Raw genomic sequence first — 84,790 nt, forward strand, 5'->3', positions numbered from 1 at the left:
GCTTGGGCTACGTCCGCAAGCCGGGAAACACTTTCGATTCATTTTTCAAAGATCACTGTCTTAAAGAGTCTAAAAAAATATTCAAGAGCAACCACCAATCGGTAGCTGCTCTTAGCATACAAGGAGAGAAGCCTATGCAGGAACTGGCGGCGCTGCGGACGAGAAGCGACTTGCGCGGACTCGACGTCAAGATCAATCGCAATCGCGGCGACTGGAAAATGGTGTGGGAGTGGCACGACCACATCGAGCTGATGTATGTGTTGTCGGGCAGCGGAAAATGCTGCATAGGGAACGACGTGCACACGTTCGAGCGCGGCCACTTGTTCGTGATCGGGCCGAAAACGAGGCACAAGTCGGAAATGGTCGACCGCGGCGGCTTCGACGCGTTGATCGTGCTGCTCCACGTCGGGCTGGGGCAAGCCTGGTGCAACGAAGGGTTCGAGCACGCGCTCGACGCTGTGAGAATGAATTACGCCGACCATCCGCGGCACTTCATTCTGAACGGTGCGAGGGTCGCCCGCTTCGAGTCCATATTGGACACGATGCATGAGGAATACGCCAGCGATAAAACGTTCTCTTCGCAATATGTGACGGCGCTGCTGCAGCAGTTGCTGATCGAAGTAAACCGGCTGTGCGACGAGGTGGTGGAGGCGAACGCGGCGAATGCGATCGACAACTTCCAAATGCCGCCGGTCATCGCGGAAATTATCGGTTATATCCAGCAGGACTACAAAGAAAATCTCCGCTTGTCGCAAATTGCGGCGAAATTTCATCTGAACCCTTCCCACCTGAGCCGCCAGTTCAAAAGCGCAACCGGCATGACGCTGACCGCGTTCATCACGGTGCGGCGCATCCAGCACGCGCGCCGGCTGCTGCTTACGTCGAACCGGACAATAACGGAAATCGCCCTGGAGTCCGGCTTTCATAATCTGTCGTATTTCAATGCCATGTTCAAAAGAATGATCGGCATGTCCCCTAAATTATTCCAGAAACATTCAGGCTACCAGACAAGCCGGCGCATCAACGGCATGTAGCCGCTGAAGCAAACCTCCGGTTTGCTTCAGCGGCTCCGTTCGTTCGGCGTTCAGCACCCGACGCGATGCGGCTCGTTGAATGCGATGGCGATCCGGTCGGCGACCTCAAGCACGGACCGGCCATCCCGGTCGAACTGCCGAGTGAACGCCTCGACCTCGTCGAGCGAAACCGACTGCCGCCGGTTGAGTTCCGACAGCTGGGCGCCGTTGATCATTTTGATGATCGTCGCCCCCCGCTCGGCGTTCAGCAACGATTCCGCTCCCTGCTCGATCGTGCGGCAGAAATGAACCATCTCGTCCTCGAACGACAAATCCTCCGACATGTAGCTTTTGATCGGAATGAGCCGCTCGCCAAAGAAACGATCGGTGATTTTCAAATATTCCTTGTCGTTCTCATCGAATACGGACGTTACGCTGCCCTTACTTCCCTGAACTTCAATATATCCTTTTACGTCGCTGCCGTTTTCCGCGAGATCCGGCCACGACCATGTCGCTTCGATGACAACGTTGATCCAGTCTCCGCTCTCCGGGTTGCGGTAGCGGATTTTGAAATGCGCGTCGTCGTCGACATGGATCGTTTGCAGCCGCCCTTCGATCAGGCGAGTGCGGTTTTTCACCCGGACGCCGAGCGAGCGCACCTCTTGCGGCTCTTTGTCGAAGCCGATCATGAACCAGGTCGAAGCGACGGCGTGGGAGCCGTAGTCCAGTATCGCGCCGCCGCCGCCTTCGATCGGATCGAAAAACCAGGCGGCGCGCTTGGAGGAATACGTGCCGCGGGCGATCCACACGTGCTGCACGTCGCCAATCGCGCCGCTTTCCACGACGTTGCGCATCGCCTGGTAGCGCGGAATGAACAGGTTATCGTCGTTCAATTGGAACAAGGCGGCGGAAGTCCTGGCCGCGTTCGCAACGTGCTGCGCTTCCCACCAGGTGCGGGCCATCGGCTTCTCCGACATGGCGTGGACGTTGTGCTGCAAGGCGAGTGCGGCATAGTGCGAGTGGAAGCGAAGCGAAGTGCAGATATCGACGATGTCGACGTGGCTCCACAGGTCGTCGATCGTGTCGCAAATGACGATTTCCCAGTCTACCGGACTGTTCGCTTCCTGCATCAATTGGATGTAGTGCTGCTTCGTGCGGTTCGCATGGTCCGGGTTGGTGTCGAAGATGGCGGTTACTTTCATTATGCGCCGGTGCGACACGTAAGCCGGAATATGCGCCGCGTTGCTGATGTTGCCGGTGCCGATACAGCCCAGCCGATACACGTTGTTCATGGAAATCACTTCCTTCGGATTCAATTTGTACGCCATCATTATATAAATTCGCCGGCGCCGCATTCCAATCGAATTATGACCGGATTTAGCAAAATTTTTGCTTTCCCGAACTCGGCGAATCGGGGCCGCACGACGCTCGCAGCCGCGCCCGATTTCGAACACTTATGTAGATTTCATGTATATTTTTGTGATTTTGTTGGTGATATAGTGTAGTCGAACAAGACGCTAGGCACATGCCGAAGGGGTGGTTCTGTGAGTGGCAGCCTTCACGGTGAAGTGGCATTGGTGACGGGAGGATCGCGGGGAATCGGCAGGTGGATCAGCACTTGTCTGGCGGCAAGAGGGGCGAAGGTGATCGTCAATTACGCCCGCCATGTGGCGGAAGCGGAGTATACGGTGGAGCTGATCCGGTCCGGGGGAGGCGTGGCCGAAGCGATTCGCGCCGATATTACGGCGGAGGATGGCGTAAGCGCTCTTATGGATCGGGCGGCGCAAACCTTCGACGCGCCCATCGGCATTCTGGTCAACAATGCGACCGGGCCGCAGCCGATGCTCGCGATCGAAGATTCCACGTGGGATACGTATTTGGATCAATTGTTGTTTTTCGTCAAAGCGCCGCTGCTCCTGACCAGGTCGGTGCTGCCGGCGATGAAGGAGCGCCGCGCGGGCAGCATCGTCAATATCGGCAGCGAGGTGGTGCAGCTTGGCAATCCGAATTATGCCAGCTACGTGGCGGCGAAGTCGGCGATGATCGGAATGACGCGGTCTTGGGCGAACGAGCTGGCCCCGCACGGGATTCGCGTCAATCTGGTGGCGCCCGGCTGGATTCCGCGGGACGGCATCTTCGTTCCTTCGATGGAAGCGTATCGGAGCAAGGTACCGATGAAGACGATGGGCGATCCGGACGATATTGCCCAGGCCGTCGCTTTCCTCGCATCCGGGGATGCGAAATTTATTACCGGTCAATGTTTGGCCGTCAACGGCGGCAATACATTCGGCATTTAGCGGCAATTACACGATTCAGATGGAGGCGAATGGCGGCATGTGTGCAGTGCAGCTCGATATTCCTGCGCTCGTCAAGCAGTTTCACGAAGAAGGGTATTTGATTTTGCCCGGCGTGTTGTCGGAGGACAAGGTGGCGCGACTCAATCGGGCCGTCGATGCCGTTGTTGCGCAACAGGAAGAGAGCGTGGCTTACAACATTTACAATTGCATCGAACTTGATCCCGAGCTGGCCTCTCTGATCGACGAACCGACGATTTTGCCGCTGATGGTCAATATTATGGGGTTCAACATTCAGTTTTTCATCTCGAATCTGAGCGTGCGCAAGCCGAATCCGCACAAGCTGCAAGCGAATACGTTCAGCTCGATCCCCTGGCACCAGGACGGACCGACGCCCGTGTTTCCGAGTGTGAACGGCATTACGCCGATGTATTATGCAAGGGTTTGCTACATTCTCAGCGATATGTCGGAGCCGGGACGCGGCAACACGAAGGTCATTCCGCGCAGCCACAAGCGTCCCTACTACAACCCGAACCAAACGGACATCAGCGAATCGGTGGAGGGCGAGGTAGTCGTGTGCGGCAAGCCGGGCGACGTGTTCATTTTTGCGCAAAACCTGTGGCACGGCGGGACGCCGAACCATTCGACAAGCTATACGCGCACGCAATTATTCTATGGCTACAGCTATATCTGGATGCGGCCGAACGATTACCGCGCGCCGTCGGACCGATTGCTGCAGGGCGCGTCCCCTTACAGAAGACAACTGCTCGGCCAGCTGGAATCGGACGACATCAAGCGCTATTACAGCAACGGTCCCAACAGGCTGCCTCCATTGCCGCTGCAGGAATTGTGGCTGGAGCCGGACAAGGAGCGGGCGAATTGAACATCATGACGGATGCGGTCTGGAAATTCAAGGTGGTACCCAAAGAGCGGTTTGACGATGAGGCGGCCCGCCTGGCGATTCGGCAGCTGCAGCGCAAGCCGGCTTCCGTCGTCGGCCTGGCTACGGGCGACACGACGAATGGGATGCACCGCACGCTGGCGGAGAAGATCGTACAGGAGAAGATAGACGTGTCCTGTGTCTCCGTGTGCAACCTGGATGAGGCGGCGGGGCTGCCCGACGATCATCCGGCGCGCGGCATCAGTCGCCTGAAGCGGATGCTGTACGATCCGATCGCGCTCAAGCCGGAGCAGATTGTCTGCTTCCGCGGACAACCGGACGACCTTGAGGCGGAATGCCGCGCCTTCGAAGCGGCGCTTGCCCGGCGCGGCGGCATCGACCTGCAGTTCGTCGGCATCGGACTGAACGGCCATATCGCGTTCTGCGAGCCGGGCATGCCGTTCCACGCGGGCTGTTGCGCGGTCGAATTGAACGCCGGGCAGCGGGAAGAGATGCGGCGCAAGTTTCAGTATGCGTCCCTTGACGACGTGCCGACACGCGCAATGACGATGGGGATCAAGTCGATTATGCATGCAAGTCGGGTGGTGCTGCTGGCGAAAGGCAGCCACAAGGCGGGCATCGTGCGCGCCGCCTTGACCGGCCCGGTGACGCCGGAGCTGCCCGCCTCCGTGCTGCAATTGCATCCGCGGCTCACGGTCCTGCTCGATGACGAGGCAGCGGCCGGCATGGCGGAATCGAAGTGAAACGACGGATCCGGAGAGGATGTTGATGGCGTGACGGAGCTGATGCCTGTCAAAGCACCGAAGAAGCCGAGAATCGGCTTGTACCATATTGGCTTGTATCCGTATTGGGCGCAGTTCCCGGGGCTGAGGGAGCGACTCGCGGCGTACAGCCGCTTCATCGAGCAGCGCATCGCCGCTTGGGCGGAGGTGTACAATTACGGCCTGGTCGATACGGAGTTTGGCGGACGCGCCGCCGGAGAATGGTTCAACGCGCGCAACGTCGACCTGGTGTTCTGCCATGCGTCGACGTACGCAACCAGCTCGACGGTGCTGCCGGTGCACCAAATATGCCGCGCGCCTGTCGTGCTGCTGAACTTGCAGCCGACCGACCGGATCCATTACGCGCAGACGACGACCGGCGAGTGGCTCGCTCATTGCGGCGCCTGCCCGGTGCCGGAAATCGCCAACGCCTTCAACCGCGCCGGCATGCCGCTGCGCGTCGTGAACGGCTTGCTCGGGCTGGATCATACGCCGGCCATTTCGGTGACGAACGAAGTGACGCAGCATGCCGAGCCGGCGGTCCGGGCATGGCGGGAAATCGAGGAATGGGTGCGGGCGGCCGGGGTGAAGCGCAATTTGCAGCATGCGCGGTTCGGCTTCCTCGGCAACACATTCAACGGCATGCTCGACATGTACAGCGACTTTACGATGGTGCAGGCGCAAACCGGCATGCATGTCGAAATACTGGAAATGTGCGAGCTGGAACGTATTTTGCAAACGGTAACAGATGAAGAGACCGCAGCCAAAATGGCGGAAGTGCAGGACATGTTCCGGATTAGCGGCGACTCCCCGTCCGACCCGATCGCCCGCAAGCCGACCGACGAGCAGATGACGTGGTCGTGCCGCATCGCGGCCGCGCAGGAGAAGCTCGTCCGCGAGCACGATCTGGATGCGCTCGTGTATTACTACCGCGGCAGCCCCGGCGGCGAATACGAGAAGCTGCAGGGCGGCTTCATCGTCGGCCATTCGCTGCTCACCGCCAAAGGTATTCCGTGCTCCGGCGAAGGGGATCTGAAGACCGCGGTGGCGATGAAAATATGCGACTTGCTCGGCACCGGCGGCAGCTACAGCGAAATCGTCGTCGTCGACTACGTCGACGAAACGATTTTGCTCGGCCATGACGGGCCGTTCCATATTGCCATCTCGAACGGAAAGCCGATTTTGCGGGGGATGGGACTGTACCACGGCAAGCAGGGAACGGGCGTTTCCGTCGAAGCCAAAGTGCGAACGGGCCCGATCACGACGCTTAACGTCACGCAGACGGGAGACGGCAGGCTGAAGCTGATCATCAGCGAAGGCGTGTCCACGAACGGCCCGATCATGCAGATTGGCAATACGCAGACGCCCGTGAAATTTCCGCAGCATCCCGACGATTACATGGCCCGCTGGTTCGCCGAGGCGCCCACGCATCACTGCGCAATGTCGATCGGCCACAACGGCTCGCTCTTCCGCAAAGTCGGCGAACTGATGGACGTTCGGCACGTTACTTTATAAGAGTCTGGGAGGAATCGCGGATGCTGCGCAATCGGGTCGGGGCAACGATCGGTGTGATGGCGGTGGGCCTGGCGTCCTACTGGCGGCAGTTTCCCGGCATGCGGGAGCAATTGCTTGGCCACTACGAGCAATTGGCAAGCAAGTTCGGCGCGGATTGTACGGTGATCCGGGCCGGTATGGTGGACACTGCGCAAGCCGCAAGAGAAGCCGGGCAGCTGTTCAGGGTGCACGACGTCGATCTCGTCTTCTGCCAACTGACGACGTACGCCAACTCGGAGACGCTGCTGCCGGCGATCCGGGAGCTGTACGTGCCGGTCATTCTGCTCAATGTGCAAAGCGTGAAACGGCTGGAGATGGAGCAGGTGAAGACGCTGCACGACTGGCTCGGCGCCGGCATTACTTGCGCGGCGCTGCCGGAGATGACGGCGGCGCTGCGCCGCATGGAGAAGCGCTGCGCCATCGTCAGCGGGTACATGCACGGCGACGGCGAGGTGGACGCCGCACTGGCGGACTGGAGTGCGGCCGCGGCCGTCACCCGTCGGCTGCGCAAGCAAAATCTGGCGCTGCTCGGCCGCCCTTTCGCCGGCATGATGGACCTGAACGTGGACGAAACGGCATTGTTCAAAGTGTTCGGCACCTACGTGCATCATCTGCAATGGGACGATATTGTCGACGAGGCGGAGCAGGTGGCGGACGACGACGCGGAAACGGCGGCCGGTTTGCTCACCGCCTGCTTCGATATGCCGGCGCATCTATCCGCGCAGGAACTGCTCGGCATGTCCCGTCTGCTGTGCGGAGTCATGCGCCTGGCCGAACAATACGAGCTGTGCGGCTTGCCCAATCACTACGAGGGGGCGCTGCAAGCGCGCCATACGGAGCTGCTGGCTGCGTGGAACCCCGTGCTGTCGGTGCTGAACGGGCTCGGGATCGCTTGCCCGGTCGAGGCGGACATCAAGGCGGCGGTGGCGATGGTCATCCTCAAGCAGTTGGCGGGAAGTGCGACGCTGGCCGAGCTGTACTCGCTCGATTACGAGCTCGACCAGTGCATCATAGGGCACAGCGGGGCCGGCGATCCGGCCATATCGGCCGCCAAACCGAAGCTGACGATGTCGGACGTGTTCCACGGCAAGTCGGGCAAGGGCTACGTGACGCAATTTTATCCGCAGGAAGGGGCCGTGACGCTCTTCTCGCTCACCCAGGACGGCGACGGACGTTATCGCATGGTAGCCGCGGAGGGAGAGTGCGTGAGCGGGCCGCCGCTCGATCTCGGCGATACGAACTGCCGGGTCCGCTTCGCGATCGGACTGCGGGCGTTCGTCGACCGGTGGAGCTCGCTTGGCCCCACTCATCACGGCGTGCTCGGACTGGGGCGGCATACGGCCACGCTGCGCAAGATGGCCGTCATGCTCGACATTCCACTCGACATTGTGTGCGTGTAACGCGCGGGAAAGGGAGACGATTCTCGGATGAACATCAAACAATCGTTGCTGCTGGCCGGGCGCAATCTGCTCGATTGCCTTAGCCCGGACCACGGCTATTTGCCCAATTGGAGGCTGCGCGTCAACCCGGATTATACGGCGCAATTCAGCTTCAGCTGGCCCGGTCACAACATCGGCCGATGGTGGGACGCGATGCTGCGTATCGAACGGGCGACCGGATTCGTCATTCCGGCCGATCTGGAGGGAGCCATGCTGCGCAACACCTATGCATTCTTCGACAACCCGGACCATTTGTGTTTTGAGCCGCGCAGCGAAGCGCGGCCGAATCGCTCGGTGGAGCTGCACTCGCTGCGCGAAGGGCTGATGGCGCTCATTGCGCTCATCCGATGGCGGGGCAGCGCATGGGCCCGCGAGAAGGGGCACCGCATGCTGGTGACGATTGCCGCCATTTCCGGCGACAACGGTACATGGGAACTGGAGAAGCTGGATTACTTCCATGCGTGCGGCGGCAACAAGTTTTACAAGTTTTTCGATCCGTGCAGCTCGAACGGGCGGCTCATCGAGGCGCTCGTCTGGTTCTACGAGGCGACCGGCGACGGACTGGCGTTGGAGCTGGCGGAACGGTTCGCCCGCTACCACTACCAATATACGACGCAGGAAGACGGACGCATCAACCTGAGTTCGGACGCGAGCCATGCGCATTCGTACCTCGGTACGCTGCGCGGTCTTGTGCTGTACGGCGCGCTGACCGGGCAGCGGCACTACGTCGATCGCGTCGCGAAGACGTTCCACGTCGGGCTGCCGCGCATATTCCGGCCCTCGGGTTTTAACGCGCACGACCTGCTGACCGAAGGCTTCGGCGAAACGAGTTCGCCCGGCGACGCGGCGCAGCTCGGGTTGTGGCTCGGCCTGCAGGGTTACGGCGAATGCTTCGACGAAGCGGAACGGCTTGTGCGCTGTCGACTGCTTCCCTCGCAAATCGTGGACAGCCCGCCCTTGCGCGGCCTGGAGAGCGATGCCGACGTGAACTTGAACGCAAAAATTATCGGCGGCTACGGCGGCTGTCATGACGAGCCGCATTCGGGCAGGATGAATGTAACCGACGTTACCTGCGCGGTGGCGCATTCGCTCGCCGACATTTACGAGCATATCGTGCGGCATTCCGCGCTTGACATGCGGGTGCTGTTCCATCTCGATTACACCGACGAGCGAATTGACGTGCGCAGCGAGCGCGGCGGGGAGGGGCAGCTGACGGTCGTGCCGAAGGTCGACCGGGCGGTATGGATTCGCGTCCCGCGGTGGACGCCGGCCGCATCGGTGAGGCTCTTCATCGACGGCATGCCGGCCGAGCCGCAGTATGCCGGCGACTGCATCGTCATCGAGAAGCCGGGCGTCGGGACGATCCTTCGCCTGAGCTACGCGCTGCCGGAGCGGCGGACGACCGAGGAGATCAACGGCAAGACGTACACGATAGCGTGGAAGGGCGATGCGATTGCCGGCGTCTCGCCGCATGTCGATTTTTATTCGTTCTATCCTCCGCTGCGGGAGGAGAACCGATGAGCGCCATGTGGATCGAGCGCGACTGGAAGCTGGAGTCGATCGAATGGGTGGAAATGCCCGGGGAGCGCAAGCGGTTTGCCGGCAAAAATGCGCGGCTCGGCCATCATGGCAGCGGCGTTGTGCTGCGCGCCTGCCGCATCGCGATCGCCGGCCAATACGGCTACGGCTGGAGCAAGCTGTCCGAGGTTGAGGCGAAAGCGCTGATCGGCATGCCGGCCAGGCAATTGTTCATGGAGGACGGCAGGGTCCAGCCGGAGTATCGCTGTCTCGAATGCCCGCTGCTCGACTGGCTGGGCAAGCTGCGGGGCAAGCCGGTGTATGCGTTGTTCGCCGAAGATGCCGCAGCCGCAAGCGCGCCGTTCTTCGCCGTGCCGTGCTACGATACGTCGCTCTATTTCGACGAATTGGACATTGCCGACGAAGCCGGGGCGATCGCCCATATGCAGGCGGAGGCGCAGCAGGGCAAGGATGCGGGGCACCGCCATTTCAAAATCAAGACGGGCCGGGGCGCCCGGCACATGGAGCTGGAGCGCGGGACGCGCCGGGACATTGCCGTCATCCGCGCCGTGCGGGAAGTTGCAGGCCCGGAAGGCAAGCTGATGATCGACGCCAACAACGGCTATAACCTGAACCTGACGAAGCGGGTGCTGGAGGAAACAGCCGATGTCGGCCTTTATTGGATAGAGGAAGTATTCCACGAGGATCGCGTGCTATACGCCGACTTGAAGCAGTGGATGGACAAGCGCGATATACGCGTGCTGATCGCCGATGGCGAAGGGCAAGCTTCGCCGTCGCTGCTCGACTGGGCGTTCGAAGGCATCATCGATGTCGTGCAGTACGACATTATGGGCAAGGGCGTGTGCAACTGGCTGGAGCTCGGGGCGAAGCTCGACGCCGCCGGCGTCAAGTCGGCGCCGCATTGCTACGGCGGCCCGTTCGGCGTCTACGCGATGGGGCACGTCGCCTCCGCGATCAAGGGCTTCCAGTTTATCGAATGGGACGCGATGACAGTGCCCGGGCTGGATGGCTCGCGATACCGGCTTCGCGACGGCAGCATTGAAATTCCAAACTCGCCCGGCTTTGGCCTCGAATGGGACGACGGTTATTTTTCCCGTCTGGTATCGGATAAAGGGTGGATTGCTTTATAATTGAATTATGATCAGATTCGGCAAAGTTGCGCAAGAAGGCGGAAGAAGCGGGGAGTCAACTCACTTTGCGCCTTTTTTCGTTTTTCGCGAACTCTGTCGACAGCGGGAGCGTGATCGGATGAACAGTAATTCAGACAGTGCGGATGTCGTGCTGGCAGTAGATATTGGCGGAACCAAAATATTGGCCGGTTATGTCGACCGCAGCGGCACCATCCGCCAATCGCACAAGTACGACATGGACCGGTCGTCGCAAGGCGCGGCGCTGGCCGCTATCGAACGGTCGGTCGGCCATTTCCGCCAGCTTCCGCGGGATGGCCCGGCTCCGTGCGCCATCGGGATGTGCATGCCGGGGCAAGTCGACGCGGCGAGCGGGACGTGGCTGCACTGCATGAGCATTCCGATCGGCAGCCCTGTGCGCCTGGCCGAACAGTTCGGCGATTCAGGGCGCCTGCCCGTGGCGCTCGACAACGATTTGAACGCAGCGGCGCTGGCGGAAGCGACCTGGGGGCTTGGGCAGGCATTCGGAGATTTTGTATATATGAGCATCGGCACCGGCATTGCCGCCGGGCTGTTCGCCGGCGGCCGGCTTGTCCGCGGGGCGGCCAACTATGCCGGCGAAATCGGGCATATGTCGGTCGAGCCCGACGGCGAGCCGTGCGTTTGCGGCAACCATGGCTGTCTGGAGAACGCCGCTTCGGGCGGCGGGATGATCGCCCGGGCGCGCGCTCGTCTCGGCCGGTTCCCGCAATCGAGCCTTCACGAGCTGGAACGAACAGGCCAGTTGCACTCGGCGGCTATTTTTCGCGAGGCATTGGCAGGGGATGAGCTGGCCGCGTTAATCAAGGACAAGGCGGTACGCGCGCTGGAGACGGGCATCGTCAATGTGATCAACCTGCTCAACCCCGAAGCGTTCATTATCGGCGGCGGCGTGCTGCGGGACGAATGGCTGGCGGAGCATTTGCGGGAACATGTCCGCTCTCGCTGCATGCCGGTCGTTCGACAGTCGCTACGGCTGTTCGGCATTTCCGGCTTCGACGTGAACACGGTCGGCTTGCTCGGCGCAGCGAGCGTGGCCTGGAAACACGTATGACGGGCATTCACATGGCGGAACGACGGGAGGATGAGCCAGCATGGAAAACCGGCCGCTGCGTGTGTTGGTTGCGGATGATGAGTTTCCGCTTCGCGAGGAGTTGAAATCGCTTTCCTGGGATGCGTTCGGGGCGGTTCTGATCGGTGAAGCGAAGAATGGCGAGGAAGCGCTGCAGTTTTGCCACGATTATTTGCCCGACGTGGTCATTACCGATATTACGATGCCGTCCATGGACGGCATTACGCTGCTGCGCGAAATCAAGAAGCGGTTTCCGCTGATGCAGGTCATTTTGCTGACGTGCCACAGCGATTTTGTGTATGCCCGCGAAGCGTTGCAGCTTGGCGCGCTGGACTATTTCCTGAAGGTGACACTCGACGAAAACGACCTGGCCATGGCGCTGCATAAAGCCCGCTTGTCGATTGAACGCGAAAGGTCGCATCAGAAAGACGCGAAGGACAAGATGCGCTGGGTGCATTCGAAAGCGCTTGGTCGCTTGCTGAAGAAGGAATCGTTCGATCCCGACGCCGTCATGCAGCAGCTCTTCGCCGTATGGCCGAAACTCGCCCTCCCTTTCCGCTTCGCGAGACTGCAGGTGGACGCGAACGCCAGCGAGCATATTTTCGTCAATCAGGAAATCAACAGCGCGCTTATCCAACTCGAGCAAGTGACGCCGGGTACATTCACCTGGGTGCCGCTGGGCAGCAAGGAGTACCTTCTGTTCGTCCACGACGATTCCGCCAGCGTCGAGACGTTCGTCGACTTCATGGAGATGGTCTTGTCCGTCCTGCGGGACGCTCTGGCGAAGCAGCTTCCCTTCATCGCGGAGGAGGTCGTCATCGACGGGGCGATCAGCGACGAGGTGCGGACGCCCGACCAGTTTGTGGACGCGCTGGCCATGGCACGGGCTTGGGAGCATACGAGTTTCTATGAAGCGGATAAACACGGCAAGGTGTACGTCGGGCAGCCGCCGGCTCCGGCGCATCTGACGGAGGCAGTCGTCACGGAGCTGACGGACAAGATGCGCGGCGTCAACTGGAATCAGGAGCGGCTCGTCGCTTTCTTCCGCGGACCGTTTACGGCGCTTTGCACCGAACGGCGCTTCGACCCGGGGCAGCTCCGGCAGCTCGTTTCGAACTGGACGATCGAGTGGCGCCAAGAAAACGGCCGGAACGGCACGGAATTGCTGCTGCATCGCATCGCGCAGGCGAACTCGTTCTACCAGATCGTGTCCGATCTGATTCATTATGCCGAGGAAAGAAGCGGCAAGAAAGAGAGGTACCGCACGGAAGTAAACGATGCGTTGAAGCTGATCAAGCACAATTTGGCCGCCGGCTTGACGCTGTCGGGCATTGCCGGGCAAGTGGGCTTGAGCGCTCATTATTTGGGACGCCTGTTCCGCGAGGAATTGGGGGAGTCGTTCAACGGCTACGTTACCCGCTCGCGGCTGGAGTTTGCGCTGGAGCTGCTGAAGACGACGAATCTCAAGGTATACGAGGTCGCGGAGCGAGTCGGTATTCCGAGCTATCGCTATTTCTCGGTAATGTTTCGCAATTGGACGGGATTTTCACCGACGGACTACAAGAAAAATTTGCGGTGAAGGACGGGGAAGATGAAAAACGTTCACAACTGGTACCGCGGCTGGAAGCTGGCGACGAAGCATTTTCTCTTCCTGTTTTGCGTGACGTTTCTGCTGTTCGTCATTTTGGCATGGAACAATCTGAACGAGGCGCAAGAACTGTTCCGCAAGCAAGTCATCAGCGACTCGCAAGTGCTGGTCGGACGGACGAATCAACTCGTCGACTCCTACCTGGACAATATCCAGAGCATCCTGCTGCTGATCTCCCAAAGGGACGACTTGCTGCTTCCGGGCCATGAAGCGGAAGCCGTCGGCACCTTGCGGGAATATGCGGAGAACAACATTTCGATCGTGCGAACTTTATATCTGATCAGGGCCGACCACCGCGTATTCGCCAACACGCAAGCCTACTACGATATTCTGGGCAATCCTCACCTCCAATGGCTGTACCGGCTCGCGCTGGACAACTACGGCGCGATCAACGTCAGCCCGCTGTACAATTCTCCGCTGTCGGGGAAGACGATGGCGTACACGATGCCGGTCAAGAACGATGCCGGCCAGACGCTCGGCGTCGCGCTGATCGAGATCGACCTCGACAAGCTGACGAACAGCATCGCGCCGCTGCTGACGAACGAACACCAGACGTTTACGGTCATTTCGCACGATAACCGCGTGGTGACCAAGCCGAACATCCTGGACAAGTTTCTGCCGGTTGATCCGTACAAGTACCCGGTTGAGCTTGAGGAATCGTTCGTCGGCCGGCTGGGCGAGATGTCCATCGGCGTCAGCTCTATCAAGGGGCTGAAGGATGAGCCGCTCGTCGTCGTGAAGTCGGGCGAGAACCGGTTCGGCTGGTCGCTGATCGTGTTCATCGAAGAAAGCTACTTCTACGAAAACCTCGTTACATTGTACAACAACTACAGCACGGCCGCCGTGTTCTGGCTGTTCGTGCTGCTGCTCACCTCCTTCCTGATGAGCCGCTATTTCACGAACCCCGTGCGCAAGCTGGTCGCAAAGATGGAGCGGGTGCGCGACTTCAACGTGCTGTCGCGAGTGACGATCAATCGCGACGACGAAATCGGCCAGCTCGCCAAAAGCTACAACATGATGATGGATCGCATCCACCAGATGCTGCTGGAGACGAAGGAAATGGAAGCGCGAAAAAACCAGTACGAGCTGAAAATGCTGCAAAGTCAAATTACGCCGCATTTCCTGTACAACACGCTCGCCTGCATCAGCAGCTTGGCCAAGCAGCAAAAAATCGCGGAGGTGCGGGAGACGATCAAGTCGCTTGTCGGTTTGCTCTCGTTCAGCTTCGACAAAAGCTCGGCGCTGGTGTCGGTGAACCACGAATTGCAAGGCTTGCAAATGTATTTGCAAATCCAGCGCATTCGTTACGAAGACAAGCTGACGCTGCACATCGATGTTGCGAACGAGGCGCTGCATTGCCAAATCCTGAAACTGACGCTGCAGCCGTTGATCGAGAACGCTATCTTCCACGGGCTTGTCCCGAGAGGAACGGAAGGCCGCATCACGATCAAGGGAACCGTATCGGACGGCAAGCTGCGTCTGTTCATTCGCGATAATGGCGTTGGCATGCCGCGCAGCAAGCTTGCCGACCTATTGACGCATCACACCGGGCAGCCGTCCCAATTTCGCTTTACCGGCCTCGGCGTTATCAATGTGCATGAACGCATCCGGCTATACTACGGGAACAGCTACGGGCTGAGAATCGCCAGCAAAATCAACGTGGGCACGGTTGTGCGGGTGGAAATGCCCTGTATGCCGCTCGAGAACGCCGAATTGGAAGCGGATCGGGGAGAGGATAGGCGGCAACCGCACAATCAGTCTTAAATTGAACACAATTGGAGCTTTTCTGCATATCGCATTGTGCGCGACGATTGTATATTTAACATGAAAACGCACACAACCGAAGAGGTGAACTTGTGGAGAACCTGAACGCGATACCGCTCGCCACCGGGAAAGTGCCGGTCCGCAAACGGCAGATCGGCAAGCTGTGGAACAAGCTCTGGAAATTCAAGGCGCTTTACGCAATGCTGCTTCCCGGCGTGGTTTATTATATTTTGTTCAAATACGTTCCGATGTACGGTGTCATCATTGCCTTCAAGCAGTTCAGCATTTTGGACGGCATAACGGGCAGCGAATGGGCTAGTCCGTGGTACAAACATTTTCAAGAATTTTATCAATCACCATTTTTTATACAATTATTGCGCAATACGATCGTCATCAGCGTGTACAAACTGGTCATCGGCACGATCCCGCCGATAGCCCTGGCTCTCGTTCTGAACGAATGCCGGACAGCCTGGTTCAAGTCGCTGGTGCAGACGTTGACATACATGCCGCACTTCCTGTCCTGGGTCATCATCTACGGCATCCTGCTTGCGCTCATGTCGGAAAACTCCGGTTTGTTCAATCGCTGGATCCAGGAGCTGGGCGGCAGCTCCGTCTCGTTCCTGACGTCCACCCGCTACTTCCGCAGCATTCTGGTAGGTTCGGAAATATGGAAGGACCTGGGGTGGGGAGCGATCATTTATTTGGCGGCTATTGCCGGCATCGATCCGACGCTGTATGAAGCGGGTAAAGTCGACGGGGTTGGCCGGATGAGGAGCATGTGGCATATTACGCTTCCCGGCATTCGCAATGTGATTGTCCTGCTGTTCATTCTGAAGCTCGGCCATCTGCTCGACGCCGGCTTCGATCAAATTTACGTGCTGTACAACATTCTTGTCTACCCGGTGGCGGACATTCTCGATACGTGGGTATATCGCACCGGCCTGCAGCAGTTGAATTTCAGCCTTGCTTCCGCAGTCGGGTTGTTCAAGTCGGTCATCGGACTGGTGCTTGTGCTCGGCGCGAACAAAATCGCGAACAAGTGGGGAGAAGGCATATGGTGAAAAACGGGTCAGACAAACTGTTCAATGCCGCCGTATATGCGCTGCTTGGCTTCTGCGGCTTGGCCGCCATGTTCCCGCTCCTTTTCGTGGCGACGGTGTCGATTACGCCGCTTGCCGAAGTGCTGAAAAACGGCGGCTTCATCCTGATTCCGAAGCATGTAACGTTCTTCGCCTACCACAAGCTGTTTACCGAGTCGAACATGCCGACGGCGTTCAAGGTAACCGCTTTCATTACAGTGGTGGGCACTGCGCTCAATCTGATCCTGACGATGCTGCTCGCTTACCCGCTGAGCCGCAGAAACTTGCCCGGACGGAAATTTTTCCTGCTCATTATCGTTATTACGCTGCTGTTCGGCGGGGGCCTCATTCCGACTTATCTTGTTGTCAAATCGCTCGGCCTGCTCGATTCGGTATGGGCGATGATTGTTCCGAACGCAATCTGGAGCTTTAATGTGCTCATTATGAAAAGCTTCTTCGAGCAGCTTCCCGAGGAAGTGTTCGAATCGGCGCGCATCGACGGTGCGCAGGAAACGCGCATTTTGCTGCAAATTATCGTGCCGCTCTCGATTCCCGTCATTTTGACAGTCGGCCTGTTTTATCTTGTCGGGCACTGGAACGAATTTTTCCAGGCGATCTTCTACGTAACCGATCGTTCGTTGTTCCCGCTGCAGGTGATCGTCCGCGAGCTGCTGATGCAAACCCAGCAGCCGCTCGAGTATGCGGAGAACGTGCTGCCGACGATGACGATGCAGATGGCGTCCGTCATTACCGCTTGTTTGCCGGTTATCGTGATTTACCCGTTCATTCAACGGCACTTTACGAAAGGCATGCTGCTTGGCTCGATCAAAGGTTGACGACGGGGGACGGTCCATCCATCCTGTCCCGCCAGGGATAAGGGTTCCATCCGTTTCAATAATAATTAAACGAGAAGGAAGGGAAAGGGAATGAAACAAAAAAAGAGAACGATGTTCATGCTCCTCGCGCTTGTCCTGCTGCTTGTCGGCGTGCTGGCGGCGTGCGGAGGCAGCGGGTCGAAGTCCGGCGTCGAAGCGCCGACGGGTTCGCCTGCGCCGGCCAAGACGGACGAGCCGAAGAAAGTCGAACCGTCCTCCTCCAAATTGTTCAAAATCAATGTCATTACGGGAGGAAGCGGATTGCCCGCGCCGGCTGACGATTTCGTCAAACAGGGGCTCGACAAGGCGCTCAACATCGACCTCAACTTCAATGTGTATCCTTCGGCCGACGATTATACGAACCAATTGAACGTGCGCATGGCGTCGGGAAACTTCCCGGATTTGTTCGCCGTCGACCGGCCGCAGCTCAAGGAATTCGTCAAGCAAGGGCTGCTGCTCGATTTTACGCCATACCTCGACAAGCTGAAAGACGTACGCAATTTGATCGGCGAAGATTCGCTCAAGAAGGGCATGGTTGACGGCAAAGTATACGCCATCGCCAAGTCGCCGCTCAACCCGAGCCTGACGTACTGGATTCGCCAGGACTGGCTGGATAAATTGGGGCTCAAGGTGCCGACAACGCTCGATGAATTGATGAACGTGGCGACAGCCTTCACGAATAACGATCCGGACGGCAACGGCAAAAAAGATACCTACGGCATCACCGGTCAAGGCTTGCAAGCGTTTGCTCCGATATTCGGCGCTTTTGGCGTAGGCGGCGACACACCTTCTTTCTACGTCAGGGACGGTCAAATCGTAACGAATTTGTACGATCCGGGGATGCCGGGGGCGCTCGCATACATCAAGGACCTGATTGCGGCCAAAGTCGTCGATCCCGAGCTGCTGGCTAATACGGGGATTCAGCACAGGGAGAAAGCGATCAAAGGTCAGGCGGGGATCCTGTATGCCGGCGTCGGCGACAGGGGCAAGGATGACGCGCAGGTCAAATCGGTCAATCCGAATGCCAATTGGATTCAAATTGCGCCGCCTCAAGGTCCCGGCGGCAAATACGACGGCGTGTGGGATGCCGGATCCACATGGGGACGGATCGCGATTCCGAAGGCGCTGGAGAAAGATCAGGAGAAGCTGCAGCGCATATTCGACCTGCTCAACTACATTTCGGATCAAAAGAAAGGCGCTCGCCTCGTCATGTACGGAGTGGAAGGAAAGCACTACAACGTCGTGAACGGCAAAGTCGTCAAGACCGACCTGATGAGCAAGGAAGCCGGCTACACATACTTGTACCAATGGACGGGACGACCGGAACTGGAATACGTGACGACGAAGTCGCCGGAAGCGAGCGAATGGAACGCCTTCGCCCAGAAAACGCCGCGTATTCAAATTTTGAACGGTCTGATCGATTATCCCGAAGGCTACAAGGCGGCTGACGCCGATCGCTTCATCAAGGAAGAGCTTGCGAAATTCGTATACGGTCAACAGCCGCTCACCGGCTATGACAATTTCCTGAAGACGCTCGACACGACGTTCAAGTTCAATACGTACCGCGATTCCGCCATCAGCCAGTTGAAGAGTTTCGGGTACGGCAAATAAGTTCGTGATTGAAGAAGGAGACATTGAGGAGAAGCGGCCTGCCCCATCTGGGAACCAAGATGGGGCAGGCCGAGTTTGATTTCGAATAGCAGCAGCGATCGGCGGAGCACCGTCTCTATCTGCCCTTGAGGATATAAATATCGTGCACGATTTGATTTAAATCGTCCACTTTTTCAATCGCCGGCAGCGCTATAATGAGCTCACAACACATCATATCCCATACGAAAAAGGAGCTTCGTTGTGAGAGCTAGCGATTTGAATGCGGTTTCAAAAATGGCGGCAGCGGACGGCCGCGCTTCCGTGCTGAAGCGCTTCCGCAAAATGTGGATGCTGTATGCGATGCTCGTGCCGGCGTTTGTTTTGGTTATTCTCTTCAATTACATCCCCATGTACGGCGTCATCATCGCTTTCAAAACCTTTCGTGTCGCCGATGGCATGTGGGGAAGCGCGTGGAACCATTTCGAGCATTTCCGCACGCTGTTCAGCACGGTCGGCTTCGCCCGGGCGCTGCGAAACACGATCATTATCAGCTTGCTGCGTCTGGCTTTCGGCTTTCCGATGCCGATTATTTTCGCCCTGCTGATCAATGAAATGCGCAATGGCCGGTTCAAGAAAGCGGTCCAGTCCATCTCGTACTTGCCGCACTTTATTTCCTGGGTTGTGCTGGCCGGTGTTGTCGGCGAAATCTTGTCGCCGCAGCGCGGGACGATCAATTATTTGATTCAGCTGGCGGGCGGCAAGCCGATTTATTTCCTCATCTCCAACGACTGGTTCCGGCCGATTCTGATTGCCACGGACATCTGGAAGGATGTCGGCTGGAGCGCCATCATCTATATCGCCGCGCTTGCCAGCATCGACCCGCAGCTGTACGAGGCCGCCGACATGGACGGCGCCAGCCGGCTGCGCAAGGCCTGGCACATTTCGATTCCCGGCATCGTTCCGATGATCGTCATCCTGTTCCTGATCAAGATCGGGCATGTGCTCAATTCCGGCTTCGACCAAATTTTCAATCTGTACAATCCGCTCGTGTACGAAACCGGCGACGTGCTCGACACCTTCATCTACCGGATCGGCATTGTGAACGCCAGGTACGATTTTTCCACCGCGGTCGGCCTGTTTATGAGCGCCATCGGCATCGTCCTGCTGCTCGGATCAAATTTGATCATTCGCCGCAAGAGCGATTACGGCATCTGGTAGGAATATGCGCGAAGGGCATGTATGTTGAGAGACTGGATAACAATCGCGGAGAAGGAGTGTTATTGTGGGATCAGGCAACCGGAATACGGCTGGCGGCCATACGGGAACGGCGTACAATCGCGCCGTCGTCCGCGGCCGTGGCGCAAGACGCTCCGCAGGCATGTGGAACGTCGCTTTGAACACGGGCATGCTCGTGTTTTCATTCCTGATGATTTACCCGTTCTGGGACACGTTCATGCTTTCGTTCGCCAAACCCGAGGAAGCGGCGACGCTCGGGTTCCATTTGTGGAACAAGAACTGGTCGCTCAGCTCGTATCAATTTATATTCCGCAACAATCAGGTGCTGACCGCTTACGGCAATACGATATTCATCACTGTGATCGGGACGCTGCTGGCGCTGGCGGTCACCGTATTGGCGGCATTCCCGCTGTCGAAGAAGGAATTGCCCGGACGCAGCGCCATCACGTTGATCTTTGTCTTCACGATGTTTTTCTCGGGCGGGATCGTGCCGTTCTACCTGACGATCAAGTCGCTCGGTCTGATGGATACGAGATGGGTGCTCATTCTGCCGCATGCGCTGAACGTGTTCTATGTGACGATCATGCGCAATTACATGATGTCGCTCGACAAGGGGCTGGAGGAATCGGCGCTGATCGACGGAGCCGGCTATTTGACGGTCATGTACCGCATCATTCTGCCGATTGCGCGGCCGATTCTCGCTACCCTGGTGCTCTGGAACGCGGTGTCCTTCTGGAACCAGTGGTATCACGCGCTGCTCTTCATCCGCGACGACCATAAGCTGGTGCTGCAGCTGCTGCTGCGGAGACTGATCGAATACTCCTCCGCGGAGGGAAGCTCGAGCATGGAAGCGTTTCGCCGGCAGAACGACGCGATGCTGAATTCGGCCACGGTGAAGGCGGCGGTCATTCTGATTACGATCGGCCCGATCGTCTTCTTCTACCCGTTCATTCAGAAGCATTTTATCAAAGGCATTACGGTTGGCTCGCTCAAGGGATAAATTGCTTTTTCATAAAAAGCATTTTATACACGATCAAAAGGGAGGAACGTTGCAATGAAAAAAAGATCCGTATCTTGCGGTCTGGCTGCGGTTCTGATGCTGGGCGGCGTGGTCGGCTGCTCGAGCAGCGGCGGCAAGGGGGAGGCGCAGCCGTCGGCATCGGCGTCGGCGCAAGCATCGGCGCAGCCGAGCGCCTCGGCCAAGCCGTTCGAGAAAACGCTGGACATTGCATGGCTCGGCGGCGGCGGCACGGAGATCAAGGACAACAACCGCGTGCAGCAGAAGATTGAAAAGATGTTCAACGTCAAAATCAAAAACACCAAGGTCGACAACCAGAATACCGATCAGGTATCGCTCATGATCAACTCCGGCGAGATGCCGGACGCCGTGTTCTATTACGGCGATGCCGTCAAGCTGTATAGCGACGGTGTGAGCCGGTCGATTTCGAAAGCCGCGCTGCAGAAATACGCGCCCAATTATGCGAAGATGCTGGACGCTCACCCGATCGGCTGGAAGATGAATCTGGTCAAAGGCAAAACGGACGAATATATCGCGCTGACCGGCCTGGCCGAACAGCAGGAAAGCTTGCAGTATCTCTCGATGTACCGGCTCGATTGGCTGGAGAAGCTGAATCTGGTGCCGAAGGTGAAGATGCAGCAGCTCGACAAGGAAGGCCGCATTTTTTTCTCGCCGGAAAGCATTTCGCTCGATCAGCTGGAAACGATTCTGAAGGCGTTTACATTCAACGACCCGGACGGCAACGGTAAAAAGGACACGTTCGGTGTCGCCGCCAGCAACGACAGAATGTCCGGCTGGGTTTCGTTGATGGGCGCCTATGGCATCGCGCCTGCCGGCTCCGCCGCGAATGCGCCCGGATACAACAAGGAAGTAAACGGCCAACTGGTCGAATGGAACATCCTGCCGCAATACAGGGATTTCCTCAAGAAAATGGCGGTCTGGTACAAGGAGGGCATCATCGACCCCGAATTCCCGACCTTGAATACGACCAAGCAATGGGAAAAGACGACCGGCGGCATCACCGGCTATTTCCAGACGGGTTACAACTACGTCGATCCTACGGCCAAGACGTATGCGGGCAGACCGCCCATGTCGGTATTGAACAACAACCCGAAAGCGAAAATTTTGATCATGGCTCCCGAGAAGGGACCGGACGGCTTCCGCGGGGTCAGCGCCAAAGCGCCGGTATCGCCGCTGACTTATCAGATGGTGATCGGCAAGAAGGTGGACGACGAGAAGCTGGCCCGCATTCTGCAAATCATCGATTATCTCAACTTTAATCAAGAGGGGATCATCTGGTCGAATTTCGGAGAAGTTGGCGTCGATTTCAAGTGGGAAGGCGAACCGAACAATTCCCGACCGCTTCTGATGGAGAACGTGAATCCGAAACAAGAGGGGCTTGGCTATTATACCCACTCCATCAATACGCTCGACAGTATCAAATTCAATTTTGGGGAAATGCCGCGCAAGCTGATGGACTGGACCTTGTTCGGCGAAGGCAAGGATTTGAAAATTCGGCCTTACAAGTGGGATTACTTCAACACGACGAATTTGTCCGCCGTGCAGGCCCAATACGGCGCCGGGCTGAAAACGATCGTCGACGAGTTTTTCTTCAAATCGATTCTCGGCGAAGTCGATGTCGACAAGGAATGGGACGGCTACGTGGACAAGTGGAAAAAGGCCGGCGGCAGCAAAGTCATGGAGGAGCTGGACAAGGCGCCGAAGGTTGCCGATATGATTGCCGGCAAATGACAGCCGATCTATCTATCTGAGGTTCCGGTCAATAAAGCGTAAACGCGCTCCGGGAGCGCCGCCACAAGGCATCCACTTGTCGGCGGCGCTTCCGGCATTGATTTTCCGCAGCTTGCTGTTGAATTCAAGCCGCTGATTTGTTCTAATGGAATCAGATATGTAAGCCCTTTCAAGAGACAGGGGGGAGCATCTTGTTTCATTTGCTGATCGTAGAAGACATCCATTACGTCTGCGCCGGGATCAAGTCCACCGTCGAGGAGTTCGGGCTGCCGTTCGCGGCGATTCATACCGCGGCGAACGGCGTCGAGGCCGTCGCCTTGCTGGAAGCCCACAAGGTCGATATTGTGATTACCGATATCCGGATGCCGAGGATGGACGGGCTGCAGCTGGCGGAATACGTGCATGGCCGTTACCCCGCGATCCGGGTCGTCGTATTGAGCGCGCACGAGGATTTCGGTTACGCCCAGCAAGCGATCCGTTTCGGCGTCAAGGGCTATTTGCTCAAGCCGCTGAAGAGCGAGTCGCTGCGCGACGTGCTGGCCGCGCTCATTCGGGAGCTTGAGCCGGCGGACGCCGAAGAGCCGGGGGGCAGCCTCGGTCAGCCGACAATCAGGCAGGACAAGCTGCTGAAATACGCGATAGAACGAACGGCGGAGCATACCGGCGGCGATGCCGATCCGCTCGACGGCGCGGAGCATATGGAGCCGTTGAACGGCTACTTGCGCGCCGTGATCTGCAAAGCGGATTTGTCCGGAGGGGATCGTCCGGGGTTCTCGTTAAGCGATTTCCTTCTCGATGCGGCCAAGAGGTTCTGGGGTTCGCGCCAGGTGCCGGTCGTCTGGCACATGGACTATGCGGTCGTCGGCTTGAACGGCGAGGCATGCATCTATATCCGCCAGGTCGAGCCGCTCTTGCGCAGCTTCGTCCAGTTCGTGACCGATCAGGCGGCCCCGTTCGGCTTCCGTCCGAAGCTCATGCTCGGCGTCGGCAATTTGTGCAGCCATATCAAGCAGTTCCACACTTCGCACAACCAGGCGGTATATGCGCTCAGCTACCGCTTCTTCAACCGGAGCAGCCAGATCGTTTTTTTTCAGGAGCTGAATTACAGAAGCTATGCGGAGCTGGACGAACCGGCCATCAACCAGCTTGTCGATCGCGTGGTGGACGGCGTGCTTGCAGGCGACAAGCAGCCCTTGTTGACGGATGTGCATGAATTGTTCCGCGCCATCGAAAGGAAAGGAACGTTCAGCACGGCAGATATTCATACCAAATGCCTGGAGATGCTGTTCCATATCGACCTTCGCCTGCGGCAGCTGCAGCGGCCGCCCGCGGCGCTCAGCAAATCTGCCATCCTGAACGAAATTCGGCAAATTGCCGACTACCAGGAGCTGGAGGCGTGGTTCGAGCGCACCTTGCTTGCCGTCATGCAGGAACGGGCGGGGCCTCGCGAGCCGGCGATGCCGGACTTCGTCAAGAAGGCGATCGCTTATGCGACCTTGCATTACCGGGACAAAATTACGCTGGAGGACATAGCCGTCCGCCTGCATATGCACCCCGCTTATTTCTCCGCGCAGTTCAAGAAAGCGACCGGCACCGGCTTCATCGATTATGTCAACACGGTGCGGATCGAGAAGTCGCGCGAGCTGCTCAGGCAGCCGGATTACCGGATCAAGGAAATCGCCGCTCAGGTAGGCTTCAGCGATTACACGTATTTCTGCCGGGTATTCAGGAAACTGGAAGGCTCGTCCCCGCTTCAGTACCGCGCGGATCATCTCTAGTGATGAACGCCATCAGGATCAGGTTCAAACCGCTGCTGGTGCTGGTGTCCACTGTGCTGACCTTCGTCTTCCTGCTCGGCATCGGCGGGGAGATGTTCCATTCCTCCGTGCGCATGCTGGAAAGCAATTTGCGGATTGTGAACGATGCGCGGTTCAGCCAAACGGCCAATGACATCGAGAACAAGCTGATCGGCATGGAGAAGCTGACGGGGTATTTGAAATCAAGCGCAGACCTTCAGGAGTACATCGACATTCTCGAGGACAAGAGCGGCAGCATTTATGCGCGGGTCGAAGCCGAATACGCGATGGAGCAGCTCATTGCCGTCGCCGAGCAATCGAATCCCGCCATTCAATCGATTCACTTGCTGACGGCAAGCAACCAGATTTTCACCAAAAATGCCGCCTTGTTCGCTTATCCGCTGCCGGCGCTGGACAGCTTCGCCCGCATGGACGAGATTGCGTTCATGAGAGGGGGCTCGGCATTCGCCGAAGGGGCGGAGCGGTTGCGCGATCTGACGTTTCTGGCGACAAGCATTGTCGGGAAGGAAGCGGTGCTCGGCTTGCTGCTTGTCGTGATCAAGAACGACTTCTTCGCCGGCATGGCCGGCAGCAGCCGGATGCTTGTCGTGGGCGGGAATAACGAGGTGATCTGGCGCGGAAGCCAGGTGAGCGACAGGATCCTTCTGCAATTGACGGACAGCTTCCGACAGGACGATTGGCGGACGAAATACGCGGACGACGATACGTACCTCGTGAACGAAGTCAATTTTCACCAATGGAAGGTCGCCTACATGCCGGACAAGAGCCTGCTGGCTGCCAATCGCAGCATTACCGTGCGCCTGTTTGCGACTGTGCTGCTCGGCTGCCTGTTCCTTTCCTTCATTTGCGCGGAACTGATTTCGCGCCGTGTGCTGCAGCGGCTGTACGGCTTGATGAAGCTGATCAACGGCAATTTCCAATCCGGCTCCAATCAATACTACGAAGCGAGCGCGAAGCTCCGCGGCCGCGCCACGCTGCGGACGAAGCTGTTCGTTTACCTGCTCATGTCCGTTACGTTCCCTGTCATGCTGTTCGTCGCCGTGCTGTTCGTTCAGCATACGTATGGCTTCTCGGCGAAGATCAAGGACGCGTACGTGGCGATATTCGAGAAGAATGCGGGCGAACTGGCGTCTTACTTCAGCAGCAAGCAGGAGGTGCTAAAGCGGGTTGCGAGCAACAGCCTGACCGAAGAGGCCGTGCTGCGCACGAGCGATGCCGCCGTACAGCGCGCCAGCGGCCTGCTGTACCAGCAAACGTTTTTCGGGCTCGAGAAGGACAGCCTGCAGGTGTACAACGACGAGAACAGGCTGGTCGCCCATATCGGCAATGGATATACGGAGTCCGACTCGTTCTTCTATGAGCAGGTGAGACGGCAGAAGCTCGGCTATGTGCTGCTTCCGCTCGTTGACGACCTGGGCCGGCCGGTGCTGTGCATCGGCATGCCGATCATTGAGGGGAACCGGTTTATCGGCTATGTCAAGATCGAGATCGATCAGGCGTTTCTTGCGCAGAAATTCCGTTCCTTCAATATGGCGGGCAGCTCGTTGTTTCTGATGGACGACGACGGCACGGTTTTGGCGGATGAGGCCGGCAAGACGCTGGGCGTACGGATCGACGCCTCGCGCGAAGGCAGCCGGGGGATCGCGGACGTGCGCGTCGGCGATCGCAGAGCGTACCTGTTCTACAGGGAAATCGCCACGCTCGGCATTTATTTTGCCGGGCTGTACGACCGGGAGGCGTTTCTTGCCGAAAGCATGGAGCTGCTGAAGAAGGACGGCTATCTGATGGCGACGATCACGCTGCTCACCGCCTTGCTGGCTTTCGTGCTGGCGAAGCTGCTGCGCAACCCGCTGAACCGGTTGAGCGGCACGCTGGCGAATCTCGGAGTCGACAACAGCTACGAGAAAATCGAGGAAACAGGCGTCATCGACGAGATTGACAAGGTCGGTCAGGCCTTCAACGGCATGATCGACCGGATCGAGGATCTGATCGACGAGACGATCGTGACGAATGCGCTGAGAAGCTCGATGGAGGGGGAGAAGAAGGATGCGGAAATCGCGGTGCTGCAGGCGCAGATCAGCCCGCACTTTCTGTACAACACGCTCGATACGATCAGATACATGATCGCGAGCAATCACGGCGGCAGGGCGATTCAGATGGTTGCCGCGCTCAGCGACCTGTTCCGCTACGGCATCAACCGCGACGGGATCGAAATCGGAATCGAGGAGGAGGTGGAGTATGCCCGGGCGTACTGCGACATTATGGAGATGCGCTACGATTCGAATGTGCTGTTCACGTGGCACGTCGATCAGGAGGCGTACGATTACGCCACGATCAAGCTGCTGCTGCAGCCGATGATTGAAAATGCAATCGAGCACGGCATCTACGAGTCCGGGGGCAGCGGCGTCATCGCCATTTCCTGCACCAGCGAACAAGAGCACATTCGCTTCGTCGTCGAGGATAACGGCAGAGGGATCGATCCGGAGGAGCTGGAGAACATTCGGAGGCAGCTCGCCGGGGCGGACAGGCCGAAACGAATCGGCATTTACAATGTGCATTCCCGGCTCCGTCTCTACTACGGGGACCAAGGCCGCCTGGCGCTCGACAGCGTAAAAGACGAAGGAACGAAGGTGACGATCCTGATTCCGAAGCGGGAGCGGCAGCGGCCGTTCGTTTGACGGGAACACATAAATATCGTGCACGATTTGATTTAAATCGTGCACGTTTTTTTGTGTGCGCGGGGCTATAATGGCGGCAGACCGGAATGGACTCGACAGAGGAGGAATTGGCAGCATGCAGAACGGCCAACAACGACGGGAGCGGGAGCCTGGCCGCGCCCGGAAGGTGATCTTCGAGAATGACGGAGGAGACGGGCAGCGCTGCGCCGAGGAGACGGAGGAAGCGCTGCTGAAGATGCGCATGGAGCGGCTCGTCGGCACGGGGGTCGACACGGCGTTCATCACGACGCGCAGCTCGGGCTTCGGCCAGTTCATTCACCGCACCCGCATCGGCACCGTGTTTACTAGCCGCGAGGGCGGATACAAGCACAACATGACCGAAACGCTGATCGCGCGGGAAACCGATTATTTGCAAATCATGTCGGCCTTTTGCCGCGCCAACGGCATCGACGTCTTCTGGTCGATGCGGATGAACGACACCCACGACGGTTCGACGCGCTGGTACGGGGAGGCGACGTTCAAGACGAACCGGCTGAAGCGGGAGCATCCGGAGTGGCTGCTTGGCAGCCGGGAGAACAAGCCGCGGCACGGCGCGTGGACCGCCGTCAACTACGCGGTTCCGGACATTCGAGAGTTGGCGGTTGCGTTCGTAGAGGAAGTGTTGGACAACTACGACGTCGACGGCGTGCACCTCGACTTTTACCGCCATCCGGTGTTTTTTCCCAGCACCGCAGCGGGTCTGCCCGCCACGCCGGAGGAGACGGCAATGATGACCGGAGTGGTGCGGGAGGTGCGGCGGCTGGCGGACCGCAAGGCGGAGCAGCTGCATCGGCCGCTGCAGGTGTCGGTGCGCGTGCCGGATTCGCTCGAATACGGATTGGCAATCGGGCTCGATATCGAAGGGTGGCTGCGCGAGGGTTTGCTCGATCTGCTGATCATGACCAGCTACCTGAAGCTTAATCCGTGGGAGTACAGCGCGCAGCTCGGCCGCAAGTACGGCGTCAAGGTGTACGCGTCGCTTGACGAGACACGGGTGACGGATCCGTTCGCCGAGGAGCTGCGGCAGAGCGGGCGATGCTACCTCGCCCGGGCGATGAACGCGCTGCGGGCGGGGGTGGACGGCATTTATTTGTTCAACTTCACGCCGCGGGAGCTGAAAAACTTCAACGCCGAGAACGCTTCCGTGTTCCAGGTAGTCGACGATATGGAGCGGCTGAACACGTACGACAAGACGTACGTGGCCAGTGTCCGGGGAATCGGCGCGATCGCCGGAGGCGGCTACCCGCACGAAGCGTTCATCCGCGTGCCTGTGCTCAATCCGGGGGCTCCCGCGTATCTGGAGGTAGGCGGGACGTACGCGATCGACATGCCTATCGGCGACGACGTGCATTGGGGACGCGGCCAAGGCGTTGTGCCGGCGGTGACGCTGGGCATTCGCATCGAAGGCCTGGCGTCGCCGGACGAAGCGCGGGTCGAATTTGGCGGCCGGGTGCTGACCGGCGGCGTGCGTCAAGGCATCTGGACGGCGTATGCGCTCGATCCGGATACGGTCGCGGCCGGCAACAACCGGTTTGCCGTGACGCTGGAGCAGGACACGGGACGTGCGGTGAAGCTGCTCGACGTGAAGGTGGACATTGATTATCGGCGGGCGGAGCCGGCGGGCGCCGGTACGATGGATGCGGAGAAAGAGGAGGGCGGGCGGTTATGAGCGGAAATCCGCTAACAACGATGAGGAAGAGCCGGCTTCTGGAGATGCTGCGCGAAGGAAAAACGGTCGGCAGCCTGAAGCTGAACCTGGCGGACTCGCGCAGCGCGGAGATCGCCGCGCTGGCGGGGATCGACTGCATCTGGCTCGACATGGAGCACGTCGCCAACGACTACGCGGCGATCGAGCGGCAAATTCTTGCGGCGAAGGCGTACGGCGTGGATACGATCGTCCGCGTGCCGCGCGGCAGCTACAGCGATCTGGTGCGGCCGCTGGAGCTGGACGCCACGGGCATTATGGTGCCGCACGTGATGAGCCTGGCCGACGCGCAGGCGATCGTGCGGGCGACGAAGTTCCACCCGATCGGCCGCAGGCCGGTGGACGGGGGCAACGCGGACGGACTGTTCGCGGTGCTGAGCTACCAGGAGTACACGCAGCAGGCGAACCGCGAGCGGTTCGTGATGATCCAGATCGAGGACCCGGAACCGCTGGCGGAGCTGGACGCAATCGCGGCGCTGGACGGCATCGACATGCTGATGTTCGGCCCGGCGGACTTCTCGCAGGCGATCGGCGCGCCGGGCGACTGGCAGCACGAGCGGATCGCGGAAGCGCGGCGGCTGGTCGCCGAAGCCGCGATCCGGCACGGCAAAATCGCCGCAACGACGGCGGGCACGCTGGAGCAGGCGGCGGAGTGGGCGAAGCTCGGGTACCGGTTCATCAACATCGGCTCGGACGTGCGCGCGCTGACCAAGGCGTTCCGCGACTGGTCGGTCGGCTTCGGCCGCCTGTTCGGATGATCTGATTTAGCGAGCCAATACCAGGCAATAGGAAGGAGAACATCGGTATGAAACCAACTATGGCACAGCCGCTGGCGCAAGACTACAGGATCGTCGCAAGAATCGCCGCGGACGATCCGCCCGGCTTGTATTTTTTAAGCAACGCCTTCACGCGGCTTCCGAGCGGGACGTTTGTCGCCGCGCTTCCCCGGACAATCCGGCACAATCCGAAAGCGACAGGGATCAAGCTCGATATTTCGGATAAGGCCTCGGTCGGCGGCGTAACCGTTTCCCGCAGCACGGACAACGGGGAGACCTGGGAAATCGTCAGCCTCGTTCCGTTCCCCGATACGGTGGAAATCGCTTTGTTCGCGCACGGGAACAAGCTGTATATGTTTATTGGCCCCCGCGCGGAAGGCCCCGGCAGACTGCTGGTTGCCGTCAGCGAAGATGAAGGCGCTTCCTGGAGCGATCCGGTCGAAGTTTTGAACGGCCCTCATCAATGGTACTGCACGCATCAGCAGTCGATGATCGTCCGCAGCGGCAGGCTGTATTGGGCCGTGAGCGAAAGGTGCCGGAAGCTGGCGGTCGTTTCCTGCGATCTGGAGAAGGGCGCGCTCGATCCGGATGCCTGGCGGGTATCGGACACCGAGGAAATGCCAATCCCCCCCGAGCTGAATCCCGGGTTGTTTCAGGGACCTTCCATGCGTTGCCTGGAAGGAAATGTAATCCAGATCGGCGGCCGGCTGCGCGTGCTGGCGCGGGCCGTCATCGACAGGCAGGGAACCGCGAATATGGCGGCTGTTTACGACCTGCAGGACGAGGACGGGAAGCTGAAGCTGACGTTCACGCAATTTTACCCGCTTCCCGGAGGGCAGTGCAAATTTTATATTGTCTACGACGAACCGTCCCGCCTGTACTGGATGGCTTCCAATCTGCCGGCGAACTCGCAAAACGCCCTCGGGCTCGAATACGATGAAACGTCTACGGGCGTGCCGGGAAACGACAGAAGGTTTCTGATGTTATGGTACGCCTGCGACGCCCTCAACTGGTTTCCCGCCGGCTGCATTGCCCGCGCGGAGAAGCTGACGCAATCGTTCATGTACCCGTCGCTGATCATTGATGGCGATCATCTGGCAGTGTTGTCCCGCACCTGCCGGAATTCCGGACATTTCCACGATGCGGATCTGGCGACCTTTCATTACGTTCGCGATTTCCGGTCGTTGGCGATGAATATATGGCCAATCGTTTAGCCGCAAGCAACCGGAGGCGCAGACGAGAGAGGGGCTGCTCCCGAGAAAGGAAAGGATCGCGATGAAGCTTGCCTTGTTGGGCGATTTGCATTATCCGCATCTGTCAGAAGATGCCGTCGTCGTCGCGCTGCGGGACTCGTGGTTCGGCGGCGTGCTGAAGACGTTTCTCGATGTGGAAGCCGACATGCATATTTCGCTCGGCGACTTGACCAATGAGGGGCGGGCCGACGAGCTGCGCGACGTATACGGGGCGGTCGACGGGCATGTGCCGCCCCGGCGGTTCGTGCAGGTGCTCGGCAATCACGACACACTGGCGATGGGCAAGCGGGAGTGGATGGCGCGCACGGGGCAGGCGCGCTACTTTGCGCTGGAGCGGGCGGAAGCGACGCTGGTGTTCCTCGATACCGCCAAGGAGGGACGGGCGGACGATTTCGGCGGCGAGCTGGACGCGGAGCAGGCGGAGTGGCTCGCCGGCATCGTGCGCGAGTCGGGGGAGAAGCCTCTGCTCGTCTTCGGCCACCATCCGCTGGTCGATACGACGACGCATTCGGAGCAGCCGATGTTCGGCTTCCACCGGGACGCCGATCCGTGGCCGATCCTGTGCGGCAAGCGGGGAAAGGGATTCTACTTCTGCGGCCACAATCATGCGCATTCCATCGTGAAGCGGGAGCAGTGGCATTTTATCCAGACGGCGGCGTGTCTCGACACGGTGGCGGTGCGCACCGTCGAGCTGCGGGAGGGGGTGCTCACCGTCGGCCTGCTGACGTTCGATAACGAGCGGAGGCGGCAGGAAGCGGCCGCCATTGCGGCGGGTATGAGACTGTTTACGCTCAAGGCCCGGGCGTGCGGAACGGCCGCCGATCACCGCCTGACCGTCCAATTGCTGCCCGCGGAGCGCGGAGGAGAACGGTGAGGAGCCGGGAAAGGGGGGATGCGGCGCTGCCGCGCCATCTTCGATGGCATTGCGGAGCGGGGGCGGGGAAGCCGTCGCAGTACGGGAGAGGAAGAACGCCAATTTTTCAACCATTGGAGGTTATGTGATGCGAACAACGATTCATCGTACGCTCGTTTTCGGGTTGGCTCTGCTGCTGGCGCTGGGGGCCTTGCCGCGGCTTGCGCCGACGGCTTCGGCGACCGGACCATGGTACAGCAGTCTGTACCCGGCGGACTGGTATCCGGGCTATACGGATGCGCAAGGAAGGTTTCTGCAGGATTTTTCGTATGCGGGCTATCACCGGGGCGAGGATCCGATTCCGGACAACCCGCCGGGCAAGACGTACGACGTCACGCAAGCGCCGTACAACGCCGACAACACGGGCGCGACCGACGCGACGAGCGCGATCCAGGCGGCGCTCGACGACGCGGGCGACGCCGGCGGCGGCGTGGTGTTTCTGCCGGCCGGCACATACAAGGTCAAGCCGCAGGGTACGAACGACTACGCGCTGCTGATCGACAAGAGCAATGTCGTGCTGCGCGGCGTCGGCGCCGACGATACGCTCCTCTACAACGACGAGACGAACATGCACAACCGCAGCGTTGTGCTGGCCCGGCCGGAAGCCTACACGACATATGTCAAGTGGTGGACCGAAACGCCAGGCGAGGAGATCGATACCACCTTGCTTACCCAGGATGTGCCGGAGATGTCGACCGTCATTCCGGTGAGCAGCGTGTCAAGCTACAGCGTAGGCGACTGGGTCGTGCTGCACGCCGACGTGACGCAGGACTTTATCGACGAGCTCGCCATGACGGATTATTGGAATCCCTACTTTGAGGAAATGACGTTCTACCGCCAGGTGACGGCGATCGATACCGTCAACAAGACGCTGACGATCGATATTCCGACCCGCTTCAAAATCAAGACACGCGACAACGCAAGGGTGTACAAAAGCGTGAATGCGAGCATTAAAGAGGTGGGGGTGGAGCGGCTCGGCATCGGCATGCGGGAGAACCTGACATCCGGCACCGCCGACGGCGATTACGCGGTCCCGGGCACCGGCGGGTACGAAATGCACCTCGCGCACGCCATTTCTTACGATATGGTCGTGAACGGATGGGTGCGCCATGTGCAGGCGTATAAACCCGCCGGCAACACGCACAAGGACATTAAGCTTCTGTCCAGCGGCGTCAATGTGCAGTATTCGCGCAACGTGACCGTCGATCATTGCTACTTCGGCAAGCCGGAGTACGAGGGCGCCGGCGGCAATGGGTATATGTTCCGGATCGTGCGCAGCCAGGAGGTGCTGGTTTCCCACTCCTCGGCCAAAGACGGTCGTCACAATTACGCGATCGTCGGCATGTCGGCCAGCGGCAACGTGCTGTACGACAACAAAACCGATACGGCGCGGCTTTCCACCGAAACGCACGGCTGGATGAGTGCGGCCAATCTGTTCGACAACATGCGGGTCATCAACACGTTCATGACCGCCACGAATCATCACGACAGTGGCAGGAGCGCCAACGGACAAGGGCAAACGACGACGCAGACGGTGTTCTGGAATACGCTGGGAGACAGCTATCAGAGCGGGCAAAGCTACATTATCAAGTCGCAGCAATACGGCTGGGGCTATATCATCGGGACGCGGGGAGCTGCGAACGCGGTGCAGGCGGTTACGACCGACGACGGTACGGCGCCGATAGACTTCGTCGAAGGGGAGGGCGAGGGCGATACGATGGCGGTGCCGTCGCTGTACATGGATCAGCTGAGCAAACGATTGTCCGCACCGCGGGTCAACTATGCGGAAACGTTCGACGGCATGACGACGGGCTCCGCTCCGACCGGCCTGAACGCGATCGTCGACGGCGGCACCGTGACGGTGGCGAACGTGCCGAGCGCAACGAACAAGAGCGTCAAGCTGACCGACAGCAGCGCTTCGGAGGGAGTGAAGGTGAGCAAGAACTTCGCCCCGATCGCAACGACGGTGAAGCTGCAGTTCAATGTCATGTTCAATTCCACAGGCCATCTGAACTATTACAAATTGATGAGCGGCTCCACCGCAGCGGTATTTCTCCGCACAACGGGCACCTCGATCCAGGCGCTGGACAGCGGCGGCACGTATACGACGCTGCGCAGCTTCAACGCGAATACGTGGTACACGATCAAGCTGGTGGCGAACCCGGCGACGGACAAATACGACGTCTACATCAATAACAAGCTGGAGGGCTCGCAGCTCGGCTTCGCGAATGCGGTGAGCGACATCGACAGCTTCGCGGCGCAAAGCCATTCGTCGGACTCGGGCTACACAAGCTATCTGGACGATCTGACGCTGTACGCGGAGAGCTTCGACAGCGCGGCGACATCGTCGGCGCCGCCCGGCTGGACGACGGACACAGGCGGCGGCACGGTGCAGGTGAAGGCGGTGCCGAGCGGCACGAACAAGAGCATCGAGCTGCGCGATACGAATTCCTCGGACATTGTGAAGGCGTACAAGACGTTCCCGTCGCAGACGGGCACGGTGACCGCCGAATTCAAGCTGATGTTCCCGGCGACGGGCAGCTCCAACTATGTGACTCTGTACGACGGCAGCACGGAAGCGGTGCGCTTCCGGACAATCGGCAGCGATATGCAGTATATGTACAGCGGCACGGAAACGACGCTGCAGAGCTACAGCCCGAATACGTGGTACACGATCAAGCTGGTGGCGAACCCGGCGACGGACAAGTGCGATGTCTACATCGACGGCGTGCTGGTCGGCTCGCAGCTCAATTTCCGCAACGCCGCTTCGGGACTGGATCGGTTCGATTTCCGCTCGCATAGCACGCATGCGAACTACTACGGCTATTTGGACGATGTTCTGATTCACTATTGATTGTGCGCCGGCTCGTACAAAAAAACGTCCCGAATCGTCTTTGTCGAGATTCGGGACGATCAAAAAGAGGAGTGATTGATTCATGCTGCGCGTAGCAATACTCAGTTTCTGGCACATTCATGCGGATGGCCATTATCGGCAAGCCGTTGAACATCCGGATACGGTCGTGATGAAGTTGTGGGACGAAGACCTGGGCAGGGGAAAGCAGCAATCGGCCGACCGCGGAATCCCGTATGTGGAGCATTTGGACGAGATATGGTCGGATCCGGACATCGACGCCGTCATCGTATGCGCGCCGACGAACCGGCACGTTGACATCATGGTCCAGGCGGCCCGGGCGGGCAAGCATATTTTTACGGAAAAGGTGCTGGCGCCGACTTTGCGGGAATGCAACGAGATCCTGCAAGCGGTGGAACAGTCCGGGGTCAAGCTGATGGTGGCCCTGCCGCAATTGTACGAAAGCTATACACTGGCGATCCAGGATGTTTTGGCGAAGGGGCTCATCGGGGAGCTCACATCGGCCAGAGTGCGCCGCTCGAATCATGGCGTGGTCAATTATCCTCGCAGGAACTTTTCCCACTTCTTCAATAAGGAGCAAAGCCATGGAGGGGCCTTGATCGACGTAGGCTGCCACCCGATGTATGTGGCCCGGCTGTTCCTTGGCATGCCGGAAAGCGTCAGCGCCAGCTACGGGTATATGACCGGCAAGCAAGTCGAGGACAATGCGGTGTCGGTGCTCCGGTATGCAAATGGAGCCTTGGGGACGGTGGAGTCGAGTTTCGTGAATCCCTTCTCCCCTTACAGCATGGAATTGCATGGCACGGAAGGAGTTCTGCTCTGCGGGTATCCCGAACATATCGTTCAGCTGCGGACGACCCGCTTCGGCGAAGAAGCCGCCACACAGTGGACGCTCGTGGATAAGCCGCAGCGGCAACCGATGGCGTTGGCGCAATGGGTGTCGCATATTCAGAACGACACGATCGCCGAAGAAAACATTGCCCTTGCCGTCGATTTAACGAAACTGATGGAGGCTTCCAATCTTTCCGCGGCATTGGATCGTCCGGTCCGGATCGACAGTTTAGCCAATTGAGCATGGGGGGCACTCGGATATGAGCGACAAGGTGAGAATCGCGGTAATCGGGGCCGGCAAAATGGCGAACAGCGTCCATTATCCGTCCTTGCAGACGCTGGACGATGTCGAAATGGTCGGGATCTGCGACTTGTTCCCCGACCTGCTGCATGCGACAGCCGACAAATACGGCATCCGCAATCGCTATACCGATTATCGCCGGATGATTGAAGAGACGAACCCGCAAGCCGTTTATGTCATCGGGCAACCGCATATCATGTACGATATCTGGATGTGGTGCCTGGAACGCGGCTTGAATCTCTATATTGAGAAGCCGCTCGGGCTTTCGATGCATCAGGCAAGAGCGTTGGCCTATGTCGCCGAGAAGAATCGCTGCATCACGCAAGTCAGCTTCCAACGGCGAAATTCGCCGCTTGCGGTCAAACTGCGCGAGGAATGCCTGAAGCGCGGGCCGATCACCCATGCGGTGTGCCGGTTCTATAAATCGAGCATGACCCCTTTTCTTGGTGCAAGGGACCGGATGATGGACGATACGGTGCACGCCATCGATACGATTCGCTGGATGTGCGGGGGAAATGTCGTCAAGGTCGAGAGTACGACCAAGCGGGTCGGCGTTCCGGATATCAACTTCGTTTCGGCAACGCTTTCCTTCGACAACGGCTCACATGGCTATCTGCTGAACAGCTTTTCGAGCGGCCGCCGCATTTTTTCGGTTGAAATGCATGCGCCAAACATATGTGCGGAAGCGGAATTGGAAACTCGCGGCTGCCTCTATGCAGACGGCGATATTGCGGGCGTGGCTTATGATGCGCGTGAAGCGGCAGGATCGAACGAGAAGTTTATTTATGGCGGTTTTCAGCCGAAACACCGCGAGTTTATCGACTGCCTGAAAGAGGGCACTCAGCCGTCGTCCAACTTCCAGGATGCGCTGAAGACGATGGAAGTGGCGGAGACCATATTGGCGCAAGCGCTGATGAATGGCAACTGATTCTGAAGATGCCGGAGCAATCCGTTTTAATCTCATAAATCAACCTATATAAACGAAGGCGGTGCATCCAAGGATGTCTCGAGGGAAAGTATTGATCGTAATCGGGGACGCAACCGAAACCGTGGATACGTTATATCCTTATTACCGTATTCAGGAAGAAGATTTCGAACCGGTCGTAGCTGGCCCGGATAAGCGCCGCTACGCGATGGTGTTGCATGAACGGCCCCAAAGCGGCTGGGATATAACCAGAGAGTTCGAAGGGTACACCATTCAGGCGGATATTGCGTTTCGCGATGTGAACCCGGCGGACTACGTCGGCATCTTTTTCTCCGGTGGCCGGGCTCCCGAGTACATCCGCGACGATCCCGCGCTGATTGAGATCACCCGCCATTTTTTCGCTTGCAACAAGCCCGTTGCAAGTGTCTGTCATGGGGTGGAAATCCCTTGCCGGGCAGGCGTGGTCAAGGGACGCAGGATGGCAACCGTAGCCAAGTGCCGGTTTGACCTGGAAGTTTGCGGAGGGATCTACGAGGACAGCCCTTGCGTGGTGGACGGCAATCTGGTCAGCGGACGAACGTATCATGATCATGGGCAGTACATGAAGGAATGGATTCGATTGCTGTTGGAAGAATGCGTGAAGCAGGAGACATAATATCTATTTTGCCGTATCTGCGCGGGAGACTTGTTCGCCGCTTGCCGAATGGAATCGCTTCGCAGCCGGCGGCAATGACACGGAAGGGGAGAATGAAGGATGATGGGAAGAATAACGAGTGCGACGGGGAAGGCCAAATTATTTCCGGCAAGACGAGTAACGTGACACTGCGCAACAACACCTTCTGGAACTCGGTCGGCTCTCTTACGCTGCGCCACGGCAATAACAACGAAGTGTACGGCAACACGTTCATGGGAGACGGGGTCAAGGCGGATGTCGGCGGCACGGTCACGGTGCAGGAGCTCCCGAACGTGACCAACAAGGAGCTTGCGGTTTGCTGACAGCAGCGCCATGGGCAGTGTGGGTATCCTGAAGGCGTTGTCCCCGCGCACCAGCGTGCAAACTTATTCGGCCAACACGTGGTACACGACCCGAATCGTTGCAAGGCCGATGACCGACTAGTTCGACCTGTATGTGGACGGCGTGAAGAAAATCAACAACCAGAGCTTTCACAACGCGGTTGCAAGCATTGCTACCGTTACAATCGGCTCGTTTAATGCGACATTCAGCACCGCCTATTTCGACAACATCCTCGTGTATGTGCATAACGAGCTGTAAGTAACAGAATGCCCGCCTCGCCAGCATGAGACGGGGCGGGCCGTCATGCGGGCGGCGCGGCCAGCAGCTTTCGTTCGGGCTGCGCCGGCGGCATTTTATCGTGAGCTGCCGTTGGCAGTCAAGGTGGGGTATCATCTTCAGGTTTACTTTAACCGGGTGTTTAAGAAGCTGACAGGCAGAACGCCGGTCGGTTGCCGAAGCGAATGCGAGAAGGAAGGTTGATTCCAAAATGATCCGATTTGACCGTTTTCCGCAGGGCAAACATAAGGCGGTAACGCTTAGCTATGACGATGGCAGAGAATTTGACCGAAGAATGGTAGAAATCATGAACCGGCACGGCATTCGGGGGACGTTTCATTTAAACTCCTCAAGGCTGAGCTTGCCGGGACATGTCGAAAGCGCCGAGCTTGCCGACTTGTTCGACGGCCATGAAGTATCCGCCCATACGGTGAACCATCCGTTCCTTCATATGAGTCCGCCGGAAACGATTGCAACGGAAACCTTGAATGATCGCCGCGAGCTTGAGAACCTGATCGGTTATCCGATCAAAGGGATGTCGTATCCATATGGTTCCTGGAACCAAGAAGTTGTCGCTATTCTGCGTGCCACCGGCATGGAATATGCACGAACAACACAGTCCAGCGGCGTATTCGATATGCCTGCCGATTTCCTGGCCTGGAAGCCGACTTGCCATCACAGGGAAATGCTTGCTTTTGCGCAGAAGCTGATCGACTTGCAGATGAAACATACACGAATGGCATTGCTGTACGTATGGGGACACAGCTACGAATTCGATAACGATGGCAATTGGCAGCAACTGGAACAGTTTTGCCGGCTAGTCGGCAGCCAGAAGGATATATGGTTTGCGACTAATAGCGAAATCGTTGGCTACATGCAGGCTATTCAACGGCTGCGTTGTTCGGCGTCCGGTCAACTCGTCCATAATCCATCGGCCATATCGGTCTGGTTCAGCGTAAATGGCAACGCCGTAGAAGTGCAAGCCGGTGAAACGAGGAAGTTGGCTCACTGTTGAAGGAGAAGAAAGCGTCGATGATTTTCCATTCGCTGGACGACGGGATCGGCATGGACCAGGAGAAAATCGACAAGCTGTTGGATCTCGAGCATAAACATGCGGGATACGGCATTCGCAACGTTCGGGAACGGCTGCTGCTGCACTACGGTTCCGAATGCGATCTCGAGATGGAAAGCGTGGCAGGAGTAATTTGTTTGCCATACTCGCCTGGGGTCGTACCCGTGTATTTGCGAAACATTCGAATGAAAGGGGTAATGTTCGGATAGCCGACCTGCTCGCTGCCGGCGGGCACCTACAACGACGCCGTTGCGCTGGCGCTTGCGGGCGGCGACATTCCGGACATCATTTTCATCAACGGTACGGATATTGCCAACAAGTACGGACAACAAGGCGCGTTGCTCGAATTCAACACCGTTATCGACAAGATGCCGAATTTGAAAAAATTCTGGGAGAAGAATCCCGATGCCAAGAGGCGTGCGACGTCGCCGGAAGGCAAAACGTACATGGCCATCAATGACGGCCTGGGGTACAGCAACCAGCAAATCTGGATGTACCGTATGTACCAGGATTTGGACACCGGCGAAGTGAAATACGGTCAGGTGACGAGTCAATACAAGAAAATGATCGAGTATTTGAACAAATTCAACAAAGAAAACCTTCTGGTGGAGGAGAAGATTTCGCCTTGTTCCTGAAACAGGTTCCGGGCTGTTACTTTTGGCTGGGCTCGGGTCCCCAGGAACATGCGGATCAGGCCTACGGGCTGCACAGCCCCCGGTTTGTCGTTGACGAAGCCTGCATCCCGCTGGGAGCCAGGCTGCTGGCAGCCATTGGATTATCTCGATTAGGAGGTCCACTTCTGAAATCTGCGAGGTGCACGAAATTATATACGAAAAATCATATATAATAAAGGTTGGACCTGCCAATTCCGGCGATTATATGCGAAATTTCATACATAGTTCGCGATTTTAGCCTCATTTTTGAAAATATATATGAAAAATCATCTATAATCTCTGCACCCATCCGTTCTCACCAATTGGTCAACAGTTAATCGACAGCCACAAAAGATGGCCTATTTCGCAACTCCCTCTGCAGAAACTAATGATGGTGATGGGCGTGTGCATCGGGCGGGCTCGCTTTAATATGGCATAAAAGCTTGTCCTCATGCTTGTGTTTCTCCGATTCGACTTGTAACGTTACGTGGCGAATGTTGTTATGCTCCAGCATATGCTCGACTTTGTGCAATAAAGCTTCCGTCTCGTACACGGACTTGTTTCCGTCCACGACAATATGAGCAGTCAGGGCATGCATATTGCTTGTAATCGACCAGATATGCAGATCATGCACACCGTTGACGCCATCGACCTTCAAGATGACCTGCGCGATGTCCTCCACGTTCATATTGCGCGGCGTTCCTTCCATTAACACATGCATGGATGATTTGCTCACAAGATAGCCGCTGCGGAGTACCAGTACAGCAACGATGACACTGGCCAGCGGGTCGGCCCAGCCCCAGCCAAAAAACATCATAAGCAGAGCCACGGCAATTGCCCCTACTGAACCCAGCATATCGCTGATGACATGCAAGAAAGCACTGCGCATATTCAAATTATGCTCCGTATCGCCGCCGCGCATCATAATCCACGCAACCAGGATGTTGACCAGCAGCCCAATGGTACTGATGATCAGCATGCCGACCGTAGCGACTTCCGGCGGATTGGAAAACCGTTCCATCGCTTCGTAAAAGATGTAAAGGGAAATGCCGATCAAGGTTAACCCGTTGAGCGTAGCCGCCAGTATTTCAAAACGCCTGTACCCGTATGTTTTCCCTGTACTGACCGCTTTTTCGCCAAATTTGAAGGCGAGCAAGGCAATGGCCAAGGCAAGGGAGTCGGACAGCATATGCCCCGCATCCGATAACAGAGCCAAGCTGTTCGTAATAAACCCGCCTGCAGCTTCGATTCCCATATATGCCGTGATGACCACAAACGAAATCAGCAAAATCTTTTTGTTGTTGGCGGTATGCCCGTGGTCGTGACCATGACGATGGTCCTGATGATGTTCCGACATAGAAATTCCTCCAATATTTATATATGAACATGTATTCATATATTATTGTTGAACTCATTATAGATGGTTTAAAAAATCAATGTCAAGTCAAGTTTTGATTTTAATAGGGCGTGAGGAGATGGTAAATGATAAGGAAGCGAGTCGTTCATCAAAAAAGCGTTTGACTAAATATAGGGTACTGGGGTATACTAAATTCAAGAAAGCCATTGAAGAACAGGGATATGACGTGGGATAAGCGATTCGACAAAGGAGTGGAGCACGGTGGAAACAACAGCCGCCAAGACAAAACAGTCGTCTTTTCAAATAACGGGCATGACATGCGCTGCTTGCGCTAACCGGATTGAAAAAGGGCTTGGCAAGCTGCCCGGCGTAACCAACGCAACGGTAAACTTTGCGATGGAAACGGCCCGCGTCGAATATTCGGCGGGTGAAGTCACGATTGAGGATATGCAGGAAAAAGTCAAAAAGCTGGGCTACGAAGCTTTGGTCAAACAGGAGAATCGGGATGCGGGCGACCACCGCCTTCACGAGATTCGCCAGCAGAAGCTGAAATTGCTTGTCTCCGCGATTCTTTCTTTTCCGCTGCTGTGGACGATGGTGGGTCACTTCTCGTATACGTCTTGGATGTACACGCCGGAATTCCTGATGAATCCCTGGGTTCAACTTCTGCTGGCCACGCCGGTACAGTTCTACATCGGGAAGCAGTTTTATGTCGGCGCGTATAAGGCACTTCGGAATCGCAGCGCCAATATGGATGTTCTGATCGCGCTGGGTACATCGGCCGCCTATTTATATAGTCTGTACCTGACGATCGACTGGTATGCGGCCGGGGGTCAGATGCATCATAGCCCCGCGCTTTACTACGAAACCAGTGCAGTTTTGATTACTTTGGTTATCATGGGGAAGTTGTTCGAGGCGCTGGCCAAGGGCCGCACTTCGGAAGCGATCAAGTCGTTGATGGGGCTGCAAGCGAAAACGGCTCTGGTCGTTCGGCACGGCCAGGAAATCACGATCCCGGTGGAAGGCGTTATCGTAGGGGATGTCGTGCTGGTTCGCCCCGGCGATAAAGTCCCGGTGGACGGCCAAGTGCTGGAGGGCGTGTCATCGGTGGATGAATCGATGCTGACGGGCGAAAGCCTTCCGGTAGAGAAGAAGGCTGGCGATGCGGTCATCGGGGCTACCCTCAACAAAAACGGCATGCTGCGCATCAAGGCGACCAAAGTCGGCAAAGAAACCGCGCTTGCGCAAATTATTAAAGTCGTAGAAGAAGCCCAAGGCTCCAAAGCGCAGATTCAACGCGTAGCCGATGTGATTTCCGGCATATTTGTTCCGATCGTTGTAGGAATTGCGCTGGTGATGTTTCTGGTTTGGTACTTCTTCGTTACGCCGGGCGATTTTGCCCATGCTCTTGAAATTGCCATTGCCATTCTCGTGATTGCTTGCCCATGTGCGCTCGGTTTGGCTACGCCAACTTCGATTATGGCCGGTTCCGGCCGCGCGGCGGAGATGGGCATTTTGTTCAAGGGCGGCGAACATTTGGAGCAGACGCACAAGATCAATACGATCATTCTGGACAAAACCGGCACGGTCACCAAAGGCAAACCGGAGCTGACCGATGTGATCACGCAAGACAACGAAGCGGATTTCCTTCGACTTGTCGGCGCGGCCGAAAAAAATTCGGAACATCCGCTGGCGGAAGCGATTGTGGCCGGTATTGGAGCCAAACAAATCCAGCTGCCTGGCGCCGAATCGTTTGAAGCCGTTCCGGGCTACGGCATCAAAGCCGTAGTAGAAGGGCGCGAGCTGCTTGTCGGCACACGCCGCTTGTTGGAAACGTATAACGTGGATGCGAAGGCGGCTTATGAGCCGATGTCCCGTCTGGAGGAAGCAGGCAAAACCGCGATGCTGGTTGCCATCGACAATCGTTACGCCGGTATGGTCGCGGTAGCCGATACGATCAAGGAAACATCGAAAGCGGCGGTGAGCCGCCTGAAGCAAATGGGCATCGAGGTCATCATGATTACCGGCGACAACGAACGGACGGCCAAGGCGATTGCGGCTCAAGTCGGCATTGACCATGTGCGGGCGGAAGTGCTGCCGGAAGGCAAAGCCGAGGAAGTGAAAAAATTGCAGGCCCGGGGCAAAAAAGTGGCGATGGTCGGCGATGGCATCAATGATGCGCCGGCGCTGGCGACGGCGGACATCGGCATGGCCATCGGTACCGGAACGGATGTGGCGATGGAAGCAGCAGATGTGACCCTGATGCGCGGGGATCTGGCGAGCATCCCCGATGCAATCTACATGAGCCGCAAGACGATGGCCAATATTAAACAGAATCTGTTTTGGGCGCTGGGTTATAACACGCTCGGCATTCCGATTGCCGCAATTGGCTTGCTGGCTCCATGGGTGGCAGGTGCAGCAATGGCGTTAAGCTCGGTGTCGGTTGTCCTTAATGCGCTTCGCTTGCAACGTGTGAAAGTGCGCCACTAATCGGAACTTCGGAATGGAGCGAATCTACAATGAAAAAAACGATGACGCTTATGTTGGGCGGAGTGTTGGCTGTTGGCTTGCTGGCGGCTTGCAGTACGCCGAAGGAAAGTGCCGACGGACACGGCGGCTCCCATCAACGCGGAGCCTATCAAGCTTCCTTTTCGTTTGCATCAGGTGCAGCGAAAGCATCCGAAAACACGAAGCTGGCTATTCAGGTGACAGACGCCAACGGCAAGGCCGTCCAGGATTTTGAAATCAACCACGAAAAACTGATGCATCTGATCATCGTGAATAAGGATCTGTCTTTCTTCAACCATATCCATCCCGAATGGGACGGAAAAGGAACGTTCACGGTAGACACCTCGTTTCCAAGTGGCGGTGAATACAAGCTTTTTGCCGATTTTGTTCCGAAAGGCGGATCGGGCGCAACCCTGGGCGAATGGGTGAAAGTAGACGGAGAAACCAAACCGCAGGCAAGCGTCACAGCGGATGCGAAGTTGGTGAAGGTGGTGGACGGCAAAGAAGTCACGCTGGCGCTTGGCGGCACAAAGGCGAAAACTGAAGCCAAGCTGACTTTTACCGTCAAGAACGACAAAACGAAAGAAGGCATCAGCAATCTGGAACCATACCTCGGCGCTGTCGGGCACGTCGTCATTTTATCGGAAGATACCGAGCAATACCTCCATGTGCACCCTGTGGATGAAAAAGCGTCCGGACCGGAAGCGCAATTTATGACGACTTTCCCGAATCCCGGCACGTATAAAATTTGGGGGCAGTTCCGGCATCAAGGAAACGTCTTTACGGTCCCTTATGTCGTGGAGATTCAATAAAGCTGCTTTGTTTGTCTTTTTCAGACGCGGCGATCAACAACTTGAAGCTCTCAAGGATAACCTTGGGGGCTTTTTTCAATTTTGTCGTCTGATATAATGATCGTGATAGAACGTAGGAGGAAAGCAAATGAGCGCCAAACCCAAACTGGTCGTCACGGAAACGGAACCGACGCCGATTGTAAAGGATTTTATGACGTTCGCGGCATACGCGGAAAAGCACGAGATCCTGTTGACGAAAAAACTAAAATGGTTGCCACGCGCAGACTTGCAGTCCCTCAACAAGCTGATGACCGTTCCGGAACCGGAGGTTACGGATTACTCCGATCAGAAGGCCTATCCGCTGTTGACCCTGTTTCATCATCTGGCGCTGGCCGCGAAGCTGTTTCGCACGGAACCGCATTCAAGCGGCCAACAAATACTGCTCCCTACCGAGCGGTTGCCTTTGTTCTACAGCCTTACCCCCACGGAAAAGTATATTTCTTTGCTGGAAGCGTTTTGGGTCGATGCAGATTGGTCGACCATGACGATGACCCATAATAACATGGGGCTTCTGCTGGAGGTTCGCACGGTGTTCGAATATTTGGAGAATCTTCCTTCAGGGTGCCTGATTGATGGGAGTGGCGACGATGGCCAAAAACTTTTTCAACTTCGATGGCGATGGGGCTATTTTATCCATTATTTTCGGTATTTCGGATTCTGGGTGACGACGGCGAACAAAGCGCCGGCTATACCATCAAGATCCAAGTTTGACTATCCGCTGCAAACACTTGCTCCGACTAATTTGTTTTATACCCTCGGCATGGAGCTTATCAAGACCAGGGATTTGCAAAGCTGGAACGTGAATCTGCGGCGTGAATTAGGCGATTGGCGCGGTATTCCCGGAGAACCGTTCTGGGAATATGAAGATGAAGATGAAGATGAGAATCAAGATGAGAATGAAGTTGAAAATGAAGATGAAGATGAAGATGAAGATGAGAATGAAAATGATGATGAGTGGGTGGCGATAGATTTCGCTGAATCGCTGGTTCATCTTTTTCCTGAAGGCGAATTGACTCAATGGTTGCCAAGGCTAACCGGTAAGTTTTTTGATGGCACGTATACGCTTCAAGTAGTCGTCCGCCGAAACTGCTGGAGGCGGATTCGTCTCTCGTCGCATGCTACTTTATACGATCTGCACGCGGTGATTCAGCAGGCATTCGATTTCGACGATGACCATCTGTATGCTTTTTTCCTGGATGGAAAGAAATGGTCAACCAAGCGCGCGTTTTATTCGCCGGATGATGATGACGGGCCAGCTGTAACCGAGGCTTATCTGGGAGAATTGGATTTGTCGGTGGGGCAAACGTTTGTGTATGTGTTCGATTACGGCGCTGAATGGGTTTTCAAAATAACCGTCGAGAACAGTGAGCCGACCGACACGCATCAGTTGCAACCTCAAGTAATTGAATCGAATGGCGCAGCTCCCAGGCAGTATAGAGACTATGAGTAAGCATTTTTCGTTGCCGCGGCAGCACCGTGGACACTCTCACGGCATCATGCGGGGCCGGGCAACGAAAATAGCCCGTAAAAAATGGCTTATTTGCTCGATTTGGAGTGCTTCGTCGGAAATAGCCAGTGAAAACAGGGCTTATTTGCTCCGCCTGGCCCTCAAATCGGGCATTTAGCCGAAATACGCAGTGATTTCACTGGGTATTTTGGAAAGACTGTCCGTTTTAGGCGAAATAGGCAATAAAACATGGCCTATTCTACAAGACGTTTCATCGGAGCGGAGCGGTAGTGAAGCGGATGGGTCAGCTGGCGAGGAGACGGGAGCGGAGAGAGAGGGAGGGATTGACTTATCAAAATGGTCGCGTTTTCCTGTAGGCGCCCGGCCTTGTCCCCGTTGCGGACTTGAACGCCTTGGAGAAGTGATGAACGTCGGCAAAGCCGCAATATTCGCTCGTTTGCTGCAACGACCAACCGTCCTTCAACAATTCCTTGGCGTGCTCGATTCGAAGCCTCATCAAATACCGGTAGGGAGTCGTCCCGAAATGCCGCTTGAACAGTACGGAGAATCGGGACGGGGACAAGCTGGCTCTCCGGGCCATATCGTCGACGTTGATCGGGTCGGACAGATGAAAGGCGAAATAAGACGTGATCCAATTCAGGAAAGGCTGGGAGGCCAAGGCGGCAGGCTGCGGTTTCATGTACGTTTTAAATACGAGCGTCAACCATTCGTGAGCATGTCGATTGGCTTCCATGATGCCGATGTATGTCTGAAGCTGCCAGCACTCGATCATCTTCAACGTGACGTCCCTCAACTTGTTTTTGAGAGGCGCATTAATGTGGAACGGGATTTGCAAGTCTTCGCAATCGCGAAGCCTCGGCTGCATAAAGGAAGCATACGCAGACATGTCCAGTTGGCCGGGCTTCGTGACGAAACTGGTTTCCCGTTGCGGATTATAGAAGAAGTCCAGATGCACGTACGGATTGATCGTGTTGTCGAGCCCCCGGATCGTGTGAACGTCGCCCGGCTGAAGCAGGCAAAGATCGCCCGGTTCCACACGATTCGCGACTCCGCCGATGGTCACCTCGAACGTTCCTTCCTGCATGTAAATGATGACGTAATCGAGCAAATTGCGTTCGCCGAGAAAAAAGGGAGGGCGGATCGCATAGTCGGCGCTTCGAATAAAGGGAGTGATGACGTGCTCCGATAGTTTCACGCGAATTCTCCTGGCTGTGGCGTCTGCAAAACAATCGTTTTTGACATCAAATTCGCAACGATTATCCAATGGCATCCTGCTGCATTTCGATTACACTGTGCTCATGTGACAAGGGTAGTATACCATTTCGCAAAACGAGGTTAAAGCACATGAGAAAAACGTATATCGGCGAAAAATCGAGGGAAATCCGGTTTCCGCTCGGCGGAATCGGCAGCGGGTGCATCGGGCTTGCGGGCAACGGCCGGCTCGTGGATTGGGAAATATTCAATCGTCCGAACAAGAACAGTTTCAACGGTTTTAGCCATTTTTCCGCGAAGGCGGAAAGAGGCGATCAACTGCTGGACGCGCGTGTGTTGAACGGAGATTTGCGAGGCCATTACGTCGGTGAGTCGCTTCGGGCAGCCCCGTTGCATAGCGGATACGGCTTCGGCCCCGAGAGTCAGACGATGGCGGGAATGCCGCATTTTGCAGAGACGAGTTTTATCGGCGAATTTCCAATTGCCGAAATGACGTTCAAGGACGCGGCTTTCCCCGGGGATATCCGTCTGATGGCGTTTAACCCGTTCATTCCGTTGCAAGAGGACGATTCAAGCCTTCCCGCAGCGTTCTTCGAATGGGAAATCGCCAATCCGACGGAGGACCCGATTCGTTATACCGTTGCGTTATCGGCCGGCAATCCGCTTCCGACGCAGCAGGTATTTCAGCGATATGCCCAAATGAGCGCAACGGGCGATCGTACCCTGCATACGATTCAAACCGGTTCCAATCAATACAGCGCCGATCATGCCCTTTATGGTGATATTACCCTTGCGACGGACGCTGAAGATGTCAGCTATCAGGAATTTTGGTACCGCGGCGGCTGGTGCGATAATCTGGAAATGTTTTGGCGGGATTTCGCGCGCCCCGGCCCGCTGAACAACCGTAATTATCCCGAGAGCGAACCGCCTCCCGTCCGCAAGGATACGGCCACATTGGCGGCGCGAGCAGAGCTGCAGCCTGGCGAAAAAAAGACGTTCCGGTTTCTGATCGCCTGGAACTTCCCGAATGTAGAGAATGTCTGGAATCCGAACCCATCGGGCCCTAACGCGTGGACGAATTATTACGCCTCGCTGTTCGAAGATTCCCGCGCAACGTCCCGATATGCGTTCGAGCATTGGGCTCGTTTGTACCGCGAGACGCTGGCGTTCAAAACGGCTTTGTTCGAATCCACCTTGCCTGAAGCGGTCGTCGAAGCGGTATCCGCGAATTTGTCCGTTATCAAGACACCTACCGTACTGCGTCTGACCGACGGTTCGTTGTACGGATTTGAGGGAAGCATTGCGGATATCGGCAGCTGCGAAGGTTCTTGCACGCATGTCTGGAATTATGCATACGTTGTTCCGTTTTTGTTCCCTCGCTTGGAACGAAGCATGAGAGAGTTGGACTTCAAGCACAACAGGCGCGAAGACGGCCGTATGTCGTTCCGGCTGATGCTTCCGCCCGGCCGCAAACGAATGGATTTCCGGGCTTGCCCGGACGGGCAATTCGGCGGCGTGGTCAAAGCTTATCGGGACTGGAAAATCAGCGGCGACACGGAATGGCTCCGTTCGATTTGGCCGGACATCCAATCTTCGCTCACTTATGCCTGGGCGGAGTCAAACGAAGATCGATGGGACCCCGATCGGACAGGCGTGCTTTGGGGGCGGCAGCATCATACGCTCGATATGGAGCTTTACGGGCCGAACGCCTGGCTTACCGGCTTTTATTTGGCCGCGCTCAAAGCCGGCGCCGAAATGGCCGCCTGCTTGGGTGAAACCGCCGACGCGGAGCAGTTTCGCGCCATTTATGCGAAGGGCAGAACGTGGGTTCATGAACATTTATTTAACGGGAATTATTTTATCCAGCAAGTCGATCTTGGGGATCGTTCCTTGCTCGAACGCTTTGACGAGAAGACGGTCGGCGTTTATTGGAATGAAGAGCTTAAAGAGATCAAATACCAGATCGGGAACGGCTGCGGCATCGATCAAGTTGTCGCCCAATGGCACGCGAACCTTTGCGGGCTTGGGGACATTTACGATAAGGAGAAGACGCGCTCGGCGCTGCTGTCGCTGTACAAGCATAATTTCAAACCGAGCATGCGCGGGGAGGCAAACACCTGGCGAATTTATTCGTTGAACGACGAAGGCGGGCTCGTCATCTGCACATGGCCGGAGGGCGCCAACAAGCCCGCGATTCCGCTGACTTACAATTCGGAAACGATGACGGGCTTCGAGTACCAAGCGGCGGCGCATATGATCCAAGAAGGACTATTGAACGAGGGCTTGTCCGTCGTGAAAGCCATCCGGGATCGTTACGACGGAGAGAAGCGCAACCCGTGGAACGAGATCGAATGCGGAAGCAACTATGCGCGGTCGATGGCCAGCTACTCGCTTCTGCAAGCTTACGGCGGCTTCGAATACGACATGGCAGCGGGCAGGATCGGATTTCATCCGGCGCACATGCCCGAGAACGGCGTTTTTCGTATCCTGTGGTCGCTTGATCAGGCGTGGGGCGTATACGAACAAACGACGGAGAAGGCAACGATTACAGTAATTGCCGGGAAATTAAACCTTCACTCGATAAGCGTATGCAACAAAGTAAAGGCTTTCAAGCATGCTGTTACAGTCGATTCGGCAAATCCCTTGACGGTTTTGATCGAGCGGGATCATCTTAGGTAAGCCGTATACGGATTGAATAATCCATATTCGTAGTCATGATCATAGATGCATGCGACAAGGAACCGGGAAACCGGGTCCATTTTTTTTGTGCGGCAAGGCTTTGTCAGCGAATTTTATTGGTTCCATGCGTGTAAATGTCATTTCAAAATGGACGTTGATATATAACATCATCTGATATATCATAGAAATATCGCGCCACGAATAGGGGGAGAAGATGGCAATGGGCTCAATGGTTGAGCACATGGAATTTTTGAAACGACTTACGGAGAACGTTATTGAAGCTTCCCGCATACGTCCTGGCGCTAACCTGGCGGCCCAGTCGACGGGAGAACGCTTATTGAAGAACGGTGCGCCGCTCATTAATGAGACGGGTATCGTGTTGATTCGACCGGGCGGACTTCACAACTATCCGTCATTTTGGATTCGTGATTTTGCCATGTCTCTGGAATGCGGACTTATCGATGCAGATGAAGTAAAGCCCTTGCTGCTGCTGACCGCCTCCAGACAGAATGGAAGCGACGAGATCATGTTCGACGCGGCGAGGATCCCGCCGTTTGCCGTGCCCGATCACATCAATCTTGACGGGAAGCCTGTCTTCTATCCAGGCACATATAGTTCGGGCACTGATCAAGGCGGCGGGAGATGGGGAGTGTATCCGCCTTACTGCGATCATTATTACTTCATCGTCATGGCGTATGAATATGTGAAACAATCCGGCGATCTGTCGATACTGGCACATGCGATTAATGGTTATTCGTTGCTGGATCGCATTCAGGCTGCTTACGAGGTTCCATGGCAAGATTATGAGAACGGAATCGTGTGGACAGAAGCAGACATGAGGGCTGTAAACTTTGGTTTTGTAGATTCCGTAATTCAAACCGGCCATTTGCTGTTCTCCACCATTCTGAAATACCGAACGAGCCACATGCTGATCACCCTTTATGAGAGCGCCTTGCAATCGTCTGAAGCAGAATGGCCGGAGCAAACGGAACGGGCAGGGATATTGGAACGGTTAGACACACTGCGGGAGCAGATCAAGCTGCTCGAGCAACACGTTCCGCAAGTTTTTGACAATGGGGATGGCTGGCTGAAGGCAGCGACAGGGATAAGCGGGCAGGCCGATGTATGGGGGACTTGTTATGCGATCTATACAGGCTTGCTTCGAGGGGAGCCGCGACAGGCGGCGCTCGAGGTCATACGGGACAGCTATCTGAATGGGTCAACGAGCTGCAAAGGGAATGTAAGGCATGTGCCGACAACAGCCGAATATTCGGCAGCCTCTTGTTGGGAAAGCAGCTGGACCACGAAGAATACTTACCAGAACGGAGCCTATTGGGGGACGCCGGTCGGTTGGTATGCCTACGCATTAAATGAAATCGAACCGGAATTATGCCAACGATTCGTTCAGGAATACATAAGCGAATTGAAAGCGGGGGATTACCGAATAACGGGAGGCGAAGGATCGCCTTGGGAGTGCTTCCATCCCGAACATGCTTACCGGCAAGGCCCCGTTTATTTGACAAGTGTGGCGGTGCCATATGGCGTAATCAAACAAATTCACGAGCTGAATACCGGATAGGCTCAGAAATAATGAAATGGAGCTTGGGCCGGCAGTCATTTGACAGCATATATTATCTTATCTATCATGAGATTGATCCATATGGCTGGAAAAGGTTGAGGTGCTGCGCAATGAGCAACAAGCTGGAATCGCTCGACAAGGATTCATTGGGAGATCGGTCCGACATCAAGGAAATGGTATATCTCAAATTGAAACAAATGATCATGAAGCGGGAATTTACACCGAACGAACGCATTGATGCTGTCGAAATCGCCCGCCAATTCGGAATCAGTCGCACTCCCGTTCGCGATGCGCTGAATATGTTGGATGCCGAAGGCTTTATTACGACCGTATCCCGTCAAGGCATCTATGTCAAAGGCATCTATAAGAAGGACCTGATTGAGCTTTTCCAATATCGCAAAATGGTAGAACTGTTTGCATTGGATCAAGGATTTGAGCATTTGCGTCTTCATTCGGACAAACTCGTTGACATTCTGAACGATGTAGCATCCTATTTTGACTCGGAAAAATATGATGGCACTAAAGTGATGGAAGCGGATATTGCTTTTCATAAATTCATTGTTGACTCTACCGAGAACGACAGAATAATCGAATCTTACAAAAAGTTAAACGGTCACGTCCAAATGGCACGCGCTTATTATTTGCAAGATTTGCAGCGGATCCAACTTGCTCATAACGAACACCATAAATTTTTGGACGAAATGAGGAAAGGCAACAAGGAGCAAGCGAAAATCTGTTTGCAAGAACATCTGGATCAAACCTTGAACAATTTGTTGAAGATCATTGATATCTACAAAGTTTTTTGACAGCTAATGGAGGGATGAGCGTGGGCAGGTTAATGGGCAAGGTAGCCATTGTAACCGGAGGTTCGGCTGGAATCGGTGCGGCAATTGCCAAGCTATTCGCCAAGGAAGGCGCCAATATTGCCATTGCCGATCTGAACGAAGAACGGGGACACCAAGTGCTGCATGCCATAGAGAGCTATGGCGTCAAGGGAATGATGATCAAGGCCGACGCCGGGAATAAAGATGACGTGATCCGCACCGTCGATGAGACGTTAGCCAAGCTTGGAAGATTGGATATTATGGTCAATAATGCAGCCATTATCCATCAGGCCAGTGTTGTGAATACGCTCGAAGAGGACTGGGAGCGCATCATCCGGAACAATCTGACGAGCTGCTTTCTCGGCAGCAAGTATGCGGCTAAAGCGATGATCGATCAGAAGCAAGGCGGTCGCATCATTAATGTGTCCTCTATTCATGCCACCTTGTCGGAGCCCAATTGTTCAGCCTATACAGCCGCCAAGGGCGGCGTGGAAGCATTCACAAGAACACTGGCAACAGAACTCGCTCCGCACAAGATTACAGCCAACATATTGGCACCCGGGGCAACCTATACCGAATTGACGCTGCCGATGTACACGCCTGCCGTTAAAGAAGCGTTGTTCAAACGGGTTCCCTTGCAGGATATTGCCGAGCCTGAAGAGATCGCCCATGCCGCTTTATATTTGGCATCGGCGGAGTCCAGATATATGACGGGGTCTACGCTTACGATTGATGGCGGATATGTCATGGACGGCAGTTTGCCCGGAGCTGCATATTGGGAAAAGTGATCTCTTTTTTTGCAGGACATGATATATCAATTGATATAACCATTAAAGGGGAATTGCTGCATGGAAGAAAAGCTGGTTTCTCACCTCGAGCTGTTACAACTATGTATGAGTAAGTTGATCGACGCGGGAATTCCCGAGGAACACGCCAGAACAACGGCAAGCGTACTGGTACATGCCAATTTGCGAGGCGTCGATTCGCATGGCGTGATGCGTATGGAGCATTATATTCAGAAAATCAGTCAGGGCGGCATCCGGGCCAATCCGACGATTGCCACGAAACCGACTGGAGCGGTTACAGCGATCGTGGACGGCGACGATGGACTTGGGCACGTGATTGTCGATCAAGCCATGAAAACCGCCATTGATATTGCCAACAATCAAGGCGTCGGGATGGTCAGCGCAATCAACAGCAGTCATTGCGGGGCGTTGTCTTATTTCGTCAAGATGGCGGCGGACAATGGCATGATCGGGATCGCCATGACCAACACGGATAAGATGGTTGTTCCATTTGGCGGGAGCTCTGCCTATTTTGGAACGAACCCGATGGCCTTCGGTTTCCCTGCCGGGGTCAATCCGCCCATTATCCTTGACATGGCCACAAGCGCTGTCGCTTATGGGAAAATCCTTGGCGCACTCCAAGCGGGGACGCAAATTCCGTCAGACTGGGGAGTGGATCAACACGGGCAGCCGGTAACCGATCCCCGCGATTTTGCTGCCCTGCTTCCTTTCGGAGGAGCCAAAGGCTATGCGCTCGGCATGGTCGTTGATATATTTTCCGGCATACTGACAGGATCGCCTTATGGCCCTCATATCGCAAAGATGCACGGCGGCGATCTCGGCGAGAAACGGAAGCTGGGTCATTTTGTATGTGCCATTGATATCGCCAGGTTTACTTCCGGCCGTTCTTTCCGAAGCAATATCGATCAAATGATTGGCGAGATTCATGCCATCCCCCCGGCGGCAGGATTCCGTCAGGTCATGATCCCCGGCGAGCCGGAAAATTTGAAGGAAGAGCATCGACGGGAGCACGGAATACCGCTGCCTATCGAAATCTATAACTTTCTTGCTCAAAGGTGAGGCGCCGGTTCCCTCTGCCTGATTTGGCCAGTATTGTTTCGACTGTCGAGAGAACCTCGGCAGTCTTTTTTTTCTGTTTTTGCTAACCGCCTTGAAAATTAAGGCATTCTGTATATGATTAATGAGAAGGAAGATTGGAAATTCGACAACTTTCTCCATTTTTCGAGATGGAATCTGTGTGAAACCGAAAAGAGGGATTGCAGTGCATCACGTACACGGCACATATAATATGACATTGGTTCTGTTCTCCTATTTGGTTGCGTCGGTGGCTTCTTATACCGTTCTTGACTTGGTGGGCAGAATCAGCACAGCCAGAGGGGGATCCCGCTTGCTGTGGATTTTATTCGGAGCGGCCGGGATGGGGCTCGGAGTATGGTCGATGCATTTTGTCGGCATGCTCGCCTTTTCGCTAAGCATGTCCGTCACCTACGATTTGGTGAAAGTGCTGCTGTCCGTGGTAGTCGTAATCGCGGCTTCGTTCGCCGCCCTGTTCGTTGTCGGCCGCAGGCGGTTGACAGTGCCCCATCTGCTCGGAGGAGGAGTGCTGCTCGCGACCGGCATATCGGCGATGCATTACATCGGCATGGCGTCGATGCAGATCGATATTACGTACCAGCCCGTCGTCTTTGTGCTTTCCATCCTGATCGCGCTCGTCGCTTCGCTGGTGGCGTTCTGGTTGTCGTTCTATTTTCGCGACGGCAACGAGCGCATCATTGTCTGGAAGAAGCTCGGCAGCAGCCTCATCATGGGCGCCGCCGTAGCCGGCATGCACTACACGGGCATGTATGCGGCGCGGTTCCAGATGAGGGAGCCGTCGGCCGTCTCGCATGGCATCGTGCTGAACCATACATTTCTGCCTTATTTTATTGCGGGCGGCACGCTGCTGACATTGGGGCTGTCGATTCTCGGCATATTTATCTCCAACCGCTTCTCGCGCAAAGAGTCGAAGATCCTGCAGAACGAGAAGTGGTATCGCTCGCTGTTCGACAACAACCAGGACGGCATTATTTCGATCGACATGAATACTCGCATTATCGGTTTCAATTCGTCCGCTACCCGAATTACCGGCTTGTCGCACGAATGGTTTCTCCACGAGACGATCGCGAGTCTGCTTCCTCACATCGTAGAAGAGGAGCGCGAGCGCACGCGGGAATTGTTTCTGAAATCGCTCGAAGGCGTAACGCAGAACTATAACACCGCGATCATCCACCAGGACGGCCGCCGCGTCGAACTGAGCGTTGTAAACGTGCCGGTCGAATTGGACGGGCAAGTCGTCGGAACTTACATCATCGCCAAAGATGTGACGGAGGAAGCCGCGGCGAAGGAACGGATTCAACATTTGGCCTTCCACGACGAACTGACGGGTATGCCGAACCGCAGGATGTTTTATCAGGCGTTGAACGGGAGGATCGACAATCGGGCGGAGGGGCTTTCCGTTGCGGTGATCGACATCGACCGATTCAAACTGATCAACGATTCGCTTGGTCATACATACGGGGACATGTTTCTGCAGGAAGTAAGCCGCCGGATGGAGCGCTGCATCCACGGCGATGAGATTATGCTGGCCCGAATGGGCGGGGACGAGTTCACCCTGCTCGTCGACGGACGCTACGGAAAGGACGAGGTCGCGCGGTTCGCGGAGCGGATCATTGAGGACGTAGCGGTGCCTTACCGGCTGAAGGAGAACGATTTCTACGTGACGGCGAGCATCGGCATCGCCATGTATCCGCAGGACGGAGAAGACGCGGTCCAACTGCTCAAGAACGCCGATACCGCGATGTATGAAGTCAAAAAGAATGGCAAAAACGGGTATCAGTTCTACACGGGCGAGTTGAACGAGCAACTGCAGGAGAAGATCGAGCTGGAAGCGGACCTCAGGCAGGCAATTGTGCGAAATCAGTTTGTTCTCGACTACCAACCGCAAATCCGGGCGGATGACGGCCAGATGATCGGCGTCGAGGCACTCGTCCGCTGGCACCATCCATCCAAGGGGATTCTTTCGCCCGGCCTGTTTATTCCGATCGCCGAAGAGACGGGCATTATCTATGAACTCGGCACATGGGTGCTGCGTGAAGCATGCCGGCAGATGAAGAAGTGGCATGATGCGGGCGGGCCGCTGATTACGGTATCGGTTAATCTGTCGTCCCAACAGTTTCATCAGCCGAATTTGTCGTCGTACGTAAAAGGGATTCTGGAAGAGACGGGCCTTGCGCCGCATTACCTGGAGCTGGAAATCACGGAAAGCATGATGATGGATCCCGTGGTGTCGACGGGCATCCTGAACGAACTGACGGATTACGGCATTCGGATCAGCCTGGACGACTTCGGGACGGGATATAGCTCCCTCAGCTACCTGAAGCTATTGCCGATCCACAAGCTCAAGATCGATCGTTCCTTTATCCGCGACATTACCGAGAATCGGAATGACCAGGCCATCGTATCCACCATTATATCCATGGCGCAGCATTTGAATATGGATGTCATCGCGGAAGGGATCGAGACGAAAGACCAACTCGATATTCTCATGGACAACGACTGCAGCAAAATCCAGGGCTATTACTACAGCCGGCCGCTTCCCGCGGCAGAGGTGGAAGAGGCGTTCTTCGTTCCCATGCGAAACGATTCCGGGAAATGACGCTGTTATTGTGGCATCAAGTATTCCTGCGATAAACATTCGGAGCTACGCCGACATACTTTTTGAACAGGCGAGAGAAGTAGAAAACATCCTTATAACATAGCGCATTGGAAATATCCTTCATTTGCAACTCGGTATGGACAAGCAATTTTTTGGCTTCGGCGATCTTTAACCGATGGATGTATTCATTCAAAGGAAACCCCGTATACTGACTGATGATCCTGCGCAAGGAAGGAACAGACAAGTGATGGCGTGCGGCTAATTTGGCTGCGTCAAGCGGTTGGAATAACGTATCGGAAATATCGAGCATCAATTGGGTGACCCGCTGTTTGCCTTCACTTTGCCGGGAGCGGCGTGATTGGAGGATCCATTCGAATAGAATCGATTCCAGCAATAAGGAAGCGCGATCCGCGTTGGAGGGAACGCCGCTGTCCATTAGCATGAGGATCAATTCCAATTTGCCGATTGTCGCCTCGTCCCATCCAACATGTTGCACGGTTTCCGTTTGAAATAACCAATCCTCCAACCATTCTTGAACGCGGCTTCCCTCGAAGCGAATATAATACTCGTCCCAATTCCCGCCCTCTTCAGGCCCGTAATGAAAATACGCATGGGGAAAAACGAAAAACAAACTTCCCTTCTCCACCGGCTGCACGATTCCCCCGTCGACCTGGTAAGTGCCGCGGCCGCCCGCGATATACCCGAAAGCCCAACTGTCGAAGGTCACTTGCTTTCGCCGAAGCGTCCTCCCCGGCAAATGCCCCATCTCGGTTATTATGAGCGACTTCACGCTCAGCTTCGATTTGTCTACTTTGAGATCGGCGATGCTTATGGGCTGCGGGCTGATCATATAGTCCATAAACTTAACCATTCGGTGTATTCCCTCCAGGTGCAAATGTAATTATCATTGGAGATATACAAAGGTTCATCACTTGTTTTATACTTTCGATTTTAATTATATGAAACATGCGTGAATGAACTTGAACAACTCAAATTATAAGGGAGATAGAACGCAAATGGAACGCAAGAACCGGCAAATTACCGCCGTAATTGTAGGAGCGGGACATCGGGCGCTCATTTACGCTTCTCTGGCAGAGCTTCATCCCGAACAATTGCAAATTGTGGGTGTGGTCGATCCGGATCCGATTCGAAGGGAACGGACGGCAAACAAATTCAAGCTTGCTCCCGAAGCGCAATTCGAATCGACCGAGCAACTGGTCCGGCTTGCAGGGAAGATCGCTGACGCCGCAATTAATGGAACGATGGACGCGCTCCATGTAGAAACGACGCTTCCCTTGCTTGAAGCCGGATATGATGTGCTGCTGGAGAAGCCAATCGGCACGTCGGAGGAGCAAGTATTGGAGCTGCTTGAGGTTGCCCGGCGCAATCGGCGCACCGTCATGATCTGCCACGTATTGCGTTACGCCCCGTTCTATGCCGAAATCAAGAAGCGGGTTCAGGCGGGCGTGATTGGGGATATTCTTACGATGCAGACCGCCGAGAATATCAGCTATCACCATATGGCGGTGGCGTTTATACGCGGCAAATGGAGCAGTGAAGCGAAGTGCGGGTCGTCTATACTCATGTCGAAATGCTGTCATGATTTGGATTTGCTTGCCTGGATGAAAGGAGAAGTTGCTCCTGCCTGGGTCAGCAGCTTTGGCGCATTGACGTATTTTCGCCCGGATCGCGCGCCCGAAGGGGCGGGGGAGCGTTGTTTGGACTGTGCGATCGAGCCGGCTTGTGTCTACTCGGCGAAGAAGCATTACATCGAGCAAGAGCGATGGAGCTCATACGTATGGCCGCATCATCATTTGGGCATTACGACTTCGCACGAACGGCAAATGGAATCGCTGCTCACGGATAATCCGTATGGGCGCTGCGTCTGGAAATGCGATAACGATGTAGTCGACCATCAATCGGTTGCCGTTCAGTTCGCAGACGGCTCGACGGCGACGCACACCTTGACCGGAGGAGCTTCGAAGCCCAGCCGGCGTATCCATTTGATCGGGACTGAAGGAGAGATCGAAGGCGTGATGGAGGACGGTTATTTCGTGATACGTCGTCCCGACCCGCGGAAAGGGCACGAATATTCGGAAGAGCGTGTCGCCATTAATGTTTCGCGTGACATGCACGGCGGAGGCGATATTCGTCTCATTGAAGATTTCGTCCGCGTGCTTCGCGGGGAAACTCCTTCCCTCTCCTCAACCGCCCTGGAATGCTCCATCAACGGGCATTTGATCGGATTTCGGGCAGACAGGTCGATGGCGGAGAAAACCGTTGTGAAAATCCCGGAAGTTGACGTTCAATAATTTGGCTAAGGAGTTGGCGTGAAAATGGAGCGTTTCGCGGAACAAACGGTATTTATTCGCGATGTGGAAACCGCCAGTCAATTGATGCGCCGTTATTATTGCACGGTGAAGGAAACGATGCGGGCGATGGCCGGTTATTTGCCTGCCATGAAGATGTGGCCAGCCAAAAAAATGCTGGCCCGGCATATCTGGTTTGACGCCATGCATGCGGATCTGCTCAGGTCCAGAACATTGGACTTGCGTTACCCGAGAGTCGATGTCGATAACCAATCCGACATTTATTTGATCCGGTTCCTCCGCCAGTTGCCGACGGCGTCATCGGACGAGCAATTTCTTGTGCATGTCTATCTCGTCATTAAGCCGATGCTGCTGGTCGCTCTCAAGGAATATTTGGCGGAAACGGATCCGCTCGACGACGCGCCGAGTCATGCCTACTTGAAACGGATCGTGACAGAGCTTGACGAACAACTGCAGGAAGCCGGGCAAGTAATCCAGCAGATCCCTGTCGATTCCGCGGCTATTGCGAAGTACCGGCAAGAATATGAGCAACTGATCGGCGGATGCGGAGGCGTTCACGGTCCGGATCGAGACAACGGGTTCGCGGTTCCGGCAAAGCGGTACGAGCTTCCGATGGAAGGCGGCCGCGACGCCTCGTGGGAGCCCGCAGTCATGCAGGTCCCCCCGCGCGATCCGCAGAATGTGCTGGAACAACGGCTCTGGATCGCGATCGATCATGCCAATGAAGTATGGGCCAGCGAAACGGCGGCCGCCCTCATTTGGGAGTATGAAGATATGCCGTGGAACTTGTATTTTAACGCGGCGCGGTGGACTTACGACGAAATGCGCCATGCGATGATGGGCGAGCAACGGTTGAAAGAGTTGGGCTTCGAAATGGGTGTCGATGTTCCGATGGTTCCGGATCATTGGCGAGCGTTCCGGGAAAGAGGGGTTCTGTCCTTGCTTCTGCTGGTGCATGGGCTGGAGCAGAAAGGTCCTTTGCATAAATCCAAGCTGAAACAGGAGCTATTTAAAGTAAACGACATTACCGGAGCGCAAGATTGCGATTACGATTGGGCGGATGAATCGAATCATATTTCGTTCGGACTGGCGTGGATCAAAGCGGTAGTCCCGGATTGGGACAAAGAGCGGATCATGGAAAAAACGCAGCAAATCGTAACCGAGTGGGTGGGGTGGATCCGGCATAAGCATGCAAGCGGCGAGCACGGCTACGAGAAATTTATGGAACGCATCGAGGCGAAAACGAAGTCGTACGCGGACAGTGAGAAACGGATCCAGGCGGATCCGACTCATCTGGCCAAACAACGGGGATTGTAGCGGAACAATTCCCGGCCAGAACAAGAGTCGATCCATTTTATCCGATCGTTGCGGCAGCCTCAGTCCAATGTGTCAATCAAGCGTTGCAAAAAGTAAATTCCCCGCATCTGGAGCGTGATCGTTTTGTTCAAATAAGCCTGGATCCGATCGGCCAGCTTCCTCGCATGTCCGATGTTTTGCGGATCCAGGAGCGCTATGGAATGCTTTAAATTTACGGTTTCCGCGGAATAAGCGGCGCCCTGCAGCACTTGAATCATCCTGATTTTAACAAGATGCGCTTCGTTATAGAGACGGTAGTCGTTGTCCGGCGCCCGCCCGGCGGCGAATAAACCGCTTTTCTCCCAGTAGCGGATGGCCGATCTGGAAGCGCCCGTCCGTCTGGAAGCCTCGCGGATGCTGAACGATTGGTTAAAGTTGCAAGCTTGGCTGCCTTCCGCATACGATTTCAACTCGTTTGCCAGTTGATCCAAACTCGTTTTATCCCCATGAAGCGCGACCTCCCGATCCCTGACGATCCATAATGCGTCATCCAACTCATTTCGTTGAAGACGATGCAGCACCTCGCCGGCAACTTCCATGCCGAATGCGGCAGCCATGGCTTGCAAGCATGCCAGATAAGCCTCATGCCGCTCCGTAAATAGGCGGTATCCGTTTGCGGTTCGCTCCGCAGGCGGAATTAATCCCTTCGCTTCGTAGTTCCGCAAGGTGTTGGCGCTGATCCGGTACTTTGCTGCCAACTGTTTTGGCCGAACCTCCATTTTGTTCCCCCTTGCAGAATTGGATAAAACCATAAAGTGCTTTGAAATATTTTTCGGGATGCAAGCTTAATTTCCTGCCAATAAATCTGCTGTACCTTCCCATTTGCTTAAATGTTGTACGATGGAGGTAATTCATTTTCAATTTTCAGGGAGGAGTATAAAATGATCATGAAACCTGTATTCCATTGCGACATGACGATCGAGGAGATTGGCGGGGCCGGCAAATCGTATATCGAATCGGCTTGGAAGGCATTATACGATTCGTTGCATGAGCAGTTGACGGCCGCTTTTCGCGAAATCGAGGATGCGGCTTACGGGCTTTATTTGGACCAGTTGATGCCCGCGTTATTTGACAGCCTGGAAGACGCCGGTTTCGAAACAGCGGAGCCGCTCGAGGAGCATGACTTCGTCATTGGGAAACGGCTGTTGTTTCGCCATTCGCTTGAAAAATGGGGGACCGAGGACAACAGATCCCGTGTGTTCTGGAATGTTGTCCGCAGAAAGAGCGACCAACAACCCATCGGTACGTTATTGACGGAGATTCCGCATTCTCACCTGAAGTTCGACATTCCGGCGGCACCTGAACTCTATCCGGTGAGAGAGCACGGAAAGCAACAAATCGCGCAAGAGATTCGACGGATCAAGGAGCAAAAGTAATGGCGAGTGCCGCGAGTTGCGCGGCGCTTTCACAACGAGTCGCAAGGAGCGGTCGGGATGTCGGTTACGGTGCAAGACACGATGCGCATGTCCATATTCCGGGTGGAGCAAGTCCGGTACGAATCGCGCCAATTCGTATCCGACCCGCAAGGATGTTACACGATTTCCTATGTGTGCGAAGGGCAGGTGGAGACGACGTGCTCCGGCGTCACTCATATCGCCGGAAGCGGCGATGTGATGATTCACCCCCCGCACGTTCCTTTCGAAGTGCGCGCCCGCCAGCCGGGGGAGCATCTGTTCGTGAATTTGGCGTTGAAGGTGCTGGACGAAGTCGATTTTGTCCGTCTCGCTTCGCTCAAGCGGATCATTCCGATTCGCGACAGGCAGGCGTATCAGGCTGCATTCTTCCGCCTGCAGCAAGCCTGGCTGCTGCCGGACTCGATGCTGCGCGAGACGAGAACGTTCGCGGCCGCCCTGGAGCTGCTCGCCGCGCTGATTGAAAGCAACACGGACAGCGACGAGGAGCGCGTTGTCCTGCATCGCCATGCGGAAGGCCGTCTGGCCGGCATCGTCGAAGCGATGGGCGAACGGCTTCACGAGAAGTTGACCGTCCAGGATCTGGCGAATCTCGTCCATTGGCATCCGGCTTATTTTCAGCGCAAATTCCGTTTGGCCTATGGGGTCAGTCCGATGGAAATGCTGCACAAGATGAGAATGCGCCAGGTCGTCCGTTTGCTGGAGGACCCCGACTATACGCTCGACCGCATCGCCGCCGACTGCGGCTATTACGACGCGGCCCACCTGAACAAGGCGTTTCGGCTGCAGCACCGGATGACTCCCGGGGAATATCGCAAAAGCTTGCGTTTTACCAAAAACAGCTTCGATTTTACATGGCGCGGAAACCTCGATCGCACGTAAGGTTAGGAGGAAAGCCGATCATCCATTCTCCTGCGAAGAGGTGCGTCATGAGGATCGTTTACCTGGATCTCGATTCGACAAGACCCGACCATTTGGGCTGCTACGGGTATCGCCGCAACACATCGCCCCACATCGACCGCATCGCCCGGGAGGGCGTTCTGTTCACCAATTATTATACGTCGGACGCGCCCTGCTTCCCGTCGCGCACGGCGCTGACGACCGGCCGCTTCGGCATCCATAACGGCGTCGTCGGACACGGGGGAACGGCAGGCGACCCCCGGCTCGAAGGCGCCTCGCGCCAGTTCAAGGATCGCTGCGCGAGCGACAACCTCGCCTCCGTGCTGAAGGCGAACGGATTCCGCACGGCGCTCGTCAGCCCGTTCGGCGAACGTCATTCCGCCTGGACGTTTTATGCCGGGTACCACGAGATGTACAACACCGGCAAGGGCGGCCAGGAATCCGCCGAAGAGGTGACGCCGACCGCGCTGCGCTGGATCGAACAGAACGCCAAGGATGACAATTGGCTCCTCTACGTCAACTATTGGGATCCGCATACGCCGTATCGCGTGCCGCCCGAGTACGACAACCCGTTCCGGGACGAGCCGCTTCCCGAGTGGCTGACGGAGGAAGTGCACGAGCGGCACAAGCGCAAACCCGGCCCCCACAGCGCGCTCGACATGTGGATGTACGGCAATGTCAACGATAGGAACATGTTGAAGTATCCCCGGTACCCCGGCGAGTTGACGGATATGGACACGCTTCGTCAGGCGATCGACGGCTACGACGTGGGCATCCGCTATATGGACGAGCATATTGGGCAATTGTTCGAGGCGTTCCGACGGCAAGGCGTCATGGACGATCTGGTCGTGATCATCAGTGCGGATCATGGCGAAAATATGGGCGAGCTTGGCATCTACGGCGAGCACGGCACGGCGGATCAGGCGACTTGCCGGATTCCGATGATTATTCGCTGGCCCGGTCTGACATCGGGTACTGCCGATCACGGGCTGCATTACCATCTCGACCTTGGTCCGACCTTGACCGACATGCTTGGCATCGGCGCTCCCGCATCGTGGGACGGAAGCAGCTACGCCGGTTCCATCCGGGAAGGCGGCGATACCGGCAGGGACTATCTGGTCGTATCGCAATGCGCCCATGTATGCCAACGCAGCGTTCGCTTCCGGGATTACTTGTACATTCGCACCTATCACGACGGCTATCATCTGTTTCCGCAGGAAATGCTGTTCGACGTGAAGCATGACCCGCACGAGCAGCACAATCTGGCCGCGGAGCGCCGCGATTTGTGCATGGAGGCGGTGTATTGCCTGAACGAGTGGCACGACCGGATGATGAGCACGATGCCTTTCGACAACGACCCGCTGTGGACGGTGATGAAGGAAGGCGGGCCGTTTCACGCAAAAGGGCATTTGGCGCGTTATGTGAAGCGGCTGGAGGAATCGGGGCGCGGGGACGCCGTTCCCGAGCTGCGCAGCAGGCATCCGCGGGAGTTTGCGTGATGGTTGTGTCACAGGAGCGTTGCTTCACCTGCTTCGACGTTCGGCTTGGATCGCCCCAAGCCGCGTCGGCTGCCGACGGCTCGTCGAGCGTCCAGACAAACGCCCCGCGGCCTTCATATGCTGTATGGTGCATCTGAAGGGAGGATTGGCGATGAGTGTGGGAGCCGGCTTCACCGGCATCGGCGGAATTCTTGTTCTGTTTATTTTGCTCGCAATCATATTCGCTGGTGTGTTTATCCTTTAATGCCATATTCGCTGCAAATAAGTCCGCGTTCATCGCGGGCTTATTTGTTTGCGCCCTATGCGCGGTTATTGATTCCGCGATGCTTACACGATGCTGAACATGTTGCGGTAGGAGCGGGGCGAGACGCCTTGCCACTTCTTGAACACATGGCTGAATTGATGCGGATCGTCGTAACCGACGAGAGTGCCGATCTGTTCGATCGGGTCGGCCGTTTCGCGCAAGTAGCGTTTGGCCGCCTGATGGCGCAGCCGCTGCAAATATTGCTGGGGGGCGGCTTCGAACCGCCGCCTGAACAGCCTTATATAATGGTCCTCGCTGATGTTGAGCCGCTTCGCCATATCGGCATTGGCGAACGGCAGCTGCAGATTCACCTGCATCTCCTCGGCGATCTGCTCCAGCGGTTCGCGGTAGGCGGTCGGAGCCTGGCGCCGTCTGTCGGACCGCAGGCGCAGCAGCGCCGTCACAATCAATTGCATATATCCCCGGCAAGCCAATTCGAACCCGGTACGCTGCGCTTTGAACTCCGCGCCGATTTCTTCCATCCAGCCGACGATTTCCCTTGGGACGCCGCGATAGCGGCGTTCGAACGCCGGCACGCCGTCCGAAACGAACGGCCAGCGGCAAACCCAATCCGGCCGGAACGCCGACTCCGCCACGACCATATCCCCGACAATCGTCAAGTCGAGCTCGTCGTACAAGTCGAAGTGGACGCCTAGCAGCTGTGCTGCCGGCGCGGAAACAATGGAAACCTGGTGGCGCACGGCAGGGGGAATAACCAGCAGGTCGCCACGCTCGTAGATCAGCGGTTCGGCAAGATCGGCGAATTGCACCGCCATGCTTCCGGCAAACACGAACATCAGCTCGCCGTCGTACAGCCTTCGCTGCGCCCCGTGAACGGGAGCGATGCGCTGGTGCTCGGCCCAATGCACGCTCGGGACGAACTCGCCCGGGTCCAGCGGGACCGGATGAGGATGGACGAAACGCTCCGCAGCCAACGGGCACTCTCCCTTCTCAGTATGATCGCTGATTCGCAAGTTTTGATCGTTGATCGACAACACAAGCCGTTGTCATCATGATACCATAGAAACGCAGGAAGCTGCGATTCACAATTGGGAGGATATCGCGACATGAGCGGAAAAGCGTTGAACGAAAAAATCGGACTTGGCGTGATCGGACTCGGCCACCGGGGACGGGGGTTAATGGGGCTGCTGCTCGGCATGGACGACATCTCCGTCGTTGCGGTCAGCGACAAATACGAGGACAGACGCCGGCTGGCCGTCGAGGAAGCGGAGGCGGCCGGTTCTCCCGCGCCGGACAGTTACGCCGACTACCGGGAGCTGCTTGCCCGTGCGGACGTGGATGCGGTGATCGTCGCTTCGTCCTGGACCAGTCATACGGAAATTGCGATTGCCGCGATGAGAGCGGGCAAATACGTCGGCTCGGAAGTCGGTGGGGCCGCTTCGCTCGAAGAGTGCTGGCAGCTTGTCCGCACGGCGGAGGAGACGGGAATGCAGGCCATGCTGCTGGAGAATTGCTGCTATGGCCGCGAGGAGCTGGCCGTGCTCAATATGGTCAGACAAGGGTTGTTCGGGGAGCTTATCCATTGCCAGGGCGCCTACGAACACGACTTGCGCGACGAAGTATCGTCCGGCTTCGAGAAGCGGCATTACCGCCTGAACAACTATTTGCACCGCAGCGGCGACGTTTATCCGACGCACGGGCTCGGCCCGGCCGCCAAATGCCTGAACATCGGCCGCGGCAACCGGTTCGTCGCCCTGTCTTCTATGGCGAGCAAGGCGAGGGGGATCAATTTGTGGGCGGCGGAGCATCTTGGAGCGGACCATCCGTCGGCCAAAGCGAACTTCATGGTCGGAGATATCGTGACAACGATGATTCGCTGCGCGCAAGGCGAAACGATCGTGCTGACGCACGACACTTCGCTGCCGCGGCCTTATTCCCGCGGGCAACGCGTGCAGGGAACCAAAGGACTGTGGATGGAGGACGGCAACGTCATTCATCTGGAAGGGAAGAGTCCCTCCCACGCCTGGGAGTCGTTCGACAGCTACAAACAGCAATACGAGCACCCGATCTGGCGAGATTACCTGGAAGCCGGCGTTCGCGGCGGCCATGGCGGCATGGACTACCTGTGCCTCCGGGCGTTCATCGAAAGCGTCGCCGAACGCAAAGCGCCGCCGATCGACGTTTACGACATGGCGGCCTGGATGGCCGTAACCGCACTCTCCGAGCAGTCGGTGCATCTGGGCGGCGGGGCGGTTGCGTTCCCCGACTTCACCAACGGCAAGTGGGTCGAGCGCGGCCCGGCTCCGGAAGGGTACTATGCCTTGTAAGCTCCAACCGGGAACGATTGGCGTGTCGAATAGCTGACTGTACCGGAAAATTTTAATGATCTCACGACCAAATCCACTTTTTAAACGCCCAGTTGCCGATGAACAGCAGGACCCCCAGCGTTATGTTGAACCATCCGAGCAACTGGGCAAGCTTCATCTCCCTGGGCATGTCGTCCCGTTCGTAGCCTTTGCTTTCGATCAGCAGCAAGCACCCGGCAACCAGCCACAGCGGCACTGCATAATTGAAGTAACTGGACGTATATTCGTGATGAAACATGGTCGTAGCGCCTCCAGTTGAAGGTCGGTTCCGGACGATTGCGGCACACACGAGAGTGTCAGCGCGCCTTCATGCCGATCCGGCGAATTTTGATATCGACCGTGACGTCGATCGGAATGTCCTTGTACATCTTCTGCCATTGTTCCTTCGTTTTGACTTCGCGGTTCCAATACCCCGGTTTTTTCGCCCGCAGAAATTCGCCGAAACCGAAAATATCGGCTCCGCTTTCTTGCGTTTTTTTGATTAGTTCGGCATGAAATTTGTTTGCTGCCTCTTCGTCCTTTTTTTCGAGATCGGCCAGCATCTCCGGCCGGTCGACCAGAAAGCTTTCGCTGCTTTTTTCCTCCAGATTGAGCTCGATTGCAATCACAACACGGAAATGCGGCCGGCCATTTTCGATGGCGACGTCGATTTTCGACTGTCTGTGCGTGGAATACAGCAAGACGGAGTTGCCGGTATTGTCGATGCTGATCGATCCGCGGTAGCCGGCAGGATTCATCCCTTTGACGCCCATGAAGGCACCGATTTCGAGCGGTTTCGTCGCTCCGATCATTTTATCTCCCTTGAAGTAAGCCAGGCCCTTGAGCTCGATATTCTGTTGGTTCATGAGTTGCACATACGGCAGATAACCTTCCTGCCCCTTCTTCGAGGAATTGCTCCAATAGATGCCGATATAATCCATCGGAAACTTTCCCAGCTTGACGGCGTCGTCGAGCGTGGAGATCATATACAGCGTCGGGACGCGCTCGAGCTTCGGCCTGGCGTCCAGCAGCGCCTTGGCATTGCCTCGAGCGATCATCAGCCAGGCCATGCGACGAACCTCCGAATTGCGGCGCATGTAGTCATTCAAATTTTGCAGCCCGTTCCTGGCGATTTCCTCCGAAACGACGATGACGCGCAAATGGCCGAAAAACAGCCGGCCGGAAATTTGCTGTTGCAAATTCATGATGGCATCGTCGATCGTATGGCCGACGACATCGACCACCCAGATCGTCTGGTTGTTATTGCTGCCGCCGCCGCCTTCCCCGGGTCCGAGCGGAATGCGTCCGGGCAGCGCGATTTGTACGGCAAGGCGGATCGGTTCTGTGCCCGGCGTAGGGAAATTGCCTTTTAAATGGGAGACTTCGTCTTCCAAGGCTTCAACTTCCTCCTGCGCCGCGGCGTCGATCGAAATGCCCAGCACGACGGCGCGTTCTTCGAGCTCGAGCCGATCCCAGCAGCCGCTCAGCATCGGCAGGAGCATCAGCATCAGCAGCAGGGCGACGCGCTTAAGCGGCATCGCCGGTCGCGTTGTTTCCTTCACGGCGATCCCCCCTTTTCTTGCGAAGGATGGCGATCACTAGCAGTGCGCCCGGATATCCGATCGTGACGTAGAGTCCGATTTGGCCGGATTGCGCGATAATGCGGTACATTTGCAAAATGTTTTGCGGCAGCATCGCAATGATGAACACGAACGGCAGCAGGAAAAACGTAAACAGCTTGTGGTCGCTAAGCCGAAACAGCTGGCGGATCGAATACGTCGTCATAAAATAACTGGACAGCAGCGTCGTAAATACGGCCGTCACCCATACGGCGAGAAAGGCGGCGTCCAAACGTTCGAGAATATTGGCGGGCAGCGAGGTCGCCTTGGCCAGCTCGAGCGTCGGCCAAAGCAATTGTTTGATCTCTTCGGTGCCGAATACGGAGACGGTAGCCGTCACGATCAGCACGTACAGGCCCCCGGCGATGATCATCCCCCAAACGGTCGCCCGCATCGCCCGTTCGGGTCGGCGCATCGCCGGAATAACCGCCGATTGGATGAATGCCCCCTGGAATAACGACGCGATGGTAAAAACACCCGACAGCATGGCTTTGGCCGACGCACCGTTGCCCCAGATCGGCTGCAGATTGATGATGTCGGCGTTTTTCAGGGAAAGCGTGACGATCAACAAGCCCGGGACAAGCAGCAGCGGGAAGTAAAACAAGTGAATGTACGCGAATGTCGTCATGTTGTTGCGCGTCGTAATCGCCGCCAGCAGCAGCATGACGATAACCGTCACTTCTACCGGCGTCGACTTCAGTACAGACGTTACGACGACTTCGCCGAATTCCCGCGCAGTGAGCGACGTCAGCAGCGCAAAATAGAGGATGATGACGGCGCTGACAATCCAGGCGAGCCACTTGCCGATAATGTCTTCGCTGTATTGGATGATCGACTGGGAAGGAAAACGCATGCCGAGCCGGGTAAGCAAATACAGACCGGCGAAGGCGAACAGCGCCGCGAACAGCGTCACCATCGGCGCGCCGGATTCTCCCGCATGGACGGCGAACAACGGCAGCGGCAGCACGCCGACTCCGATAATGGTGCTAATCATGACGGCTGCCGCCTGAATGACGGTGATTTGACGTTCGGGCTCCACGTTCATCGCTCCTCCTCCGGTTGTTTAAATTTCAGCGGGTCGAGAACATCCCGGTTGGTGTTGCTGAACCGTTCCGCCAAATGGTCGGCTTCTTTCTGGTTATCCAGCGTATGCAGGGCAACGGGGCGTTTCTTCATCCACCACAGCGGTGCGCGAACGATCAGGTCCTTCATGCTTTGAAAATTGCCGGGCACGAACGGCGACATGTACGGCACACCGAACGATTTGAGCGACAGCAGGTGGTTGATGATCAGGATCAGTCCGATCATAACGCCATACAAACCGAATATGCCGGCCATGATAATAAGCGGAAAGCGCAGCAGCCGCAAGGCGAGCGCCGCATTGTAGGCAGGTGTTGCGAATGAGCCGATCGTCGTCAGGGCGATGATGACGACCGTAATCGGACTGGCGAAGCCTGCCGCAACGGCCGCCTGGCCGATGACGAGCACGCCGACGATCGACAGCGCGCCGCCGACCTGCTGGGGCAGGCGGATCGTCGCCTCCCGCAGCACTTCCATCGACACTTCCATCACAAGCACTTCGATGATAGCCGGGAACGGTACGCCCGCCCTTCCCCCGGCGACGGCAACGGCGAATTCCGTCGGGATCAGCTCCGGATTGAAGGAGATGATCGCCACGTACAACGACGGAAACACGAGTGAGAAGATGAGCGCCACGAGCCGTGCGAGCCGGATGGCGCTCATCAGCAGAAACCGTTCCGTATAATCTTCGACGGTTTGGTAAAATTGGCTGAAGACCGTCGGTACCACCAACGCAAGCGGCGATCCGTCGACCAGAATGCCGACCCGGCCTTCGAGCAGATTGGCGACGATTTTGTCCGGTCGTTCGGTATACTGCACCTGCGGGAATGGCGACAGATGGTTGTCTTCAATAAATTGTTCCAGGTAGCCGGAGTCGAGTATGGCGTCGACATCGATGTTTCGCAGCCGCTTGTCCACTTCGCGAACGAGATCGGGATTGGTCAAATCGTGCAAATAGCAGATGGCGACCTTGGATTTGCTTCTGCGCCCGATTTCCATCGTATAGACGCGAAAATCCGCCGATTGCAGGCGATACCGCAGCAGTGCGATATTCGTGCCGAGCAGCTCGATGAACCCTTCGCGCGGCCCGCGAATGACTTGTTCGGTCGCCGGCTGTTCGATCGAGCGCTTCTCGATGTTGCGCGTGCCGATCAGGAATATGCAGTCCATCCCGTCCACAGCGACAACGGTTTGACCGCGCAGCAGCCCCTCGATCGCCAGCGACAGCTTGTTCACCCTCGTTCCTTCGGAGTGAAAGAGCGATTCGTTCAACAGAACGTCCGGCAATTGTTCGGGCGCAAACGATTTTCCTTCCAGATGGGGAGGCGTGTACATGAACGGTTTCAAAATATCGTTATTGATAATCGCCTGATCGACCATGTTGGAGAAATAAAACATGGCGGCCGCATAATGCCCGAACACGTGGAACCGGCGCATGGTGAAATCGTCGTTCATGCCGAGCAGCCGGTCGATCCGGTCGACCGTTTCTTCGAGCCCCGCCGGGACGCCCTCCGCTTCGTCGACCGCCGAATAGGGCGGTGCGGCCAAAGTCGCCGGCTTGCGTTTATTCGGTTTCAGCAATGACTTCCAATATGAAATAGACATCGTTCGTCCACCTAACGGCCCTGGCGCAAGCTGCCGCCAAACCGGGCCTATTCGTATACGTTAGCATTGGCATTCCATGGGTGATTTCATTCCGAATATTTGCACGGATGGATATTTAGTTTTTAACAGTCATTTTGCGATCCTTGAAGGAATCGGGTTATAAAAGGAGAAATCATAGCGAACCGCTTGAACCGCACCGTTGTCCGCTTCACGCCGTTTCTCAAGTCCGGCATCAACGTCGTTAATGTGCAACTGGAGGAATGCCAAATGATCGAACGTCTTCAAACGAACAGTTCCATAATCGTTGCCGGGCATCGAGGCTGGAAATCGGCCTACCCGGAAAATACGCTGCTTGCTTTTCAGGAAGCGCTTGAATTGGGGGTCGATATGCTGGAGTTCGACCTGCGCTTCTCCAAGGACAAGGTTGTCATGGTGATCCACGACGAAACGCTCGATCGCACAACGAACGGTTCGGGACCGGTAAGCGATTATACGCTCGCCGAGCTGAAGCGGCTCGACGCGGGCGGATGGTTCGGCAAAACGTACGAGGGGCTGAAGATTCCTGCACTGGAGGAGTTATGCGAGTTGCTTGCCGCTTATCCGGATGTTCTGTTGAACGTGGAAGTGAAACCGCATCCCGAAGCCAAACCGGTTGCCGATTCGGCGATCGCCATGCTGAAGGATTACGGGTATTTGGAACGATGCGTGTTCACGAGCTTCGATGCGGACGTGCTGGCGCATATTCATGACAGGCACGGGTTAAAGACGCAGGGTTTTCCCGGGGAGCTTATGGCGAACTTCGTCCCCGGCCCGGACGGGACGGTGTCGAAGATGTGGGCGGTTGGCATCAGCATGCAGCTGCTGACGCCGCAATTGGTGGAGCACTATCGCGAGCTGGGCGTGCTGCCTTGGTGTTACTGCCCCGACCGGGAGCAGCAAGTGTATTACGCGCTCGGCTGCGGCGCAATGCTGATGACCGTCAACGACCCGCTCCCGGCCCTGGACATTCGCAAACAGTTGAACTTGTCGGCATTCGCCGCACCTCCCACACCGCAGCGGAACAAGAGGGGACTTGCGGAATAGGCCATTTTTTATGGCCTATTTCGCCCGAAGCCGCACGATGAGGCAGGTGAAACGCTTCTGCCCCGCTTCCCCGTTCAACAATCCCCTTGGGAGTTTCTGTCGCCAGGAATGGCCGCTACAAAACGTTTCGTGATTTCCATCGGCCGGGTAATGGCGGTGCCGACAACGACGCAGTGCGCGCCATTGTCGAATGCGCCGACCATTTGTTCGGGCGTCCAGATGCCGCCTTCGGCGATAACCGGTACCGAACTCGCTGCGCCAAACTGTTTCACCAGCAAGGGATCGAACGGGGCGGGGACCAAGGTCGTGGCCACACAATCGAAGCCCAACGCGGACGCATTGCGCGCATCGCCGACGGTTGCGCAGTCGGCCATAAATAACGCGTCGGGGTAGTGCTCGCGAATCCGGGGGAAATCGTCGTTCAGGTACTTGCCGGACGGCCTGCGGTTGGAAGTGGCATCCATAGCGATCATGTCGACACCCGCAGCGACAAGGGCCGCCACTTCCGCCTCCGTAGGCGTAATGAATACGTCGCTGTTCGGATAATCGGCCTTGATAATGCCGATGATCGGCAGATCGACCGTCTTCCTGATTGCGGCAATGTCTGCCACGCTGTTGGCCCGGATGCCGACAGCGCCACCCAACATGGCGGCGTACGCCATCTTGCCCATGATAGAAGGATCGTGCAGCGGCTCATGGGGCAGCGCTTGGCAGGATACGACAAGGCCATGCTTCAACGCGGCGAATAACTTCGATTGGATTGCCATCCGTTCTCCTCCGACAACAAGTTTCGAAAATAACGAAATAATATTCAAAAATGAAAATAGTGAAACCGAGAAGCGCAATTTCAACACCTGCTAAAATGCCTGAAATCCCATTGTATGCTGAGATTATAAGGGAAATCACTAATAAAGCAGTTATACAACAATACGAATGAATTTTCAATAATGAAAATAAATTCCCTTTTTTCGTTTCTTTTCCGCGTTTCCTATGGTATGATTTTTATAAGAATTTTTATCTTCCTATCAAGCGAGGTAGATCCATGGTTACGGACGTGATCGCGGCCATCTATTCCCGGTCCGGCGACTTGACGAAAAACGAGCGGAAAGTGGCGGATTATGTCTTGCAGCAACCGGTCGAGGTTTTGCACATGACCATTACCGACTTGGCGGACCGTTGCGGCGTAGCGGACAGCACCGTGTTCCGATTTTGCAAGACGGTCGGGGCGACGGGGTACCAGCAATTCAAAGTGCTGCTTGCGCAAAGCATTGGCGCCGGCCAACAAAGCGGCGTGGCGCTCGACGATGTCGATCCCAAACAAAGCCTGTTCGAAACCGGCAGAGAGATTAAAGATCGTGTGATCGACGCTGTGGAGCTTACGTTCAAGTCGCTTCATTACGAGGATTTGAACCGGGCAGTGGATTTGATCGCCGGGGCAAGGAAGCTGTATTTCTTCGGCGTCGGTTCTTCGGGAACGTTAGCCCAGCAAGCTTTCCAACGGTTTATCCGAATCAACCCGGAAGTCCAGCATATTGCGGATGTGCACGTTCAGACGATTGCGGCGTCGACTATGGGGCCGAATGACCTGGCCGTTTGTTTCTCCTACTCCGGTTCAACCCGGGACATGATCGATTTGATGAAAGAAGTGAAACGCAGCGAGGCCAGAATCGTCTGCATTACCCGATATGCCAAATCCCCCATCACCCCATATGCCGATGTGGTATTGCTGAGTCTGGTGAACGATGCCGGCTCGCCCTCCCAGAACAAAAACCTGCTGGCCGTTAAAGCTTCGCAGCTGTTCCTGGTCGATCTGTTGTATACCGAGTGCTACAAACGAAATTATGCCCGGAGCCATGAAAACATGGAGCGAACGAACCAGGCGATTTTCAACAAATTAATGTAAGATTCGTGCGGAGGTTGGAGGAATTGGCATGAGCGGTTGGTACGATCCGGAGTCCCGTTACGCGGTTGGCGTAGATATCGGCGGGACCAAAATCAACATTGGCGTGCTGGATGAGCACGGAAACGTTCTGTTCGACCATCATCTGCCTACAGTGGCGTTAACGCCGGCAATCGTTCCCGACATTGTCGAAGGCATTCGTTTGGTCTTGAATCAACTGCATGAACGGCATCCGGATGTGCGAATAAAAGGAATTGGCGTCGGCAGCGCGGGACAAATCGAGTTTGCAACCGGCAAGGTCCATGCTGTCGCAGATTATCGCTGCTCCGCCTATGTCGGCACGTCGATTAAAGAAATGCTGCATCGTACGTTTGAGGTGCCTGTCATCGTCGATAACGATGTGAACGTGCTTGCCGTTGCGGAGAAATATTTCGGCGCGGGCATCGGAACGAAACATTTGCTCTGTCTGACCCTTGGCACCGGCATTGGCGGCGCGATGCTGATCGGCGGCAAACTGGTCCACGGCGCTTGGGGAGGAGCGGGAGAGTTCGGCCACATTTCGGTCGATTTCCGCGGCGAAACGTGCCACTGCGGCGGGGTCGGGTGTGTGGAGTTGTACGCTTCGGGAACCGGGATCGCCCGCCGAATGCAGCTGAAAAGCAAAAGCGGGCTTGACTCGCCGGACACGCGTCAAGTTGTCGAGCGTTGGCTGGAAGGCGACGCTTGCGCAACGGAAGTGATGGAAGAAGCGATTCAAGCGCTCGGCACGGCGCTGATGAGCTTGATTCATGCTTTTAACCCCGAGAAGATCGTCATCGGCGGCGGATTGTCGGAAATCGGAGCGCCGTTATTCGCTCGGCTGCAAGAAGAAGTGACGCGGCGAACGATGCCGGTTTTCCGGGAAAGCTTGCAAATCCAGCCCGCCTATAAGCTGAACAAGGGAAATATGATCGGCGCGGCCATGATGGTCCTGAAGGACGATTGGAAAGAATAAGCGGCTATCCGCCTACCCAAACAAGAAATCGCCGATTTCTTGTTTTTTTGTATTTGTCGGCTTTTTGAAAATGGTGCCGGCGGCGCGTCCCCGCACCCCGATTTGTGACCTGCATCACTGCGCTTTCTCCGTTCGTTTGGTCTAATGGAGGTAAATGAAGCAAGTATGAAGGAGAATGGACATGGATCGTGCCTTCGCATCCAAATTCGCCAAGCTGGTTTTTTTGACCGTTAGCTGTCTGATCGTGCTGATGTATATCGGGTCGCGGTTTTTTACGCACATTGATTTGGCGCTGTATGGCTATATGGTCGGGACGGTGGCGTTTATCGGCGGGTTTTATTATCGTTTTATCGCCTGGGCCGAGCGCCCGCCAACGAGGCTGATTTTGAAAAAAGGCATCAAGCTGCTGTTTCGCAAATCGACGCCAAAAACGTCGGTGGAGCATCTGGCGACCTATCGGTTTATTTGGCATCGCGGGTGGTATCGTTGGACGCAGCACGTCTTGCTGGGATGGGGCTGCATCTTGTCCTGCTTCGTGACGTTCCCGCTCGTGTTCGGGTGGATGTATTTTACGATGGGGGATAACGGCACCTACACCGTGGTGGGCTTCGGGATCGATCTGATGAAAGTAAAGGCGGACGGGATCATTGCTTTCCTGTTTTATAATGCGCTGAACATCACGGCCTTTATGGTCATCGCGGGCGTCTGCATGGCGCTGTACCGCCGGCTCAAGGATATGCAGGCGCGCGCGGAGCAAACGTTCGTTTACGATTTTTTGCCGCTTTACTTGCTGCTGTTTATTAGCATTACCGGGCTTTGGCTCACGTTCAGCAATATTTTCCTTCACGGCTTCGGCCATCCGCTCATGAGCGTCGTTCACCAATGGTCGGTAATTGTGACGCTGATTTATTTGCCTTTCGGCAAGCTGGCTCACATTCCTTTCCGGCCGATGAGCGTGCTGGCGCGCAATTATCGCGAGCATTACGGCGAGCGGCAGATGAAAACGTGCAAGGTGTGCGGGACCGGATTCGTTTCCGTCGAACAGTCGGACGATGTGATCGCGGTGCTGAAGCAGAATGAGATCGAATTCAGGATGAAGGAAGGCTTCCATCTGGCTGAGCTGTGTTTGCCGTGCCGGCGGAAATACCGGATGTCCCGCTTTGCCGGCGTGCCTACGCATGAAATCGGAATCAAGGAGGCCAACCAGAATGCCAAAGGATAAATTTTTCAAAACGATTGCAAATATTCAACATCCGAACGAATCGCTTGTTCCTACGCACTGTTCTTACTGCGGCATGCAATGCGGCATGAATTTGCGGGTAGACAAGTCCACCAATAAAATCATCGGCGTCGAGCCCCGCTACGACTGGCCGGTTACGCTCGGCAAGATGTGCCCCAAAGGAGTAACGGCCTATCAGCAAACGAATCACGACGACCGGCTGCTGCGGCCGCTGATTCGCGACAATCCCGCGCTGAAAGGGACCAAGGACGGATTTCGCGAATCCAGCTGGGAGGAAGCGTACGAGTTGATCGCCCGCAAATTTCAGCAGCTGCAAGCCGAATACGGGAAAGACAGCTTGTCCGTGTTCAGCGGGGTGTCGATGACGAACGAAAAGTGCTACCTGACCGGAAAATTCGCCCGGGTGGCGCTGCAGACGAGATATATCGACTATAACGGCCGCTTCTGCATGTCAAGCGCCGCCGCGGGGTTTTTGCGCTCCTTCGGCGTCGACCGGGGATCCACCTTGCCATGGACCGATCTGCATGAAACGGACTGCTTGTTCATCGCGGGAAGCAACACGGCGGAATGCCATCCGACCTCGATGTTTCGCGTCTGGGAGGTGCAGAATCGCGGCGGTTATTTGATTGTGGCCGACCCGCGGGAAACCCCGATAGCGCGAAGGGCGGACGTTCACCTCGACTTGCGCCCGGGAACCGATCTTGCGCTGGCGAATTGTATGGTCAACCTGCTCGTCAAGAACGGATACGCGGACGAAGATTTCGTACGCGAACATACGAACGGTTACGAGGAAATGGTCGAAGCCGTCAGCCTGTTCACGCCGGAATATACGAGCGAAATTACCGGCGTTGCGCCGGAGAAGCTGGTTCGGGCGGCGGAAATATACGGCAAGGCGCCGGACGCGATCGTCATGTTTGCCCGCGGCATCGAGCAGCAGCATAAAGGTTCGGACAACGTATCCGCTTACACGAACATGTGTCTGGTCACCGGCAAGATCGGGCGCCCGAAGTCCGGCGTGGCTACGTTCACGGGGCAAGGCAATGGGCAAGGCGGCCGCGAACACGGACAGAAGGCGGACGCGCTGCCCGGCTATCGCAAAATCACGAATCCGAAGCATGTGGCGGAAGTGTGCAAAGTATGGGGCATTGCACCCGAAGAAATGCCGCAGCCTGGCGTTTCGGCCTACGAAATGTTCGAGCTGATGGCGGAAAAAACGATTCGCGGGCTGTATTTGTTATGCTCCAATCCGGCCGTATCCGCACCGAATCAAAACTTCGTCCGCGCTGCGCTGAAAAGTCTGGACTTCATGGTTTGCTCCGACATCTTCCTGTCGGAATCCGCGGAGTTTGCCGATGTGGTGCTGCCGTCCGTGACATGGTCGGAGGATGAAGGAACGGTCACGAACCTGGAAGGCCGCATTATCAAAATCAACAAAGCGCAGGAACCGATCGGCGAATCGAAGCCCGACTGGTTGATCGAAGTCGAACTGGCCGAGCGGCTGGGGCGGGGACAATACTTCCGCCATCTGCAGACGGCAAGGGACGTTGCCGAAGAGTTCCGGCTGGCGTCCAAAGGCGGTTATGCCGATTATTACGGCGCGACCTGGGATAAGATCGACAGGCAGAACGGCGTATTCTGGCCGTGCAGAAGCGAAGACGATCCCGGCACGCCGTACATGTTCCTCGATAAACAGTTTTATCACGCGGACGGCAAGGCGAAGCTGTGCGCGCTTCCTTACCGGCCGCCTGCGGAGGAGCCTTGCGCCGACTATCCGCTCCGGCTTACGACAGGGCGTGTGGTGTATCATTACTTATCCGGAAACCAGACGCGCCGAATTCCGTTTCTGCACGATATGTGCCCGGAGCCTTATGTGGAAATTCACCCCGATACGGCAGCGAGGTACGGCATCGAACACGATGAAAACGTGCGGCTCTACACGCGCCGCGGAGAAGTGATCTATAAAGTGAAAGTGATCGAAGCGATTCGCCAGGATACGGTTTTTGTGCCTTACCATTTTGGCCACGATCAATCGGTTAACCTGCTCACCATTCCTGCGCTCGACCCGATGTCGCGCATGCCGGAGTTTAAAGTGTGCGCCGCGCAAATTGCAAAAGTTCAGGAGGGCGTATGAAACAATATCTCTATATCGAAATGGACAACTGCATCGGTTGCCGCAGCTGCCTTGCCGCTTGTACGCAATGCGGCGGCCATGACCAGCGCAATCGGAACTACGTCTACGATGTGAATCCGCTTGTCAATCGCCAGACGATTCCGCTGATGTGCTTGCACTGCGTCAACCCGGCATGCGCGCGCAGCTGTCCGGCGCAAGCGATTCAAATTACGCCGGAAGGCGCCGTGTTGTCGGCCTTGGTGGAGAAGTGCATCGGCTGCCAAAACTGCACGATCGCCTGTCCTTACGGGATCCCCAAATTCGATGACGAACAAAATCTGATGTACAAATGCGATCTCTGTTACGATCGCACGAAGGAAGGCATCCCGCCGATGTGTGCGTCGGTTTGTCCGACCAATACACTGCAGTGGGTAACGGAAGAAGAATTGAAGGAGAAGAAGGAGCAGGTCCGGCTGGGCAAATGGATGTCGAGCCGCGAGCCGGTCGACCCGCTGGAAGGCGAAACGAATGTGAAAATCAGTCTGCCGGGCATTCTTCAAGGGAAGACAAAGTTATTTTAAGCCTTATTTCAAGCCAAAACAAAGTTACAGGGGGATTCCCGATGGATCAGGAGCGCAAGGCAACCAACAACCAGGTTCCATTCGACGAAGACAATTATACGCATAACATACGCAAAGACAAGGAACGCGGCCTGGATCGCCGCAGCTTCATGAAGGTGATGGCGGGAGCCGCGGGCGTGTTCGCCGTTTCGACATTGCCATGGGGAGCGATAGCGGTCAAGGAATTGACCGGGCTCAGCGATAAAAAATATGCCGCCGCGAAGATTGCCGATGTCAGTTCGCTGAAGGTAGGCGATGCGGTAGAGTTCCACTACCCGGGCGAGCATGACGCGGCGCTGCTCATCCGGCTTGGCGACAATGAATACAAAGCGTACCAAAACGCTTGCACCCACTTGAAATGCCCCGTTTTCTGGAGCAAGGAAGAAGGAGAGCTGTTGTGCCCTTGCCATCACGGCGTGTTCGACCCGGCAACGGGAGCGCCGACTTCGGGCCCGCCAAGACGACCGCTTCCCGAAATTGTGCTGAAGCAGGAGCAGGGAGCGATTTGGGCGACGGGAGTGAAGCGATATGAAACGTAGTTACCGCGGCGTCATTCTGCTCAGCGTCGTTCTGTTTCTGAACATTGTTTGTACGCAGCAAGCGGTAAATGCCTTCTTTTACGATAAATTCGGCACCGTGGTCGTGTTTGCCGCCCTCAATCTGGCGTTATTCCCCATCGCCGTCTTGATCTATCGCCGGGAGCGTGATGTGAAATGAACGTAAAGAAGCTGCAGCTTCCGCTGCAAACGGTCAGCCTGGTGCTGGGGTTTATGGTGTGGGTCATTCTTTCGTCGCTAATGCCTTACATTAAAGAAGACATCGCGCTGTCGCCGTCGCAGCTGGCCTGGGTCACGGCCATACCCATCCTGTTCGGATCGGTGATGCGGATTCCATTCGGGTATATGACCAATCGGTACGGCGCCCGGAAACTGTTTATGGCCAGCTTCGTGCTGCTTCTGGCGCCGGTTTTTTGGATCAGCCAGGCGAACTCGTTTGCGGATCTGATCGCAGGCGGCTTGTTCCTCGGGATCGGCGGCGCCGTCTTTTCGGTTGGCGTTACCTCGCTGCCCCAATACTATCCGAAGGAGCGGCACGGTTTCGTCAACGGCATATACGGCATCGGCAATTTGGGAACGGCCCTGTCCGCTTTCGGCGCTCCGGTCGTTGCCGTTTATCTCGGCTGGTCCCGGACGGTGCTCCTCTACAGCGGCGTTCTGCTCGTATTGGCCGGGCTGAACTTTCTGCTCGGAGACCGGCAAGAGGCTTCCGTCAAAACGCCGCTGCTCGAGCAAATCAAAGCCGTATCGCGCAACGAAAAACTGTGGTTTCTTTGCCTGTTTTATTTCCTGACCTTCGGTTCGTTTGTTGCGTTTACGGTGTATTTGCCGAACTTTCTGGTCAGCCACTTTCAGCTGGACAAAGTCGATGCGGGCATGCGTACGGCGGGGTTCATCGTCCTCGCTACGGCGATGCGGCCGGTGGGCGGGTGGCTCGGAGACCGGTTTAATCCGTTCAAAATTTTGATGTTCGTGTTTGTCGGGTTGACGGCAGCGGCCATTTTGCTATCGTTTGCGCCGTCCATGCGCCTGTATACGATCGGTTGTTTGACAGTGGCGTTCTGTGCCGGCACCGGCAACGGCACGATTTTTAAGCTGGTGCCGCTCTATTTCACCAAACAGGCGGGAATCGCCAACGGCATCATTTCGGCCATGGGGGGATTGGGCGGCTTCTTCCCTCCGCTCATTCTGACGATCCTGTTCAACATTACCGGGCACTACGCGATCGGATTCATGGCCTTGTCGCAAATTGCTTTGGCCAGTCTGATCCTTGTCGTCTGGATGTTTTTTCAGGAAAGGTTGACGCTTGCCGCCAATATCGTCGAAAATACGGTGGAAGGCATTATGATCACGGATGTGCGAGGCGTCATCCAGTCCGTGAATGCGGCTTTCACCCGGTTGACCGGTTATGCGCCGGAGGAAGCGATCGGGCAAACGCCAAGTATGTTGAAATCGGGCAAGCAGGATAAACTGTTTTATGATCAAATGTGGGAAAGTTTGCGCACCAAGGGGTTCTGGCAAGGAGCCATCTGGAACCGGAAAAAGAACGGCGATATTTATATGGAATGGCTTACGATCAGTTCGGTGAAGAACGATGCAGGCGAAGTCATCTATTATGCGGGCATGTTTAGCGACATTACCCGGCAGCAGCTGCTGCTGGAACGGGGAGCTGAGGCAAGTGCTTAGCGAATATAGGGTCGACCTGTGTTTTATTCGGCGGCAAACCGCGGAAGCGTCCCCGTTTCCGGAAATCGAGACGCAGATGCGCCGGCTGTTTTCATCGCGGAGCTCGTGCTTCATCGACCGGAAACGGGAAGAGGGGCTGGATATCGCCGTCGCCCAGGTGAACGGCTTGTCGACTTGGAGTACGGAGCAAGAAGTGATTTTGCACCTGGAAGCCTGCATGGAGCCGGAAAGTTTCGAATGCCTGAGCGGTTATCGCATCCTTGTCACTCCGAAGGAAGGTGCGGGCTGCTGTCAATTGAAGTAAGAGTTCAAAAAGCCGGCTTTTTGGACTGCCTTTTGAAGGGAAGGGGATTAAGATGGACTGGGAGTTGCGGTTCGGCGCCTATACCGGCACAGCGGTGGAGGTTGTCATCGAAGACGTGGCCGGGAGCGACCCGCTCGCCCCGCAGACAACACGCACCTTGCATCATGTTCGTTGGAATGACGAAAAAACGCATGTGCAGTTTTTTTTCAACGAGGTTCAGTTTCTGGCGATTCCTGTCTTTGGAGAGGGCAGGACGCGTATGGAGCAAACGGATCGGGAGATGGTGTTTGTGTCCGATGACGAGAATGCCAATCTCCGCTACAAGCTGCGGTTTCGCAAACCGAATAAATTCCAGCGCAACGCGTTGACGGCGGAGGAAGCCCGGCAAGCTTTACTGGATCGCGTTCGACCGATCGATGCCGTGGAGGTCGGACTTCTGGAGTCGATCGGCCGCAGGTTGGCGGATAACGTGAGCACGGAGGAGCCCATTCCCCATTTCAGACGATCCGGGATGGACGGCTATGCGGTTCGAAGCGAAGACATTGCGAATGCTTCCGCGTCCATGCCTGTTGTTTTGGAGGTGATCGAGCATATTCCTTGCGGGAAAGCGCCTCTGCACGCAATAACACCCGGCACAGCTTCGCGAATTATGACCGGCGGCATGGTGCCCGATGGTGCGGATGCCGTCATCATGCTGGAAATGACCGAAGAAATCGCCAAGGGCGGCCGAACTCACGTCATCATTCGCAAGACGGATGCCCGCGGCACCAATATCACTTCGATAGGCGACGAGGCCGACCGCGGCGAGCTGGTACTTGTGAAGGGCCAGGTGATCGGGGCGGGGCAAACGGCCATTCTGGCCGCTTTGGGCTATTCGCAAGTGAACGTTTTCCGCAGGCCAAAAGTGGCGATTCTTTCCACCGGAACGGAATTGCTGCAAGTATCGGAGCCGTTGCAAACCGGAAAGATCAGGAACAGCAATGCCTATATGCTGGCGGCCCAAATCATTTCGGCCGGGGGAGAACCGCAGCTTGTCGGATCGATTCCCGACGATTACGGGCAAGCGGAACGAATGCTCGAGGAAATTCTGGCGTCGGATGCGGATCTCATCGTCACAACGGGCGGCGTTTCCGTTGGCGATTATGACATCATGGCCGACTTTTTCACCAATTGGGGAGGCACGACGCTGTTCAATAAAATCGCCATGCGGCCGGGAAGCCCGACCACGGCGGGCATATGGCAGCATAAATTTCTGTTCGGCCTTTCCGGGAACCCTTCCGCTTGTTTCGTCGGCTTTGAATTGTTCGTCCGTCCCGTCTTGACCGGTATGCAGGGCGGCGTCGCGGAACCGGTTCGGGAGCTTACTGCTTCACTTGCCCACGATTATGGCAAGGTGAATGCTTATACACGGTTTGTCCGCGGTTTCTGGCAAAGCCGGGATGGCAAGATCGAAGTAGCGCCGGTCGGTCTGGATAAATCGAGCGCGATCATCGCCATTCAGGATGCCAATTGTCTGATTGTGATCCCGCCGACAAAAACGGGCATCGCGAGGGGGGAAATCGTAACGATTATCCCTCTGGGGGGAGCGTGAGCGGAATGAGTGCGCCCGTTATTCAAATCGTCGGGTATAAAAATGCGGGAAAAACAACCTTGCTGGAGCAACTGATCCGCAACTTGTCGGAGGCGGGGTATAAGGTCGGCACCGTGAAGCATGACGCCCACCAGTTCGAGGTGGATCATGAAGGAACGGATACTTGGCGCCATCGCCGTGCGGGAGCGGCGATCACGGCGATTGCCTCCGCTGCGCGAACGGCGATCATGGCTGAAACCGGTTCATCGCTGGATGAAATCCTGCAGCATATGCAAGGCGTGGATATCGTGCTGGTGGAAGGGTTCAAACAGGAACGGTATCCCAAAATCGTGATGGTCAGAGCGGAAGAAGACGCCGAACTGGTCCGGCAATTGGAGCATGTGGCCGCCGTCGTCTCCTGGAATCCGGAGTTTACCTGCGATGCCGCCGTGTTTCCCATCGGCGATACGCAGCGATTGTTCGAATGGATGTTGCGGGAATTTTTGGAGTGAGCGAAATCACAGTTCCCGAAGCGGAGTCTGGTACAATGGAGGTGTAAAGAAGTGTAACGGGAGGGACCGCACATGTATAAAACATTGACGGTGAAGGAAAGGGACTGGTCGTTGAATCTCGAGGATGCTTATTACGTGGAGCATCCGGAAGAGATTTTGCCCGAGTGCCTGAGCGGAGCGGCGAAAACCGCCCCGGGCTGTTATGTGAATATCGTGACGCCCGGCGAGTGCGGCGATCCGCATCAGTGGCTGATCCCCCAATTGATCGCGAAGCTTGGGGAAGCGGGCATTTCGTTCAAGGAAATCCGCTATATCGATCAGTGCGGCTGCGGAGGGCACGTCATCCGGGTATTTCGGTAGTTTTCCATGGCGCATCCCGCGGCGGCAAAAAACAACCTTCATCCTGCTTGTTCGGCGGGATGAAGGTTGTTTTCCTTGTGCGGCGCAGCAGAGGCGTCCGATGCCGGTTACGCTTTGCGGATGCGGTACATGTCGCTTTCGAGTCTGGTCGTTCTTGCGGCGAAGTCGTCAAACCTGTCCAGAATCGTTGCAAAGCCAAACTGCATCTCATTGCGCAGCTGGGTATGCATGTCGCGCATATCTGTGCGCAGTTCGTTCTTCATGTCCTGCATCTCCGAGCGCAGTTCGTTCTTCGTTTCGTGCATTTCAGTGCGTAGTTCAATCTTCATGTCCTGCATTTCTGAGCGCAGTTCGTTCTTCATGTCCTGCATCTCTGCGCGTAGTTGAGTCTGCATGCCTTGCATCTCCTCGCGCAACTCGTTGCGCAGTTGCGCGTTCCCGGTCTGCATCTCCTCGCGCAACTCGTTGCGCAGTTGCGCGTTCCCGGTCTGCATCTCCTCGCGCAACTCGCTGCGCAGTTGCGCGTTCCCGGTCTGCATCTCCTCGCGCAACTCGTTGCGCAGTTGCGCGTTCCCGGTCTGCATCTCCTCGCGCAACTCGCTGCGCAGTTGCGCGTTCCCGGTCTGCATCTCCTCGCG

Annotated in this window: 72 protein-coding genes and 1 pseudogene; 61 read left to right on the forward strand and 12 right to left on the reverse strand. The window is 56.3% G+C overall.

Annotated elements, in window-relative coordinates; translation table 11 throughout:
* Positions 1-134 precede the first annotated feature (134 nt).
* Positions 135-1,034, forward strand: a complete 900-nt coding sequence (locus EXY20_RS32775) for an AraC family transcriptional regulator (RefSeq protein ID WP_135556645.1) — start codon at positions 135-137, stop codon at positions 1,032-1,034.
* 50 nt (positions 1,035-1,084) lie between these two features.
* Here the strand turns inward: EXY20_RS32775 and EXY20_RS32780 are convergent, their stop codons facing one another.
* Positions 1,085-2,305, reverse strand: a complete 1,221-nt coding sequence (locus EXY20_RS32780) for a Gfo/Idh/MocA family protein (protein ID WP_167859688.1) — start codon at positions 2,303-2,305, stop codon at positions 1,085-1,087.
* Between the two features lie 252 nt (positions 2,306-2,557).
* Here EXY20_RS32780 and EXY20_RS32785 point away from each other — a divergent pair, with 252 nt between their 5' ends.
* The 32 genes from EXY20_RS32785 (at position 2,558) to EXY20_RS40525 (ending at position 40,021) form a co-directional block, all read left to right on the forward strand.
* Positions 2,558-3,310 (forward strand): SDR family NAD(P)-dependent oxidoreductase, encoded by a 753-nt coding sequence (locus EXY20_RS32785; protein ID WP_135556647.1) that lies wholly within the window; start codon positions 2,558-2,560, stop codon positions 3,308-3,310.
* Positions 3,311-3,347: 37 nt separating this feature from the next.
* The gene (locus EXY20_RS32790) at positions 3,348-4,190 is read left to right on the forward strand and encodes a phytanoyl-CoA dioxygenase family protein (RefSeq protein ID WP_135556648.1); all 843 of its coding nucleotides are present in this window, start codon (positions 3,348-3,350) and stop codon (positions 4,188-4,190) included.
* Between the two features lie 5 nt (positions 4,191-4,195).
* Complete coding sequence (locus tag EXY20_RS32795) at positions 4,196-4,951, forward strand: glucosamine-6-phosphate deaminase (RefSeq protein ID WP_235886320.1); 756 nt, start codon at positions 4,196-4,198, stop codon at positions 4,949-4,951.
* A 30-nt stretch (positions 4,952-4,981) separates the two neighbouring features.
* Entirely contained in the window at positions 4,982-6,484 is a 1,503-nt protein-coding gene (locus tag EXY20_RS40160) for an L-fucose/L-arabinose isomerase family protein (protein ID WP_235886312.1), read from the forward strand.
* Between the two features lie 20 nt (positions 6,485-6,504).
* Positions 6,505-7,923 carry a sugar isomerase gene (locus EXY20_RS32805; protein WP_135556650.1) on the forward strand — a complete coding sequence of 473 codons (1,419 nt, stop codon included), beginning with the start codon at positions 6,505-6,507 and terminating at the stop codon, positions 7,921-7,923.
* Between the two features lie 27 nt (positions 7,924-7,950).
* On the forward strand, positions 7,951-9,483 hold the full coding sequence (locus EXY20_RS32810; protein ID WP_135556651.1) for a hypothetical protein: 1,533 nt from the start codon (positions 7,951-7,953) through the stop codon (positions 9,481-9,483).
* Entirely contained in the window at positions 9,480-10,631 is a 1,152-nt protein-coding gene (locus tag EXY20_RS32815; protein ID WP_135556652.1) for an enolase C-terminal domain-like protein, read from the forward strand. The genes EXY20_RS32810 and EXY20_RS32815 overlap by 4 nt, the downstream gene beginning before the upstream one ends.
* A 118-nt stretch (positions 10,632-10,749) precedes the next feature.
* Positions 10,750-11,721 (forward strand): ROK family protein, encoded by a 972-nt coding sequence (locus EXY20_RS32820; RefSeq protein ID WP_167859689.1) that lies wholly within the window; start codon positions 10,750-10,752, stop codon positions 11,719-11,721.
* Positions 11,722-11,761: 40 nt separating this feature from the next.
* Positions 11,762-13,318: a response regulator gene (locus EXY20_RS32825; protein ID WP_135556654.1), complete on the forward strand. Its 1,557-nt coding sequence runs from the start codon at positions 11,762-11,764 to the stop codon at positions 13,316-13,318.
* A 12-nt stretch (positions 13,319-13,330) separates the two neighbouring features.
* Positions 13,331-15,151: a sensor histidine kinase gene (locus EXY20_RS32830; protein WP_135556655.1), complete on the forward strand. Its 1,821-nt coding sequence runs from the start codon at positions 13,331-13,333 to the stop codon at positions 15,149-15,151.
* A 200-nt stretch (positions 15,152-15,351) separates the two neighbouring features.
* Complete coding sequence (locus tag EXY20_RS32835; RefSeq protein ID WP_135556706.1) at positions 15,352-16,212, forward strand: ABC transporter permease; 861 nt, start codon at positions 15,352-15,354, stop codon at positions 16,210-16,212.
* Complete coding sequence (locus EXY20_RS32840) at positions 16,206-17,066, forward strand: carbohydrate ABC transporter permease (protein WP_135556656.1); 861 nt, start codon at positions 16,206-16,208, stop codon at positions 17,064-17,066. Before EXY20_RS32835 ends, EXY20_RS32840 begins: the two co-directional genes overlap by 7 nt.
* 90 nt (positions 17,067-17,156) lie before the next feature.
* Positions 17,157-18,716 (forward strand): extracellular solute-binding protein, encoded by a 1,560-nt coding sequence (locus EXY20_RS32845; RefSeq protein WP_235886313.1) that lies wholly within the window; start codon positions 17,157-17,159, stop codon positions 18,714-18,716.
* Between the two features lie 240 nt (positions 18,717-18,956).
* Positions 18,957-19,913, forward strand: a complete 957-nt coding sequence (locus EXY20_RS32850) for an ABC transporter permease (RefSeq protein ID WP_235886314.1) — start codon at positions 18,957-18,959, stop codon at positions 19,911-19,913.
* Between the two features lie 64 nt (positions 19,914-19,977).
* A complete protein-coding gene (locus EXY20_RS32855) occupies positions 19,978-20,931 on the forward strand; it encodes a carbohydrate ABC transporter permease (protein WP_135556657.1) in 954 nt (317 codons plus the stop codon).
* A 54-nt stretch (positions 20,932-20,985) separates the two neighbouring features.
* Positions 20,986-22,701: a type 2 periplasmic-binding domain-containing protein gene (locus EXY20_RS32860; protein ID WP_135556658.1), complete on the forward strand. Its 1,716-nt coding sequence runs from the start codon at positions 20,986-20,988 to the stop codon at positions 22,699-22,701.
* 191 nt (positions 22,702-22,892) lie between these two features.
* A complete protein-coding gene (locus EXY20_RS32865) occupies positions 22,893-24,479 on the forward strand; it encodes a response regulator (RefSeq protein WP_135556659.1) in 1,587 nt (528 codons plus the stop codon).
* Positions 24,480-24,481: 2 nt separating this feature from the next.
* Positions 24,482-27,196, forward strand: coding sequence for a sensor histidine kinase (locus tag EXY20_RS32870; protein WP_135556660.1), 2,715 nt, complete (start codon positions 24,482-24,484; stop codon positions 27,194-27,196).
* A gap of 115 nt (positions 27,197-27,311) precedes the next feature.
* The gene (locus EXY20_RS32875; RefSeq protein ID WP_135556661.1) at positions 27,312-28,904 is read left to right on the forward strand and encodes a glycoside hydrolase family 10 protein; all 1,593 of its coding nucleotides are present in this window, start codon (positions 27,312-27,314) and stop codon (positions 28,902-28,904) included.
* Positions 28,901-29,698 (forward strand): HpcH/HpaI aldolase family protein, encoded by a 798-nt coding sequence (locus EXY20_RS32880; protein ID WP_135556662.1) that lies wholly within the window; start codon positions 28,901-28,903, stop codon positions 29,696-29,698. Before EXY20_RS32875 ends, EXY20_RS32880 begins: the two co-directional genes overlap by 4 nt.
* A gap of 47 nt (positions 29,699-29,745) precedes the next feature.
* Entirely contained in the window at positions 29,746-30,930 is a 1,185-nt protein-coding gene (locus EXY20_RS32885) for a sialidase family protein (protein WP_135556663.1), read from the forward strand.
* A gap of 61 nt (positions 30,931-30,991) precedes the next feature.
* On the forward strand, positions 30,992-31,843 hold the full coding sequence (locus EXY20_RS32890; protein ID WP_135556664.1) for a metallophosphoesterase family protein: 852 nt from the start codon (positions 30,992-30,994) through the stop codon (positions 31,841-31,843).
* Positions 31,844-31,970: 127 nt separating this feature from the next.
* A complete protein-coding gene (locus EXY20_RS32895) occupies positions 31,971-34,736 on the forward strand; it encodes a glycosyl hydrolase family 28-related protein (RefSeq protein ID WP_167859690.1) in 2,766 nt (921 codons plus the stop codon).
* An 82-nt stretch (positions 34,737-34,818) separates the two neighbouring features.
* Positions 34,819-35,826, forward strand: coding sequence for a Gfo/Idh/MocA family protein (locus EXY20_RS32900; protein WP_135556666.1), 1,008 nt, complete (start codon positions 34,819-34,821; stop codon positions 35,824-35,826).
* A 19-nt stretch (positions 35,827-35,845) separates the two neighbouring features.
* Complete coding sequence (locus tag EXY20_RS32905; protein WP_135556667.1) at positions 35,846-36,814, forward strand: Gfo/Idh/MocA family protein; 969 nt, start codon at positions 35,846-35,848, stop codon at positions 36,812-36,814.
* Between the two features lie 73 nt (positions 36,815-36,887).
* On the forward strand, positions 36,888-37,466 hold the full coding sequence (locus EXY20_RS32910; RefSeq protein ID WP_135556668.1) for a DJ-1/PfpI family protein: 579 nt from the start codon (positions 36,888-36,890) through the stop codon (positions 37,464-37,466).
* A gap of 92 nt (positions 37,467-37,558) precedes the next feature.
* Complete coding sequence (locus tag EXY20_RS39305; RefSeq protein WP_167859691.1) at positions 37,559-37,807, forward strand: chondroitinase-B domain-containing protein; 249 nt, start codon at positions 37,559-37,561, stop codon at positions 37,805-37,807.
* 142 nt (positions 37,808-37,949) lie between these two features.
* Positions 37,950-38,084: a hypothetical protein gene (locus EXY20_RS40365; protein ID WP_268966449.1), complete on the forward strand. Its 135-nt coding sequence runs from the start codon at positions 37,950-37,952 to the stop codon at positions 38,082-38,084.
* Between the two features lie 229 nt (positions 38,085-38,313).
* Positions 38,314-39,117, forward strand: a complete 804-nt coding sequence (locus EXY20_RS32920; RefSeq protein ID WP_135556670.1) for a polysaccharide deacetylase family protein — start codon at positions 38,314-38,316, stop codon at positions 39,115-39,117.
* Positions 39,114-39,383, forward strand: a complete 270-nt coding sequence (locus EXY20_RS32925) for a sensor histidine kinase (protein ID WP_135556671.1) — start codon at positions 39,114-39,116, stop codon at positions 39,381-39,383. The genes EXY20_RS32920 and EXY20_RS32925 overlap by 4 nt, the downstream gene beginning before the upstream one ends.
* Before the next feature lie 129 nt (positions 39,384-39,512).
* Positions 39,513-39,809, forward strand: coding sequence for a hypothetical protein (locus EXY20_RS32930; protein WP_167859692.1), 297 nt, complete (start codon positions 39,513-39,515; stop codon positions 39,807-39,809).
* Positions 39,800-40,021 (forward strand): hypothetical protein, encoded by a 222-nt coding sequence (locus tag EXY20_RS40525; RefSeq protein WP_328592612.1) that lies wholly within the window; start codon positions 39,800-39,802, stop codon positions 40,019-40,021. Before EXY20_RS32930 ends, EXY20_RS40525 begins: the two co-directional genes overlap by 10 nt.
* A 191-nt stretch (positions 40,022-40,212) precedes the next feature.
* On the opposite strand, the gene EXY20_RS32935 is transcribed toward EXY20_RS40525, so the two are convergent.
* On the reverse strand, positions 40,213-41,184 hold the full coding sequence (locus tag EXY20_RS32935; protein WP_135556673.1) for a cation diffusion facilitator family transporter: 972 nt from the start codon (positions 41,182-41,184) through the stop codon (positions 40,213-40,215).
* Positions 41,185-41,445: 261 nt separating this feature from the next.
* Here EXY20_RS32935 and EXY20_RS32940 point away from each other — a divergent pair, with 261 nt between their 5' ends.
* From EXY20_RS32940 to EXY20_RS32950, 3 genes are all read left to right on the forward strand, one after another.
* A complete protein-coding gene (locus tag EXY20_RS32940) occupies positions 41,446-43,674 on the forward strand; it encodes a heavy metal translocating P-type ATPase (RefSeq protein WP_407944949.1) in 2,229 nt (742 codons plus the stop codon).
* 29 nt (positions 43,675-43,703) lie between these two features.
* Positions 43,704-44,504 carry a hypothetical protein gene (locus tag EXY20_RS32945; protein WP_135556674.1) on the forward strand — a complete coding sequence of 267 codons (801 nt, stop codon included), beginning with the start codon at positions 43,704-43,706 and terminating at the stop codon, positions 44,502-44,504.
* 127 nt (positions 44,505-44,631) lie between these two features.
* Entirely contained in the window at positions 44,632-45,993 is a 1,362-nt protein-coding gene (locus EXY20_RS32950) for a plasmid pRiA4b ORF-3 family protein (protein ID WP_135556675.1), read from the forward strand.
* A gap of 349 nt (positions 45,994-46,342) precedes the next feature.
* On the opposite strand, the gene EXY20_RS32955 is transcribed toward EXY20_RS32950, so the two are convergent.
* The gene (locus tag EXY20_RS32955; protein WP_167859693.1) at positions 46,343-47,206 is read right to left on the reverse strand and encodes a helix-turn-helix domain-containing protein; all 864 of its coding nucleotides are present in this window, start codon (positions 47,204-47,206) and stop codon (positions 46,343-46,345) included.
* 149 nt (positions 47,207-47,355) lie between these two features.
* On the opposite strand from EXY20_RS32955, the gene EXY20_RS32960 reads away from it, so the two are divergent.
* From EXY20_RS32960 to EXY20_RS32980, 6 genes are all read left to right on the forward strand, one after another.
* A complete protein-coding gene (locus tag EXY20_RS32960; RefSeq protein ID WP_167859694.1) occupies positions 47,356-49,902 on the forward strand; it encodes a GH116 family glycosyl-hydrolase in 2,547 nt (848 codons plus the stop codon).
* 214 nt (positions 49,903-50,116) lie between these two features.
* Positions 50,117-51,481, forward strand: coding sequence for a glucosidase family protein (locus EXY20_RS39310; protein WP_167859695.1), 1,365 nt, complete (start codon positions 50,117-50,119; stop codon positions 51,479-51,481).
* A gap of 110 nt (positions 51,482-51,591) precedes the next feature.
* A complete protein-coding gene (locus EXY20_RS32965; protein WP_167859696.1) occupies positions 51,592-52,287 on the forward strand; it encodes a GntR family transcriptional regulator in 696 nt (231 codons plus the stop codon).
* A 20-nt stretch (positions 52,288-52,307) separates the two neighbouring features.
* Positions 52,308-53,093 (forward strand): SDR family NAD(P)-dependent oxidoreductase, encoded by a 786-nt coding sequence (locus tag EXY20_RS32970; protein ID WP_167859697.1) that lies wholly within the window; start codon positions 52,308-52,310, stop codon positions 53,091-53,093.
* Positions 53,094-53,153: 60 nt separating this feature from the next.
* Positions 53,154-54,170 carry an ureidoglycolate dehydrogenase gene (gene allD, locus EXY20_RS32975; RefSeq protein ID WP_135556680.1) on the forward strand — a complete coding sequence of 339 codons (1,017 nt, stop codon included), beginning with the start codon at positions 53,154-53,156 and terminating at the stop codon, positions 54,168-54,170.
* A gap of 328 nt (positions 54,171-54,498) precedes the next feature.
* Complete coding sequence (locus EXY20_RS32980; RefSeq protein ID WP_235886315.1) at positions 54,499-56,805, forward strand: bifunctional diguanylate cyclase/phosphodiesterase; 2,307 nt, start codon at positions 54,499-54,501, stop codon at positions 56,803-56,805.
* 16 nt (positions 56,806-56,821) lie between these two features.
* Here EXY20_RS32980 and EXY20_RS32985 read toward each other — a convergent pair whose 3' ends face one another.
* Entirely contained in the window at positions 56,822-57,676 is an 855-nt protein-coding gene (locus EXY20_RS32985; protein ID WP_135556682.1) for a helix-turn-helix domain-containing protein, read from the reverse strand.
* Positions 57,677-57,821: 145 nt separating this feature from the next.
* Here EXY20_RS32985 and EXY20_RS32990 point away from each other — a divergent pair, with 145 nt between their 5' ends.
* Together EXY20_RS32990 and EXY20_RS32995 are read left to right on the forward strand one after the other, a co-directional pair.
* On the forward strand, positions 57,822-59,117 hold the full coding sequence (locus EXY20_RS32990; RefSeq protein ID WP_235886316.1) for a Gfo/Idh/MocA family protein: 1,296 nt from the start codon (positions 57,822-57,824) through the stop codon (positions 59,115-59,117).
* Between the two features lie 24 nt (positions 59,118-59,141).
* Positions 59,142-60,452 carry a DUF455 family protein gene (locus tag EXY20_RS32995; RefSeq protein ID WP_135556684.1) on the forward strand — a complete coding sequence of 437 codons (1,311 nt, stop codon included), beginning with the start codon at positions 59,142-59,144 and terminating at the stop codon, positions 60,450-60,452.
* A gap of 59 nt (positions 60,453-60,511) precedes the next feature.
* Here the strand turns inward: EXY20_RS32995 and EXY20_RS33000 are convergent, their stop codons facing one another.
* Positions 60,512-61,210 carry a MerR family transcriptional regulator gene (locus EXY20_RS33000; protein ID WP_135556685.1) on the reverse strand — a complete coding sequence of 233 codons (699 nt, stop codon included), beginning with the start codon at positions 61,208-61,210 and terminating at the stop codon, positions 60,512-60,514.
* A gap of 162 nt (positions 61,211-61,372) precedes the next feature.
* Between EXY20_RS33000 and EXY20_RS33005 the strand changes: the two genes are divergently transcribed.
* The 3 genes from EXY20_RS33005 to EXY20_RS33015 are packed head-to-tail and all read left to right on the forward strand — an operon-like array spanning position 61,373 to position 64,302.
* The gene (locus tag EXY20_RS33005; protein WP_135556686.1) at positions 61,373-61,867 is read left to right on the forward strand and encodes a DUF6022 family protein; all 495 of its coding nucleotides are present in this window, start codon (positions 61,373-61,375) and stop codon (positions 61,865-61,867) included.
* Positions 61,868-61,924: 57 nt separating this feature from the next.
* Positions 61,925-62,785 (forward strand): AraC family transcriptional regulator, encoded by an 861-nt coding sequence (locus EXY20_RS33010; RefSeq protein ID WP_135556687.1) that lies wholly within the window; start codon positions 61,925-61,927, stop codon positions 62,783-62,785.
* 47 nt (positions 62,786-62,832) lie between these two features.
* Entirely contained in the window at positions 62,833-64,302 is a 1,470-nt protein-coding gene (locus EXY20_RS33015) for a sulfatase (RefSeq protein ID WP_135556688.1), read from the forward strand.
* A 327-nt stretch (positions 64,303-64,629) separates the two neighbouring features.
* Here the strand turns inward: EXY20_RS33015 and EXY20_RS33025 are convergent, their stop codons facing one another.
* Positions 64,630-65,541: an AraC family transcriptional regulator gene (locus EXY20_RS33025; RefSeq protein ID WP_135556690.1), complete on the reverse strand. Its 912-nt coding sequence runs from the start codon at positions 65,539-65,541 to the stop codon at positions 64,630-64,632.
* A gap of 132 nt (positions 65,542-65,673) precedes the next feature.
* On the opposite strand from EXY20_RS33025, the gene EXY20_RS33030 reads away from it, so the two are divergent.
* The gene (locus EXY20_RS33030) at positions 65,674-66,894 is read left to right on the forward strand and encodes a Gfo/Idh/MocA family protein (RefSeq protein WP_207671368.1); all 1,221 of its coding nucleotides are present in this window, start codon (positions 65,674-65,676) and stop codon (positions 66,892-66,894) included.
* A 61-nt stretch (positions 66,895-66,955) separates the two neighbouring features.
* Here EXY20_RS33030 and EXY20_RS33035 read toward each other — a convergent pair whose 3' ends face one another.
* Genes EXY20_RS33035 through EXY20_RS33050 form a run of 4 tightly spaced genes read right to left on the reverse strand, consistent with a single transcriptional unit; the run spans position 66,956 to position 71,216 of the window.
* Entirely contained in the window at positions 66,956-67,171 is a 216-nt protein-coding gene (locus EXY20_RS33035) for a CLC_0170 family protein (RefSeq protein ID WP_135556691.1), read from the reverse strand.
* 58 nt (positions 67,172-67,229) lie between these two features.
* On the reverse strand, positions 67,230-68,474 hold the full coding sequence (locus tag EXY20_RS33040) for a Ger(x)C family spore germination protein (RefSeq protein ID WP_235886317.1): 1,245 nt from the start codon (positions 68,472-68,474) through the stop codon (positions 67,230-67,232).
* Positions 68,440-69,570: a GerAB/ArcD/ProY family transporter gene (locus EXY20_RS33045; RefSeq protein WP_135556711.1), complete on the reverse strand. Its 1,131-nt coding sequence runs from the start codon at positions 69,568-69,570 to the stop codon at positions 68,440-68,442. Before EXY20_RS33045 ends, EXY20_RS33040 begins: the two co-directional genes overlap by 35 nt.
* Positions 69,571-69,572: 2 nt before the next feature.
* Positions 69,573-71,216: a spore germination protein gene (locus tag EXY20_RS33050; protein WP_135556692.1), complete on the reverse strand. Its 1,644-nt coding sequence runs from the start codon at positions 71,214-71,216 to the stop codon at positions 69,573-69,575.
* A 267-nt stretch (positions 71,217-71,483) separates the two neighbouring features.
* Between EXY20_RS33050 and EXY20_RS33055 the strand changes: the two genes are divergently transcribed.
* Positions 71,484-72,299 carry a glycerophosphodiester phosphodiesterase family protein gene (locus EXY20_RS33055; RefSeq protein WP_135556693.1) on the forward strand — a complete coding sequence of 272 codons (816 nt, stop codon included), beginning with the start codon at positions 71,484-71,486 and terminating at the stop codon, positions 72,297-72,299.
* Positions 72,300-72,373: 74 nt separating this feature from the next.
* Here the strand turns inward: EXY20_RS33055 and EXY20_RS33060 are convergent, their stop codons facing one another.
* Positions 72,374-73,066, reverse strand: coding sequence for an N-acetylmannosamine-6-phosphate 2-epimerase (locus EXY20_RS33060; protein ID WP_207671369.1), 693 nt, complete (start codon positions 73,064-73,066; stop codon positions 72,374-72,376).
* A gap of 275 nt (positions 73,067-73,341) precedes the next feature.
* Between EXY20_RS33060 and EXY20_RS33065 the strand changes: the two genes are divergently transcribed.
* The 12 genes from EXY20_RS33065 to EXY20_RS33120 all read left to right on the forward strand — a co-directional run bounded on the left by EXY20_RS33065 (position 73,342) and on the right by EXY20_RS33120 (position 84,152).
* The gene (locus EXY20_RS33065) at positions 73,342-74,202 is read left to right on the forward strand and encodes a MurR/RpiR family transcriptional regulator (protein WP_135556694.1); all 861 of its coding nucleotides are present in this window, start codon (positions 73,342-73,344) and stop codon (positions 74,200-74,202) included.
* A gap of 28 nt (positions 74,203-74,230) precedes the next feature.
* Positions 74,231-75,193, forward strand: coding sequence for an ROK family protein (locus EXY20_RS33070; protein WP_135556695.1), 963 nt, complete (start codon positions 74,231-74,233; stop codon positions 75,191-75,193).
* 181 nt (positions 75,194-75,374) lie between these two features.
* A complete protein-coding gene (locus EXY20_RS33075; protein ID WP_135556696.1) occupies positions 75,375-76,415 on the forward strand; it encodes a hypothetical protein in 1,041 nt (346 codons plus the stop codon).
* Positions 76,402-78,564, forward strand: a complete 2,163-nt coding sequence (locus tag EXY20_RS33080) for a molybdopterin oxidoreductase family protein (protein WP_135556697.1) — start codon at positions 76,402-76,404, stop codon at positions 78,562-78,564. The genes EXY20_RS33075 and EXY20_RS33080 overlap by 14 nt, the downstream gene beginning before the upstream one ends.
* Positions 78,561-79,124, forward strand: a complete 564-nt coding sequence (locus tag EXY20_RS33085; RefSeq protein WP_135556698.1) for a 4Fe-4S dicluster domain-containing protein — start codon at positions 78,561-78,563, stop codon at positions 79,122-79,124. Before EXY20_RS33080 ends, EXY20_RS33085 begins: the two co-directional genes overlap by 4 nt.
* 41 nt (positions 79,125-79,165) lie before the next feature.
* The gene (locus tag EXY20_RS33090; RefSeq protein ID WP_135556699.1) at positions 79,166-79,702 is read left to right on the forward strand and encodes a Rieske 2Fe-2S domain-containing protein; all 537 of its coding nucleotides are present in this window, start codon (positions 79,166-79,168) and stop codon (positions 79,700-79,702) included.
* The gene (locus tag EXY20_RS33095; protein ID WP_135556700.1) at positions 79,692-79,880 is read left to right on the forward strand and encodes a hypothetical protein; all 189 of its coding nucleotides are present in this window, start codon (positions 79,692-79,694) and stop codon (positions 79,878-79,880) included. The genes EXY20_RS33090 and EXY20_RS33095 overlap by 11 nt, the downstream gene beginning before the upstream one ends.
* Complete coding sequence (locus EXY20_RS33100; RefSeq protein WP_135556701.1) at positions 79,877-81,406, forward strand: nitrate/nitrite transporter; 1,530 nt, start codon at positions 79,877-79,879, stop codon at positions 81,404-81,406. Before EXY20_RS33095 ends, EXY20_RS33100 begins: the two co-directional genes overlap by 4 nt.
* Positions 81,399-81,710, forward strand: a complete 312-nt coding sequence (locus EXY20_RS33105; RefSeq protein ID WP_135556702.1) for a hypothetical protein — start codon at positions 81,399-81,401, stop codon at positions 81,708-81,710. Before EXY20_RS33100 ends, EXY20_RS33105 begins: the two co-directional genes overlap by 8 nt.
* Positions 81,711-81,762: 52 nt before the next feature.
* Positions 81,763-83,301, forward strand: a complete 1,539-nt coding sequence (locus EXY20_RS33110) for a molybdopterin molybdotransferase MoeA (protein WP_235886318.1) — start codon at positions 81,763-81,765, stop codon at positions 83,299-83,301.
* Positions 83,302-83,306: 5 nt separating this feature from the next.
* Positions 83,307-83,792 (forward strand): molybdopterin-guanine dinucleotide biosynthesis protein B, encoded by a 486-nt coding sequence (gene mobB, locus EXY20_RS33115; RefSeq protein ID WP_135556703.1) that lies wholly within the window; start codon positions 83,307-83,309, stop codon positions 83,790-83,792.
* 72 nt (positions 83,793-83,864) lie between these two features.
* A complete protein-coding gene (locus EXY20_RS33120) occupies positions 83,865-84,152 on the forward strand; it encodes a CGCGG family putative rSAM-modified RiPP protein (RefSeq protein WP_135556704.1) in 288 nt (95 codons plus the stop codon).
* A 107-nt stretch (positions 84,153-84,259) separates the two neighbouring features.
* Here the strand turns inward: EXY20_RS33120 and EXY20_RS39315 are convergent.
* Positions 84,260-84,790 (reverse strand): annotated as a pseudogene (locus tag EXY20_RS39315) (hypothetical protein); the annotation flags it as partial.

Source organism: Paenibacillus cymbidii, from assembly GCF_004764705.1.
In the GTDB taxonomy this organism is placed as follows: domain Bacteria; phylum Bacillota; class Bacilli; order Paenibacillales; family NBRC-103111; genus Paenibacillus_AN; species Paenibacillus_AN cymbidii.

What these genes read in the sequence shown, in the direction of transcription:
- EXY20_RS33120 (WP_135556704.1), top strand. Translation starts at nt 83,865, where the DNA reads ATGTATAAAACATTGACGGTGAAGGAAAGGGACTGGTCGTTGAATCTC.
- EXY20_RS32960 (WP_167859694.1), top strand. Translation starts at nt 47,356, where the DNA reads ATGAGAAAAACGTATATCGGCGAAAAATCGAGGGAAATCCGGTTTCCG.
- EXY20_RS39305 (WP_167859691.1), top strand. Translation starts at nt 37,559, where the DNA reads ATGAAGGATGATGGGAAGAATAACGAGTGCGACGGGGAAGGCCAAATT.
- EXY20_RS33080 (WP_135556697.1), top strand. Translation starts at nt 76,402, where the DNA reads ATGCCAAAGGATAAATTTTTCAAAACGATTGCAAATATTCAACATCCG.
- EXY20_RS33090 (WP_135556699.1), top strand. Translation starts at nt 79,166, where the DNA reads ATGGATCAGGAGCGCAAGGCAACCAACAACCAGGTTCCATTCGACGAA.
- EXY20_RS33060 (WP_207671369.1), bottom strand. Translation starts at nt 73,066, where the DNA reads ATGGCAATCCAATCGAAGTTATTCGCCGCGTTGAAGCATGGCCTTGTC.
- EXY20_RS32995 (WP_135556684.1), top strand. Translation starts at nt 59,142, where the DNA reads ATGGAGCGTTTCGCGGAACAAACGGTATTTATTCGCGATGTGGAAACC.
- EXY20_RS32945 (WP_135556674.1), top strand. Translation starts at nt 43,704, where the DNA reads ATGAAAAAAACGATGACGCTTATGTTGGGCGGAGTGTTGGCTGTTGGC.
- EXY20_RS32950 (WP_135556675.1), top strand. Translation starts at nt 44,632, where the DNA reads ATGAGCGCCAAACCCAAACTGGTCGTCACGGAAACGGAACCGACGCCG.
- EXY20_RS32860 (WP_135556658.1), top strand. Translation starts at nt 20,986, where the DNA reads ATGAAAAAAAGATCCGTATCTTGCGGTCTGGCTGCGGTTCTGATGCTG.
- EXY20_RS33005 (WP_135556686.1), top strand. Translation starts at nt 61,373, where the DNA reads ATGATCATGAAACCTGTATTCCATTGCGACATGACGATCGAGGAGATT.
- EXY20_RS32900 (WP_135556666.1), top strand. Translation starts at nt 34,819, where the DNA reads ATGCTGCGCGTAGCAATACTCAGTTTCTGGCACATTCATGCGGATGGC.
- EXY20_RS33065 (WP_135556694.1), top strand. Translation starts at nt 73,342, where the DNA reads ATGGTTACGGACGTGATCGCGGCCATCTATTCCCGGTCCGGCGACTTG.
- EXY20_RS33030 (WP_207671368.1), top strand. Translation starts at nt 65,674, where the DNA reads ATGAGCGGAAAAGCGTTGAACGAAAAAATCGGACTTGGCGTGATCGGA.
- EXY20_RS33010 (WP_135556687.1), top strand. Translation starts at nt 61,925, where the DNA reads ATGTCGGTTACGGTGCAAGACACGATGCGCATGTCCATATTCCGGGTG.
- EXY20_RS39310 (WP_167859695.1), top strand. Translation starts at nt 50,117, where the DNA reads ATGGCAATGGGCTCAATGGTTGAGCACATGGAATTTTTGAAACGACTT.
- EXY20_RS32890 (WP_135556664.1), top strand. Translation starts at nt 30,992, where the DNA reads ATGAAGCTTGCCTTGTTGGGCGATTTGCATTATCCGCATCTGTCAGAA.
- EXY20_RS32885 (WP_135556663.1), top strand. Translation starts at nt 29,746, where the DNA reads ATGAAACCAACTATGGCACAGCCGCTGGCGCAAGACTACAGGATCGTC.
- EXY20_RS32790 (WP_135556648.1), top strand. Translation starts at nt 3,348, where the DNA reads ATGTGTGCAGTGCAGCTCGATATTCCTGCGCTCGTCAAGCAGTTTCAC.
- EXY20_RS32825 (WP_135556654.1), top strand. Translation starts at nt 11,762, where the DNA reads ATGGAAAACCGGCCGCTGCGTGTGTTGGTTGCGGATGATGAGTTTCCG.
- EXY20_RS32795 (WP_235886320.1), top strand. Translation starts at nt 4,196, where the DNA reads ATGACGGATGCGGTCTGGAAATTCAAGGTGGTACCCAAAGAGCGGTTT.
- EXY20_RS33100 (WP_135556701.1), top strand. Translation starts at nt 79,877, where the DNA reads ATGAACGTAAAGAAGCTGCAGCTTCCGCTGCAAACGGTCAGCCTGGTG.
- EXY20_RS32820 (WP_167859689.1), top strand. Translation starts at nt 10,750, where the DNA reads ATGAACAGTAATTCAGACAGTGCGGATGTCGTGCTGGCAGTAGATATT.
- EXY20_RS32780 (WP_167859688.1), bottom strand. Translation starts at nt 2,305, where the DNA reads ATGAACAACGTGTATCGGCTGGGCTGTATCGGCACCGGCAACATCAGC.
- EXY20_RS33035 (WP_135556691.1), bottom strand. Translation starts at nt 67,171, where the DNA reads ATGTTTCATCACGAATATACGTCCAGTTACTTCAATTATGCAGTGCCG.
- mobB (WP_135556703.1), top strand. Translation starts at nt 83,307, where the DNA reads ATGAGTGCGCCCGTTATTCAAATCGTCGGGTATAAAAATGCGGGAAAA.
- EXY20_RS32830 (WP_135556655.1), top strand. Translation starts at nt 13,331, where the DNA reads ATGAAAAACGTTCACAACTGGTACCGCGGCTGGAAGCTGGCGACGAAG.
- EXY20_RS33015 (WP_135556688.1), top strand. Translation starts at nt 62,833, where the DNA reads ATGAGGATCGTTTACCTGGATCTCGATTCGACAAGACCCGACCATTTG.
- EXY20_RS32895 (WP_167859690.1), top strand. Translation starts at nt 31,971, where the DNA reads ATGCGAACAACGATTCATCGTACGCTCGTTTTCGGGTTGGCTCTGCTG.
- EXY20_RS32840 (WP_135556656.1), top strand. Translation starts at nt 16,206, where the DNA reads ATGGTGAAAAACGGGTCAGACAAACTGTTCAATGCCGCCGTATATGCG.
- EXY20_RS33095 (WP_135556700.1), top strand. Translation starts at nt 79,692, where the DNA reads ATGAAACGTAGTTACCGCGGCGTCATTCTGCTCAGCGTCGTTCTGTTT.
- EXY20_RS33000 (WP_135556685.1), bottom strand. Translation starts at nt 61,210, where the DNA reads ATGGAGGTTCGGCCAAAACAGTTGGCAGCAAAGTACCGGATCAGCGCC.
- EXY20_RS32905 (WP_135556667.1), top strand. Translation starts at nt 35,846, where the DNA reads ATGAGCGACAAGGTGAGAATCGCGGTAATCGGGGCCGGCAAAATGGCG.
- EXY20_RS32910 (WP_135556668.1), top strand. Translation starts at nt 36,888, where the DNA reads ATGTCTCGAGGGAAAGTATTGATCGTAATCGGGGACGCAACCGAAACC.
- EXY20_RS33110 (WP_235886318.1), top strand. Translation starts at nt 81,763, where the DNA reads ATGGACTGGGAGTTGCGGTTCGGCGCCTATACCGGCACAGCGGTGGAG.
- EXY20_RS32835 (WP_135556706.1), top strand. Translation starts at nt 15,352, where the DNA reads ATGCTGCTTCCCGGCGTGGTTTATTATATTTTGTTCAAATACGTTCCG.
- EXY20_RS32870 (WP_135556660.1), top strand. Translation starts at nt 24,482, where the DNA reads ATGAACGCCATCAGGATCAGGTTCAAACCGCTGCTGGTGCTGGTGTCC.
- EXY20_RS32805 (WP_135556650.1), top strand. Translation starts at nt 6,505, where the DNA reads ATGCTGCGCAATCGGGTCGGGGCAACGATCGGTGTGATGGCGGTGGGC.
- EXY20_RS32935 (WP_135556673.1), bottom strand. Translation starts at nt 41,184, where the DNA reads ATGTCGGAACATCATCAGGACCATCGTCATGGTCACGACCACGGGCAT.
- allD (WP_135556680.1), top strand. Translation starts at nt 53,154, where the DNA reads ATGGAAGAAAAGCTGGTTTCTCACCTCGAGCTGTTACAACTATGTATG.
- EXY20_RS33050 (WP_135556692.1), bottom strand. Translation starts at nt 71,216, where the DNA reads ATGTCTATTTCATATTGGAAGTCATTGCTGAAACCGAATAAACGCAAG.
- EXY20_RS32810 (WP_135556651.1), top strand. Translation starts at nt 7,951, where the DNA reads ATGAACATCAAACAATCGTTGCTGCTGGCCGGGCGCAATCTGCTCGAT.
- EXY20_RS32845 (WP_235886313.1), top strand. Translation starts at nt 17,157, where the DNA reads ATGAAACAAAAAAAGAGAACGATGTTCATGCTCCTCGCGCTTGTCCTG.
- EXY20_RS33085 (WP_135556698.1), top strand. Translation starts at nt 78,561, where the DNA reads ATGAAACAATATCTCTATATCGAAATGGACAACTGCATCGGTTGCCGC.
- EXY20_RS32775 (WP_135556645.1), top strand. Translation starts at nt 135, where the DNA reads ATGCAGGAACTGGCGGCGCTGCGGACGAGAAGCGACTTGCGCGGACTC.
- EXY20_RS32985 (WP_135556682.1), bottom strand. Translation starts at nt 57,676, where the DNA reads ATGGTTAAGTTTATGGACTATATGATCAGCCCGCAGCCCATAAGCATC.
- EXY20_RS33055 (WP_135556693.1), top strand. Translation starts at nt 71,484, where the DNA reads ATGATCGAACGTCTTCAAACGAACAGTTCCATAATCGTTGCCGGGCAT.
- EXY20_RS32990 (WP_235886316.1), top strand. Translation starts at nt 57,822, where the DNA reads ATGGAACGCAAGAACCGGCAAATTACCGCCGTAATTGTAGGAGCGGGA.
- EXY20_RS32815 (WP_135556652.1), top strand. Translation starts at nt 9,480, where the DNA reads ATGAGCGCCATGTGGATCGAGCGCGACTGGAAGCTGGAGTCGATCGAA.
- EXY20_RS33070 (WP_135556695.1), top strand. Translation starts at nt 74,231, where the DNA reads ATGAGCGGTTGGTACGATCCGGAGTCCCGTTACGCGGTTGGCGTAGAT.
- EXY20_RS32880 (WP_135556662.1), top strand. Translation starts at nt 28,901, where the DNA reads ATGAGCGGAAATCCGCTAACAACGATGAGGAAGAGCCGGCTTCTGGAG.
- EXY20_RS33075 (WP_135556696.1), top strand. Translation starts at nt 75,375, where the DNA reads ATGGATCGTGCCTTCGCATCCAAATTCGCCAAGCTGGTTTTTTTGACC.
- EXY20_RS32875 (WP_135556661.1), top strand. Translation starts at nt 27,312, where the DNA reads ATGCAGAACGGCCAACAACGACGGGAGCGGGAGCCTGGCCGCGCCCGG.
- EXY20_RS32920 (WP_135556670.1), top strand. Translation starts at nt 38,314, where the DNA reads ATGATCCGATTTGACCGTTTTCCGCAGGGCAAACATAAGGCGGTAACG.
- EXY20_RS32965 (WP_167859696.1), top strand. Translation starts at nt 51,592, where the DNA reads ATGAGCAACAAGCTGGAATCGCTCGACAAGGATTCATTGGGAGATCGG.